Annotated in this window: 95 protein-coding genes and 1 riboswitch (1 of these 96 only partly in view); of the genes, 41 read left to right on the top strand and 54 right to left on the bottom strand. The window is 72.3% G+C overall.

What is annotated here, in order from left to right; all coding sequences use genetic code 11:
- The 4 genes from ACLWS4_RS15615 to ACLWS4_RS15630 form a co-directional block, all read right to left on the bottom strand.
- Positions 1–1,635, bottom strand: the 5' portion of a protein-coding gene (locus ACLWS4_RS15615) for an ABC transporter substrate-binding protein (protein WP_074001488.1). 132 nt of this gene lie to the left of the window's left edge; the window shows 1,635 of its 1,767 coding nt (coding positions 1–1,635); it begins with the start codon at positions 1,633–1,635; the stop codon falls past the left edge of the window.
- 86 nt (positions 1,636–1,721) lie between these two features.
- Positions 1,722–2,708, bottom strand: a complete 987-nt coding sequence (locus ACLWS4_RS15620) for an ABC transporter permease (protein WP_049649099.1) — start codon at positions 2,706–2,708, stop codon at positions 1,722–1,724.
- A 446-nt stretch (positions 2,709–3,154) separates the two neighbouring features.
- Positions 3,155–4,078 carry an enhanced serine sensitivity protein SseB C-terminal domain-containing protein gene (locus tag ACLWS4_RS15625; RefSeq protein ID WP_079271895.1) on the bottom strand — a complete coding sequence of 308 codons (924 nt, stop codon included), beginning with the start codon at positions 4,076–4,078 and terminating at the stop codon, positions 3,155–3,157.
- 116 nt (positions 4,079–4,194) lie between these two features.
- Positions 4,195–4,998: an enhanced serine sensitivity protein SseB C-terminal domain-containing protein gene (locus ACLWS4_RS15630; RefSeq protein WP_117489618.1), complete on the bottom strand. Its 804-nt coding sequence runs from the start codon at positions 4,996–4,998 to the stop codon at positions 4,195–4,197.
- A gap of 209 nt (positions 4,999–5,207) precedes the next feature.
- Positions 5,208–5,309: riboswitch (glycine riboswitch) on the top strand.
- Between the two features lie 230 nt (positions 5,310–5,539).
- On the opposite strand from ACLWS4_RS15630, the gene gcvT reads away from it, so the two are divergent.
- The 4 genes from gcvT to ACLWS4_RS15650 all read left to right on the top strand — a co-directional run bounded on the left by gcvT (position 5,540) and on the right by ACLWS4_RS15650 (position 10,019).
- Positions 5,540–6,661, top strand: a complete 1,122-nt coding sequence (gcvT, locus tag ACLWS4_RS15635; protein WP_049649097.1) for a glycine cleavage system aminomethyltransferase GcvT — start codon at positions 5,540–5,542, stop codon at positions 6,659–6,661.
- Between the two features lie 99 nt (positions 6,662–6,760).
- Entirely contained in the window at positions 6,761–7,141 is a 381-nt protein-coding gene (gene gcvH, locus ACLWS4_RS15640) for a glycine cleavage system protein GcvH (RefSeq protein ID WP_049649096.1), read from the top strand.
- Positions 7,142–7,221: 80 nt separating this feature from the next.
- Positions 7,222–8,490 carry a serine hydroxymethyltransferase gene (gene glyA, locus ACLWS4_RS15645; protein WP_049649095.1) on the top strand — a complete coding sequence of 423 codons (1,269 nt, stop codon included), beginning with the start codon at positions 7,222–7,224 and terminating at the stop codon, positions 8,488–8,490.
- Between the two features lie 161 nt (positions 8,491–8,651).
- Positions 8,652–10,019, top strand: coding sequence for an L-serine ammonia-lyase (locus ACLWS4_RS15650; protein WP_074001486.1), 1,368 nt, complete (start codon positions 8,652–8,654; stop codon positions 10,017–10,019).
- Between the two features lie 69 nt (positions 10,020–10,088).
- Here the strand turns inward: ACLWS4_RS15650 and ACLWS4_RS15655 are convergent, their stop codons facing one another.
- On the bottom strand, positions 10,089–11,654 hold the full coding sequence (locus ACLWS4_RS15655; RefSeq protein WP_416874398.1) for an MDR family MFS transporter: 1,566 nt from the start codon (positions 11,652–11,654) through the stop codon (positions 10,089–10,091).
- Positions 11,655–11,676: 22 nt separating this feature from the next.
- Positions 11,677–12,330 carry an NADPH-dependent FMN reductase gene (locus ACLWS4_RS15660; RefSeq protein ID WP_416874399.1) on the bottom strand — a complete coding sequence of 218 codons (654 nt, stop codon included), beginning with the start codon at positions 12,328–12,330 and terminating at the stop codon, positions 11,677–11,679.
- A gap of 150 nt (positions 12,331–12,480) precedes the next feature.
- Here ACLWS4_RS15660 and ACLWS4_RS15665 point away from each other — a divergent pair, with 150 nt between their 5' ends.
- Entirely contained in the window at positions 12,481–13,236 is a 756-nt protein-coding gene (locus ACLWS4_RS15665) for a TetR/AcrR family transcriptional regulator (protein ID WP_387822119.1), read from the top strand.
- A 56-nt stretch (positions 13,237–13,292) separates the two neighbouring features.
- On the opposite strand, the gene ACLWS4_RS15670 is transcribed toward ACLWS4_RS15665, so the two are convergent.
- The gene (locus tag ACLWS4_RS15670) at positions 13,293–13,775 is read right to left on the bottom strand and encodes a nuclear transport factor 2 family protein (protein WP_416874400.1); all 483 of its coding nucleotides are present in this window, start codon (positions 13,773–13,775) and stop codon (positions 13,293–13,295) included.
- Positions 13,776–14,072: 297 nt separating this feature from the next.
- Positions 14,073–14,846: a class I SAM-dependent methyltransferase gene (locus tag ACLWS4_RS15675; protein WP_416874401.1), complete on the bottom strand. Its 774-nt coding sequence runs from the start codon at positions 14,844–14,846 to the stop codon at positions 14,073–14,075.
- A gap of 90 nt (positions 14,847–14,936) precedes the next feature.
- Here ACLWS4_RS15675 and ACLWS4_RS15680 point away from each other — a divergent pair, with 90 nt between their 5' ends.
- The gene (locus ACLWS4_RS15680) at positions 14,937–15,551 is read left to right on the top strand and encodes a hypothetical protein (protein ID WP_380782874.1); all 615 of its coding nucleotides are present in this window, start codon (positions 14,937–14,939) and stop codon (positions 15,549–15,551) included.
- Positions 15,552–18,000: 2,449 nt separating this feature from the next.
- On the opposite strand, the gene ACLWS4_RS15685 is transcribed toward ACLWS4_RS15680, so the two are convergent.
- Entirely contained in the window at positions 18,001–18,945 is a 945-nt protein-coding gene (locus ACLWS4_RS15685) for a DMT family transporter (RefSeq protein ID WP_416874402.1), read from the bottom strand.
- Positions 18,946–19,430: 485 nt separating this feature from the next.
- On the opposite strand from ACLWS4_RS15685, the gene ACLWS4_RS15690 reads away from it, so the two are divergent.
- Positions 19,431–20,963, top strand: coding sequence for a hypothetical protein (locus ACLWS4_RS15690; RefSeq protein WP_416874403.1), 1,533 nt, complete (start codon positions 19,431–19,433; stop codon positions 20,961–20,963).
- A 29-nt stretch (positions 20,964–20,992) separates the two neighbouring features.
- Here ACLWS4_RS15690 and ACLWS4_RS15695 read toward each other — a convergent pair whose 3' ends face one another.
- Both ACLWS4_RS15695 and ACLWS4_RS15700 read right to left on the bottom strand, forming a co-directional pair.
- Positions 20,993–22,162: a methyltransferase domain-containing protein gene (locus ACLWS4_RS15695; protein WP_416874404.1), complete on the bottom strand. Its 1,170-nt coding sequence runs from the start codon at positions 22,160–22,162 to the stop codon at positions 20,993–20,995.
- 262 nt (positions 22,163–22,424) lie between these two features.
- Complete coding sequence (locus ACLWS4_RS15700) at positions 22,425–23,648, bottom strand: AAA family ATPase (RefSeq protein WP_416874445.1); 1,224 nt, start codon at positions 23,646–23,648, stop codon at positions 22,425–22,427.
- 197 nt (positions 23,649–23,845) lie between these two features.
- Here ACLWS4_RS15700 and ACLWS4_RS15705 point away from each other — a divergent pair, with 197 nt between their 5' ends.
- Both ACLWS4_RS15705 and ACLWS4_RS15710 read left to right on the top strand, forming a co-directional pair.
- On the top strand, positions 23,846–24,550 hold the full coding sequence (locus ACLWS4_RS15705) for a hypothetical protein (RefSeq protein WP_416874405.1): 705 nt from the start codon (positions 23,846–23,848) through the stop codon (positions 24,548–24,550).
- 46 nt (positions 24,551–24,596) lie between these two features.
- Positions 24,597–24,818 (top strand): hypothetical protein, encoded by a 222-nt coding sequence (locus ACLWS4_RS15710; protein ID WP_049649072.1) that lies wholly within the window; start codon positions 24,597–24,599, stop codon positions 24,816–24,818.
- A gap of 82 nt (positions 24,819–24,900) precedes the next feature.
- On the opposite strand, the gene ACLWS4_RS15715 is transcribed toward ACLWS4_RS15710, so the two are convergent.
- Both ACLWS4_RS15715 and ACLWS4_RS15720 read right to left on the bottom strand, forming a co-directional pair.
- Positions 24,901–25,428, bottom strand: coding sequence for a GNAT family N-acetyltransferase (locus ACLWS4_RS15715; protein ID WP_049649071.1), 528 nt, complete (start codon positions 25,426–25,428; stop codon positions 24,901–24,903).
- Positions 25,429–25,528: 100 nt separating this feature from the next.
- Entirely contained in the window at positions 25,529–25,963 is a 435-nt protein-coding gene (locus ACLWS4_RS15720) for an ATP-binding protein (protein ID WP_416874406.1), read from the bottom strand.
- A gap of 164 nt (positions 25,964–26,127) precedes the next feature.
- On the opposite strand from ACLWS4_RS15720, the gene ACLWS4_RS15725 reads away from it, so the two are divergent.
- The 6 genes from ACLWS4_RS15725 (at position 26,128) to ACLWS4_RS15750 (ending at position 29,565) form a co-directional block, all read left to right on the top strand.
- Positions 26,128–26,940: a helix-turn-helix domain-containing protein gene (locus ACLWS4_RS15725; protein WP_259316735.1), complete on the top strand. Its 813-nt coding sequence runs from the start codon at positions 26,128–26,130 to the stop codon at positions 26,938–26,940.
- Entirely contained in the window at positions 26,937–27,137 is a 201-nt protein-coding gene (locus ACLWS4_RS15730; protein ID WP_416874407.1) for a DUF397 domain-containing protein, read from the top strand. The genes ACLWS4_RS15725 and ACLWS4_RS15730 overlap by 4 nt, the downstream gene beginning before the upstream one ends.
- Positions 27,138–27,349: 212 nt before the next feature.
- Positions 27,350–28,216, top strand: a complete 867-nt coding sequence (locus tag ACLWS4_RS15735; protein ID WP_416874408.1) for a hypothetical protein — start codon at positions 27,350–27,352, stop codon at positions 28,214–28,216.
- Between the two features lie 72 nt (positions 28,217–28,288).
- Positions 28,289–28,648, top strand: coding sequence for a type II toxin-antitoxin system RelE/ParE family toxin (locus ACLWS4_RS15740; protein ID WP_388044607.1), 360 nt, complete (start codon positions 28,289–28,291; stop codon positions 28,646–28,648).
- 63 nt (positions 28,649–28,711) lie between these two features.
- Positions 28,712–29,122 (top strand): helix-turn-helix domain-containing protein, encoded by a 411-nt coding sequence (locus ACLWS4_RS15745; protein ID WP_063780013.1) that lies wholly within the window; start codon positions 28,712–28,714, stop codon positions 29,120–29,122.
- Positions 29,122–29,565 (top strand): hypothetical protein, encoded by a 444-nt coding sequence (locus tag ACLWS4_RS15750; RefSeq protein WP_049649065.1) that lies wholly within the window; start codon positions 29,122–29,124, stop codon positions 29,563–29,565. The genes ACLWS4_RS15745 and ACLWS4_RS15750 overlap by 1 nt, the downstream gene beginning before the upstream one ends.
- 340 nt (positions 29,566–29,905) lie before the next feature.
- Here ACLWS4_RS15750 and ACLWS4_RS15755 read toward each other — a convergent pair whose 3' ends face one another.
- From ACLWS4_RS15755 to ACLWS4_RS15770, 4 genes are all read right to left on the bottom strand, one after another.
- On the bottom strand, positions 29,906–30,406 hold the full coding sequence (locus tag ACLWS4_RS15755) for an ATP-binding protein (RefSeq protein ID WP_074001473.1): 501 nt from the start codon (positions 30,404–30,406) through the stop codon (positions 29,906–29,908).
- A gap of 197 nt (positions 30,407–30,603) precedes the next feature.
- Positions 30,604–31,848 (bottom strand): L,D-transpeptidase, encoded by a 1,245-nt coding sequence (locus tag ACLWS4_RS15760; protein WP_107418682.1) that lies wholly within the window; start codon positions 31,846–31,848, stop codon positions 30,604–30,606.
- 185 nt (positions 31,849–32,033) lie between these two features.
- The gene (locus ACLWS4_RS15765) at positions 32,034–33,287 is read right to left on the bottom strand and encodes a L,D-transpeptidase (protein ID WP_234348164.1); all 1,254 of its coding nucleotides are present in this window, start codon (positions 33,285–33,287) and stop codon (positions 32,034–32,036) included.
- A 196-nt stretch (positions 33,288–33,483) separates the two neighbouring features.
- Positions 33,484–34,770, bottom strand: a complete 1,287-nt coding sequence (locus tag ACLWS4_RS15770) for a L,D-transpeptidase (RefSeq protein ID WP_416874409.1) — start codon at positions 34,768–34,770, stop codon at positions 33,484–33,486.
- A gap of 175 nt (positions 34,771–34,945) precedes the next feature.
- On the opposite strand from ACLWS4_RS15770, the gene glgX reads away from it, so the two are divergent.
- Entirely contained in the window at positions 34,946–37,111 is a 2,166-nt protein-coding gene (glgX, locus tag ACLWS4_RS15775; protein WP_416874410.1) for a glycogen debranching protein GlgX, read from the top strand.
- A gap of 7 nt (positions 37,112–37,118) precedes the next feature.
- Here the strand turns inward: glgX and ACLWS4_RS15780 are convergent, their stop codons facing one another.
- Positions 37,119–38,546: a family 2B encapsulin nanocompartment shell protein gene (locus tag ACLWS4_RS15780; protein ID WP_375876971.1), complete on the bottom strand. Its 1,428-nt coding sequence runs from the start codon at positions 38,544–38,546 to the stop codon at positions 37,119–37,121.
- Between the two features lie 234 nt (positions 38,547–38,780).
- Here ACLWS4_RS15780 and ACLWS4_RS15785 point away from each other — a divergent pair, with 234 nt between their 5' ends.
- Positions 38,781–40,655: an ABC transporter ATP-binding protein gene (locus ACLWS4_RS15785; protein ID WP_074001469.1), complete on the top strand. Its 1,875-nt coding sequence runs from the start codon at positions 38,781–38,783 to the stop codon at positions 40,653–40,655.
- Positions 40,652–42,499 carry an ABC transporter ATP-binding protein gene (locus ACLWS4_RS15790; protein ID WP_074001468.1) on the top strand — a complete coding sequence of 616 codons (1,848 nt, stop codon included), beginning with the start codon at positions 40,652–40,654 and terminating at the stop codon, positions 42,497–42,499. The genes ACLWS4_RS15785 and ACLWS4_RS15790 overlap by 4 nt, the downstream gene beginning before the upstream one ends.
- A 139-nt stretch (positions 42,500–42,638) precedes the next feature.
- On the opposite strand, the gene glgP is transcribed toward ACLWS4_RS15790, so the two are convergent.
- The gene (glgP, locus tag ACLWS4_RS15795) at positions 42,639–45,305 is read right to left on the bottom strand and encodes an alpha-glucan family phosphorylase (RefSeq protein ID WP_049651957.1); all 2,667 of its coding nucleotides are present in this window, start codon (positions 45,303–45,305) and stop codon (positions 42,639–42,641) included.
- A 1,042-nt stretch (positions 45,306–46,347) separates the two neighbouring features.
- Between glgP and ACLWS4_RS15800 the strand changes: the two genes are divergently transcribed.
- The 7 genes from ACLWS4_RS15800 (at position 46,348) to pyk (ending at position 59,462) form a co-directional block, all read left to right on the top strand.
- Positions 46,348–48,303: an alpha-1,4-glucan--maltose-1-phosphate maltosyltransferase gene (locus ACLWS4_RS15800; RefSeq protein ID WP_416874446.1), complete on the top strand. Its 1,956-nt coding sequence runs from the start codon at positions 46,348–46,350 to the stop codon at positions 48,301–48,303.
- Positions 48,300–50,024 carry a maltose alpha-D-glucosyltransferase gene (gene treS / locus ACLWS4_RS15805; RefSeq protein ID WP_074001467.1) on the top strand — a complete coding sequence of 575 codons (1,725 nt, stop codon included), beginning with the start codon at positions 48,300–48,302 and terminating at the stop codon, positions 50,022–50,024. The genes ACLWS4_RS15800 and treS overlap by 4 nt, the downstream gene beginning before the upstream one ends.
- Before the next feature lie 252 nt (positions 50,025–50,276).
- A complete protein-coding gene (locus ACLWS4_RS15810) occupies positions 50,277–51,767 on the top strand; it encodes a maltokinase N-terminal cap-like domain-containing protein (RefSeq protein ID WP_380740405.1) in 1,491 nt (496 codons plus the stop codon).
- 155 nt (positions 51,768–51,922) lie between these two features.
- On the top strand, positions 51,923–54,352 hold the full coding sequence (glgB, locus tag ACLWS4_RS15815; RefSeq protein ID WP_380779956.1) for a 1,4-alpha-glucan branching protein GlgB: 2,430 nt from the start codon (positions 51,923–51,925) through the stop codon (positions 54,350–54,352).
- Between the two features lie 184 nt (positions 54,353–54,536).
- Positions 54,537–56,720, top strand: coding sequence for a phosphate acetyltransferase (gene pta, locus ACLWS4_RS15820; RefSeq protein WP_416874411.1), 2,184 nt, complete (start codon positions 54,537–54,539; stop codon positions 56,718–56,720).
- Positions 56,717–57,940 carry an acetate kinase gene (locus ACLWS4_RS15825; protein WP_074001464.1) on the top strand — a complete coding sequence of 408 codons (1,224 nt, stop codon included), beginning with the start codon at positions 56,717–56,719 and terminating at the stop codon, positions 57,938–57,940. The genes pta and ACLWS4_RS15825 overlap by 4 nt, the downstream gene beginning before the upstream one ends.
- A gap of 94 nt (positions 57,941–58,034) precedes the next feature.
- On the top strand, positions 58,035–59,462 hold the full coding sequence (pyk, locus tag ACLWS4_RS15830; RefSeq protein ID WP_049656903.1) for a pyruvate kinase: 1,428 nt from the start codon (positions 58,035–58,037) through the stop codon (positions 59,460–59,462).
- A 74-nt stretch (positions 59,463–59,536) separates the two neighbouring features.
- Here pyk and ACLWS4_RS15835 read toward each other — a convergent pair whose 3' ends face one another.
- The 4 genes from ACLWS4_RS15835 to ACLWS4_RS15850 all read right to left on the bottom strand — a co-directional run bounded on the left by ACLWS4_RS15835 (position 59,537) and on the right by ACLWS4_RS15850 (position 64,122).
- Positions 59,537–60,928 (bottom strand): hypothetical protein, encoded by a 1,392-nt coding sequence (locus ACLWS4_RS15835; protein ID WP_416874412.1) that lies wholly within the window; start codon positions 60,926–60,928, stop codon positions 59,537–59,539.
- Positions 60,925–61,593, bottom strand: a complete 669-nt coding sequence (locus ACLWS4_RS15840) for a DUF6114 domain-containing protein (RefSeq protein ID WP_416874413.1) — start codon at positions 61,591–61,593, stop codon at positions 60,925–60,927. Before ACLWS4_RS15840 ends, ACLWS4_RS15835 begins: the two co-directional genes overlap by 4 nt.
- A gap of 132 nt (positions 61,594–61,725) precedes the next feature.
- On the bottom strand, positions 61,726–62,388 hold the full coding sequence (locus ACLWS4_RS15845) for a DUF6230 family protein (protein ID WP_049651461.1): 663 nt from the start codon (positions 62,386–62,388) through the stop codon (positions 61,726–61,728).
- Positions 62,389–63,120: 732 nt separating this feature from the next.
- Positions 63,121–64,122, bottom strand: coding sequence for a tetratricopeptide repeat protein (locus tag ACLWS4_RS15850; RefSeq protein WP_049651460.1), 1,002 nt, complete (start codon positions 64,120–64,122; stop codon positions 63,121–63,123).
- A 365-nt stretch (positions 64,123–64,487) separates the two neighbouring features.
- Between ACLWS4_RS15850 and ACLWS4_RS15855 the strand changes: the two genes are divergently transcribed.
- Positions 64,488–65,153 carry a TetR/AcrR family transcriptional regulator gene (locus ACLWS4_RS15855; protein WP_079271888.1) on the top strand — a complete coding sequence of 222 codons (666 nt, stop codon included), beginning with the start codon at positions 64,488–64,490 and terminating at the stop codon, positions 65,151–65,153.
- 73 nt (positions 65,154–65,226) lie between these two features.
- On the opposite strand, the gene ACLWS4_RS15860 is transcribed toward ACLWS4_RS15855, so the two are convergent.
- The 3 genes from ACLWS4_RS15860 to ACLWS4_RS15870 all read right to left on the bottom strand — a co-directional run bounded on the left by ACLWS4_RS15860 (position 65,227) and on the right by ACLWS4_RS15870 (position 68,139).
- Positions 65,227–66,912: an acyl-CoA mutase large subunit family protein gene (locus ACLWS4_RS15860; protein ID WP_049651459.1), complete on the bottom strand. Its 1,686-nt coding sequence runs from the start codon at positions 66,910–66,912 to the stop codon at positions 65,227–65,229.
- 272 nt (positions 66,913–67,184) lie between these two features.
- Entirely contained in the window at positions 67,185–67,526 is a 342-nt protein-coding gene (locus ACLWS4_RS15865; RefSeq protein WP_049651458.1) for a DUF3817 domain-containing protein, read from the bottom strand.
- A gap of 76 nt (positions 67,527–67,602) precedes the next feature.
- A complete protein-coding gene (locus tag ACLWS4_RS15870; RefSeq protein ID WP_049651457.1) occupies positions 67,603–68,139 on the bottom strand; it encodes a MarR family winged helix-turn-helix transcriptional regulator in 537 nt (178 codons plus the stop codon).
- Between the two features lie 497 nt (positions 68,140–68,636).
- On the opposite strand from ACLWS4_RS15870, the gene ACLWS4_RS15875 reads away from it, so the two are divergent.
- Complete coding sequence (locus tag ACLWS4_RS15875) at positions 68,637–70,268, top strand: M4 family metallopeptidase (protein ID WP_049651456.1); 1,632 nt, start codon at positions 68,637–68,639, stop codon at positions 70,266–70,268.
- A 442-nt stretch (positions 70,269–70,710) separates the two neighbouring features.
- A complete protein-coding gene (locus ACLWS4_RS15880; RefSeq protein WP_074001460.1) occupies positions 70,711–72,333 on the top strand; it encodes a M4 family metallopeptidase in 1,623 nt (540 codons plus the stop codon).
- Between the two features lie 155 nt (positions 72,334–72,488).
- Here ACLWS4_RS15880 and ACLWS4_RS15885 read toward each other — a convergent pair whose 3' ends face one another.
- The gene (locus tag ACLWS4_RS15885; RefSeq protein ID WP_049651454.1) at positions 72,489–72,863 is read right to left on the bottom strand and encodes a DUF3817 domain-containing protein; all 375 of its coding nucleotides are present in this window, start codon (positions 72,861–72,863) and stop codon (positions 72,489–72,491) included.
- A gap of 240 nt (positions 72,864–73,103) precedes the next feature.
- On the opposite strand from ACLWS4_RS15885, the gene ACLWS4_RS15890 reads away from it, so the two are divergent.
- The 5 genes from ACLWS4_RS15890 (at position 73,104) to ACLWS4_RS15910 (ending at position 76,935) form a co-directional block, all read left to right on the top strand.
- Complete coding sequence (locus tag ACLWS4_RS15890) at positions 73,104–73,901, top strand: DUF2127 domain-containing protein (protein WP_049651453.1); 798 nt, start codon at positions 73,104–73,106, stop codon at positions 73,899–73,901.
- A 104-nt stretch (positions 73,902–74,005) separates the two neighbouring features.
- The gene (locus ACLWS4_RS15895) at positions 74,006–74,644 is read left to right on the top strand and encodes an AIM24 family protein (protein WP_074001459.1); all 639 of its coding nucleotides are present in this window, start codon (positions 74,006–74,008) and stop codon (positions 74,642–74,644) included.
- Positions 74,644–75,294: an AIM24 family protein gene (locus ACLWS4_RS15900; RefSeq protein WP_049651451.1), complete on the top strand. Its 651-nt coding sequence runs from the start codon at positions 74,644–74,646 to the stop codon at positions 75,292–75,294. Before ACLWS4_RS15895 ends, ACLWS4_RS15900 begins: the two co-directional genes overlap by 1 nt.
- Positions 75,295–75,569: 275 nt before the next feature.
- The gene (locus ACLWS4_RS15905) at positions 75,570–76,379 is read left to right on the top strand and encodes an AIM24 family protein (protein WP_074001575.1); all 810 of its coding nucleotides are present in this window, start codon (positions 75,570–75,572) and stop codon (positions 76,377–76,379) included.
- A 40-nt stretch (positions 76,380–76,419) separates the two neighbouring features.
- On the top strand, positions 76,420–76,935 hold the full coding sequence (locus ACLWS4_RS15910; RefSeq protein ID WP_049651450.1) for a MarR family winged helix-turn-helix transcriptional regulator: 516 nt from the start codon (positions 76,420–76,422) through the stop codon (positions 76,933–76,935).
- Between the two features lie 82 nt (positions 76,936–77,017).
- Here ACLWS4_RS15910 and meaB read toward each other — a convergent pair whose 3' ends face one another.
- Together meaB and ACLWS4_RS15920 are read right to left on the bottom strand one after the other, a co-directional pair.
- Entirely contained in the window at positions 77,018–77,974 is a 957-nt protein-coding gene (gene meaB, locus ACLWS4_RS15915) for a methylmalonyl Co-A mutase-associated GTPase MeaB (protein WP_380745328.1), read from the bottom strand.
- Between the two features lie 242 nt (positions 77,975–78,216).
- Positions 78,217–79,410, bottom strand: coding sequence for an acetyl-CoA C-acetyltransferase (locus tag ACLWS4_RS15920; protein WP_074001457.1), 1,194 nt, complete (start codon positions 79,408–79,410; stop codon positions 78,217–78,219).
- A gap of 280 nt (positions 79,411–79,690) precedes the next feature.
- On the opposite strand from ACLWS4_RS15920, the gene mce reads away from it, so the two are divergent.
- From mce to ACLWS4_RS15935, 3 genes are all read left to right on the top strand, one after another.
- The gene (gene mce, locus ACLWS4_RS15925) at positions 79,691–80,131 is read left to right on the top strand and encodes a methylmalonyl-CoA epimerase (protein ID WP_049651447.1); all 441 of its coding nucleotides are present in this window, start codon (positions 79,691–79,693) and stop codon (positions 80,129–80,131) included.
- A 566-nt stretch (positions 80,132–80,697) separates the two neighbouring features.
- Complete coding sequence (locus ACLWS4_RS15930) at positions 80,698–85,731, top strand: hypothetical protein (RefSeq protein ID WP_416874414.1); 5,034 nt, start codon at positions 80,698–80,700, stop codon at positions 85,729–85,731.
- Positions 85,732–85,848: 117 nt separating this feature from the next.
- Complete coding sequence (locus tag ACLWS4_RS15935) at positions 85,849–86,778, top strand: cellulose-binding protein (RefSeq protein ID WP_049655735.1); 930 nt, start codon at positions 85,849–85,851, stop codon at positions 86,776–86,778.
- Positions 86,779–86,880: 102 nt separating this feature from the next.
- Here ACLWS4_RS15935 and ACLWS4_RS15940 read toward each other — a convergent pair whose 3' ends face one another.
- Both ACLWS4_RS15940 and ACLWS4_RS15945 read right to left on the bottom strand, forming a co-directional pair.
- Entirely contained in the window at positions 86,881–87,201 is a 321-nt protein-coding gene (locus ACLWS4_RS15940) for a hypothetical protein (RefSeq protein ID WP_049655736.1), read from the bottom strand.
- Positions 87,198–87,995 carry an alpha/beta fold hydrolase gene (locus tag ACLWS4_RS15945; RefSeq protein ID WP_107418680.1) on the bottom strand — a complete coding sequence of 266 codons (798 nt, stop codon included), beginning with the start codon at positions 87,993–87,995 and terminating at the stop codon, positions 87,198–87,200. The genes ACLWS4_RS15940 and ACLWS4_RS15945 overlap by 4 nt, the downstream gene beginning before the upstream one ends.
- 93 nt (positions 87,996–88,088) lie before the next feature.
- On the opposite strand from ACLWS4_RS15945, the gene ACLWS4_RS15950 reads away from it, so the two are divergent.
- Both ACLWS4_RS15950 and ACLWS4_RS15955 read left to right on the top strand, forming a co-directional pair.
- Complete coding sequence (locus tag ACLWS4_RS15950; RefSeq protein WP_049655738.1) at positions 88,089–89,093, top strand: ABC transporter ATP-binding protein; 1,005 nt, start codon at positions 88,089–88,091, stop codon at positions 89,091–89,093.
- 1 nt (position 89,094) lies between these two features.
- Entirely contained in the window at positions 89,095–89,862 is a 768-nt protein-coding gene (locus tag ACLWS4_RS15955) for an ABC transporter permease subunit (protein ID WP_049655741.1), read from the top strand.
- Positions 89,863–89,882: 20 nt separating this feature from the next.
- Here ACLWS4_RS15955 and ACLWS4_RS15960 read toward each other — a convergent pair whose 3' ends face one another.
- On the bottom strand, positions 89,883–90,206 hold the full coding sequence (locus ACLWS4_RS15960) for a hypothetical protein (protein WP_049655743.1): 324 nt from the start codon (positions 90,204–90,206) through the stop codon (positions 89,883–89,885).
- Between the two features lie 390 nt (positions 90,207–90,596).
- On the opposite strand from ACLWS4_RS15960, the gene ACLWS4_RS15965 reads away from it, so the two are divergent.
- Positions 90,597–91,745: an LLM class flavin-dependent oxidoreductase gene (locus ACLWS4_RS15965; protein ID WP_416874447.1), complete on the top strand. Its 1,149-nt coding sequence runs from the start codon at positions 90,597–90,599 to the stop codon at positions 91,743–91,745.
- An 89-nt stretch (positions 91,746–91,834) separates the two neighbouring features.
- On the opposite strand, the gene ACLWS4_RS15970 is transcribed toward ACLWS4_RS15965, so the two are convergent.
- Positions 91,835–92,227 carry an SCO5389 family protein gene (locus ACLWS4_RS15970; protein ID WP_030282024.1) on the bottom strand — a complete coding sequence of 131 codons (393 nt, stop codon included), beginning with the start codon at positions 92,225–92,227 and terminating at the stop codon, positions 91,835–91,837.
- 480 nt (positions 92,228–92,707) lie between these two features.
- Here ACLWS4_RS15970 and nucS point away from each other — a divergent pair, with 480 nt between their 5' ends.
- The gene (gene nucS / locus ACLWS4_RS15975; protein WP_049655746.1) at positions 92,708–93,367 is read left to right on the top strand and encodes an endonuclease NucS; all 660 of its coding nucleotides are present in this window, start codon (positions 92,708–92,710) and stop codon (positions 93,365–93,367) included.
- A gap of 4 nt (positions 93,368–93,371) precedes the next feature.
- On the opposite strand, the gene ACLWS4_RS15980 is transcribed toward nucS, so the two are convergent.
- The 5 genes from ACLWS4_RS15980 to ACLWS4_RS16000 all read right to left on the bottom strand — a co-directional run bounded on the left by ACLWS4_RS15980 (position 93,372) and on the right by ACLWS4_RS16000 (position 99,679).
- Entirely contained in the window at positions 93,372–95,648 is a 2,277-nt protein-coding gene (locus ACLWS4_RS15980) for an ATP-binding protein (protein ID WP_416874415.1), read from the bottom strand.
- Between the two features lie 421 nt (positions 95,649–96,069).
- A complete protein-coding gene (locus ACLWS4_RS15985) occupies positions 96,070–96,399 on the bottom strand; it encodes an STAS domain-containing protein (protein ID WP_049651796.1) in 330 nt (109 codons plus the stop codon).
- A gap of 353 nt (positions 96,400–96,752) precedes the next feature.
- Positions 96,753–97,622, bottom strand: a complete 870-nt coding sequence (locus tag ACLWS4_RS15990) for a 3-hydroxyacyl-CoA dehydrogenase family protein (RefSeq protein ID WP_416874416.1) — start codon at positions 97,620–97,622, stop codon at positions 96,753–96,755.
- A 201-nt stretch (positions 97,623–97,823) separates the two neighbouring features.
- The gene (locus ACLWS4_RS15995) at positions 97,824–98,474 is read right to left on the bottom strand and encodes a response regulator (protein ID WP_049651798.1); all 651 of its coding nucleotides are present in this window, start codon (positions 98,472–98,474) and stop codon (positions 97,824–97,826) included.
- On the bottom strand, positions 98,471–99,679 hold the full coding sequence (locus ACLWS4_RS16000; protein WP_416874417.1) for a sensor histidine kinase: 1,209 nt from the start codon (positions 99,677–99,679) through the stop codon (positions 98,471–98,473). Before ACLWS4_RS16000 ends, ACLWS4_RS15995 begins: the two co-directional genes overlap by 4 nt.
- Before the next feature lie 157 nt (positions 99,680–99,836).
- Between ACLWS4_RS16000 and ACLWS4_RS16005 the strand changes: the two genes are divergently transcribed.
- Complete coding sequence (locus tag ACLWS4_RS16005; RefSeq protein WP_063780161.1) at positions 99,837–100,457, top strand: hypothetical protein; 621 nt, start codon at positions 99,837–99,839, stop codon at positions 100,455–100,457.
- A gap of 65 nt (positions 100,458–100,522) precedes the next feature.
- Here ACLWS4_RS16005 and ACLWS4_RS16010 read toward each other — a convergent pair whose 3' ends face one another.
- From ACLWS4_RS16010 to prmC, 16 genes are all read right to left on the bottom strand, one after another.
- Entirely contained in the window at positions 100,523–101,095 is a 573-nt protein-coding gene (locus ACLWS4_RS16010; RefSeq protein ID WP_049651800.1) for a cob(I)yrinic acid a,c-diamide adenosyltransferase, read from the bottom strand.
- A 53-nt stretch (positions 101,096–101,148) separates the two neighbouring features.
- Positions 101,149–101,649 (bottom strand): DUF2550 domain-containing protein, encoded by a 501-nt coding sequence (locus ACLWS4_RS16015; RefSeq protein ID WP_049651801.1) that lies wholly within the window; start codon positions 101,647–101,649, stop codon positions 101,149–101,151.
- Positions 101,650–101,797: 148 nt separating this feature from the next.
- Positions 101,798–102,181, bottom strand: a complete 384-nt coding sequence (locus ACLWS4_RS16020) for a F0F1 ATP synthase subunit epsilon (RefSeq protein WP_030235805.1) — start codon at positions 102,179–102,181, stop codon at positions 101,798–101,800.
- Positions 102,182–102,367: 186 nt separating this feature from the next.
- Positions 102,368–103,813, bottom strand: a complete 1,446-nt coding sequence (gene atpD / locus ACLWS4_RS16025; RefSeq protein WP_049651802.1) for a F0F1 ATP synthase subunit beta — start codon at positions 103,811–103,813, stop codon at positions 102,368–102,370.
- 2 nt (positions 103,814–103,815) lie between these two features.
- Positions 103,816–104,730, bottom strand: a complete 915-nt coding sequence (locus ACLWS4_RS16030; RefSeq protein WP_049651803.1) for a F0F1 ATP synthase subunit gamma — start codon at positions 104,728–104,730, stop codon at positions 103,816–103,818.
- 32 nt (positions 104,731–104,762) lie between these two features.
- Complete coding sequence (atpA, locus tag ACLWS4_RS16035; RefSeq protein WP_049651804.1) at positions 104,763–106,337, bottom strand: F0F1 ATP synthase subunit alpha; 1,575 nt, start codon at positions 106,335–106,337, stop codon at positions 104,763–104,765.
- 156 nt (positions 106,338–106,493) lie between these two features.
- The gene (locus ACLWS4_RS16040; RefSeq protein ID WP_049651805.1) at positions 106,494–107,309 is read right to left on the bottom strand and encodes a F0F1 ATP synthase subunit delta; all 816 of its coding nucleotides are present in this window, start codon (positions 107,307–107,309) and stop codon (positions 106,494–106,496) included.
- The gene (locus ACLWS4_RS16045; protein ID WP_107086439.1) at positions 107,306–107,866 is read right to left on the bottom strand and encodes a F0F1 ATP synthase subunit B; all 561 of its coding nucleotides are present in this window, start codon (positions 107,864–107,866) and stop codon (positions 107,306–107,308) included. Before ACLWS4_RS16045 ends, ACLWS4_RS16040 begins: the two co-directional genes overlap by 4 nt.
- A 35-nt stretch (positions 107,867–107,901) precedes the next feature.
- Complete coding sequence (atpE, locus tag ACLWS4_RS16050; RefSeq protein WP_031074289.1) at positions 107,902–108,138, bottom strand: ATP synthase F0 subunit C; 237 nt, start codon at positions 108,136–108,138, stop codon at positions 107,902–107,904.
- A gap of 96 nt (positions 108,139–108,234) precedes the next feature.
- Positions 108,235–109,047: a F0F1 ATP synthase subunit A gene (atpB, locus tag ACLWS4_RS16055; protein WP_049651806.1), complete on the bottom strand. Its 813-nt coding sequence runs from the start codon at positions 109,045–109,047 to the stop codon at positions 108,235–108,237.
- Positions 109,048–109,332: 285 nt separating this feature from the next.
- Entirely contained in the window at positions 109,333–109,776 is a 444-nt protein-coding gene (locus ACLWS4_RS16060) for a hypothetical protein (RefSeq protein WP_049651807.1), read from the bottom strand.
- Between the two features lie 296 nt (positions 109,777–110,072).
- On the bottom strand, positions 110,073–111,362 hold the full coding sequence (locus ACLWS4_RS16065) for an MraY family glycosyltransferase (RefSeq protein ID WP_049651812.1): 1,290 nt from the start codon (positions 111,360–111,362) through the stop codon (positions 110,073–110,075).
- A 172-nt stretch (positions 111,363–111,534) separates the two neighbouring features.
- Positions 111,535–112,815, bottom strand: a complete 1,281-nt coding sequence (gene glyA, locus ACLWS4_RS16070; RefSeq protein WP_416874418.1) for a serine hydroxymethyltransferase — start codon at positions 112,813–112,815, stop codon at positions 111,535–111,537.
- A 118-nt stretch (positions 112,816–112,933) separates the two neighbouring features.
- Positions 112,934–113,593 carry a protein-tyrosine-phosphatase gene (locus tag ACLWS4_RS16075; protein WP_369808349.1) on the bottom strand — a complete coding sequence of 220 codons (660 nt, stop codon included), beginning with the start codon at positions 113,591–113,593 and terminating at the stop codon, positions 112,934–112,936.
- Positions 113,594–113,607: 14 nt separating this feature from the next.
- Positions 113,608–114,255, bottom strand: a complete 648-nt coding sequence (locus tag ACLWS4_RS16080) for an L-threonylcarbamoyladenylate synthase (RefSeq protein WP_416874419.1) — start codon at positions 114,253–114,255, stop codon at positions 113,608–113,610.
- Between the two features lie 200 nt (positions 114,256–114,455).
- Positions 114,456–115,322, bottom strand: coding sequence for a peptide chain release factor N(5)-glutamine methyltransferase (gene prmC, locus ACLWS4_RS16085; protein ID WP_049658073.1), 867 nt, complete (start codon positions 115,320–115,322; stop codon positions 114,456–114,458).
- Between the last annotated feature and the right edge of the window lie 21 nt (positions 115,323–115,343).

Raw genomic sequence — 115,343 nt, forward strand, 5'->3', positions numbered from 1 at the left:
GACCTTCTTGTCGACGTCGCCGTAGATCTTCTCGCGGGCCGTCTTGTCGGGGTTGATCGCGGCGTCGTCGAGCAGCTTGTTGACCGCGGGGTTGTCCAGCTGGGCCAGGTTGTTGTTGCCGGACGGCTTGATGGTGCGGCCGTCGACGATCTGCTGGAGGAAGCCGTAGCCGGTCGGCCAGTCGGCGCCCCACTGCATCATCATCAGGCCGATGTTGTGCTCGGCCGCGAACTGCGGGGAGCCGGCGCTGTCCTGGAGGTACTTGCCCTGCGGGTACTGCTGGATCTCGGCGTTGATGCCGACCTTCTTCAGCGCGGCCTGGATCGAGGTGGCCGCGGCGACCTCGGTGGCGCGCTCGGTGCGGGCGGAGAGGACGGTGTTGATGCCGCCCTCCTTGCCGCAGGCCTTCAGGGCCTCCTTGGCCTTGGCCTCGTCGCCCTTGTTGTCCTTGGTCTCGTACGTGTTGAAGTCCTGGTGGCCGGGGATGTCCGGCGGGAGCACCGTGTTGGCGATCTGGCCGCGGATCGGGCCGCCGAGAGCGGTCTGCACCGAGACCTTGTCGACCGCGTACTGCACGGCCTTGCGGCACTCGATGTTGTCGAACGGCGCGAGCTTGGAGTTGATCGCCATGTAGACCAGGCGGCCGCCGTAGGCGTTGTCGGTGCTGGCCTTCAGCTTCTGGTTCTGGAGGATCTGCGCCTGGGTCTGCGGGTCGACGCCGCCGCCCACCAGGTCGACCTGGGCGTTGCCGGCCAGCAGGTCCTTGTCGATGGTGGACTGGTCGATGTTCATCCGGAGCACGATCTTGTCCGCGAGCTGCTTGCGGATCGGGTCGGTGCTCGCGTCCCAGTTGGTGTTCGGGACCAGGACGGCCTGCTTGCCGTCCTCGTAGGACTCGAACTTGTAGGAGCCCGAGGAGACGATCTTCTTCACGTACTCCGAGCCGGTGTCCTTGGCCTGCGGGACCGGCGCGGTCTGCGGGGCGCTGACCAGGTAGTCGAAGTCGGCGAAGGGCTGCTTCAGGTGGAAGACGATCGTGGTGTCGTCGGGCGTCTCGATCGAGTCGAGGCCGCCCTCCTTGTCCTTGTACGGGCCGGCGTACGGCGTGGCGTTGTCCACCAGGTGCTCGCGGAAGTAGACCGGGCCGTTGGAGTTCACGTCCAGCGCGTAGTTCGAGCGCTCGACGGCGTACTTGACGTCCTTCGAGGAGATCGGGGTGCCGTCGTCGTACTTCAGGCCCTTGCGCAGCTTGTACGTCCAGGTCAGGCCGTCCGCGCTGACCTGGCCCATCGACTCGGCGAGGTCGGGGACGAGCTTGTTGCCCTCGTCGCCCGGCGCCGGGTTGAAGGTGGTCAGCGAGCGGGCGTACAGGCGCGAGAAGTTGTAGATGTACGCGTAGTACGTGTTGCCCGGGTCGAGCGAGTCCGGGGTGCCCTTCATCTCGTAGGTGACCGTCCCGCCCTTCTTGTCCGAGGCGTTGACGATGCCCTTGGTGGCGGCGTTGGCGCCGGAGCCGCCTCCGGTGCCGGAGGACGAGGCGGAACCGGTGTCCTTCGACGAGCTGGTGCAACCGGTCACGACCAGGACGGCGGCGGCTGCGGCCGCGGTCAGGGCGACGGTACGGGACCTACGCATGGGTGAGATCAACCCCTTGGGGATGGGAGGCGGTGAAGGAGAGCCTTGACGGCGCATCACATGATGCGTGGTCATGTGCGGCGGAATCAGTTGCTCTTGGGATCGAGGGCGTCGCGAAGACCGTCGCCGAGCAGGTTGAAGGCGAGCACGGTGACGAAGATCGCCAGACCGGGGACCACCATGTACTGGGGGTCCACCTGGTAGTACCGGATCGCGTCCTGGAGCATCCCGCCCCAGGAGGCCTGCGGCGGCTGGATGCCGACGCCGAGGAAGCTCAGCCCCGCCTCGAAGAGGATGTTGGTCGGGATCAGCAGGGTCGAGTAGACCAGGATCGGACCGACCAGGTTGGGCAGCAGCTCCTTGAACAGGATGAACGGGCCGCGGGCGCCGAGGCTGCGGGCCGCGTGGACGAACTCCCGCTCGCGCAGCGAGAGCGTCTGGCCGCGCACGATCCGGCCCATGTAGGGCCAGTTGAAGAAGCCGATCACGAAGATCAGCACCAGCATGTGCAGCGGCAGGCCGTGCAGGCCGAAGGCTCCGCCCTGGAGCGAGGTCGAGATCGCGATGGCGAAGAGCAGCAGCGGGAAGGCCAGGAAGACGTCCATCACCCGGCTGATCACGGTGTCCACCCAGCCGCCGTAGTAGCCGGCCATGATGCCGAGCACGGTGCCGATGGTGTTGGACAGCAGGGTCGCGCCGAAGGCGACCAGCAGGGAGACCCAGGAGCCCTCGATGACGCGGGTGAGCAGGTCACGGCCCTGCAGCGGGTCGATGCCGAGCGGGTGTTCGAGGCTCATGCCGCCCCAGTCGCCGAACGGCAGACCGCCGAGGTCGGCGTCCAGCAGGTCCTGGTGGAGGGCGTCCGGGTCGAGCCCGAACATCGACTCGATCGGCTTGGCCAGCACGGCGAGCATGATCAGCAGGATCACCACGACGCCGCCGGCGACGGCGGCCTTGTCCCGCTTGAAGCGGGTCCAGGCGATCTGGCCGAGGGAGCGGCCCTCGATCTTCTTGGCCGGTCCGGCGGCGGCTGCTGCCTCCGGCTCGTTCCCGGCGGTGGTCACGGATGTCATGGTCAGTTGGTCCCCTCGCCGACGGTGGCCGGCCCACGGGTGCCGGTCGCCGTCTTCGGCGGTGCGGCTGCGGACGTGCGGAGGTGCTTAGGAGGAGCGGGTGTTGACGGCAGTGCGTCGTGCACAGGCACTGCCACCACGCGGGATGGGCGTCGCGTGGACGGGCTTGTCGGCGTGCGCGCTCACCTTTGTGGGGTTCCAGCACGCGCGGTGCGTTGCGCAGAACTCTCTGCCATCCGAACTGGCTTGCGCCAGCCCCGACAACCGACAGATGCCCAACTGTGATCTGCGTGCATGCACCTCCCCGATCTTCGGCATATACCTCTTCACATGGCTGTAACTGCCATGTCAAGATGACCGGGCCGCACATCCGGAAATTCGTCCGGAAAGCATCGAAGCCGACTTGACGGACAATCAAGTCGGCTTCGGAGAATGGGTTTTGGGATTCAGCGCCCGGGGTAGCCGGGCCACGGCCGCTGCGGCTGCTGCTGCCAGCCCTGCGCCGGCGGCTGGGTGCCGTACGCGTAGCCCGGCATCGACTGCCCGGGGTACGGCGGCGGGGGCACCGGCGGGTACGGGCCGGTCGGCGGGCGGCCCGCCTCCCGGTCGAAGAACGGCCGCGCGTTGGCGCGCATCCACAGCGCCACCGGGTCGTACTCGTCCGACATCGCCACCGTGGACACCGCGAGCCCCTCCGGGGCCACCGCGATCGCGCGCTGCATCAGCGCCCGCACCGCCTCCACCGCCGGCGGCGAACTCTCGTAGAGGTCAAGGCCGATGGCCAGGTACGGCTCCCCCACCGCGGGCTGCACCCAGGCCCGGCGCAGTGCCCGGACCGCGCGCACCTCGGCGGCCTGCCGCTCCAGCAGCGCGAAGAACGGCTGGGCGTTCAACTGCGGCTCGCTGAGCTTCAACGGCCCGGCCGGCAGCCGGTCCAGGCCTGCGGCGACCCGGCGCAGGTCCGCCCAGGGCACGCCGACGCCGCCGCCGGGGGCGTGCGGGTTGAGCCACAGGCCCCAGCGGGTGCGGTACAGCGAGGCCGCGATCTCCCGGCCGGAGACGACCTCGTGGGCCCGCGCCCAGCCGGAGGCGGTCAGCTGCTCGGGCGAGGTGACGGCCGGCGCGTAGCCGTGGCCGCTGATCTCCATGTTCCCGTACTGCGCGTCCGGGCTGCCCGGCGTGCCGTGCCACAGCAGCATCCAGACCCGGCCGTCCGCCAGCGCGTGCAGCAGCCGCTCGTACGCGTCGTAGCGCTCCGGCGCGACGTCGCGCAGGGCGCGCTCCAACGCGCCGGGATCAGCTCCCGGGCGCCCGGCCGGTGCCTGGCCCCAGGGCCCCGGCACACCGCCCGCTCCCGTTCCCGCACTCATGCGCCCACCTCGCCGCGCCTCTTTCCCTCAACCCGCCGACCCGTCGGCCGTCTGCACGCACCCTATGGCGCGGCACCGGCCACCGCCACGGCGACGTGCCTCTGATCCGGACCCGCTCACGCCCGCGTGTGGAAAGGCAGTACCCGGGTGAGCAGCCACTCGACCACCGGGTCGTCGGCGAGGTCGAGCAGTACGAGGTGGACGCCCCCGGGCAGCGGCGCGGTTCCCAGCGCTCGCCCGAGTGCCTCGTTCACCGCGGCCGGGTCGGCCGGGGCCGCCGGGTCCAACTGGACGCCCACGAACATCACGGTCGGTTCGCCCTCGATGCTGGCCAGCGCCCTGCGGGCGGTCAACACACCGGGCAGCGCCGACAGTTCGCTCCGGCAGGCGGCCAGGAAGTGCTCCGGGTCCTCGCCCGGCACCGGCTCGCGCAGCGCCACCCGGCCGCCGGTCGGCTCCGCGGCGCCCTCGGCCTGCTCCCAGCGGTCCTCGCGCGGGCCGCGGCGCAGCTCGGCGACCCCCTGCGGCGGCACCGGGAGGCCCACCGGCGCGTCCGGGTTCACCGCGATGCCCAGGCCCAGCGGCAGCCCGCGGGCGAACTCCCACACCGGCGCGATCGCGAAGGCCATCCCCGGCGCCTGCTGGAGGAACACCTCCTGCGAGGAGAACACCGGCACGTACGGGTCGCCGCCCAGCTCGATGGTCGGCAGGTCGAGCGCCTGGCCCTGCGGGTCGGCCCCGGCCGGCAGCGGCACCCACACCTGGCTGCGCGCCAGCACCTCGAACACCCGTGGGGTCGCGCCCGGGTCGCCCAGGGCCGCGGTCAGCACCTGCTCCAGTTCGTTGGCCGGCCAGGAGCCGCCCGCCGGCGCCTCCTCCGGTCCGCCCCACCCCTGCTGCTGCTCCACCGGGTACCCCATGCGCCGCCGATTCCGCCCTCTGCCGTCGGCCGCCCACTGCCGCACCGACGCGCAGCAGTCTAGAGGCGTGCGGGGGGTGCGGTCAGGACTCGTGTTCGGGTCCCGCGCGGTGTGACCGGGTCCCCCCTCCCCTCGTCGTCCGGGACGTGCCATGATGTGCCCGTCCGACGGCATGCGCCGCGGGCCCCCACAACTCCATACCGGCCGCTCGAACCCGCGCGGGAGAGCCCGGAGTGCCGCTCAGGCACAGCCGGCGCCGAAGGAGCAAGTCCTCCCCGGAATCTCTCAGGCACCCCTACCGCACGGGTTAGGCACATCTGGAAAGCGGCGCCCGGCCCTGTCGTGCGCCCACCCACGGTGCAAGCCGTCATGCTGTCCCCCAAGCTGGAAACGGCTGCGGGCGGCGGGGCGGTGAAGCTCTCAGGTTCGACGACAGATGGGGAGACCCACGCCGCCGCATGCCCGCGCGCAGGGTCGGCCCCCCAGCGGGTCCGGTCCGGTGCGTGCACCCCTGAGTGCCCCGACCGAGGAGTTCCTGGCCATGTCGTCCCTCCGCCTGACCGCGCTCGACGCGCTGCACCGCGCCCTCGGCGCGACCATGACCGACTTCGCCGGCTGGGACATGCCGCTGCGCTACGGCAGCGAGCGCGAGGAGCACCTCGCCGTCCGCACCAAGGCCGGCCTGTTCGACCTCTCGCACATGGGCGAGATCACCGTCACCGGCCCGCAGGCCGGCGAGATGCTGGACCACGCCCTGGTCGGCTTCGTCTCCGCGCTCGGCGAGCTGCGCGCCCGCTACACCATGATCTGCGCCGAGGACGGCGGCATCCTGGACGACCTGATCGTCTACCGCCTGCGCGAGGACGCCTTCCTGGTCGTCGCCAACGCCTCCAACGCCCAGCTGGTCCTCGACGAGCTGATCGCCCGTGCCAAGGGCTTCGACGCCGTCGTCACCGACGACCGCGACACCTACGCGCTGATCGCCGTCCAGGGCCCGGAGGCCACCGGCATCCTGGCCGACACCACCGACGCCGACCTGCCCGGCCTGAAGTACTACGCGATCCTCCCGGCCTTCGTGGCCGACCGCGAGGTGCTGCTCGCCCGCACCGGCTACACCGGCGAGGACGGCTTCGAGATCTTCTGCCACCCGGCCGACGCCGAGCCGGTCTGGCAGGCGCTGACCGCCGCCGGCGCGGACCGCGGCCTGGTCCCCTGCGGCCTGTCCTGCCGCGACACGCTGCGCCTGGAGGCCGGCATGCCGCTGTACGGGCACGAGCTGTCCACCGACCTGACCCCGTTCGACGCCGGCCTGGGCCGGGTCGTCCGCTTCGACAAGACCACCAACGAGGGCGCCTTCGTCGGCCGCAAGGCCCTGGAGGCGGCCGCCGCCGCGGCCGAGACCAACCCGCCGAAGGTGCTGGTCGGCCTGGTCTCCGACGGCAAGCGGGTGCCGCGCGCCGAGTACACCGTGGTCTCCACCGAGGGCGAGCCGATCGGCCGGATCACCTCCGGCGCGCCGTCCCCGACCCTGGGGCAGCCGATCGCGATGGCCTACGTCGACGCCGCCCACGCCGCCCCCGGCACCACCGTCGCGGTGGACGTGCGCGGCAAGCACGAGCCCGTCAGGGTCGTGGCGCTGCCGTTCTACAAGCGCGCCCGCTGACCCCTCGCACGCCCCCCGTTTTCCCATACGCGCACGTCGCAGCCGTCCGCGCGGCGGCCCGCTTCGTCGTACCCGCTTCCCATCCTGGAGAATGACGCCATGAGCAACCCCCAGCACCTTCAGTACACCAAGGAGCACGAGTGGCTGACGGCCGCCGTGGACGGTGTCTCCACGATCGGTATCACCAAGCACGCCGCGGACGCGCTCGGTGACATCGTCTACGTGCAGCTGCCCGAGGTCGGCGAGACCGTGACCGCCGGCGAGACCTGTGGCGAGCTGGAGTCCACCAAGTCGGTCAGCGACCTGTTCTCCCCGGTGACCGGCGAGGTCACCGAGGTCAACCCGGACGTCCTGGACAACAACGCCCTCGTCAACAGCGACCCCTTCGAGGGCGGCTGGCTGTTCAAGGTGCGCGTCGAGGCCACCGACGAGCTGCTCAGCGCCGACGAGTACGACGCGCTCACCAACCCCCAGGGCTGAGCCCCCGACGGGACGGGCCGCCGCACCGCGGTCCGTCCCGCCCTGGCCCCTTTCCCTCCTCCTCCCGGGAAGACCACACCATGACTGTTCTCAACCAGTCCCTGCACGCCCTCGACCCGGAGATCGCCGCCGCGGTCGACGCCGAGCTGCACCGCCAGCAGACCACCCTGGAGATGATCGCCTCCGAGAACTTCGCCCCGGTGGCGGTCATGGAGGCCCAGGGCTCGGTGCTCACCAACAAGTACGCGGAGGGCTACCCCGGCCGCCGCTACTACGGTGGCTGCGAGCACGTCGACGTGGTCGAGCAGATCGCGATCGACCGCATCAAGGCCCTGTTCGGGGCCGAGCACGCCAACGTCCAGCCGCACTCCGGCGCGCAGGCCAACGCCGCCGCGATGTTCGCGCTGATCCAGCCGGGCGACACCATCCTGGGCCTGAGCCTGGCCCACGGCGGTCACCTGACCCACGGCATGAAGATCAACTTCTCCGGCAAGCTCTACAACGTGGCCGCGTACCACGTGGACGAGAAGACCGGCCAGGTCGACATGGCCGAGGTCGAGCGCCTCGCCAAGGAGCACCAGCCGAAGCTGATCATCGCCGGCTGGTCCGCCTACCCGCGCCAGCTCGACTTCGCCGCGTTCCGCCGGATCGCCGACGAGGTCGGCGCGCTGCTCATGGTGGACATGGCGCACTTCGCCGGCCTGGTGGCCGCCGGGCTGCACCCGAACCCGGTGCCCTACGCGGACGTGGTCACCACCACGACCCACAAGACCCTGGGCGGCCCGCGCGGCGGCGTCATCCTGTCCAAGGCCGAGTTCGCCAAGAAGATCAACTCCGCGGTCTTCCCCGGCCAGCAGGGCGGCCCGCTGGAGCACGTGATCGCCGGCAAGGCGGTCGCCTTCAAGGTCGCGGCCTCCGAGGAGTTCAAGGAGCGCCAGCAGCGCACCCTGGACGGCGCCCGCATCCTCGCCGAGCGCCTGCTCCAGGCCGACGTGGCCGAGGCCGGCGCCAGCGTGCTCTCCGGCGGCACCGACGTCCACCTGGTCCTGGTCGACCTGCGCAACAGCCAGCTCGACGGCCAGCAGGCCGAGGACCGGCTGCACGAGGTCGGCATCACCGTCAACCGCAACGCCATCCCGAACGACCCGCGCCCGCCGATGGTCACCTCGGGCCTGCGCATCGGCACCCCGGCCCTGGCCACCCGCGGCTTCCAGGCCGAGGACTTCCGCGAGGTCGCCGACATCATCGCCGAGGCGCTCAAGCCCGCCTTCGACGAGACCGTCGCCGACGCGCTGAAGGCCCGGGTCTCCGCCCTGGCCGCGAAGTACCCGCTCTACCCGAACCTCTGATCACTCCGGTGATCGTTCGGGCGGGGTGACCGGCCTCACCCCTCCGGCGTACCAGGCACCCCGGGGCACCGCGCACACTGGAAGTGCGCGCGGTGCCCCGTCCCGTGTCGGCCCCTCCCTGCCCGCAAGTCCTTCCACGAGACCAGACAAGGACGTCCCCCGTGGCCATCAGCGTCTTCGACCTCTTCTCCATCGGCATCGGCCCGTCGAGCTCCCACACCGTGGGCCCGATGCGCGCCGCCCGGATGTTCGCCCGCCGACTGCGCACCGAGGACCTGCTGGACCGGGTGACGGGCGTACGGGCCGAGCTGTACGGCTCGCTCGGCGCCACCGGCCACGGCCACGGCACCCCGAAGGCCGTCCTGCTCGGCCTGGAGAACGCCTCGCCCCGCACCGTCGACGTCGACCAGGCCGACAAGGACGTCGAGCGGATCCTCGCCGAGAAGCGGATCAACCTGCTCGGCGAGCACCCGATCGACTTCGACCCCGACACCCAGCTGATCCTGCACCGCCGCCGCTCGCTGCCGTACCACGCCAACGGGATGACCCTGTGGGCGTACGCGGCGGACGGCTCGACCCTGCTGGAGAAGACCTACTACTCGGTCGGCGGCGGCTTCGTGGTGGACGAGGACGCGATCGGCGCGGACCGGGTCAAGCCCGACGACACCGTGCTGAAGTACCCCTTCCGCACCGGTGACGAGCTGCTGCGGCTCAGCCGGGAGACCGGCCTGTCGATCTCCGGCCTGATGCTGGAGAACGAGAAGGCCTGGCGCAGCGAGGAGGAGATCCGGACCGGTCTGCTGGAGATCTGGTCCGTGATGCAGGAGTGCGTGCGGGCCGGCATGTCCCGCGAGGGCATCCTGCCGGGCGGGCTGAAGGTCCGCCGCCGGGCCGCCTCGGGTGCCCGCGCGCTGCGCGCCGAGGGCATCGGGCCGGCCAACGCGATGGAGTGGGTGACCCTCTACGCGATGGCCGTGAACGAGGAGAACGCCTCCGGCCGCCGGGTCGTCACCGCGCCGACCAACGGCGCCGCCGGGATCATCCCGGCCGTCCTGCACTACTACCTGAACTTCATCCCGGGCGCCGACGACGACGGCATCGTCCGCTTCCTGCTCGCCGCCGGCGCCATCGGCATGCTCTTCAAGGAGAACGCCTCCATCTCCGGCGCCGAGGTCGGCTGCCAGGGCGAGGTCGGCTCCGCCTGCTCGATGGCCGCGGGCGGCCTCGCCGAGGTCCTCGGCGGCACCCCCGAGCAGGTCGAGAACGCCGCCGAGATCGGCATCGAGCACAACCTCGGCCTCACCTGCGACCCGGTCGGCGGCCTGGTCCAGATCCCCTGCATCGAGCGCAACGGCATGGCCTCCGTCAAGGCCGTCACCGCGGCCCGGATGGCGCTGCGCGGCGACGGACGGCACCACGTCTCGCTGGACAAGGCGATCAAGACGATGAAGGAGACCGGGGCCGACATGAAGATCAAGTACAAGGAGACCTCGCGCGGCGGGCTCGCCGTGAACGTCATCGAGTGCTGAGCTGACCGGCTTTTCCGCAGGCCCCCGGGCGGTCCCCCGTTCCGCCCGGGGGCCTGCGCGTTCTCCGGATCACCCGGCCGTGGCCGCCTTCGCGGGGGTGTCGGCCGGCTTGATCTCCCTGGCCGCTCCCTGCCGCGGGCGGACCAGGCAGGCGAGGGCCGTCGCCGCGGCCGCCAGCAGCACCCCGCCCACGACCGTGCCGTGCAGGCCGCCGGTGACCGCCGCCCCGACGGCGTCGCGAACCTCGGCCGGGAGGCCGTCGAGGGAGGCCGGGGTCAGCCCTCCGCCGGTGAGCCGGCCGGCCTCGGCGGCCCCGAGGCGCTCCGTGAGGGAGTCGGTGAGCCGCGCCGTGTAGACCGCGCCGAGCGCCGCCATGCCGAGCGAGCCGCCGATGCTCCGCAGCAGCGTGACCACGCCCATCGCCGCGCCCATGTCCTGCGGCCGGACCGCCCCCATCGAGGTCAGCAGGGTGCTCTGCATCACCAGGCCGAGGCCGATCCCGGCGACGGCCGTGAGGGCCGAGGCCACGGCGATCGGGGTGTCGGTGCGCAGGAGCAGCAGCAGCGCGCCGCCGGCCAGGGTGACCGCGCCGCCCAGCAGCGGGTAGCGCCGCTCGCCGCCGGGCCGGCCCATCAGCCGCGCCGTCACCAGCTGGGTGCCCATCATGCCGAGCATCAGCGGCAGCAGGAGCAGCCCGCCGGCGGTGGGCGAGGCGCCCCGGGCCAGCTGCAGGTAGAGCGGCAGGTAGCCGACCAGGGCGATCATCACCGCGCCGGTGAGGAAGCCGAGCATCTGCGCCACCGTGAAGTTGCGGTCGCGGAACAGCGCGGGCGGGATCAGCGGCCCGGGGGCGCGCAGTTCGGTCCGGGCGAACCAGCCCAGCGCGACCAGCGCGACCAGCGCCGTGCCGAGGAGCACCGGGGAGGTCCAGGAGTAGGCGGTGCCGCCCCAACTGCCCACCAGGGTGAGCGCGAGGATGCCGGTGGTCAGCAGGGCGACCCCGGCCCAGTCGAACGGGGCGCGCACCCGCTCCGTCCGCAGCCGTACCCCGACGCCGACCGCGAGCAGCGCGACCAGCCCGACCGGCAGATTGACGTAGAAGGCCCAGCGCCAGCTCAGCCGTTCGGTGAGGAAGCCGCCGAGCAGCGGTCCGCCGACGAAGGCGATCGGCATCAGCACGCCGACCACCGACTGCACCCGCGCCCGGTCGGAGGCGGGGACGAGCACCCCGATCACCGAGAGCGCGCCGACCATCAGCCCGCCCGCGCCGATCCCCTGGAGGCCCCGGAAGGCGATCAACTGCCCCATGTCCTGGGCGAGTCCGGCCAGCACCGAGCCGGCCAGGAACACCACCACCGCCCACTGGTAGGCGCCCTTGCGCCCGTACAGGTCGCCGAGCCGGCCCCAGAGCGGGGTGGCGGCGGCGGAGGTCAGCAGGTAGGCGGTGACCGCCCAGGAGAGGTGCTCCAGCCCGCCGAGGTCGCCGACGATGGTCGGCAGCGCGGTGCCGATGATCTGGCCGTCGAGGGCCGAGAGGAAGATGCCGAGCATCAGTCCGACGACGCCGAGCAGCGGCGGCTTGGGCCGCTCGTCGGCCTGCTCCTTGTTCTGGCCCCCGCTCTGTTCCGTGGCCATGCCGTCCGCCCCCTTCCCCGGCTCAGGCCGAGAACGGGCGGGCCCGGCGGGCGTCCCGCAGCGCCTGCGCCCACCAGGTGAGCTGGTCGAGCATGGTCTTGGCGGCATTGTCGGCGGCCGGGTCGATCGCCTTGCCCTCGGCGTCGAAGCACTGCGAGGCGCCGTGGAAACTGACCGTGTTGCGGATCGTGGCGGCGTTCAGCTCGGCCATCACCACCCGCAGCTGCTCGACCGCCCGCAGGCCGCCGGACAGGCCGCCGTACGAGACGAAGCCGACCGGCTTGCCGTGCCACTGCCGGTTGTGCCAGTCGATGGCGTTCTTCAGCGGGGCCGGGAAGCTGTGGTTGTACTCGGGCGTGACGATCACGAAGGCGTCGGCCGCCTCCAGCCGGGGCGACACGGCGGCCAGCAGCGCGGCGTCGTCCGGCGAGAGTTCGCCGCCGAAGGACGGGAAGGTGACGGGCAGCGGGGTCTCCACCAGGTCGATCCGGTCGGCGGTCAGGTCGCCGCGCGCCTCGAGGTGGCCGAGCAGCCAGTCGGCGACCACCGGGCCGAAGCGGCCGTCGCGGGTGCTGCCGACGAGGACGGCGACCTTCAGGTTCTGCTCGTTGGACGCCTGCTCGCTGGACGTCCGCTCGTTGGACGTCCGCTCGCTGGACCTCTGCTCCGTGGACATGGGAGTCCCCCTTCGGGATGGCTGGTGTGTACGACGTATCCGTCTCGAATACAACGTACACATCGACGTGTACGGCGTCCACTGCCGATACGCCGTACACAGGAGGGTGCTACGGTGGGACCGACCCCCAGTCGGAAGGAGCCCGCCCCCATGCCCGCTCAGCAGGCCCCCACCGGGGACACCCCCGCCGGCGACGACAGGCCCCCGGCGTCACTCTGGGAGCGCCTGGACCGCCCGGCCCCCGCCCCGCGCACCACCCTGACCCCGCAGCGAATCGCCGAGGCCGCCGTCGCCGTCGCCGACGCCGAGGGCCTGGACGCCGTCACCATGCGCCGACTGGCCGCCGAACTCGGCGTCGCCCCGATGGCCGCCTACCGGTACGTCTCCGGCAAGGACGAACTCATCGAGCTGATGGTCGACTTCGTCTACGGCCGACTCCCCCTGGACGCCGCCCCCGCCGAGGACTGGCGGGAGACCATGCGCGCCCTCGCCCTCCACCTGCGGGCCATGCACCTCGCCCACCCGTGGACCGTCCGGGCGGCCACCCCGTTCTCCCTCAGCCCGAACCAACTCGCCGTCCCCGAGCACGCGTTCGCCGCCCTGGCCGAACACGGCCTGGACGCCGACACCACCATGGCGGTGTTCCGCACCGTCACCGGCTACGTCCACGGCTCGGTCACCACCGAGGTCACCCTTGACACCCTGCGCCGCGAGCGCGGCTGGTCCGACGGCGACCAGACCCGGGCCGGCCTCGCCCCCCGGATGACCTGGCTGATGGGCACCGGCCGCTACCCCAACTACCAGCGCTACCTCCACGCGGCCACCCGCAAGGACGACCCCGACTGGCAGTTCGAAACCGGCCTCGACTGCGTCCTCGACGGCATCGCCGCCCACTTCGCCCTCTGACCGAGCCGCTCATGGAGTGGGAAGTCGGCCGGTCCGACTTCCCACTCCGCCCCCTCTTACTTGCCGGCCGCCCCGGCCCCCAGGCGCGCGGCGACGGCACCCAGCCGGCCCATCGCGTGGGCCACGCCCAGGCCGTCCATGTAGTCCCGCACGTGCACCAGCAGGCCGTCCCGGGCGCGCATCACCAGCAGGCCAGGCACGGTGAACGGCTCCCCGGTGGTGGCGAGCGTCCCGACCACCTGCTGCTCGACGGTCAGCACCTCCGGGTCGGCACCCGGGTGGACGGCCACCTCCCGGATCTCCCGCGGCCGCGCCGCACTCGCACCCCAGGCGGCGCGGTAGCCGGCCCGGATCTCCTCCCGCCCCCGGTACCGCTCCGGCATCCCGGGGAACAGGAACGGGAACTCGTGCACCCCGCCCTCGGCGTACAGCTCTGCCAGCGCGTCCGCGTCCAGGTCGAGCATCGCCCGCCGGTAGCGGACGAGCAGGTCGAGCGGGCTGGGTGTGCTGGGCGGGCTGGGCGTGGCGGAATCCGGCATGACGGCGGCCCCTTCGGCAGCGGACGGGGACGCCAGGATCCCTCTACGGCAATCGACTTGGCCCCCGCGCATCGATCGATGGCCCCAACCCTAGCCGCCGGAAGTCGGCTCCCCCTCGACGACCTGACGGCCGCCGCGCCCCAGCAGGCTTCGCCCGGCACCGAGGGGCCGTCCTCGTACCCCCGGGATCGGCACCTGCGAGTCCTGCGCTCCGTTCACGGCCCTCGGCCAACCAGCCGCGCTGCACAGGAAGTCGGCCGGGCCGACTTCCTGTGCGGCGGCAGCCGCCGACAACGCCTACCCGGCCGGCCGCTCGCCGGCGAGGACCAGGCGGTAGCCGTAGTCCATGCTGTCCCGGTCGAGCAGGTCGGCGTACCGCCGGTGCCACGCCCCCGAGGCGAGGTCGGCCCGCAGCCGCTCGACGGCCGGCTCGACCACCTCCGGCGGCAGCTGCGCGAAGGTCGAACTGGCCTGCCGGACCACCGGGTCCAGGTAGTGCTCGGGCCGCCGCCAGTGGGCGATCTGGAAGCCGTCGGTGAAGTCCCAGGGAACGGGGAAGGGCAGCACGGTGTGCGCGTCCAGGGCCTCCACCACCTGCTCCAGCGGCGTGAAGCGGGAGTCCTCCAACTCCCTGATCTCCGGCAGGTAGTCCTCCAGCAGCCACAGCTGCGGCCGGTGCGCCGGGTCCCAGGTGAACACCGCCTGCCGCCGCGCGACCCGCCGCAGCTCGGCCAGCCCGCGCCGCGGGTCCGACCAGTGGTGGACGGTCAGGACAGCCATCGCCGCGTCGAACGCCCCGTACTCGAAGGGCAGTTGCTCGGCCGAGGCCTTGACCTTCCGCTCCCCCGGATGCTGGTCGAGCATGACCTGCGACGGGTCGACGGCCGTGACCTCGGCGTCCTCCGGCTCGTACGATCCAGCCCCCGCACCGACGTTGACCACCGTGCGCGCTCCCCGCAGCGCCGACCCGATCAACGCGTGCAGCCGCGGATCGGGCCGACGGACCTGCCGGTACCCGACGCCGATCCGGTCGTACCTCGCCGTCCGGCTCTCCTGCCCCGCGTGTCCCATCCGACCAGCCCATCAAACGGGACCACCGGCGGCAACCGCTTCGCGTGAACCCGCACCGACGGGGGAGGCCGTGGCGGTAGCGTCGGCCGCATGACCGAACTCAGCGACTGGACCTACGTGGTGACCGACATCGAGGTGGACGGCCCGTGGCCGGGACCGAACTCGATGCGGTCCTTCGCGTCCGTGGCCACGACCATGGACGGCCGGACCTTCGGCGAGTTCGAAGCCGTCCTCGAACCGCTTCCCGGATCGGCCCCGAACCCGCGCACGAAGGAATGGTTCGACTCCGAGCCGGGCGCCTGGGAGGCCGCGACGACGAACCCGGAGCCCGTCACCGACGTCATGACCAGGTACGTCGAGTGGGTCCGGTCCCTGCCCGGCCGGCGGGCGTTCGCCGCGGCACCCCTGTCGTTCGACGGAACCTGGATCGACTACTACCTGCGCCGGTTCACCTCCTTCGGACTGCACCAAGGCCCCTACGAGCAGGATCTCCTCTTCCACGGCCCGGCCCTGTGCCTGCGCTCGTACACGGCGGCACTGACCGGCCGACCGCCCGCGGACCTCCCGGCACCGGCACTGCCCCCGCACTGGCTCGGCGGCGTGCGGCACACCCACAAGGCCCTCGACGACGCGCGCGGCTTCGCCGAGCTGCTGCACTTCCTCACCCGGAACTCCGGGACGCCCGCCATCACCTTCGACACCTGAGGGCCACCCCGCGACCACCGGTTCCCCGGTCACGCCTCCGGAAACGGCGGGGCATCCCTCCCTCCCCCCACCACGAGTGCCCCGAGGCCCTCGCGCGAGAAGTCGGCCAGCCCGACTTCTCACGCAGCCCGACGCCCCACCGGCGAGCCGGGAGCACCAGGAAGGCCCACCCTCCAACCAGGACGGCAAGCCCACGACCGACCAGCCCACCTGAACGGCCCTCGTCGCGGCCGCCTCCGGCAACTCGGCATCGCAGACGACATCAGCCAGTTCACCAACAGCCCTGCGGGCCGCGCCCTCCTCCCCACAGGCGATCCGGGACGGCAACAGGAGAACGCGCCCGGCCAAAGCCCCCGCCACATCGCGCAACTCACCCCAACGAACCCCGAGAACCACCCCTCCGCAACCTCCCCCACCGCGAGCGACCCGGGGCCATCACGCGAGAAGTCGGCCAGTCCGACTTCTCGCGCAGACCAACACTCCTACCGCCGCCCCGGAAGCACCAGGAAGGCCCACCCTCCAGCCAGGACGGCGAGCCCGCAACCGACCGGCCCTCCGCGCGGGCGCCTCCGGCAACTCGGCCTCGCGGACCACGTGCGGCGCCCCGACCAGTCCAAGCGGGAACGGCACCATAGGAGCCGCCGCCTCGCCGACGGCATCGGCCAGTTCACCAACAGCCCTGCGGGCCCCGCCTTCCTCCCCGCAGGCAATCCTGGACAGCAACCGGGGTACGCGCCTGGCCGGAGCCCCCGCCACATCACGCAACTCACCCCAGCGAACTCCGAGAACCGTCCTCAGCAGGCTTCCCCCACCGCGAGAAGTCGGCCGGTCCGACTTCTCGCGCAGACCAACGCCCCACCGGCGCCTCGGAAGTGCCAGGAAGGCCAACCCTCCAACCAGGACGGCAAGCCCACAACCGACCAGCCCACCTGAACGGCCCTCCTCACGGCCGCCTCCAAGCCGGGCTACGGCCGACAGCTCGCCGCCCGGATCCCCCTTCGCATCCCACAGCCCACCCCGGCGGCCCCCGGAAACCGCCCCAGCAGCCTTCCCGCACCACGAGTGCCCCGGGACCCGCGCGTGAGAAGTCGGCCGGTCCGACTTCTCACGCGGGCCGACGCACCAACCGGAAACCCGGGAGCATCAGGAAAGCCGACCCTCCGGCGAGGACGGCGAGCCCGCAACCGACCAGCCCACCTCGCGACCGCCTCCGACAACTCGCCGTTGCCGACCACATGCGGCACCCCGACCAGTCCGAGCAGGAACGGCACCGTGGGAGCCGTCGCCTCGTCGACGACAAACCCCAACACGTAGACAGCACCAGCCAGTTCACCATCAGCCCTGCGGGCCGCACCCTCGTCCCCATGAGCCGTCCGGGACAGCAGCGGGGAAACGCGGCCAGCCGAAGCCCCGGTCGCTTCGCGACTAACCCCAACGGACCCCGAAATCCACCCTCAGCAGACTTCCTGCACCACGAGTAACCCGAGGCCCTCGCACGAGAAGTCGGCCGGTCCGACTTCTCGCGCAGACCAACACTCCTACCGCCACCCCGGAAGCACCAAGAAGGCCAACCCCCGGCCAGATCAGCGAGCCCGCGACGGCAATCTCGCCCTCGCAGACCAGGTGGGGCGCCCCAACCAGTTCGAGCAGGAACGGGACCCTAGAAGCCATCGCCTCGCCGACAACGAACCCCAGCGCGCAGACGGCATAGGCCAGTTCACCGACAGCCCTGCGGGCCGCGCCCTCGTCCCGGTAGGCGATCCGGGACAGCAACAGGGGAACGCGGTCGGCCGGAGCCCCCTTCGCATCACGCGGTTCTCCCCAGCTGACCCCGGAAACCGCCCTCAGCAGAGTTCCCGCACCGCGAGCGAACCGGGGTCCTCGCGTGAGAAGTCGGCCGGCCCGACTTCTCACGCAGACCAACGCTCCTTCCGCCGAGCCGGGAGCGCCAGGAAGGCCAGGACGGCGAGCCCACGACCGACCAGCCCGCGTGGACGGCCCCCCGTGCGGCCGCCTGCAAGCCGGGCTGCGGCCGACAGCTCACGCCGTGCTGGCCTGAGCCCCCGTCGCATCGCGCGGTTGTCCCCTTGGCAGAGTTCCTGCACGGCAAGTGACCCGGGGCCCTCGCGCGAGAAGTCGGCCGGTCCGACTTCTCGCGCGGGCCGAGTCCCCTACCGCCGAGCCGGGAGCATCAGGAAGGCCAGCCCTCCGGCCAGGACGGCGAGCCCGCGACGGCGACTCGGCCTTGCGGACCGTGTGTGGCGCCCCGAGCAGGTCGAGCAGGAGCGGCACGGACGGCGAACCTCAGCGGGCGGACGGCATCGGTCAGTTCACCGACAGACCTGCGCCCCCACAGGCGATCCGGGACAGCAGCCGGGGAAAGTGCCCGGCCACATCGCGCGGTTGTCCCCTTGGCAGGGTTCCTGCAGTGCGAGCACCCCCGGGGCCGCTAGCGGCGGGCTGGGAGGGCCAGGAAGGCCAGGCCTCCGGCGAGGATGGCGAGGCCGTACCAGGAGGCGGTGGGCAGGCGTTCGTCGAGGGCGGCTACGCCGAGTACTGCGGCGACGGCGGGTTCGGCGAGGGTCAGGGTGGTGGCGGTCTGGGCGGTGGTGTGGCGTAGGCCGTGGCCGAAGAGCCAGTAGGCGAGGAAGGTGGTGATCACCGCGAGGTGCAGCACCACGCCTGCCCCGCGCGGCGTGAGCAGCCAGCCCGTGGGGCCGCACAGCAGCACCGGGAGGACGATCAGCGCTCCGCCGCCGAACATCGCGCCCATCACCCCGCCGGAGGGGTGTCCGCCGGCGATCAGCCGCCCGCCGATCAGCGAGTAGACGGCGTACGAGAGTCCCGAGAGCGCGGCCAGGAGCACGCCCGGCAGGTCCACCGTCGCGCTGCCGCCCGCGAGTTCGGGGCCGAGCACCAAGAGGGCGCAGCCGAGTACGGCCAGCGCGGTGGCCCCGGCCCAGCGTCCGCCGGGCCGTCCCTGTCGGGTGAGCCAGCCGAGCAGTCCGGTGAACACCGGCGCGCTGCCGAGCGCGATGACGGTGGCGACGGCCACGCCGGTACGGCTCACCGCCGGGTAGAAGGTCACCGGGTATCCGGCGACCGCGATGGCGCCGGCCGCGAGCAGCCACCGCTCGTGCGGCCCGCACTTCCGGGGGAGTACGCGGGCGGTGCGGTCGGTGAGGAAGAGGAGCAGCCCGCCGAGGACCAGCCCGGCGGCTCCGATTCCCGCGGCCGGGGCGCCGCCGGGTGCCAGCGAACTGGCCGTCCCGGTGGTGCCCCAGAGCACGGCGGCGGTCAGGATCGGCACCACGCCGCCACGCGGGCGGGTGCGGCGGGCGCGGCGGGGAGCCGTGGGGAGGGTGCGGGCAGGTGAGGACAAACGATTCGGCACAGTCGTGAACTTCCGTCGTCGAAGACCGTCAGGGGAACGGGTTTCCGAGAACGGGCGCACGCCGCCGACCCACGGCGGCCGCTGTCGGGCCGAGCCGGGGTCGTGGGGGGTCAAGCCACCGAAGCGCGCGCCCGATCAGGCGCTGAGCGGTGGCAGCACGACGTGCCAGTACAGGTTCACCCGTCGATGGTACCGACCGGCGGGCGTGAGAAGTCGGCCGGTCCGACTTCTCATGCGGCGAGGGCCGTTGACGCGTCCTCACCCCGCAGGAACGGTCCCCTCGCGGCAGTCGCGGGGTTCGGGGCGCAGAACGCCTGACCGCCCGCCCCACGCGCCCCCGGGAGGCTGTCACGCCCCTCCTGGGGGCGCGTCTCCTCGGCCGTGCAACCATCGGCGGCCCGCCCTCGACTTCCGGACCGTAGCGGACCGTTCATTCCTCCCTACGCTGAGTGTCGACCCCATCGGCCCACCGGAAGGACCCGCTCGTGCGCCGCTCCAGCCTCGTGCTGTCCCTGGCCCTGACCACCGTGGTCGCCTCCGCCCTGATGGCCGCCGACGTCGTGAAGGACGAGCCCTACCTGTCGGTGACCCTGCCGGTGCTCCGCGATCCGAAGGCCCAGCAGTTGCTCCACCACATGACGGACCCGGTGCAGGAGTGGGTGGAGTCCCGGGATCCGGCGGCGGCCGGCTACGCCGGGACGGTGATCGACGCGGCGAACCAGCACGCCGACATCTACTGGAAGGGCGAGACCCCGGCCCAGGTCCGTTCCCTGCTGGACGCGAACGCCGCGGACGTCGGCCCCGGCTACACCGTCGACGTCCATCCGAGCCCGTACTCCCGCGCGGAGATGCGCGCCGCGATCGACCGGTTCACGGCCGCGGTGGCGCGGGACGCGTGGACGTCGATCGGCCCGCAGGAGGACGGCACCGCCATCGCGATCACGTACGCGCCGGCGCCGGCGAAGCAGCTGACCGGCGGCGACGCGACCGTGCAGGCGTACTCCTCGCGGGCCGCCGAGATCGCCGGGATGCCGGTGTCGGCCGGCGTCGAGGAGACACCGGTGGCGCTGTCCGGCAACCGGCACTCCGACAGCGCGCCGTACTACGCGGGCGCCGAGGTGAACACCGGAAAGGCGTCGTTCTGCTCGACGGCGTTCAGCGGCTGGAAGGGCGGGACGAAGGTGGTGCTGACCGCCGCGCACTGCGGCGGCGGCCGGTACTACAACGGCACCGGCAGCTACATCGGCGACCTGGCCGCGGTCGGCAACGGCCTGGACGTCGGCATGATCGCGGTCAACGGGAACGGCGGCGGCCGGTTCTACGACGGTTCCTGGTCGGACAACGGCGGCTCGTCCCGGCACACGTACGGCGCCGGGCGGAACAACGTCGGGGACCTGATCTGCCTGAGCGGCGCCCAGTCGGGGTGGAGGTGCGACGTGCAGGTCAAGCGGGTCGACGTGGAGACGACGAACGACGAGGGTACGAAGATCAAGCCGGTGGACATCGCGGAGTCGAAGGGCGGCGACCGCCGGGCGGTCGCCGCGAAGGGCGACAGCGGCGGCCCCGCACTGGCGAACCCGTCCGGCCCGAACGGCGACATGGAGGCCCGCGGCGTCATCGTCGCCGCCCGCTCGGAGGTCGCCTGCCCGCCCGGATCGACGGCGCACCAGACGACCTGCTACGCGCAGGTGCTGTACGTGCCGATGACGCGGGTGGTCAACCAGATGGGCTTCTCGATCTCCTGTGGGCGTCATCGACGCGCCCCGAAGCGCGAGAAGTCGGCGGGTCCGACTTCTCGCGCAGGCCCCTCAGGTGGAGAGAGGGTCAGCGGCGGTGACGGCGGCCCTGGCCGCGTCGTCGGCGAACACGGCGAGCACGGCGAACTCGGCGCGAGCGGACGCCACATCCGCCGCGAAGCCCTCGTCCTGCCCGAACCGCCGGAGAACGTCGTTCAGCGCGGCTCCGTTGCCCGAGGGGGCGGCCCGACCAGCGCGACGCGGCGGCCGCCCCGGGCGTGAGCGCCGGGGCTCCTTGGCAGGTCGCACGGTCACCGCGCGGCCGGGTGCAGGCCGACGATGGGCCATCTCGGACCGGTGTCCGGGGCACCCTGCCAGGCCCACTGGGAGTCAGGGGTGACGGTGATGCCGTAGTCGTACAGGTCGGGGCGGCCCAACGCCTCCCACTGGGACCAGGCGGCCAGCACCTCGTCGCCGAGGCGGCGCGGCCCGCCCTGGAGGAGCTGCGGCAGCTCACCGTCGCTCCGTGCGACGAGGGTGGCCCATGACCGGTGGCCGTCGTGGATCCAGGCGTTGGTGCCGTCGGCATCCCGGGCGGTGAGCAGCACGGCGTCCGGGACGGCGACGCGCAGCGCGAACCGGAGGTGCCAGTCCTCCAGGCCGACCGGGTCGCGGTTCAACGCCCTGCTGGTCTCGGGTTCGGTGTCACCGCGCACCTGCGCATAGGCGGCGGGCCCACCGTCCGGCTGGGCCGGAGCGTGCCGGTCGCCCATGAACTGGGCCAGGCCCTGGACCCAGCCGGTGGCGGACTGTCCGTCGTCGGCGACGGTGAGGGCGATGTGTCCGAGCCGGCCCCAGGGGTAGACGATCCGTCCGCCCGGTCGTACCGCCTTCACCCAGGACCAGGGGACGGTCTCGACGGCGTAGGTGGCGTGCAGCCGGTCGACCTGGCCACCCCCCGGCACCCCGCCGTCGGTGCCGTCGCCTGCCGTCACCTCGGCGTCGAGCCCGGCGGCCGCGAGCCGGGTGCGGGCGAACGCGACCAGGCGCTCGTCGACTTCGGTGCCGACCACCAGGCCGGGCCCGGCCCGCCAGGCGGCCAGTGCCGCCGTCCAGCCCTGGCCGGTGCCGAGGTCCCACACCCGGTGCCCCGGTTCCACGCGGAGGCTGTCCAGCATGTCCGCCGCCACGGAGGGCGCGGACAGCGACGAGGACGGCCGGCCGCCGTCGAGCTGGGTGACGGCCGCCGAGTAGACCCCGGAGTACAGCTCGTCCGCCCAACCGGCCGGATCCACCGCGCGGTCGACCGGCACGTAGGCCCGGCCGTCCCACCGCCACAACCGGTCCGGCGCGAACCGGTCACGCGGCAGCACGGCGAAGGCGTCGCGTAGCCATGGCGAGTCGACCGGCCACGCCCCGCCCCGCTCCATCGCCGAGTCCAGGCGCGTCCGGCACCCGGCCAAGTCCTCGTCAGCGGCCACTACTTGCGGTGCTTTCCGTCGGACGGCGGCTGGGGCGGGACCTCGCCATCGGCGTTGCCGGGCGGGGGCGTTCCCTGCCCGGGGTCCGGCGGCGGCTTCTCGTGCTCACCCATCGTGGCTTCCCCTTCGATCGGGTGCAACGGTCGGCAATCACTCTGACGCGGCACCGCACCAGGAGGTAGAGGCGTGCGGGAGCTGCCAGGGGCGCGTGCGCGCAGGAAGTCGACCCGGCCGACTTCCTGCGCATCAGGCCCGTGACGTGTCAAAACTGGGACGCTTGCGTCCGCTCGGCTTCGCCGCCCTTGCCATCATCGTCCCCCCGCGCCGCAATGGCGCTGGCAAAATCGTCGTCGATGTACGGCACGCCGCCGTAACTCCCGCCGAGGTACCGCCGCTCGCGGTTCTCCTCCTGGCGCGGCTTGAAGTCGGCGAGGGCGAACAGCTCCGTCTCGCCGTGCTCGTTCTTCTCCACGAACCAGACCTGGTCCCGCCGCAGGACGTCCTCGCCGTCGGTTCGGCCGAGCAGGCTGGCATCGTGCGAGGTGAAGATCAGCTGAGCACCGTTCGGGTTGGTCGCGGAATCCTGGAACAGCCCGATCAGGCGCGCTGTCAGGATCGGGTGGAGGCTCGAATCGATCTCGTCCACCACGAAGGTGCCACCCCGACGGAGCGCCCCCATGAAGAGAGGTGCCTGCCGCAGGAGGGCCTGGGTGCCCTCGGACTCCTCGGAAACGTCCATCCTGACGATCCCGTCGCGCCCGCGATGGCCTATCCAGGGGCGCATGACCTCACGCGGTCCGTGCCCCTCGAGTTCCTCCAGCCGCCACGGCGGAATGCGCGTACCGTAGCGCTTCCGCAGCTCTTCCTCGTCGAGCAGCACACGCTCCGTGCCGCATTCCGCGATCCCGAGGTCTGCGGCACGCAGGAGCGCGATGAACTCAGGGTGCCGGTCCGGGTTTTCGAGGATCCGCGCTGCACCAATGCGGCCAGGGCCCTGCATTCGTCGGCTGAACTGGAGGCTTCGGGCGAACCAGTCGTACACCGGGCGGAAGTCGTCCTGCCGGGAGCGGGCCGCGAGGGACATGAAGAGGACGTCGGGCTCGGTGATGTTCTCGACCAGCTCCAGCTCTCGCCGGTGCCGCGAGTCACCGATCTCCAGCCCGTCGACCGAACGCTCGAAGATCTTGCGCTTCCTGCCGTGGGGGAAGCTGTGCAGCCATTCGTCGACCACCCGGTCGTCGTCCACGCTGAACCCGTAGGTGTAGCGGATCCCGTCGATCAGCAGGTCCACCACGTACCAGGACGGTTCCCCGCGCGCCGCCTCTTCGAGCCGGAAGGGTTGACGGGCCACGCCCCCGTCCGGCTCCGCGTCGCGATGCGAGCTGACGACCATCCTGGTCATGTACACCAGGGCATCGATGATCGAGCGGTGGCATCTGTGATCCCCCCTTCGCGGGCTGTGGGGCCTTTCTGTGCAAGTGAACAGACCTCACTCGCCGAGGCCCCCGACTGGCGCGAGAAGTCGGTCGGGCCGACTTCTCGCGCGGCCGGCGGATGGCCGCGCCACCCGCGACGGCCCCGGGTGTTCCGTCCCGTGAGGTCGGGGATGCGGGTGCCACCGGTGGCGTCGGCGCCGCGAAAACCCCGGCGGGGCTTGCGGGCGCTGCCGTAGGATCCGGGCCCGTGCAGAGTGACGATACGACCGGGTCCGAGAGTGCCCAGGGGGCCGAGGAGCCCAGCGGCCTCCGGGCGATCTGGGCGAACACCCTGGAGCCGGTGGCTCCGCTGCCCTGGTACCGGCGGGTGCCCCGCAGTGCCGTGATCGCGGGGGCCGTGGTCGTCGTCCTGTTCACCGCGGTGACGGTCGCGGCGGTGACCGGGTTCGGCGCGCCGACGCGGCACCGGATCGTGCTCGCGGACCGGATCGGCGACCAGGTGCGGCTCCCGGACGACGACAGCGTCCTGACCCTGCGCGCCGACTACGAGCGGCAGATGACGGCCCTGCGGCCGTACCGGGAGCTGACGGTGGCCGGCTACGGCGCCGCCGGGTCGACCGAAACCACGCTGACCGTGATCGGGCTGACCGGCAGCTTCCCGGACGTCCGGCGGGAGCTGGACAAGTACTTCGGCACGGAGACGCAGACGGCGGGCGCCCCGTCGGACGACCCGGTGGTGGTCGGGCGCCAGGACTACCCGGCCGGCCCCCTCGGCGGCGCGCTGGACTGCGCGGTGATCGAATCCCCGGCCACGTCCCTGGCCACCTGTGCCTGGGCGGACGGCAACACCGTCGGCATCGTCGTCGACGAAACGGGCGCCGGCAAGCCCGGGGAACTGGCCCGGCGCACGCTGGACATCCGGGCGGCCGTCGAGGTCGAGGAGAAGGACTGATCGACGGTCCGGCCGGAATCGTCGGACACGACCTGGAGCCGCTGAGATGAAACCCAACCTTGTGGACCCGTCGACGGTCACCACGGAGATGGCCGTGCAGGTTCGCACCTGGCGGGTCGACGAGGAGTTCAGTTGGCGCGCCGTGGCCCGGGCCGCCACCGACCTGTGGGGCTCCGGGTACGGCAGCAACCAGCTGTACGGCCGGGACCTCTGTGCGGCCGCCGCCCAGGTGCTGGGCGAGGACCCGGACCGGGAGCCGTGGAACTGACCTCCACCAAAGCGGTTGAGCGCGAGAAGTCGGCCCGCCCGACTTCTCGCGCGGCCGGCGACAGGACCAGCGGCGGGGCCGGTCAGTCCCGGTGCGGCTCCGGGGACCACCGGCCGAGCCACTGGTCGGCGCCGAAGGCCTCGAAGCGCTCGACCTCGGTGAAGCCCAGCTTCGCGGCGAGGCGCATCGAGGGGAGGTTGGCGGTCTGGGTGGCGAGCACCACCGGCTCGCCGGGCAGCACGCCGGTGAACCAGTCGAGGACCGCCGCGCACGCCTCGGCGGCGTAGCCACGCCCCCAGGCCTGCGGCAGGAACAGGTAGCCGAGTTCGGCCTGCTCACCGACCCGGCCGAGGCGCCCCGCCTCCTTGCGGAGCAGGACCTGGCCGATCGTCTCCCCGTCGAGATCGACGGCGAAGACCCCGGGGCTCCGGCTGGGCGCCCCGGGCATCTCGCGCTCGACCTCGTCCCGCGGCTTGGGGCCACCGAGGTAGGTGTTCACCTCCGCCGAGGCCAGCAGCTCGACGAACGCCGCACGGTCCCGGGCCTCGGGCTCGCGGAGTACGAGCCGCTCGGTCCTGATCGGGGCGGGCGGCCAGGGCAGCGGGCGCATACAGGTCTCCTGATCCTCTCGGGCGCCGGTTGCCGACGCCGTCGAAGATCAGGACGCGCTCCGGCGGAGCGCCAGTTGCGCGTCTCCGCAGGTCGCGGGCTCAGCCGTGCGGGTTGGCCGGGGTGGGGAGGGCGAGTTCGCACCAGACCGTCTTGCCGATGTAGCCGTCACCGCGCAGGTGGGCGCCCCACGACGTGGCCAGGGCGGCGACGAGTTCGAGGCCCCGGCCGGACTCGTCGTCCGGGGTGGCCTCGCACGGGGTCGGGAGGGTGGAGTTCGCGTCCGAGACCTCGATCCGGAGCAGGGAGTCGGTGGGGAGGAGGATCCGGACACCGATCATCCGGTCACGCGGGGAACGGGCGTGGCGGCAGGCGTTGGTGACGAGTTCGCTGAGGAGGATCAGCCCGGTCTCGGCGGAGTCGATGGGCACCTCCCACTCGAAGACCTGCCGGATGAACCGGATACGGGCACGGCCGGCGCTGCGGGGGAGTCGGGGGAACATCCACTCGACGACATCGACGGGCTGAGTGAGCATCAGGGTCCTTGAGGGGTGTGTACGGACGGCGTCACTCGGGAGAGCTGAGTTCGGCCTTTTCACCCTTCAAGCGTCGGCAGCCGGGCATAGCCTCAGCAGTTACACCGCAGGTACAACGAGAGCTTGAACCGCCCTGTGACCAGGGCAGGGAGGAGCGCGGGATCGTGAGCGCGCCGAAAGAGAACCCCATGGCGTGGAAGTACTGCGGTGATCAGCTCAAGCGGTGGCGCGCGACGGCGGGCGTGACCCGGGAGCAGCTGAGCAGGGCGGCCTCCTACGACGTCGAGAGCGTGCGGTCGATGGAGGCGGGGCGGCGGAAGCCGACGCTCAAGTTGCTCCAGGCGGCAGATGATCTGTGTGATGCGAAGGGGATGCTGCTGGGAGCGGCTGCGTTCCTGGCACCCGAGAAGTTTCCGTCCTATTCACAGGGCTACACGGATGCCGAAGCCGACGCAATCGCGATCCACACCTACGAAGCCCTGCTTATCCCGGGACTGCTCCAGACAGAGGAGTACGCCCGAGAGCTGATCAGTCACGCCTGTCCGCCCCTGGACGACGAGACCGTCGAAGCGCGCGTCGCGGGCCGAATGCAACGCCAGGAGAAGCTGGCGAACTCGCCGACGGTGCTGTTCGGTTTCGTGATCTACGAGGCTGCGTTGCGGGCAAAGGTCGGCAGCGCAGGGCTAATGAAGAGGCAACTCGCGCACATCATCGACATGAGCAGCCTGCGGAACGTCGCGATCCAAGTGCTTCCTGCAGATCGTGCGGCATACCCCGCCCTCGGCGGCCCCATCATCCTGCTGGAGACGGCCAACAATGAGCAGCTGGCCTACGTGGAAGGGCACCGAACCGGGGTGCTGCACACCGATGCGGACAAGGTGAACGTCCTCAGGCAGCGGCATGGAATGATCCGCACGCAAGCCCTCAGTATCGAGGAGTCCGTAGAGTTCATCAGGAAAGTCTCGGAGGAGCTATGAGTGCCGAAGTCGGCTGGTTCAAATCCAGCTACAGCGACGACAACGGCGGAGCCTGTGTCGAGGTAGCCTCCTCCCCCTCCGCCATCCACGTCCGCGACTCCAAGGACAAGGCCGGCCCGACCCTCACCTTCTCCCCCGAGGCCTGGTCCGCCTTCATCGCCTTCGCCTCCGAAGCTCAAGCAGCACGAGCCGAGTGACCCCTTAATGGAACGGTGAGGTAACTACCTCCCAACCACCGCCGCACGCAGCACATATGACTTATCGTCACGACTACACCACAGTCGGTTCCCCCGTGTAGCGTGCGCACCAACGAAACAACCCCCGCCGGTGCTACCAACACCGAACGGGGGTCTGACCGGCACGATCGAAAGCGAAGTTCGATCCTGTGGCTACCCACGACGATACCGCCATGGCCACCCCTGGGTACGGCAAGCAGTCCGCCCCGGAGCAACTCCCCCGCTCCGCGCGCGACTTCGCCCACCTTCCGGCCCGCGAGGCCTACCTCGCCTCGCTCATCGACCATCTCCCCGACGGCGCCGCCATGGACGCGAAGACCCTCGCCGTCCTCCAGCCCCACTACGGGCAGATGGCCTGCCGCTCGGCCCTCACCAAGCTCTCCACCGCAGGTCACCTGCGTCGCGTCCGTGAGCGCCTCGACTCCCGCCAGTGCCGCTGGGTGTTCCGCACCTACTTCTCCCGGACGCCCCGCTCCGACGGCTGGTGGGCGCACTTCCTCTCCACTGGGGAGGCGTCAACGCCCGCCGCACCCGATCCCCCCAGGGAGCGAACGCTCAACCGCACCTCCCCCACCTCGGCCGCCTACGCCGCCCTCGCCGGCCTCGGCCTGGTCGACCCCCGCCTCGCCCTCTCCGCCGCCGACTGCGCCGCGCTCGAACCGCTGGCCGCCGAGTGGCTGGACCGGGGGACCACGCTCCCCCTCTTCACCGCCGCGCTCACCGCGAACCTGCCGCCGGACATCCACAGCCCGGCGGGCTTCACCCGGCGCCGCCTGATCGACAAGCTGCCACCCGAGCGCCCGCAGTCCCCGCGTCCCCCGCAGCCGGTCCCCATTCCCGAATGCACCGACTGCCGCACCCCCTGCCGCCCGCACGCCCTCCTCGGCGGCCTCTGCCGCGCCTGCCGCAGCGCCCCTGGCGCCCCACCGGCCGCACCACCCCGCCCGGGCGCCCTCTCCCCGGCCGCCGTCCACCGCCACGCCGCCCGGATCCGCGACACCCTTCGCGATCACAACAGCCAAGCGGTGCACATCCGTTGACATGTCGACCGAAGCGGACAGGGCCCTAGACTTCCTATAAACAGATTGGGCGAGACGCATGGCGGGTGAGCGTTGGACGAACGACAGTGGGCCTTCTACGAGGGCGCGGACGGATCGACGCCGGTGCGCAAGGACTTGGAGAAGGCCCGTCTCGCGTCCCACGAGGAGACCAAACTCGCCGTCCTGATGCGGCGGGTCCAGGAGAGGCAGACCCTGCCCGGCGACGTCAAGAGCCTCGGGAGCGACCTCCTTGAGGTTCGGCTCACCGGCAACCGCCGCATCTTCCGGCTCCTCTACGCCGAGGAGGCCGACGGTCTCGTGCTCCTCGCGCTGTCCTTCTTCCAGAAGAAGACCCAGAAGACCCCGCCGAGCGAGCTCAGCACAGCTGAGAAGCGCCTCAAGGATTGGCGGAACCGTAACCCAAAAGACTGAGCACCCGGTTCTCGGTATCGGCTTTGGGCGATACTGTTGAATCAACGGGAGGGTAGGGAGACCATGGCACCCACACTGCATGATCTACTCGGCATCGACCCGGACGACCCCCACACCGCAGCGGGCCTGGAAGACGCCGAGGCCTACGCCGCACTGGTGGAGACGCTCGTCGTGGCCCGCCAGAAGCGCGGCCTCACCCAGCGCGAGGTCGCACAGCGCATGGGGACATCCCAGTCGACCGTCTCCGAGTTCGAACGCGTCGGAGGCGACGCCCGCTACTCCACCCTGCAGCGCTACGCGCGGGCCGTCGATGCCCGGCTCCACAGCATGGTCGACCACACCTGCTCGGCCGTCGCACCGGCCTGGCAGCCGGCCCCCGTGGAGGTCGAGGTCCACGTGGCCGTCCGTGAACGGGGGCCCGGGCCACGACCCGCGGCCTGGGAGCCGGACAGCCAGAGGCCGGTGACGGCGTGATGGCGGGTCGGTCCACCGACAGGCCGACTCGGCGATTCGCGTCCGTCGGCGAGATCACCGAGGCCGCCGAACTCCTGGACGTCACGTTCCTGGAGGTCTCAGGCCGTCGGCTCTTCGACCAGCAGGAGGATCGCGAGGAGGCGGAGAGCCGGACGACACTCCTCACATGGCTCCGCGAGCGGGACGGCGGAACCGTCCTGGAAGTGAGGTGCCGCCTTGAGCTGGCCGGCACCCAGGCGGACTTCGCCGTCGATGCGACGGCCGCGTTCTCCGTCGGCGAGCCGTTCGAACTGGCGGAAGACCTCCAGCGGCAGTTCATCGAGCAGATCGGGGTCACCGTGCTCTACCCGTACCTGCGGGAGTCGCTGCACAGCACCGCGACGAGGCTCGGTGTGGACACCCCGATGCTCTCGCTGCGCAACCCCTGGCAGCCGACGAAGTAGGCAAGCAGGCCCGTGATCATGAATATTCACAGGCGGCAGCGTTAACCTATGCAAAATCCAAAGGTGAACTACGTAACATGCCTTGCATTCGAAGTCATCTGGTTTGCCCGCATGCTGAGATCCATGCGATAGTCGAAGCAGCCCAACGGCGGGCGACACCGCACGCCGCCCTGGGTTGATGACTTCGGCGGGCCCGACCTGGCACTGCCGACGCCCATCGCGCGGCACGCACCCCCTTGGCCGGCGCGATGACTTGCAAGGGCCCCCGCCCGCCGGACCACGGCGAATCCGGGGGCCCTGCGCGTTTCCCCACAAAAAAAGCGCCGACCGGCCGGACGCCTCAGCCCCGCTCGCGCACCTTCAGCTCGAACCAGACGCCCTTGCCTCGCGGCAGCAGGTCCGCGCCCCAGCGATCGGCGAGGTCGTCGACGACCCTCAGCCCCCGCCCGCGCTCGTTCACCGGCTGGGCCTCGGCGAGGATCATGCAGGGCAGCGCCCGGGAGGAGTCCCGGACCTCGATCCGGAGCCAGCCGGGCTTGCGGCTGACGTGCAGTCCGATGGTGCGTCCGGCCGCGTGCCGCACCGCGTTGGACACCAGCTCACTGGTGAGCAGTTCCCCGGCCTCCAGGTGCTGGTGGAGCTCCCAGGACTCCAGGACCGAGAGCACCAGCCGACGGGCCACCGGGCCCGACTCCGGCCGGGAGGGCAGCCGTACCTCGTTGGGCGCGGACTGGTCGCACAGTCTGCTGGAATACATCTCCTCCAGCTCCGCGGAGGTGAGCCGCTCCAACGCCGAGAGCCCGCCGCCCTGGACGTCGATCCAGGACACTTCGGCGACCACGCCGGCCCCGGAAACCAATGACTGATCTGCTTCGCCCCAACCCGCCATGCGGACCATCATTGCGGAACGCAAGCAGCCGCGTACGGACAATGAGCAAACGATCTCTCCGCGTCGGCATATGCCGGATGCAAGAAGGGGTCCCCCCGGGCCGACTTCCGTCAATCCCGGGTTGACCCCTCCCCCACCTCAGCGGCGGTTTACCAGGCGCTCCACGGGACGTTCCAGCCGCTCAGCCCGTTCGACGGGTCGAGCGTCTCCTTCCGGATCGAGTTCTTCACGATCATCACGTCACCGATCAGCGAGCCGTCGTAGAACTTGCCCGCCGACGTGCCGGAGCCGCCGCCCTCGACGTCCTTGAGGCCCACGCAGCCGTGGCTGACGTTGTCCTCGCCGAAGGTCCTGCTGCTGCTCCAGTAGTTGCCGTGCACGTACGTGCCGGAGTCGGTGAGCCGCATCGAGTGCGGGACCTGGAGGTCGTACGGCGCGCCGGTCATGCCGGGCATGCTGCTGGACTGCATCCGCACCACACCCTCCTTGGACATGACCACCATCGTGCCGTTCCAGGTGGGGTGTTCGGGTGCGCCGGCGCTGATGTCGATCTCGCTCGACTGACCACCCTGTACGACCGTCATCTTGTGCGCAGCGGCGTCAACCGTCGAAATCTGGGACCGCCCGATCGTGAAGGGCTCGTCCCGGTCCGCGCCGTACACCCCGGGGGCGATCTCGACGCTCTTCAGCCGGTACTTGACGGTCACCTTGGTGTCCGGCGCCCAGTACTGCTCGGGGCGGAAGTCCAGCCGGCGGTCGCCGAACCAGTGGCCCTTGACCACGGTGCCGTTGCTGGTCTCGAAGCTGATGCCGCGGGCGACCTCGTCCCGGTTCTTCACGTCCTTGCTGAAGTTCACCGAGACGATCATGCCGACGCCGTACGTGGCGTTGTCGTCCACGTTGTCCGAGGCCTTGGCGAGCGCCGTCGGGGTCAGCGTGGTGAAGTCGCTGTCCGCCGTGGCGACCGCGCCGTCGGCGTCCGCGGCCATCGCGCTGACCCGGTAGGCGGTGCCCACCTCCAGGCCCGCCGCGGGCGTCCAGGAGGCGCCGTCGGCGGAGATCGTCCCGGGGACCTCCTTGCCGCTCTTGTCGCTCACCTTGACGGTGGTCAGCTTGCCCCCGGTCGCGCCGACCTTGAGCGCGTTCGGCGCCACGTCCACCGAGCCGGCCTTGGGCTCGATGCTCACCGCGGCCGTGGAGACCTTCGGCGTCTTGCTGCTGGGCGCCGCCTCCGTGGGCTTGGCGCTCGCCGCGCCGGCCGCCAGATCGGCCTTGGCCGCGCTCCCCCCGCCCCCGTTCCCCCCGTTTGCCCCGCTGCCCCCACCACAGGCGGCCGTCAGCGCCATCGCCCCGCCGACCAGACCGACGGCCACCACTCTGCGTATCGACCTCATCGTCGATTCCCTCCCTCAGAAGATCCGAGAAACTCCCCGTGGACCCGACGGACCCGACCGGTATACGCAACCGGCCACCGGAAAGGTTGCGCCATGCGCGGGGCTGCTCGCCCCGGAAACCGCGGCGGCCCGACCCCAACGAGTGAGGACCGGGCCGCACGACGGACGACGGACGCCGAAGGGGCCTACCAGGCGGCCCAGTCGACGTTCCAGCCGCCGAGCCCGTTGGAGGGCGCGACGGTCTTCTCCTTGGTGTTCACGACCTTGATCGGGTCACCGATCATCGAGTCGTTGAAGAACTTGCCGGCGACGGAGGAGTCGCTGCCGCCCTTCACGTCCTGCATCGACACGCAGCCGTGGCTGGCGTTGGTCTTGCCGAACGGGCTGGCCCAGTAGTTGCCGTGCACGAAGGTGCCGGAGGTGGTCAGCCGCATCGCGTGCGGCACGTCCTGGATGTCGTACTCGCCGCCGAGACCGACGGTCTGCGAGTTCATCCGGGTGACCTTCTCCTTGGACATGACCACCATCGTCCCGCCCCAGGACGGCGTGGCGTCCGCGCCGAGGGTGACCGGCAGGGTGGTGCTCTTACCGTCCCGCTCGACGGTCATCTGGTGCGCCTTGGCGTCCGCGGTGGAGACCATCGACCGGCCGATGGTGAACGGCTCGTCCTTGTCCACGTCGCCGTAGATGCCGGGGGCGACCTCGACGTTCTTCAGCCGGTACTTGACGGTCACCTTGGTGCCCGGCGCCCAGTACGCCTCCGGACGGAAGTCCACCCGGCGGTCGCCGAACCAGTGGCCCTTCACCACGGTGCCGTTGCTGCTCTCGATGGAGATGCCCTTGACGACGGCGTCCTTGTTCTTGACGTCCTTGTTGAAGTTCACCGAGACGATCATGCCGACGCCGTAGGTGGCGCCGTCGCTGATGTTGTCGTTGGTGGAGATCTTCTTCTCGGGCGTCAGCGTGGTGAACGAGGTGGTGGACGCGGCCACCAGGCCCTCGCCGTCCTTCGCCTGGGCGTTCACCTTGTACGCCATGCCGACCGCGAGCGCGCCCGCGGGCTTCCAGCCGGAGCCGTCCGGGGTGATCGCGCCCTCGACCGGCTTGCCGTCCTTGTCGGTCACCTCGACCGTCGTCAGCTTGCCGTTCGAGACGGACACCTGCAGCCCGTTCGGCGGGACGTCCAGGGCACCGTCCTTCGGCTCCACGGCCAGCACCGCGGCCGAGGGCTTCGGCGTGGCCGACCCGCCCCCGTCCGCCGCGGCCGAGGCCGCGCTGCCGCCGCCCGAACCCCCCGTACCACCCGAACCACTGCCCTTGTCGTCGCCACAGGCCGCGGTGAGCAGCAGTACCCCGCCCATGACCAGCGCCATCGCACTCTTCCGCCCGTAGCGGTTGGTGGTGCGTATCGCGGTGCCGGCCGTCTTCCCCGTCTTCACGGTTTCTCCCCTCCCGGTATTCACTCTCTTGACGCGTTGAGTGCCCCCGTGAGTTGCACCGGACGTGGATCTTTCCGGGCCGGGCTGCGGGCGCGCCGGAGCAGGATAGCTAAGCCGTCCGAGTGAATCCTGAGAGGAGTCGGTTGACGCGGGCGTGAAACCGTGGTGAAGACAGGACGTAACGGGCGAACGGGACTTACGGCAGCGCCGAAGCGGACGAAGTGGCTGTCGGAGCGGCGGACGAAGCGGCCGCCCCCCGCCCCAGCGCGCTCCCCGCCACCCACTGCTCCCACGGCACGTTCCAGCCGTTCAGCCCGTTCTGCGGCGGCACGAAGTCCCCGGACGAGGCCTTCACCTCCAGCACGTCCCCCTCCAGGGTGTGCTCGAACAGCCAGCCCGCCGGGGAGTCCTTGCTCGCCCCGCCCTTGGCGTCGGACAGCCCGATGCAGCCGTGACTAGTGTTCGCCGAGCCGAACACCCCCGGGTCCGCCCAGTAGTTGCCGTGCACGAAGGTGCCGGAGGCGGTCAGCCGCATCGCGTGCGGGACGTCCTTGATGTCGTACTCGTCGCCCATGCCGACGGTCTGCGAGTTCATCCTGGTCACCTTGTACTTCTCCGACACCACCATCACCCCCCGGTAGGTGGAGTGGTCCCGGCTGCCGCCGGAGACCTTGAGCACCCGGACCACCTTGCCGCCCTGCCCCGCCCGGACGGTCAGGGTGTGGGCGTCCAGGTCGACGGTGGAGACCTGCGCCCGCCCGACGGTGAAGTGCAGCTCCCGGCTCTGGGTGCCGTACTCCCCCGGCGCGCCCTGCACGTCCTTCAGCCGCAGCGCCACCGTGACCCTCGTCCCGGCCGCCCAGTACGCCTGCGGGCGGAAGTCCAGCCGCTGCCCGTCGAACCAGTGCGCGGCCACCGGCACCGGCGGATCGGCGGTGACCTGCACCGCCTTCTCCACCGCCGCCCGGTCGGTGATCGGACGGCTGAACCGCAGCGAGACCGGCATCCCGACCCCCACCGTGGAACCGTCCTCCGGGGTAAAGAACGCCACGAAGGTGTGCGTCGGGGTGACGGTCGTGAACGCCGAGTGCTGCGCCGCCCGCTGCCCCTGGTCGTCCTCCGCCACGGAGTCCACCGTGAAGGCCGTCCCAAGCGGCAGCGGCCCGTCCGGCGCCCACTCGCCGCCGTCGGCCGCGATCGTGCCCGGCACCTCCGTGCCCTTCCCGTCCGCCAGCCGCACCGAGACCAGCCGCCCCTGCGCCACCGTCACCCGGACGGCCCCCTCCGGCCGCACGTCCTGCGCCCCGTCCACCGGCTGCACCGAGAGCACCGCCCGCGAGGGCGCCGCCGGGGCCGTACGCCCACCCGGCCCCACCGCGTCCCCGTCCGGCACGCCCGGAGGCCCGCCGCACCCCGCCAGGACCGCCACGCAGCAGGCCACCGCCGCCACGCCCCGCGCCCACACCCGTCCACGGCGCCGCATCCCGGGGCCCTCCCACTGTTCAAGTCCGATGCCCGGAACAACGAGAACCCTCCCAACGAAGACACGCCGCCCCCGAAACCCCCGCTCCCGAAACCCCGGACCGCTTCCGGCCAACACATTCCGGGAAAGAGAAGGTGAATGGACCCAGAACACCCCGCCCAGGGAGGCCCCCGCCATGGCGTCAGAACAGCAGCTGAACCCCGGCAGCTGCCAACCCCTCGGCGCCCGCTACCACCTCGACCGCACGGGCCGGCGAGGCACCAACTTCGCCCTCTGGGCCCCCGCCGCCGAAGCCGTCGAACTGTGCCTGTTCGACGAGGACGGCCAGGAGACCCGCCACCACCTCACCGAGCAGGACGTCCAGGTCTGGCACGGCTTCCTCCCCGGCGTACGCCCCGGCACCCGCTACGGCTACCGCGTGCACGGCCGCTGGGACCCGTGGACCGGCGCCCGCTGGAACCCCGCCAAGCTGCTGCTCGACCCGTACGCCCGCGCCGTCGACGGCTGTTACACCTCCCACGACGCCGCCTGCGCGGCCGTCCGCAACTGGCCCGAGGCGGACGTCGCCGACACCGTCCGGGACAACCGCGACTCCGCGCCGTACGTGCCCAGGTCCGTGGTCGTCCACGACGAGGACGACTGGTCCGACGACCGCCGCCCGAAGACCCCGTGGGCCGAGACCGTCCTCTACGAGCTGCACGTGCGCGGCTTCACCATGCGCCACCCCGACGTCCCCCCGCCGCTGCGCGGCACCTACGCCGGCCTCGCCCACCCCGCCGCCCTCGCCCACCTCACCCGCCTCGGGGTGACGGCCGTCGAGCTGCTGCCGGTGCACCAGTACGCCAGCGAGGACCACCTCCAGGCCCGCGGCCTGGTCAACTACTGGGGCTACAACACGATCGGCTACTTCGCCCCGCACGCCGGCTACTCCGCCTCCGGCTCCCGCGGCGGCCAGGTCGGCGAGTTCAAACGGATGGTCCGCGCCCTGCACGCCGCCGGGATCGAGGTGATCCTGGACGTGGTGTTCAACCACACCGCCGAGGGCGCCGAACTCGGCCCCTCGCTCAGCCTCCGCGGCATCGACAACGCCGCCTACTACCGCCTCCCGCCGAACCGCCCGCGCGGCTACGCCGACTACACCGGCTGCGGCAACACCCTGGACACCCGCCGCCCCCAGGTGATCCGGCTGGTCACCGACTCGCTGCGGTACTGGGTCACCGAGATGGGCGTGGACGGCTTCCGCTTCGACCTGGCCGCCGCCCTGGCCCGCGGCGGCACGAACGGCGGCGACGCCGTCGACACCGACCACCCCTTCCTCGCCGCCGTCGCCCAGGACCCGGTGCTGAACCGGGTGAAGCTGATCGCCGAGCCCTGGGACGTCGGCCCCGGCGGCTACCAGGTCGGCGGCTTCCCCCCGCTGTGGGCCGAGTGGAACGACAAGTACCGCGACACCGTCCGGGACTTCTGGCGCGGCGCCCGCCCGGACGTCCGCGAACTCGGCTACCGCCTCTCCGGCTCCTCCGACCTCTACCAGCGGGCCGGCCGCCGCCCGTACGCCTCGGTCAACTACGTGACGGCGCACGACGGTTTCACCCTGCGCGACCTGGTCTCCTACGACCGCAAGCACAACGAGGCCAACGGCGAGGACAACCGGGACGGCACCGACGACAACCGCTCCTGGAACCACGGCGCCGAGGGCGAGACCACCGACGAGCAGGTCAACCGGCTGCGCCTGCGCCAACTGCGCAACCTGACGGCCACCCTGCTGCTCTCCGCCGGCGTCCCGATGCTCACCGCCGGGGACGAACTGGGCCGCACCCAGGGCGGCAACAACAACGCCTACTGCCAGGACAACGAGGTCGGTTGGCTGGACTGGTCGCTGCTGGAACAGCCCGGCTGGCAGGAGCTGTGCGCGCTCACCGCCCGGCTGGTCCGGCTGCGCCGGGACCACCCGGTGCTCCACCGGCGGGCGTTCTTCTCCGGCCGGGCCACCACCCCCGGCGGCCGGCCCGACCTCACCTGGTTCACCCCGCGGGGCACCGAGATGACCGAGGCCGACTGGTTCGCGCCGACCGCCTGCCTCGGCATGCTGCTCTCCGGCTCCGCGCTGCCCGAATGCGACGAGGCCGGGCGGCCGATCGGCGACGACGGCTTCCTGCTGCTGCTCAACGCGGGCCACGAAGCGGTGGTGTTCACCCTGCCCGCGGCGGCGCCGGCCCCCGGCTGGGAGCCCCTGGTCGACACCGCCGCCGCACACCCCGACGAACCGGCCCCGGCCGGCGCCGTCGTGCTGGGCGGGCGCTCGCTGCGGCTGCTGCGCGCGCCCGCCCCCGCCACGTAGCCGGGGCTCAGCTCCCGGCGTGCCCGAGCTCGACGTTCTCCAGCACGCCGATCGCGTCCGGCACCAGCACCGCCGCCGAGTAGTAGGTGCTCACCAGGTAGGAGGCGATCGCCTTCTCGTCGATGCCCATGAAGCGGACGTTCAGACCCGGCTCCACCTCGTCCGGGATGCCGATCTGGGTCAGGCCGACCACGCCCTGGTTGTCCTCGCCGACGCGCATCGCGATGAACGCGCTGGTCTGCTGGTCGGACACCGGGATCTTGTTGCACGGGAAGATCGGCACCCCGCGCCAGGTCGGCCGCTGCTTGCCGAGGACGTCCACGGTGGACGGGTAGACGCCGACCCGGTTGCACTCCCGCTCGAAGGCCGCGATCGCGCGCGGGTGGGCGAACAGGTAGTCGGTGTCGCGGCGCATGCTCAGCAGCTCGTCCAGGTCGTCCGGGGTGGGCGCCCCGGCGCGGGTCTGGATCCGCTGGTCGAAGTCGGTGTTGCCGAGCAGGCCGAACTCCGGGTTGTTGATGATCTCGTGCTCCTGCCGCTCCCGCAGGGCCTCGATGGTCAGCCGCAGCTGCTCCTCGGTCTGGTTCATCGGCTGGTTGTAGAGGTCCGCGACCCGGCTGTGCACCTTGAGCACGGTCTGCGCGACGCTCAGCTCGTACTCGCGCGGCCTCAGCTCGTAGTCCACGAAGGCGCCGGGCAGCTCGTACTCGCCCTGCCGGCCGGCCGCGAGGTCGATCTCCGCCTCGCCGTGCTCGTTCTGCGCCTGCGCCGCGTCCGCGGCGAAGCCCAGCAGCTGCTCGCGCAGCGACTCGGAACGGCCGATCAGCTCCTGGAGCACCGGCCAGGACAGCGCCATCGCGACCCCGGAGGTGCTCGCCTTCACGGTGTACGGCCAGCTGCCGCCGCCCTCGGTGATCGCCTCGTCGCCGACGTGGTCGCCGTCGGCGAGCGTGCCGAGCACCGTCACCTCGCCGTACTTGCCGGTGCCGATCCGGTCCACCTTGCCGTGCGCGATCAGGAACACCTCCTCGATCGGCGCCCCCTCCTGCACCAGCACCTCGCCCTGCGCGAAGTCCCGCTGCACGAACCGGCGGGCCAGCTCGGCCAGCACCTCCTCGTCCTCGAAGCCGCGCAGCGCCGGGACCTCCGCCAGCGAGGGGGCGATCACCGTCACCGCGGCGCCGGTCTTGGCGAAGCTCACCCGGCCGCGCCCGGGCGCGTAGCTCAGCCGCCGGTTGACCCGGTAGGTACCCGCGCTGACCTGCACCCACGGCAGCATCTTCAGCAGCCAGCGGGAGGTGATCTCCTGCATCTGCGGCTTCGACTTGGTCGTCGTCGCCAGGTTCCTCGCCGCGGTCGTGCTGAGGCTGAGCTGGGCCCGTACCTGCACGATTGCCGAGCCGGGGCCGGGGGTGGGCTCGGTTTCGACCGTCATCTGTGCACTCCTGTCACTCACGCACCACTGGACATCCGTACAGGACGTGTCATCGGCTCATCGGCAGGCGCCCGCAAGAGGCGCACGGCGCACTCCTACCTGCACGAATGGCGGCGCACGCCCCCTAATTCGCGCCCGCACCGCCCGTCCGAGTGGCCGGTTCTCGCCGGGCGCTACCGACAGGGGCGAAAAACCGGATGAGAAATGACGGCCCGTCTGCCTACCCTCACCGCGATGGCCGAGAACAGACAAGACCCCGAGAACCCGACCCCGGGAAGCCCCCAGAGCGACGGAACCGGCCCCGCCGGGCCCGGGCCGCGGCACTCCACGGTCCGCTCCCTGCTGCGCCTGTGGCCGTACGCGCGCGCCGTCCGCGGCCGGCTGGCCGTCTCGGTGACGGCCGCCACCCTCGGCATGCTCAGCACCCTCGCCGTCCCGGTGGTCCTCGGCCTGATCGTGGACGGCCCGCTCGCCGAGCACGACCTGGCCGGCCTCTGGCCGCTGGTCGGCCTGCTGCTGGTCCTCGGCACGGTCGAGTCCGCGCTGTTCTACACCCGCCGGGTGGTGCTGGCCCGCCCGCTGGCCGGGCTGGAGACGGCGATGCGCGGGGACCTCTTCGCCAAGCTCCAGCGGCTGCCGGTCTCCTTCCACGACCGCTGGGGCTCCGGCCAGCTGCTCTCCCGGGCCACCGCCGACATGTACACCATGCGGCTGTTCCTGGCCTTCCCGCTGGTCTTCCTGATCGTCAACTCGGTGATGTTCCTGGCCGGCACCGTGGTGATGTTCACCCAGGACTGGCGGCTCGCGCTGATCGCCCTGGTGCCCGTCGTCCCGCTGTTCGTGCTCACCCGGCGGTTCGAGTCCGGCTTCTCCGGCGCCGCCCGGCTCGCCCAGGACCAGAACGGGGACATCGCCACCCTGGTCGAGGAGTCCGTCCTCGGCATCCGCATCCTCAAGGCCTTCGGCCGGCACCGGTCGATGACCGAGCGCTTCCGCGCCCAGGCCCAGGAACTGCGCCGCACCGAACTGCGCAAGGCGCACCTGCTCGCCAACCTCTGGGCCGTCATCGTCGGCCTGCCGGAGATCGCGCTCGCCGGCGCCCTCGCCGTCGGCGCCTACCTGGTGGCCCACGACGACCTGAGCGCCGGCACCCTGGTCGCCTTCCTCTCCACCGCGCTCGCGCTGCGCTGGCCGGTCGAGTCGCTCGGCTGGCTGCTCGCCTACGCCAACGAGGCCGCCACCGCCACCGACCGCTTCTTCGAGGTGCTGGACGAGCCGGACACCCCCGAGGCGGACACCCCCGCCCCGGGCACCGCCGCGGCGCCCACCGCCCCGGACGGCATCCGCTTCACCGGCGTCCGCTTCCGCTACCCCGACGCCCCCGACGACAGCCCCGACCTGCTGGCCGGCGTCGACCTGCACATCCGCAGCGGCGAGACGATGGCCCTGGTCGGCGCCACCGGCAGCGGCAAGACCACCCTCACCGCCCTGCTCCCCCGGCTGTACGAGGCCACCGCCGGCACCATCACGCTGGACGGCCGGGACATCCGCGAACTGCCCCGGCCGCGGCTGCGCGAACTCGTCTCGGTCGCCTTCGAGGAGCCCACCCTGTTCTCCGCCACCGTCCGGGAGAACGTCCTGATGGGCGCCCCGGGCGCCGGCGAGGAACAGCTGCGCACCGCCCTCGACACCGCCCAGGCCGGCTTCGTCGAGAAGCTCCCGAACGGCCCGGACACCGAGGTCGGCGAGCAGGGCCTGAGCCTGTCCGGCGGCCAGCGCCAGCGCCTCGCGCTGGCCCGCGCGGTGGTCGGCGACCCGGCCTTCCTCGTCCTGGACGACCCGCTCTCCGCCCTGGACGTGCACACCGAGGCCCTGGTCGAGCGGGCCCTGCGCGAGGTCCTCGGCACCACCACCGCCCTGGTCGTCGCCCACCGCCCCAGCACCGTGCTGCTCGCCGACCGGGTCGCGGTGCTGGCGGACGGCCGGATCACGGCCGTCGGCACCCACCAGGAACTGCTGCGCGACTGCGCGCACTACCGGGAACTGATGTCGGGCGAGGCCGCCCTGATACCCGACGGCCCCCTCGCACCGGAAGGAGCGCGCGCATGACCACCACCGCCGAACCCGTACGGGCCGAACCCGTCGCGCCGGCCGAGGAGGAGCTCCCCCCGCCGCCCGCCGACGAGGAGGACATCCCCGTCCCGCCGGGCGCACCCCGGGCGCTGCTGCGCTCGCTGCTGCGCACCCACCGGGCCCGGATCACCGTCGCGATGGTGGTGATCCTGGTCCAGCAGGCCGCGCTCCAGTCCGGCCCGCTGCTGGTCGCGGTGGCGATGGACCGCGGCATCCCGGCCCTGCGCGAGCACGACTCCGGCCCGCTGGTCGCCGTGGTCGCGGCCTACCTGTTCTGCGCGCTGCTCAGCCCGGTGCTGCAGTGGGTCTTCATCAAGATCAGCGCCCGGGTCAACCAGGACATCGTGCTGGAGCTGCGCGGCCGGATCTTCCGGCACGCCCAGCGGCTCAGCCTGGACTTCCACGAGCGCTACACCTCGGGCCGGATCATCTCCCGCGCCACCAGCGACATCGACGCGCTGCGCGAGCTGCTCTCCGAGGGCCTCCAGGAGCTGCTGACGGTCCTGCTGTCGGTCTGCTACATCTCGGTGCTGCTGGTGGTGCTGGACTGGCGGCTCGGCCTGGTCTCGCTGGCGTCCTTCCTGCCGCTGGCCCTGATCGCCCACTCCTTCCGCCGCCGCTCGCGCCGGGTCTACCGGCGCTCGCGTACCTCGGCCGCCTCGCTGATCGTCCGCTTCACCGAGACCATGAACGGCATCCGCCCGGTGCAGGCCTTCCGCCGGGAGAAGGCCAACGACGCCGCCTTCGCCGTGGTCAACCGGCAGTCCGCCACCGCCACCGCGGACGGCCTGCTGGAGATCGCCCGCTACGTCGGCCTCTCCCGCCTCACCGCCAACCTGTGGTTCGCCGGCGTGGTGCTGCTCGGCGCCTACCTGGTCGTCGACGACGCGCTGGAACTGGGCGTGCTCACCGCCTTCGCGCTCTACCTGCGCCGGCTCTTCGACCCGGTCGACCAGCTGGCGATGTTCCTGAACAGCTACCAGTCGGCCGCCGCCGCCCTGGAGAAGATCGCCGGCCTGCTCGCCCACGAGCCGACCGTCGCCGAGCCGGCCGAACCCGCCGAGCTGCCGGAGGCCTCCGGCCAGGGCCGCGCGGTCGCCTTCGAGGGCACCCGCTTCGCCTACCGGACGGGCAAGGAGGTGCTGCCGGCCTTCGACCTGCTGATCCCCGCCGGGCAGACGGTCGCGGTGGTCGGCGCGACGGGCGCGGGCAAGTCCACGGTCGCCAAGCTGCTGGCCCGCTTCTACGACCCGACCGACGGCCGGATCCGGCTGGACGGCGTGGACCTGCGCGACCTGGCCACCCCCGAACTGCGGCGCGGCGTCGTGATGGTGACCCAGGAGTCCTTCCTGTTCTCCGGCACCGTCGCCGAGAACATCGCGGTCGGCCGCCCCGGCGCCACCCGGGAGGAGGTCGAGCAGGCCGCCCGGGACATCGGCGCGTACGAGTTCATCGCCGCCCTGCCGGACGGCTTCGACACCGACGTGCGCAAGCGCGGCGGCCGGATCTCGGCCGGCCAGCGCCAGCTGGTGGCCTTCGCCCGGGCGCTGCTGGCCGACCCGGCGGTGCTGATCCTGGACGAGGCGACCAGCTCGCTGGACGTCCCCGGGGAGCAGGCCGTGCAGCGGGCCATGCGCACCGTGCTGGCCGGCCGGACGGCCGTGATCATCGCCCACCGGCTCTCCACCGTGGAGATCGCCGACCGTGTCCTGGTGATGGACCAGGGCCGGATCGTGGAGGATGGCTCCCCACAGGAGCTGATCGACGGCTCCGGCCGTTTCGCCGCCCTCCACCGGGCCTGGCGGGACAGCCTGGTCTAGGGCCCCGGCCCCGGACCCCACGAATGTGCCCGTCCGGGTGCGCCGTCACGCACCCGGCCGGGCATTCCCCATTTCCCGCACGGAGGTACGCGGGCGGCCGCCCACCCGGTTCACCACCGGTGGACGGCCGCCCGCGGCCTCAGCGCAGCAGCCCCGCGTCCATCCCGGCCGACTCGGCCGGCAGCGCGACCAGCCCCAGCTCGGCCGGCGAGGCCAGCCGCGGGTGCGCGGGCAGCACCCGGACGGTGTAGCCGAACGGGCCGGTCCGGCAGAGCTCCAGCGAGCCCTCGTAGCGGATCCGGCCGTCCAGATCGGGCCCGCCGACCGGCTTGAGGGCGAGCAGGCAGGCGTCCGAGATCCGGTCCCGCTCGTCCACCCGGCCGGAGACCGCCTGCACCTCGACGTCGCCCGGCCGCAGCGTCCCGAGCGCGACCTGCACCCGCAGCTCCAGCGAACTGCCCAGCTCCTGCGCCTCGGTCGGGCAGTCCGCCTCGACGTGCTCGACCCGGACGGCCGGCCAGGCCTCCCGGACCGTCGCCTTCCAGAGCGCCAGCTCGCGCGCGCCGTGGCCGTGCTGCCCGGCCAGCTCCCGCTGGGCCTGCGCCGCCGGGGCGTACAGCCGCTCGACGTACTCCCGGACCATCCGCCCGGCCAGCACCTTGGGCCCGAGGGTGACCAGGGTGTGCCGGACCATGGCGATCCACTGCTGCGGCAGCCCGTCCGCGTCCCGGTCGTAGAACCGGGCGGCGACCTGGTTCTCGATCAGGTCGTAGAGCGCGGCCGCCTCGATGTCGTCGCGCCGCTCGGCCTCGCCGCTGTCCGGGTCGAGCGCCCCGCCGCTCTCGTCGGCCGTGGGGATCGCCCAGCCGTTGCGGCCGTCGAACCACTCGTCCCACCAGCCGTCCAGGACGGACAGGTTGAGGCAGCCGTTGAGCGCCGCCTTCATCCCGGAGGTGCCGCAGGCCTCCAGCGGGCGCAGCGGGTTGTTCAGCCAGACGTCGCAGCCCGGGTAGAGGCGCTGGGCCATCGCCATGTCGTAGTCCGGCAGGAAGACGATCCGGTGCCGCACCGCCGGGTCGTCGGCGAAGGCGACCATCTGCTGGATCAGCCGCTTGCCGCCGTCGTCCGCCGGGTGGGCCTTGCCGGCGACCACGATCTGCACCGGCCGGGTGGGGTGCAGCAGCAGCGCGCGCAGCCGCTCCTGGTCGCGCAGCATCAGGGTGAGCCGCTTGTACGAGGGCACCCGGCGGGCGAAGCCGATGGTGAGCACGTCGGGGTCGAGCACCGAGGAGACCCAGCCGAGCTCGGCCTCGCCGGCCCCGCGCCGGCGCCAGGAGGCGTGCAGCCGGCGGCGGGCCTCCTCCACCAGCTGGGCCCGCAGGGCGCGCCGCAGTTGCCAGACCTCGGTGTTGCCGATCCGCTCCAGGCCCGTCCAGCGCTTGCTCTCGCCGGTGGTCATCGCCTCCTCGGCGCGCTCGGCGCCGATCTCGGCGGCGCCGAGCCGGACCACCGCCGGGTCGATCCAGGTGGCGGCGTGCACGCCGTTGGTGACCGAGGTGATCGGCACCTCGGCCGGGTCGAAGCCGGGCCACAGGCCGTTGAACATCGAGCGGCTGACCTCGCCGTGCAGGGTGGAGACCCCGTTGGCGCGCTGGGCCAGCCGCAGGCCCATGGCGGCCATGTTGAAGAGCTTCGGGTCCCCGTCCTGCCAGCTCTCGGCGCCGAGCGCGAGCACCTGCTCGACCGGCACGCCGGGCAGCGCGGCGTCGCCGCCGAAGTGGCGGGCGACCAGCTCGCGGTCGAAGCGGTCGATGCCGGCCGGGACGGGCGTGTGGGTGGTGAAGAGGGTGCCGGCCCGGACGGCCTCCAGGGCGGCGGCGAAGTCGAGGCCGGTCCGGTCGTCGGCGACCAGTTCGCGGATGCGCTCCACGCCGAGGAAGCCGGCGTGGCCCTCGTTGGTGTGGAAGACGTCGGGGGCGGGGTGCCCGGTGAGCCGGCAGTAGGCGCGCACCGCCCGGACGCCGCCGATGCCCAGCAGCATCTCCTGGAGCAGCCGGTGCTCGCTGCCGCCGCCGTACAGCCGGTCGGTGACGTCCCGCTCGGCGGGCGAGTTGGCCTCGATGTCGGAGTCGAGCAGCAGCAGCGGGACCCGCCCGACCTGGGCCTTCCAGATGTGGGCGGCCAGGGTGCGGCCGCCGGGCAGGGCCAGGTCGACCCGGCCGGGGGTGCCGTCGGCCTCCCGCAGCAGGCTGACCGCGAGTTCGTCCGGGTCGAGCAGCGGATAGCGCTCCTGCTGCCAGCCGTCCCGGCTCAGGGACTGGCGGAAGTAGCCGTGCCGGTAGAACAGGCCGACGCCGACGACCGGCACGCCGAGGTCGCTGGCGGCCTTGAGGTGGTCGCCGGCCAGGATGCCGAGCCCGCCGGAGTACTGGGGCAGCGCGGCGGCGATGCCGTACTCGGGCGAGAAGTAGGCGATCGCGGCGGGCAGCGGGGCGGCGTCGGACTGCTGCCGGGTCTGGTACCAGCGGGGGCCGGTCAGGTACTCGCGCAGGTCGTCGGCGAGGTCGCCGAGTCTGCGCAGGAAGCGCCGGTCGGCGGCGAGCGCGGCCAGCCGGGCGGCCGGGACCTCCCCGAGCAGCCGCACCGGGTCCTCGCCGGTCGCGGCCCAGACCTCCGGGTCCACGGACCGGAAGAGGTCCCTGGTCTCGGGGTGCCAGGACCAGCGCAGGTTGAGGGCCAGCTCGTGCAGCGGCTGGAGTTGTTCGGGCAGGACGGTGCGGACGGTGAATCTGCGGATTGCCTTCACGGCGTGAAGCGTAGCCGTGGCGGTCGGCCGGACAGTGCGTCAAGTGGACTATTGGGCATCCGTTCGGGCTATTGATGAGATCGCATTCGGCGCATTGGACTGCACGGGGGGCGCGCGAGGCGCACATTTCGGGGGCCCGCGCTACCAATACGTGAACTCTTCGGTACGGCTTCATTTCCGATGGCGCATCCACCCGGGAGAAGGCCCGAAACTACTGTCGTACCGCTGCAAAAACCTTGTCGCCGGTGCGAGGATGACCGAAGGTCGTTGATGCAGTGGGGAGTACGACGACGGGTGGCGTCCCCCGCGAAGCAGCACGTCCGAATCCTTTTCGTGTTGTCCGTTCCCGTCCTTCTTAGCCCATTCGGCGCTCACCGCGCACGGACGCGTGTCCTCCCTGCCGGCCCGCTCGTTCACGGGTGGACCGGGTCGGCCGGGGCGCGCCCGGCGGAGGCGTGCGCCGGGACGCACACGGGCTCCGGGGCGTCCCACCGCCGGCTCGGCGGGCGCCGGGCAGGTTGCCGGGAACAGCGGCGCGGGCAGGCTTCCGGTCGCACGTCCTCCCCACCCAGCAGTCCTCCGGTACTCCCCCGGCCCATACCCAGGCCCGCGGGGAGCTGCCGCCGATCTCGGGCAGGAGCTTGGCATGCACGGCGACACGCGGGACCAGTCCACACCGGTGGCCGAAGGCCTCGACGCAGCGGTCGCGGAATCCGCCGGACGGATGGATTCTGACACTCGGACAGATCCGGCGATGCCGGCGCCGAGGGCCTCCGGGGCGGTCCGTGCCGGATCCTCCGAATCCGAAGCCCCCTCGACGGCCCGGCACCCCGCGGCCGAGGAGGACCGGGCGGCGGCACCCCGCAGGCGCACCACCACCACGCGCCGCACCACCGCCACCACCCCGAAGACCGCAGCTCCGAAGGCCGCCACCGCGGAGGCCGCCGGGTCCGCCTCCGCGAAGGCCCCGGCCGCCGGGGCAGCCGCCCGGAAGGCCCCCGCTCGCAAGCCCTCCGCCCGCAAGACGACAGAGAGCGACACCGTGATCGGCCGCATCCCCGTCCTGGACGTCAGTCCCCTCGTCGACGCCGGCCGCCGCCCGGCCAAGGCCGTCGTCGGCGAGACCTTCCTGGTCACCGCGACCGTCTTCCGCGAGGGCCACGACGCCGTCAACGCCAACGTGGTGCTGCGCGACCCGCGCGGCCGCAGCGGCCCGTGGACGCCGATGCGCGAACTGGCCGAGGGCACCGACCGCTGGGGCGCGCACGTCACCCCGACCGCGCCCGGCCGCTGGTCGTACCTGGTGGAGGCGTGGAGCGACCCGGTCGCCACCTGGCGCCGGACCGCCTCGGTGAAGCTGCCCGCCGGGATCGACACCGCGCTGGTCCTGGAGGAGGGCGCCCGGCTGCTGGAGCAGGCCGCGGCCGGGGTGCCCAAGAAGGAGGGCCGCGCCGACGTGCTGGCCGCCGCCGACGCGCTGCGCGACCAGACCCTGCCGCCGCTGTCCCGGCTGGCCGCCGCGCTCGCCCCCGAGGTGCTCGACGCGCTGGGCCGCCACCCGCTGCGCGAGCTGCTCAGCGCCTCCCGCCCGATGCCGCTCCAGGTCGACCGCGAGCGCGCGCTGTTCGGCTCCTGGTACGAGTTCTTCCCCCGGTCGGAGGGCGCCGTGGTGGACCCGGCCGGCGTCGAGCCGCCGCGCCCGGGCAACCTGCGCAGCGCCGCCGAACGCCTGCCGGCCGTCGCCGCGATGGGCTTCGACGTGGTCTACCTGCCGCCGGTCCACCCGATCGGCCGAGCCTTCCGCAAGGGCCCGGACAACACCCTGACGGCCGGCCCGCACGACGTCGGCTCGCCCTGGGCGATCGGCTCCCCCGAGGGCGGCCACGACGCCGTCCACCCGGACCTCGGCACCATCGAGGACTTCGACCACTTCGTCGCCGAGGCCAAGGCGCTGCACCTGGAGGTGGCGCTGGACTTCGCGCTCCAGTGCTCCCCCGACCACCCCTGGGTGAACAAGCATCCGGAATGGTTCAGCCACCGCACGGACGGCACCATCGCGTACGCCGAGAATCCGCCGAAGAAGTACCAGGACATCTATCCGGTCAACTTCGACCAGGACATGGACGGAATCGTCAAGGAAACCATCCGGATCCTCCGGTTCTGGATGTCGCACGGCGTCCGGATCTTCCGGGTCGACAACCCGCACACCAAACCGGTGGTGTTCTGGGAGAAGGTGCTCGCCGACGTCGCCCGGACCGACCCCGACGTGGTGTTCCTGGCGGAGGCCTTCACCCGCCCCGCGATGATGCACACCCTGGCGAAGATCGGTTTCCACCAGTCGTACACGTACTTCACCTGGCGCACCACCAAACCGGAACTCACCGACTACCTCACCGAACTCAGCGGTGACGCCGCCGCCTACATGCGGCCCAACTTCTTCGCCAACACGCCGGACATCCTGCACGAGTACCTCCAGCACGGCGGCCGGGCCGCCTTCGCGGTCCGCGCGGTGCTCGCCGCCACCCTCTCCCCCAGCTACGGCGTCTACGCCGGCTTCGAGCTGTACGAGAACGAGCCGGCCCACCCGGGCTCCGAGGAGTACCTCCACTCGGAGAAGTACGAACTGCGCCCGCGCGACTGGAGCCGCACCGACACCCTGGCCCCGCTGCTGACCGTGCTGAACCGGCTGCGCCGCCGCCACCCCGCCCTCCAGCAGCTGCGCGACCTGCGCTTCCACCCCACCGACAACGACCAGGTGCTCGCCTACTCCAAGACCGCGACCACCCCCGAGGGGCTCACCGACCAGGTCGTCACCGTGGTGAACCTCGACCCGCACCACGTCCAGGAGGCCACCGTCACGCTCGACGGCGACGGCCCGTACGCGGTGCACGACGAGCTCACCGGCGCCGTCTACACCTGGGGCCGGCACAACTACGTCCGGCTCGATCCCTCAGCCGAGCCGGCTCACCTCCTCACGGTTCGGAGGAACCCAGCGTGACAGTGAACGAGCCCGTCCCCGACACCTTCCCCGAGACCTCGAAGAAGAAGCTCGACCCGCAGTGGTTCAAGCGTGCGGTCTTCTACGAGGTGCTGGTGCGGTCCTTCCAGGACAGCAACGGCGACGGTGTCGGGGACCTCAAGGGGCTCACGGCCAAGCTCGACTACCTCCAGTGGCTCGGGATCGACTGCCTCTGGCTCCCCCCGTTCTTCGCCTCGCCGCTGCGCGACGGCGGGTACGACGTCTCCGACTACACCTCGGTGCTGCCGGAGTTCGGCGACCTCGCCGACTTCATGGAGTTCGTCGACGCCGCGCACGCCCGCGGCATGCGCATCGTGATCGACTTCGTCATGAACCACACCAGCGACCAGCACCCGTGGTTCCAGGCCTCCCGCTCCGACCCGGACGGGCCCTACGGCGACTTCTACATGTGGGCCGACGACGACAAGCAGTACCCGGACGCCCGGATCATCTTCGTCGACACCGAGACCTCCAACTGGACCTACGACCCGGTCCGCAAGCAGTACTTCTGGCACCGCTTCTTCTCGCACCAGCCGGACCTCAACTACGACAACCCCCGGGTCCAGGACGAGATGATCGCCGGGCTGCGGTTCTGGCTCGACCTCGGCATCGACGGCTTCCGGCTGGACGCGGTGCCGTACCTGTTCGCCCGCGAGGGCACCAACTGCGAGAACCTCCCGGAGACCCACGAGTTCCTCCAGCGGGTCCGCAAGGAGATCGACGCCAACTACCCGGACACCGTGCTGCTCGCCGAGGCCAACCAGTGGCCGGAGGACGTCGTCGACTACTTCGGCGACTTCGCCTCCGGCGGCGACGAGTGCCACATGGCGTTCCACTTCCCGGTGATGCCCCGGATCTTCATGGCGGTGCGCCGGGAGTCCCGCTACCCGGTGTCCGAGATCCTCGCCAAGACCCCGCAGATCCCCGGCGGCTGCCAGTGGGGCATCTTCCTGCGCAACCACGACGAGCTGACCCTGGAGATGGTCACCGACGAGGAGCGCGACTACATGTACGCGGAGTACGCCAAGGACCCGCGGATGCGCGCCAACGTGGGCATCCGCCGCCGGCTCGCCCCGCTGCTGGAGAACGACCGCAACCAGATCGAGCTGTTCACCGCGCTGCTGCTCTCCCTGCCCGGCTCGCCGGTCCTCTACTACGGGGACGAGATCGGCATGGGCGACAACATCTGGCTCGGCGACCGGGACGGCGTGCGCACCCCGATGCAGTGGACCCCGGACCGCAACGCGGGTTTCTCCTCCGCCGACCCGGGCAGGCTCAGTCTGCCGCCCATCATGGACCCGGTGTACGGCTATCAGGTGACCAACGTCGAGGCGCAGCAGAGCAGTTCGAGCTCCCTGCTGCACTGGACGCGTCGCATGATCGAGATCCGCAAGCTCAATCCGGCGTTCGGCCTCGGCAGCTACGCCGAACTGCCCTCCAGCAACCCCGCCGTGCTGGCCTTCGTGCGCGAGTACGAGGGGGACCTGGTCATGTGCGTGAACAACTTCTCGCGGTTCGCGCAGCCGACCGAGCTGGACCTGCGGCAGTACGGCGGGCGGTACCCGGTCGAGCTGATCGGCGGGGTGCGCTTCCCGTCGATCGGCGAGTGGCCCTACCTGCTCACCCTGGCCGGGCACGGCTTCTACTGGTTCCAGCTCCGGCAGCCCCCGCGCCTGAGCGGGACCAGGCGATCGAAGTAACGATCCGCCGCACGTGGCACAGCAGCCGTGAACAGCACCACCAGACCCTCCGGGGGCGCGAGTTGAACCCCCGCGCCCCCGGAGTTCTCTGCACCACCGCGTACGGAGAACAGCCCAACGGCCACCCACACGAAGGCGTGACACCCGAGCCGTGCTCGCGTGCCGCGACCGCCGCGCCGCCGCAATCCGGAAGACTGACGGACCCGGCCACGACCCGTCGGGCAGTCCGCGTGCTTCCGGGGAAAGGGAGCCATGTCCGAAACCTCCCGTTCTCAAGCCCACCTCCAGGACGACGCCCCCACCGGTCCCGCCACCCCCGCGGGCACCCGGGGCGCCGGGGCCCGGAGAACCGCCCTGGGCGTCAGCGAACTCGTCCAGGCGGCCCTGCCACTGATCGCCTCATGGCTGCCCACCCAGCGCTGGTACGCCGGCAAGGGAAGGCCCATCACCGGCCTCACCCCGGTCGTCGGCACCCCGCTGCAGGTCGGCGACCCGGCCCTGCTGCACCTCCTGCTGCGGGTCGAGCACGCCACCACGGCCGGCGCCCCGCACGGCGACATCTACCAGCTGCTGCTCGGCATCCGCTCCGGCGGGCTCGGGGACATCGGGCCCGGCGCCGTGCTCGGCCGACTCAGCCAGGGCCCGTACGACGGCGCGACCCTCTACGACGCGGTGCACGACCCCGAACTCACCGGACGGCTGCTCGAACACCTGGCCACCGGGGACCGCTTCGGCGCGCTCTCCTTCCGCCGCACCCCCGGCTCCGGACTGCCCGCCAACCTCCCCGGCCGCGCCTCCACCGCCGAGCAGTCCAACAGCTCGGTCATCTACGGCACCTCGTACATCCTCAAGCTGTTCCGCCGCATCCACCCCGGCACCAACCCCGACCTCGAACTGTCGCTCGCGCTCTCCCGGGCCGGCTCCACCCGCATCCCCCGGGTCGCCGCCTGGTTCGAGAGCCGGATGGAACGCGCCGAACCCGCCACCCTCGGACTGCTGCAGCGCTACCTGCCGGACGCCGAGGACGGCTGGGAACTCGCCCTCGACCAGGTCGGCCGGCTCAAGGGGGACCGCTCCCCCGGCAACTTCGCCATCGAGGCGCACCGGCTCGGCCGGGCCACCGCCGAGGTGCACCGGGTCCTCGCCCGCTCGATGCCCGTCGCCCGGCTCGACCGCGCCCAGACCGGACGGCTGGCCGGCGCCATGGCCGACCGGCTGGACAGCGCCGTCGCCGCCGTCCCCGGCCTGCTGCGCTTCCGGGCCGCCCTGCGCACCGCCTTCCAGCAGCTCGCCGACGCCCACCCGGACGGCCTGCCGGTCCAGCGCATCCACGGCGACCTCCACCTCGGACAGGCCATGCGCACCCCGCACGGCTGGGTGCTGCTGGACTTCGAGGGCGAGCCCGCCAAGTCCGTCAACGAGCGCCGCGAACCGCAGCCCGCCCTGCGCGACGTCGCCGCGATGCTGCGCTCCTTCGACTACGCGGCCGCCCACCTGCTGGCCGGCGGCCCCGTCGACCCGGAACTGGCCCACCTGGCCGCCGCCTGGGCCCAGCGCAACCGCACCGCCTACGGCGCCGGCTACACCGCCGGCGGCGGCGCCGACCCGGCCGCCTCACCGGAGCTGATGCGGGCGCTGGAGATCGACAAGGCGGTCTACGAGGTGGTGTACGAGGCCCGGCACCGGCCGAGCTGGCTGCCGATCCCGCTGGCCGCGATCAACCGGCTCGCCCTGTCCGTCTGACCGGCCCTTCCCGTACCCACGCCTTTTCCGCGCCGCCCGATTCCCGCACCGCCCGTCTCCGCACCACGCGTCTCCCGTCCCACCCGTTTCCTGTCCCGACCGTTTCCTGTCCCGCCCGCAGGAGTTCGCCCACCCCGCCGCAGGAGGACCCCGCCGTGACGCCGATCGACCCGACCGGCCGCCCCACCCGCCCCGTACCGGCCACCTTCCTGGCCGGACCGCTCCCCGCCGAAGGCCACACCGGCCACGAGCACGGGGCGCACCGGGCGGCCGAGGAGGAGGGGGGCGCCGGCACCGGCTCGGAGCCCCCGGCCACCCTCCCGTCCCCGGCCGACCCACTCGCGGCCCCGCAGCCCCGGGGGGCCGAGCGCCCGGCCCCCACCGGGGCGCTGCGGCTGCCCGAGGCGCCGCTGCCGCCGGCCGAGGTCGACCGGCTGGTGGGCGGGCAGCACCACGACCCGCACGCGCTGCTCGGCGCGCACCCGGTGCACGGCGGCACGGCGATCCGGGTGCTGCGCCCGTTCGCCGAGCGGGTGGTCGTCGAGACCGCCCACGGCCCGGCCGAACTCACCCACCAGCAGAGCGGGTTGTTCACCGGCCTGGTGGCCGGCGGCGAACCGCCGGAGTACACCCTGCTGGTGACGTACCCCGACGGCGAGCCGCTGCGCCAGCACGACGGCTACCGCACCCCGCCCACCCTCGGCGAACTCGACCTGCACCTGATCTCCGAGGGCCGGCACGAGCAGCTGTGGCGGGCGCTCGGCTCGCACGTGCGCACCGTCGACGGGGTGGCCGGCACCGCCTTCGCGGTCTGGGCGCCGAACGCCGTCGGGGTCCGGCTGATCGGCGGCTTCAACCACTGGAACGGCACCGGGCACCCGATGCGCTCGCTCGGCTCGTCCGGGATCTGGGAGCTGTTCGTCCCCGGCCTGGCCGAGGGCGCCACCTACAAGTACGAGGTGCACACCCGGCAGGGCTGGGTGCTGGACAAGGCCGACCCGCTGGCCCGGGCCGCCCAGTGCCCGCCCGGCACCGCCTCGGTGGTCACCTCCTCCGACTACGCCTGGCAGGACGGCGAGTGGATGGCCCGCCGGGCCCGCGCCGCGCACCACCGGGCCCCGATGTCGGTGTACGAGCTGCACCTGCCCTCCTGGCGGCCGGACCTCACCACCTACCGCGCCATCGCCGAGGAACTGCCGCGCTACCTCCAGGAGTTGAACTTCACCCACGTGGAGCTCATGCCGGTGATGGAGCACCCCTTCGGCGGCTCCTGGGGCTACCAGGTGTCCGGCTACTACGCCCCCACCGCCCGGCTCGGCGGCCCCGACGACTTCCGGTACCTGGTGGACACCCTGCACCGGCACGGCATCGGCGTGATCGTCGACTGGGTGCCCGCGCACTTCCCCAAGGACGACTTCGCGCTCGCCCGCTTCGACGGCGAGCCGCTGTACGAGCCCGCCGACCCGCTGCGCGCCGAGCACCCCGACTGGGGGACGCTGGAGTTCGACTACGGCCGCAAGGAGGTGCGCAACTTCCTCGTCGCCAACGCGGTGTACTGGTGCGAGGAGTTCCACGTCGACGGCCTGCGGGTGGACGCCGTCGCCTCGATGCTCTACCTCGACTACTCCCGCGAGGGCGGCGACTGGACCCCCAACCGGTTCGGCGGCCGGGAGAACCTCGACGCCGCCTCCTTCCTCCAGGAGATGAACGCCACCGTCTACCGGCGCTGCCCGGGCGCGGTGACCATCGCCGAGGAGTCCACCGCCTGGGACGGGGTCACCCGCCCCACCGACGCCGGCGGCCTCGGCTTCGGGCTGAAGTGGAACATGGGCTGGATGCACGACTCGCTGGTCTACATGTCCAAGGAGCCGGTGCACCGCAAGTACCACCACAACGAGATCACCTTCTCGATGGTGTACGCCTACTCCGAGAACTACGTCCTGCCGATCTCGCACGACGAGGTGGTGCACGGCAAGCGGGCGCTGGTCTCCAAGATGCCCGGCGACTGGTGGCAGCAGCGCGCCAACCACCGCGCCTACCTCGGCTTCATGTGGTCCCACCCGGGCAAGCAGCTGCTGTTCATGGGGCAGGAGTTCGCCCAGGGCGCGGAGTGGGACCACGAGCAGGGCCCGCAGTGGTGGGTGCTCGACGAGCGGTGGCCGGCCCACGAGGAGCACCTCGGGGTGCGCCGGCTGGTCCGCGACCTCAACCGGCGCTACCTCGACACCCCGGCGCTGTGGGAGCTGGACACCGTCCCGGAGGGCTTCCGCTGGCTCGACGGCGGCGCCGCCGAGGACAACCTGCTCTCCTTCGTCCGGTACGCGGCCGACGGCTCGCCGCTGGTCGCGGTCTGCAACTTCTCGCCGGTCGTCCGGCACGGCCACCGGGTCGGCCTGCCCCGGCTGGCGGGCCGCGACCAGCTGTGGGAGGAGGCGCTGAACACCGACGCCGAGGAGTACGGCGGCAGCGGCGTCGGCAACTCCCACCCGGTCAAGGCCGAGCCGGTGGAGTGGGACGGCCAGCCCCGGTCCGCCGAACTGGTCCTCCCCCCGCTCTCCACCGTCTGGCTCCGCCCCGCGCGCTGAGCGCTGAGCGCCGGGCGCCTCCGGTGCCCCGGACGCCCCGGGTGCCCGCCCCGTCGGCGGGCGCCCGGGGCGGGACCTCCGCCCCTTGCCCGAACCCCGTCGCTCTGCTCGCGGACACCCGTTCGGGGTGCGAAGGTATGGTCGATATGACCACTTTCCGAGACGACGGGACGGAGACAACCACGTGGCGCGCAGCGTGTACGTGACCGGCATCGACCGGGGGGACGGCCGCCAGGCGGTCGAACTCGGGGTCATGGAACTGCTCACCCGCCAGGTGGACCGGGTCGGGGTGTTCCGCCCGCTGGTGCACGCCGCCCCCGGGCAGCCGGGCTCCGACCACGTGGTCGAGCTGCTGCGCGGCCGCTACCGGCTCGACCTGCCCAGCAGCGAGCTGTACGGCCTCGGCTACGAGGAGGCCGCCGCCCTCCAGGCCGCCCACGGGCAGGACGAACTGGTCTCCGCCCTGGTCGACCGCTTCCACGCGCTGGAGCGGCGCTGCCAGGCCGTCCTGGTGCTCGGCACCGACTTCGCCGACACCAGCATCCCGGACGAACTCGCCTTCAACGCCCGCCTGGCCAACGAGTTCGGCGCCGCCGTGCTGCCGGTGGTCGGCGGGCACGGCGAGGACCCCGAGACGGTGGTCGCCGAGCTGCTGGGCGCCCACCGCGCCTACACCGACCTCGGCTGCCAGACCCTGGCGATGATCGCCAACCGGGTCGCCCCCGGCGCCAAGCAGCGCATCCAGCGCACCCTCACCGAGAAGCTGCCCGTCCCCGCCTACGTCATCCCGGAGGAGCCGGCCCTGGCCGCGCCCACCGTCGCCCAGCTGGTCGAGGCGACCGGCGCCGAGGTGCTGCTCGGGGACGCCGCCGGCCTCGCCCGGGACGTACGCGGCTACGTCTTCGGCGGCGCCATGCTGCCCACCTTCCTGGACGCGCTGACCGAGGGCGCCCTGGTGGTCACCCCCGGGGACCGCGCCGACCTGGTGATCGGCTCGCTGGCCGCGCACGCCGCCGGCGCCCCGCCGATCGCCGGCGTGCTGCTGACGCTCGGCCAGCACCCCGGCCCCAACGTGATGGCACTGGCCGCCCGGCTCGCCCCCGGCACCCCGGTCGCGGTCGTCCCCGAGGGCAGCTGGCCCACCGCCGCCCACCTGACCCACCTGGAGGGCAAGCTCACCTCGGCCAGCCCCCGGAAGGCCGAGATCGCCCTCGGCCTGTTCGAACTGCACGTCGACACCGCCGAGTTGACCAACCTGATCGAGGTCGGCCGGTCCGAGCGGGTCACCCCGATGATGTTCGAGCACGAGCTGCTGGAGCGCGCCCGGGGCGCCCGCCGGCACGTCGTCCTGCCGGAGGGCACCGAGGAGCGGGTGCTGCGCGCCGCCGAGATCCTGCTGCGCCGCAACATCTGCGACCTCACCCTGCTCGGCGAGGCGGACGCCGTCCGCCGCAAGGCGTCGAGCCTGAGCATCGACCTCCCCGCAGAAGACCCGGCCGCCGACCGCGCCCAGGTGCGGATCGTCGACCCGGCCACCAGCCCGCTGCGCCGCCAGTTCGCCGAGCTGTACGCGAAGCTGCGCGCCCACAAGGGGATGACCGTCGAACTGGCCCTGGACGTGGTCACCGATGTCTCGTACTTCGGCACCCTGATGGTCCAGGAGGGCATCGCGGACGGCATGGTCTCCGGCGCGGCGCACTCCACCGCCGCCACCATCCGGCCCGCCTTCGAGGTGATCAAGACCTCGCCGGGCGCCTCGATCGTCTCCTCGGTCTTCTTCATGTGCCTGGCCGACCGGGTGCTGGTGTACGGCGACTGCGCGGTCAACCCCGACCCGGACGCCCAGCAGCTGGCCGACATCGCCATCCAGTCGGCCGCCACCGCCGCCCAGTTCGGGGTGGAGCCGCGGGTCGCGATGCTCTCGTACTCGACCGGCACCTCCGGCTCCGGCGCGGACGTCGACAAGGTCCGCAAGGCCACCGAGCTGGTCCGCGAGCTGCGGCCGGACATCCTGGTCGAGGGCCCGATCCAGTACGACGCGGCGGTGGACGCCCGGGTCGCGGCCACCAAGCTGCCGGGCTCCCCGGTGGCCGGGCGGGCCACCGTGCTGATCTTCCCGGACCTCAACACCGGCAACAACACCTACAAGGCGGTCCAGCGCTCGGCCGGGGCCGTCGCGGTCGGCCCGGTGCTCCAGGGGCTGCGCAAGCCCGTCAACGACCTCTCCCGCGGGGCGCTGGTGCAGGACATCGTCAACACCGTCGCGATCACCGCCATCCAGTCCCAGGACGACGCCTCCCAGGACCACGCCTCCCAGGACCGCACCTCCCAGGACCTCGCGTCGGACAGCAAGGAGCTCCCCGCATGAGCAAGGGCACCCGCGTCCTCGTCCTGAACGCCGGCTCCTCGTCGGTGAAGTACCAGCTGATCGACATGCTGGACGGGGCCAGGCTGGCCGCCGGACTGGTCGAGCGGATCGGCGAGGCCGGCGGGCGGCTGGTGCACACCCCGCGCACCGGCGGGCCGCGCGAGACCGTCCAGGCCTTCCCGGACCACGCCGCCGCGCTCAAGGCCGTCGCCGAGGAGCTGTCCGCCGACGGCGTCGGGCTGGACTCCCCCGAGCTGGCCGCGATCGGCCACCGGGTGGTGCACGGCGGCCTGCGGTTCACCGAGCCGACCGTGATCACCGACGACGTGCTCAAGGAGATCCGCCGGCTGATCCCGGTCGCCCCGCTGCACAACCCGGCCAACATCACCGGCATCGAGGTCGCCCGGGCCCTGCGCCCCGACCTCCCCCAGGTGGCCGTCTTCGACACCGCCTTCCACGCCTCGATGCCCGAGTACTCGGCCCGGTACGCGATCGACAAGGACGTCGCCGACCGGCACCGGGTGCGCCGCTACGGCTTCCACGGCACCTCGCACCAGTACGTCTCGCGGGCCACCGCCCGGCTGCTCGGCAAGGACCCGGCCGAGGTCAACGTGATCGTGCTGCACCTGGGCAACGGCGCCTCCGCCTCGGCCGTCGCCGGCGGCCGCTGCGTGGACACCTCGATGGGCCTGACCCCGCTGGAGGGCCTGGTCATGGGCACCCGGTCGGGCGACATCGACGCCGGCGTGGTGTTCCACCTGCACCGGGTCGGCGGGCTGTCCGTGGACGAGATCGACGACCTGCTCAACCGCCGCAGCGGCCTGCGCGGGCTGTGCGGCGAGAACGACATGCGCGAGATCATGCGCCGGGCCGACGAGGGGGACGCGGACGCGAAGCTCGCGTTCGACTCGTACGTCCACCGGCTGCGCAAGTACATCGGCGGCTACTACGCGGTGCTCGGCCGGGTGGACGCGATCGCGTTCACCGCCGGGGTCGGGGAGAACGCGGCGCCGGTGCGCGCGGCGGCCACCGCGGGACTGGAGGAACTGGGCATCGCCGTCGACCCGGAACTGAACTCGGTGCGGTCCGGCGAGGCCCGGATCGTCTCGCCCGAGTACGCCCGGGTGGCGGTCGCCGTGGTGCCCACCGACGAGGAGCTGGAGATCGCCCGACAGACCTTCGCGCTGGTGCACCGGGAACGCCGGGAGTCCGAGGACTGACACGGATCCGTCTCACTCCTCGGAAGCTTTCGTCGGCGATTCCTCCCGGTGCGTGCCGAATGCACCTATAACACGAACGGATAGACTGATCCATATGCGCCGAGCGAAAATTGTCTGCACCCTGGGTCCGGCGACGGACTCCTACGAACAGCTGAAGGCCATCGTCGAGGCGGGCATGAACGTCGCCCGACTGAACATGAGCCACGGCAACCACGCGGACCACGAGGAGCGGTACCGCAAGGTCCGCCAGGTCTCGGAGGACACCGGCAAGGCCATCGGCGTCCTGGCCGACCTCCAGGGTCCGAAGATCCGTCTGGCGACCTTCGCCAACGGCCCGGTGACCGTCGACAACGGCGACGAGTTCACCATCACCACCGAGGACGTCCCCGGTGACCAGCACATCTGCGGCACCACCTACAAGGGCCTGCCCGGCGACGTGAAGGCCGGCGACCCGATCCTGATCAACGACGGCGTCATCGCCCTGGAGGTCGTCAGCGTCGACGGCCCGCGGGTGAAGACCGTGGTGATCGAGGGCGGCGTGCTCTCGAACAACAAGGGCATCAACCTGCCCGGCGCGGCCGTGAACGTGCCCGCCCTGTCCGAGAAGGACAAGGACGACCTGCGCTTCGCGCTGCGCCTGGGCGTCGACATGATCGCCCTGTCCTTCGTCCGCAACGCGGACGACATCAAGGACGTCCACGAGGTCATGGACGAGGTCGGCATCCGCGTGCCGGTCATCGCCAAGATCGAGAAGCCGCAGGCCGTCGAGGCCATGGAGGAGATCGTCCTCGCCTTCGACGCCATCATGGTCGCCCGCGGCGACCTGGCCGTCGAGTACCCGCTGGAGCGGGTGCCGCTGGTCCAGAAGCAGCTGATCACCCTGGCCCGCCGCAACGCCAAGCCGGTCATCGTCGCCACCCAGATGATGGAGTCGATGATCCACGCCTCGCGCCCGACCCGCGCCGAGGTCTCCGACGTCGCCAACGCCATCCTGGACGGCGCCGACGCGGTCATGCTGTCCGCCGAGTCGAGCGTCGGCAAGTACCCCGTCGAGACCGTCCGCACCATGGCCCGGATCTGCGAGACGGCCGAGGGCGAGCTGCTCGCCCAGGGCCTCCAGCCGCTCAACCCGGGCCGCAAGCCGCGCACCCAGGGCGGCTCCGTCGCCCGCGCCGCGTGCGAGCTGGGCGACTTCCTGGACGGCAAGGCGCTGGTCGCCTTCACCAAGTCCGGCGACACCGCCCGCCGGCTGTCCCGCTACCGCTCGCCGATCCCGGTGATCGCCTTCACCCCGGACAGCGCCACCCGCAACCAGCTCTCGCTGAGCTGGGGCGTCGAGGCGTACGTCACGGAGCAGGTGGCCACCACCGACGCGATGGTCGCGCAGGTCGACCGGGAGCTGCTGAAGCTCGGCCGGCTCGGCGAGGGCGACACCGTCATCGTCACCGCCGGTGTCCCGGTCGGCGTCCCCGGCACCACCAACATGGTGCAGGTGCACCACCTGGGCACCCGGGGCGAGTGAGCACCCGTCAGGCCTGAACGCCCGTGGGGCGGTCCTCCTTCCGGAGGGCCGCCCCACGGTCCTTGTGGCGTCCGCTACTTGTCGCTGTAGGGGGCGTCGTCGTTGAACAGGCGCATCCCGGGGATGCGCAGGGTGCCGCCGAACTGGCCGGCCTGCTTGGCGGTGACGCCGGTCAGCTCCAGGTCCAGCGGGATCGGGATGGAGCCGATCAGGTCGTACAGCCAGCGCGGCAGGGTGTCCGGGGTGAGGGTGATCTCGCCCAGGTCGATCGGGATCGGCAGGCCGAGCACCTTGGAGAGGTGGCCGGACAGCCGCTCCACGTACATGGTGACCGGGCCCTTGCGCATCGTCGAGGTGGAACCCGGGGCGCCCTGGACGTGGAAGGTGACGCCGTTGCCCTCCAGGGTCGACATGTCGAGGTTGTCGATGTCCACGCTGTCGACCACGAACTTCAGGACGCGCTTGCTGCCGGTCACGGTCTTCACGTCGTAGACGCCGTGGAAGGCCGCGCCGTGCAGGGCGAGCCGGCTGGTCTTCAGGGTCCAGTTCTGCTCCGGGACGACGTGCCCGGGGGCGGGCGCGCCGGCGGTCAGGCCCCGGGCGTCCACATCGCAGTCGGGGTTCTCGGTCGGCGTGCCGGACGGGCTGCCGGAGGCGCCCGCGGAGGGCGTCGCCGAGGCGTCCGCGGACGGGGTCGCGGAGGGCTTCGGCTTGCCGCTCGCCCTGCCGCTCGGCGTGGCGGTGGGCGAGGGCTCGTCGGCGGCGGGCTGGGTCGCGGGCGGCGCGGCCTGCGGGGCGGCGGCCGGGGCCTGCACCGGGGCGTCCGGGTGCGGGGCCTCGGTGTGCGGGGCGGGGGCGGCCGGAGCGGCCGGGCCGGCGGGCGCCGCGGGGGTGGTGGTCGGGGCGCCGCCCGGGGTCGGGCTCGGCGAGCCGTTCGGGGTGAGCAGCCGGTTGACGCCGTCGACGAGGCCGTCGATCAGCCCCGCCCGGGCCGCCGGGCCGGTGGTGGTGGGCGTCGCGGCGGCCGACGGCTTGACCGGCGAGGTCGGCTGCTGGGCCGGGCCGGTGGTCGGTGCGGGGGTCGGCACCGAGCCCGGGTCCGTCGAGGGGCCGGCGGTGGGCGCGGTGCCCGGCGCGGTGCTCGGCGCGGTGCTCGGCGCGGTGCTCGGCGCCGTGGACGGGCCCGGCGGCGGCTCGGGCAGCTCGCTCTTGGGCACCGGCGTCTCGACCGGCGCGACGTCCGGCACGGCGGCCGGCGCGGTGCCGCAGGGCTTGCCCGCCGCCGACTCGGCGACCGCCGGGTTGGGCGTGTAGGCGGCGGCCATCAGCAGCGCGGTCGGCACCGCGGCCAGCGCCAGTGCCCGGCCCCTCAGCCGGACCCGTACGGGCGTGCGCGGGGCCGCGTGCCGGCCGGAGCGCTGCGCGGGAACGGTCGTACCGTCGGCTTGCTCGGCCGGCCCGGTCACCGCGCCTCCTCCTGGTCCACGGCGCCGGCCCGCTTCCGGTCCGCGGCGGCGGCCTGCTTCGGGACGGCGGCCGCGGGTTCGGCGGCCTGCGGCCCGCCCTGGGCGGGCAGTTCGGCGGTGGGCGCCTCGACGGCGCCGTCGGTGGCCGGCTCGGTGGCGACGCTCCGCGCCACGGCGTTCCCGGCCGCCGCGTCCCCGGCGCCGCCCTTGGCCCGGCCCCAGCGTCCGCGCCCGGCCGCCTTCGCGGCCTTGGGCTCCGGCAGCGGCGCCCAGGAGACCATCAGCCCACCGCCGATCAGGCCCGGCAGCAGGGCCAGTCCGAAGCCCCCCAGGTTGGAGACCGGGAGGGAGACCAGCGTCAGCAGCGTGGTGGCGATGCCGGCGAAGACCCGTACGGCCGGCTGGAACCAGGCGGTCAGCCCGAGCACGATCAGCAGCACGCCGATGATCAGTGACCCGGCACCCGCCGTGGTGGCCATGGCCACCGTCATGCCGCCCAACGAGAGCTTGGCGTACGGGAAGTACATGATCGGGACGCCGGCGATCATGGCCAGCAGACCGCCGTAGTACGGCCGCGTCCGACGGAACGTACGGAACACCCGGCGCAGCCACTGGGCGGGGTTCTCGTGCTCGGCGGGCCGGTAGGAGGCAAGGGCGCTGGACACGGTGCAGCTCCTCGATGGTGTGAACGAGGGATGGAGGAGACACGGGATCCGGGGACGGCGCACGCACCGTCCCCGGTCCCGCGGGTGCCGTCGGGGCGGGCGGGCCGGGCCCGGCCCGCCGCCGTCAACGGCCTAGTAGCACTCGCCGGAACCGTCGGTGTGCAGCGCGAGCTTCAGGCCCGGGAGCTTGAAGGTGCCGGCCGAGGTGGCCCAGGCGGTCTGCTGCACGTTGTACAGGTCGGCCTTCTCGGCGGCCTGGGCGAAGCCGGTCTGCCCGGACGGCAGGCCGCCGAGCTTGGACTTCCAGCCCTGGGTGGCCTCGCCCTTGAGGGTCGACGCCTCCTGGCCGATGTTGATGTTGGAGAACTCGGCGTCGGCGTTCAGCTGGTCGAGGTCGATCAGCAGGTTCTTGGCGTAGACCTGCTTCTTGACGTCTTCGCTGTTGCCGGCCTCCAGACGCAGGATGATCTTGGGCAGCTTCCACGGCAGGCCGGGGATGACGTTGGGGTCGGTCACCACCGACTGGCAGAGGCCCTTGATGGTGGCCTCGTCGAAGGCCGAGACGGCGACCGGGTGCGGCGTGCCGTTCGACTCCGCGTCGATCGAGCCGAACTGGGCGAAGTTCCTGCCGTGCAGCTCCGGCGTGGTGACCTTGAAGCTCTGGCCGGAGACGCTGAACGAAGCCGCCAGCGCGTTGTTGGCGATCGAGACGCCCACCGCGGCGGTGGCCGCGATGCTCGGCACCATCACCAGGGCGAAGCGCTTCCAGCGGGTCTTGCCGTAGGTCTGGGACATGCGAGTCCTCCTTCTAGGACGTACATCTCCGGCTCCCCGGCGGCGCGTCCCGCACCGGTGGGGACCTGGGATGGGAGAGAGCTACGTCCTCGGTAGCGGAGAGCGCCTTGGGCGTCGTCGGACGCGGGAGCGGCCCGCGTGCAGCGGACCTCCCGTCCAAGCACCGGCCGTCCTTGCGGGGCGGCGGGCAGGACCGACGACATCGGCGATCACCCCCGAGCGACAACCAGCGACCGCGCAGGGCCGCGCGGCCGGTCGAAGGACAGGAACCGCCGTGGGACCGCGGATACCCCCCTGCCCTCCCTCCCGCCGGCCGGGGCCGACGGACCGCCCGGTGGGGATCCCGCGCTCCGCGTGGCCGACCGGGGTCGGGGTGTGGAGCCCGGGACCGGGCGTGGCCGATCGTGCTTGAATCCCGGGCGAAGCACAAGAGGTTCCTTACTGACGGGTAATGCAACATCAGGTGGCGTTGATCATGGAATCGACCCGGGCCGCACCCTGCGTGACGTCTTGAAGGAAACGTGACGGCGAAATCTGCCGGAAACGCAAGCGAAACACCCGTGGGTGGTCACACAAGGTGACCACCCACGGGTGAAATCAAGATTTGGTAAACCTCTGTTCAGTTGACCGGATTGTCGCCAAATCACCAGCGACACCGCAGGTCATCCGCCGTGCCAGGCAGCGGACCTGATCCGGACCCAGAACCGGCCCGGGAGCCGGCCCGGAGCGGGCTCAGAACAGCACGCGCGCCAGCGCCGTACGGGCCGCGACGACCCGCGGGTCCTCCGGGCCGATCACCTCGAACAGCTCCAGCAGGCGCAGCCGGGCGGTGTCCCGGTCCTCGCCGGCCGTCCGCCCGACGGTGGCCACCAGGCGCCCGAAGGCGTCCTCGACGTGACCGCCGACCAGGTCCAGGTCGGCCGCCTTGAGCTGGATCCCGACGTCCTTCGGGTCGGCGGCGGCCGCCGACCGGACGGCCTGGAGGTCCAGACCCTCGATCCGCTTCAGCAGCTCGGCCTGGGCCAGGCCCAGCTTGGCCTCGGTGTTGCCCGGCTGCTCGGCCAGCACGTTCCGGTAGGCCTGGATGGCACCGCCCAGGTCACCGGCGTCCAGCGCGTCGTGCGCGGCGGACAGCGCCGGGTCCTCGGGGCGCTGCGGGGCGGCGGCCGGGGCCTCGCCCGGGGCGGCCGCACCACCGGCCAGGCCGGCCACGCCGAAGCGCTGCTCGGCGACCAGGATCAGCTGGTCCAGGATCTGACGGATGTTGGCCGCGCTCTCCGCGCCCTGGAACAGCGGCACCAGCTGGCCGGCCACCACGGCCATCACGGCCGGGATGCCCTGGATGCCGAACTGCTGGGAGAGCAGCGGGTTGGCGTCGACGTCGATCTTGGCGAGCACGAAGCGGCCGGCGTACTCCTCGGCCAGGCCCTCCAGGACCGGGCTCAGCTGCTTGCAGGGCCCGCACCACTCGGCCCAGAAGTCGATGACGACCGGCACCTCGGTGGAGCGCTGGACGACCTCGGTCTCGAAGGTGTCCTCGGTGACGTCGATGACGAGCTGGTGGGCGGTCTGGGCGGGGGCGGCTCCGTCCGCATCGGCGGCGGACGCCTGACGAGCCCGCTCGGCCCGGGCCTGCTCGGCCTTCTGGGCGGCTTCGCCGGCCGCCTTCACTGCGGCGAGGTCGACCGCACCGCGCAGGGCGGAGCTGTTGAGACGCGAATTCCGTGGCTGCATGGCACCATCCTCCCCCGTCCGCGCTGCTCGCGGGCACCAACCTCCGGAAAGTCGCCCCGCGCGGACCGCGCGGTGCGGGTTCCCGGGCGCCGTGCCCCTCCCCCGGTAGCCTGGACCGTTCGGCGCGGATCCCCACCCGCGCCCGCGCCGCTCCCGTCCCACGGGACGCGGCGCCTGGTTGTCACTGCTTTCGCTACGAGTCGTAGCGTAACTGGAGCCGGTGGCCCGGCCGCAAGCCCCTCCGGTGGTTCGGGGACGTGACCTGCCCCACTTTCCCGGGGTGCCCCGCTGCCCGAACGGACGAACAGTCGCTACCGTTACCAGCCCCACCCAAGTTACTTACCAGTAGAGCGCAAGGAGGCCCGGTGCCGGCCGCCCAGCCCCCAGCGAGCCCGCAGGGCACGCACCAGGACTGCCCGGCGCCCGCGGGCACCGCCCGGGCCAAGGGCCGCCCGCGCAGCGCCGCCGCCGACCGCGCCATCCTCGACGCCACCCGCGAGACCCTGGCCGAACTCGGCTGGGGCGGACTGACCATGGGCCACGTGGCGAGCCGGGCCGGGGTCGCCAAGACCACCCTCTACCGCCGCTGGCCGTCCAAGAACGAGCTCGTGGTGGACGCCGTCGCCACCCTCTTCGACGAGCTGGTGATGCCCGACCTCGGCAGCCTGCGGGCCGACATCGAGGCCGTGGTGGCCCAGTTCGCCGACCTGCTGGCCCGCCCGGAGACCCAGGCCGCGCTGCTCGCGCTGTTCGCCGAGGGCACCCGCGACCGGCAGCTGCGGCGGCGGATCCGCGAGGCCATCGTGGACCCGCAGAAGCGGCTGGTCCGCCAGGGCCGGGCGGCCGCCCAGGCCCGCGGCGAGCTGGAGGCAGACACCGACGACACCTCGGCCCGCGAGGAGGTCGACATCATCTTCGACACCATCGCGGGCACCGTCGAACACCGCGTCCTGGTCAGCGGCGAGCCGATCACCCCGGAGTGGACCCGCCGCTTCACCGACCTGCTGCTCGGACCGATGCTCGCGGGCTGAGAGCACCCCGGCCGGAGACACGGCAAAGCCGCCGTACGGGATCCCGTACGGCGGCTCCGCGTCGGCCGCGGCCTCAGAACATCGCGTTCTCCTGGTACGTGCCCCACTCCTCGCGCAGCGCGTTGCAGATCTCGCCCAGCGTCGCCTCGGCGCGCACCGCGTCCAGCATCGGCGGGATCATCGACTCGCCCGAGCGCGCCGCCGCCAGCATGGCGTCCAGCCCGGCCCGGACGGCCGCGTCGTCCCGGGCCGCCTTGCGCTCCCGCAGCACCCGGACCTGCTCGCGTTCGACCTCGTGGCTGACCCGCAGGATCTCCAGCTCCGGGGTGACGCTGCGCGGGTGGCAGTTGACGCCGACCACGCGCTTGTCGCCCTTCTCCACCGACTGCTGGTACTGGAAGGCCGCCTCGGCGATCTCCCCGGTGAACCAGCCCTCCTCGATGCCGCGCAGGATGCCGGAGGTGATCGGGCCGATCTCGTGGTCCTCGCGGCCCTTGTCCAGGATCCGCTGGAAGATCGCCTCGGCCTGCTGCTCGATCCGGTCGGTCAGCGCCTCGACGTACCAGGAACCGCCCAGCGGGTCGGCGACGTTGGCGACGCCGGTCTCCTCCATCAGCACCTGCTGGGTGCGCAGGGCGATCTCGGCGGCCTGCTCGGAGGGCAGCGCCAGGGTCTCGTCCAGGGCGTTGGTGTGCAGCGAGTTGGTGCCGCCGAGCACCGCGGCCAGCGCCTCGACGGCGGTGCGGACCACGTTGTTGTACGGCTGCTGCGCGGTCAGCGAGACGCCGGCGGTCTGGGTGTGGAACCGCAGCCACTGCGCCTTGTCGGTCTTGGCGCCGAAGCGCTCGCGCATCCAGCGGGCCCAGATCCGGCGCGCGGCGCGGAACTTGGCGATCTCCTCGAAGAAGTCCAGGTGCGCGTCGAAGAAGAAGGACAGGCCGGGCGCGAAGACGTCCACGTCCAGGCCGCGGGAGAGGCCCAGCTCGACGTAGCCGAAGCCGTCCGCGAGGGTGTACGCCAGCTCCTGCGCGGCCGTGGCCCCGGCCTCGCGGATGTGGTACCCGGAGACCGACAGCGGCTTGTACGCGGGGATGCCCTCGGCGCAGTAGGCCATCAGGTCGCCGATCAGGCGCAGGTGCGGCTCGGGGGCGAAGAGCCACTCCTTCTGCGCGATGTACTCCTTGAAGATGTCCGTCTGGAGGGTGCCGTTGAGCACCGCCGGGTCCACGCCCTGGCGCTCGGCGGCCACCAGGTACATGCAGAAGACCGGCACGGCCGGGCCGCTGATCGTCATCGAGGTGGTGACCCCGCCGAGCGGGATGCCGTCGAACAGCACCTCCATGTCGGCGGCCGAGTCGATGGCCACACCGCAGTGGCCGACCTCGCCGAGCGACTTCGGGTCGTCCGAGTCGTAGCCCATCAGGGTCGGCATGTCGAAGGCGACCGAGAGGCCGCCGCCGCCCGCGTCCAGGATCATCCGGTAGCGCTCGTTGGTCTGCTGGGCGTTGCCGAAGCCGGCGAACTGGCGGATGGTCCAGGTGCGGCCCCGGTAGCCGGTCGGGTGCAGACCGCGGGTGTACGGGTACTCGCCCGGCCAGCCGATCCGCTCGAAGCCCTCGTAGGCCTGCCCGGCGGGCGGGCCGTACACCGGCTCGACCTCGTCGCCGGAGAGGGTGGTGAAGTCCGCGTCGCGCTTGCGGGCCTTGTCGTACCGCTGCTGCCAGCGCTGCCGGCCCCGCTCGATCTCCTCGGCGTCCATGATCCCGAACTCCGCTCCGTACGGCCGCCGCGGCGACGGGGCGGCACAGCTAGTAGGACGTCCTAACAATTTACTCGGACGTCCTAGTACTTGTCGATGGACAACCCGCCCGCACGGCCCGCGATCCCCCGAAAGGGACCCGGGATCCGGCCCGGGGGCTCCGGGAACCGCCCGAACGGGGCCCGGGAACGCCGGAGCGCCCCTCCCCCGGTCGGGGAAGGGGCGCTCTCGCGAAACCTGGGAGTCGGAGCCCGGGAGTCGGAGCCCGCTGCTCAGACGCCGGCCGGCTGGCGGGCGCCGCCGCCCGCCGGGAGCTGCTCGGCGGCCTCGCGGGCCACCTTGCGCTCGAAGACGAAGGAGAGGAACGGGATGCAGCCCGCCGCCAGGGTGAGCACCAGTCGGCCCATCGGCCACTTCAGCTTCTGCCCGAGCATGAAGGTCACCACGAAGTACCCGATGTAGAGGTAGCCGTGCAGCATCGCGACGTACGTGGTCACGTCCTTGGCCGCGTCGAAGCCGTACTTCGCGACCATGAAGCCGCAGAACACCAGCAGCGCCGTACCGGTCGCAATGGCCAGGGCCCGGTACCAGCCCAGCAGGGGGGTCGCCTTCATGATCTTCCTCGCCTCGCTCGGCACGGTCCGCCGGTACGCCCGGATCCGCGCACCGCTCACACGAGGGTAGCCGCCTTCACGCCCGGCCCTTCGCAGCCCCCTCGGACGGCTCGGCGAAGTCGCCGGCCGCGATCCGCAGCGGCCTGAGCAGTTCGAACACCTGGTGGCACTGCTCGGCGTCGTACTCCTCCAGCCCGAACTCCATCGCCATCAGCTCCCGGGTCGCCTCCTCGACCACCTCGCGACCGCGCCCGGTGATCGCGGCCAGCACGCCGCGGCCGTCCAGCGGGTTGGGGCGGCGGGCGACCAGGCCGGCCCGCTCCAGGCGGTCGACGGTGTTGGTGACGCTGGTCGGGTGGACCATGAGCCGCTCGCCGATCTTGGAGAGCGAGAGCTCGCCGGTCCGGCTGAAGGTCAGCAGCACCAGGGCCTCGTAGCGGGCGAAGGTCAGCCCGTACGGCTTGAGCACCGCGTCCACCCGGGAGAGCAGGATCTGGTGGGCGCGCATGACCGAGGTGATCGCCGCCATCGAGGGGACCCCGCCCCAACGGCGGGTCCACAGCTCGTCGGCGCGGGCGATCGGGTCGAAGTCGAGAGCGAGGGGCTTGGCCACCTCCTTACCGTACCGGCGGACGGGACGTGTGCTACCAGGCGTCCTGATGGTGGACAAGCGCAACACGTGGCGGGAACCCGCCAATCGGACGGCCAGGTCCATACCAGGACATTGCGCCGGTGTGAACGCGCGGCAACGGGCCACCGGCGCACCGGGGTTGGCCCCGGAGCGGCCCGGCGCCGCGCCACCAGGCTTCGGTTCGGACGGTAACCCGCTGCAAACCAGGACGATTTGCCCCCTTTGTCCATCCGTTCACATTCCTCCGCCGTGGCGGGACTTGGCCAATTCATGAGCAAGACCTGTCATTTGATTTGCTCGATTGTCATGCTTTCGATCAACCCCGTTCGGCAGCCACCACCCCCACCCACCGGTGGCGAAGCCGCTCAGTCCGCACGGGGCCCGCACGTCAGCGCCCGTTCCGCCCCTCAGGTGCCGTCCCCGGCCCCCGGAACGCCGCGCGACCGCGCCCGCTCGCGGTTTTCCGGAAGGACTCGTTCGTGAAGCGAAAGCTCGCCGCAGTCGCCGTACTCTCCGCCACCGCCCTGCTCACCGGTGTCGTCCAGGTGAGCACCGCAGCCGTCGCGGACCCCGCCCCGCAGTCCCAGGGCGCGAAGCAGCGCGCCGACCTGATCGCCCTGGCCAACGGCCAGGCCGGCAAGGTCGCGCACGCCCTGGCCCTGGGCGGCCAGGAGCAACTGGTGGCCAAGGACGCCGTGGTGGACGCCGACGGCACCCGCCACCTGCGCTACGAGCGCACCTTCGCCGGCCTCCCCGTCCTGGGCGGCGACCTGGTGGTGCACCAGAAGGCCGACGGCTCGACCACCTCGGTGGACAAGGCCACCGGCGCCACCATCGCCCTGCCGAGCCTCACCCCGCAGATCCCCGCCGACAAGGCCGCCGACCAGGCGACCGGCGCCGTGCAGTCCACCGTGGGCATCGCCGCCGACAAGGACGAGTCCCCGCTGACCGCCGTGCACCAGACCGGCAAGGCCGAGCTGGTCGTGTGGGCCACCGACGGCAGCCCGCGCCTGGCGTACCGCACCACGGTCGAGGGCGAGCGCGCCGACGGCACCCCGAGCCGCCAGCTGCTGGTTACCGACGCGGCGAGCGGCGAGGTGCTCTCCAGCCACGAGCAGGTGCGGACCGCCGCCGGCACCGGCAAGGGCGTCTTCGTCGGCTCCGTCCCGCTGACCACCACCCAGAGCGGTTCGAGCTACCAGCTCAAGGACGCGACCCGCGGCGGCCAGGCCACGTACACCCTGAAGGGCAAGACCTCCGGCTCGGGCACCCTGGTCGCCAACACGACCAACAGCTTCGGCAACGGCCTGTCCTCCAACAGCGAGTCCGCCGCCGTGGACGCCCAGTACGGCGCGGCGGTCACCTGGGACTTCTACAAGAACACCTTCGGCCGCAACGGCATCAAGAACAACGGCGTCGGCGCCACCAGCCGGGTCCACTACGGTTCCAACTACGTGAACGCGTTCTGGGACGACTCCTGCTTCTGCATGACGTACGGCGACGGCAGCGGCAACACCCACCCGCTCACCGAACTCGACGTGGCCGGCCACGAGATGAGCCACGGCGTCACCTCCGCCACCGCCAACCTCAACTACTCGGGCGAGTCCGGCGGCCTGAACGAGGCCACCTCGGACATCTTCGGCACGATGGTCGAGTTCTACGCCAACCTGCCCTCCGACAAGCCGGACTACCTGATCGGCGAGTTGATCAACATCAACGGGGACGGCACCCCGCTGCGCTACATGGACAAGCCGTCCAAGGACGGCGCCTCGGCCGACTACTGGTCCTCCACCGTCGGCAACAAGGACGTCCACTACTCCTCCGGCGTCGCCAACCACTTCTTCTACCTGCTCGCCGAGGGCAGCGGCGCCAAGACCATCAACGGCGTCAGCTACAACAGCCCGACCTCCAACGGCTCCACGCTCGCGGGCATCGGCCGGGACAAGGCCGCACAGATCTGGTACCGCGCGCTGACCACCTACTTCACCTCCACCACCAACTACGCGGGCGCCCGCACCGGCACCCTGAAGGCCGCCGCCGACCTGTACGGCGCCTCCAGCGCCGAGTACAGCGCCGTCGCCGCGACCTGGGCCGCCGTCAACGTCAACTGACGTACCGCACAGGCGCGTCGGACGCCCGGGGCCTCCGGCAGGAGGTCCCGGGCGTCCGCTGTTCCGGGCGGCCCCGGACCGTCGAGACCGTCCGGGGCCGCCCGAGCCGCCCGGGGCTGTCAAGGCCGTCCGGCTGGCGGAGTCCCGCCAGGGGGACGAACCGCCGAAACCGGGCAACGGGCGGCAACCGAACCATCCGTACCGGCACTGGCGGTTCTTGGCCAATCCCGGTAGGCGCCCTGTCCATCCCTGCCAACGATTGTCATGCTTCTGACCAAGTCCCGTCCGACCATCCGCCGCCCCACCCGTTTCCGGCGGATCGTCAGGTACCGCACGGGACCGGCACGTCCGCGCCCTACCGCCCCCAAGGTGCCAACCCCGGCGCCCCGGTACGCGGCGCACCCGCACGCACCCGCGGGTCTCGTGGAAGGAACCCCCGCACGTGAAGCGAAAGCTGACTGTCGGAGCCGTACTCTCCGCCACCGCACTGCTGGCCGGCGTCATCCAGATCGCCGCCGTCCCCGCCCAGGCCGCCGCCCCCTCCCCGGCCCAGCAGCAGTCCGCGCTGCTCGCGCTGGCCTCCGGGCAGAGCGCCCCGGTCGCCCAGGCCCTCGCCCTCGGCGGCCAGGAGAAGCTGGTGCCCAAGGACGTGGTGGTGGACAAGGACGGCACCCGCCACCTGCGGTACGACCGGACCTACGCGGGCCTGCCGGTGCTCGGCGGCGACCTGGTCGTCCACCAGAAGGCCGACGGCTCGGTGAAGTCCGTCGACCGGGCCTTCGCCGGACAGCTGTCCGTGCCCAGCCTGACCCCGGGCCTCGCCGCGCCCCAGGCGGCCGAGAAGGCCACCGCCGCCGTGCGGGCCACGGTCGGCGCCGCCGACCAGGAGGAGGCCGCGCTCAGCCGGGTCGACGGCGCCGGCGCGCCCGAGCTGGTCGTCTGGGCCGCCGACGGCACCCCGCGACTGGCCCACCGCACCACGGTCGAGGGCCAGCGCGCGGACGGCACCCCGAGCCGCCAGGTGGTCGTCACCGACGCCGCCACCGGCCAGGTGCTCTCCACCGACGAGCAGGTGAAGACCGCCACCGGCACCGGCAAGGGCGTCAACGTCGGCAGCGTCTCGCTCACCACCACCCAGAGCGGCAGCTCCTACCAGCTGAAGGACGCCTCCCGGGGCAACCAGTCCACCACCGACCTCAAGGGCGGCACCTCGGGCAGCGGCACGCTCGTCGCCAACACCACCAACAGCTTCGGCAACGGCCTGGCCTCCAACCGCGAATCCGCGGCCGTGGACGCCCAGTTCGGCGCGGCGGCCACCTGGGACTACTACAAGAACACCTTCGGCCGCAACGGCATCAAGAACAACGGCGTCGGCGCGGCGAGCCGGGTCCACTACAGCACCAACTACGTCAACGCGTTCTGGGACGACTCCTGCTTCTGCATGACGTACGGCGACGGCTCCGGCAACACCCACCCGCTGACCGCGATCGACGTCTCCGGCCACGAGATGAGCCACGGCGTCACCTCCGCCACCGCGAACCTCAACTACTCCGGTGAGTCCGGCGGCCTCAACGAGGCCACCTCGGACATCTTCGGCACCATGGTCGAGTGGTCCGCCAACCTCTCGGTCGACCCGGGCGACTACCTGATCGGCGAGAAGCTCAACATCAACGGCAACGGCACGCCGCTGCGCTACATGGACAAGCCCTCCAAGGACGGCGCCTCGGCCGACTACTGGTCCTCCACGGTCGGCAACAAGGACGTCCACTACTCCTCGGGCGTCGCCAACCACTTCTTCTACCTGCTCGCCGAGGGCAGCGGGGCGAAGGTCATCAACGGGGTCAGCTACAACAGCCCGACCTCCAACGGCTCGACGGTGACCGGCATCGGCCGGACCAAGGCGGCGGCGATCTGGTACCGCGCGCTGACCGTCTACATGACCTCCACCACCAACTACAAGGCCGCCCGCACCGCGACCCTGAAGGCCGCCACCGACCTGTACGGCGCCTCCAGCACCGAGTACAACGCGGTCGCGGCGGCCTGGAGCGGCGTCAACGTCAGCTGACCCGCACCACCTCCGGTAGCAACCGGTAGGAAATCGAGCCACCCCCGGTAAGAAACGGCGACAGGCTGCCGCGGCCCTTTGGGAGAGGAGGCCGTGGCAGCCTGTCGACCGTCCACGAGGAGGCCGGAGCCCGAGCGGGGGCCCGGGCGGCCGGCTCAGGCGGTGGCGGGCTTCAGCTCGCCCCGCTCCTCCTTGGCCAGCATCCGCTCGGCGAAGAAGCCGCCGGTGGGCAGCACCGCGAGCACGAACATCAGGACGCCGCGCTTGGCGTCCCACTTCTGCGCCTGCCAGGCCTGGATCCAGAAGACCACGTACAGGATGAACAGGACGCCGTGCACCATGCCCATCACCGGGACGGCGTCGAACGAGGTCGTCCGCTTCAGCACCGAGCAGATCAGCAGCAGGATGAAGGAGACCCCTTCGGGGCCGGAGACCAGGCGCAGGCGGTGGACGGCGCTGCTGTTCACGATGGATACCTCGATATGGGGGGTCGGCGGCGCGGGCTCGCTTGTGAAGCGACTCACAAGCATTCCGGCCCATTATCGCCGAGCCCACGGACGGGACCCCGGCCGGGGGTGGCCACCGTGCCCCATCTCACAGCGGCCGGCCCGGCGCCTCCCCGGAGCCCGTCCGGCGCCCGCCCGCCCTGTCACAGCTCTGTGCCGGAACGCCACCGAGCGCGACCGCCCGTCACCGGGAACCCCTATCCTGCTGCCCGCGCGCCCACCGATCCGGGCGCCGAGGCATCGCACACGGGGGGTACTCACCACATGTTCAAGCGCGACTGGGACCGCAGGACCTGCGCCAAGCGCGGCCACACCACCTACGCGCCGACGGAGCCGGAGCTGGCCTCCCGGCTGCACGCGTCGACCGCCCTCGGCGACGCCTGGCGCTGCCTGCGCTGCGGCGACTTCGCGCTGGGCGCCCCGCACGGCTCCGGCCCGGCCGACGAAGCGCCGCTGGTGCCGCGCGGCAAGGCGCTGCGGGACCTGTTCATCCTGCGCTTCCTGGCCGTCGAGCGGGTGCTGCGCGGACTGCTGATCATCGTGGTCGCGTGGGCCGTGTGGAAGTTCTCCAACAGCCAGGACGCGGTGCACCGGGTCTTCGACGAGAACCTCACGGTGTTCAGGCCGGTCACCGACCACTTCCACTGGGACCTCGAACACGCCCCGATCGTCGAGACCATCCGCAAGACCTTCGACTTCAAGAAGAGCACCCTGCTGATCGTCGCGGGCGCGCTGATCGCCTACGCGGTGATCGAGATCGTCGAGGCGGTCGGCCTCTGGCTGAACAAGCGCTGGGCCGAGTACCTGACGGTGGTCGCCACCGCGGCCTTCCTGCCGCTGGAGGGCTACGAGCTGAGCCACCACGTCAGCGCGCTGAAGATCTGCACCCTGGTGCTGAACATCGCGGCGGTGCTCTGGATCATGCTCTCCAAGCGCCTGTTCGGGCTGCGCGGCGGCGTGGTGGCCTTCGAGGCGGAGCGCCACTCGGCCTCGCTGCTGGAGGTCGAGCAGGCGGCCGGCACCGTTCCGAGCCCCGGACAGGGGGCGCACGCCCGGGCCTGACCGGGGCGCGTGCGCCGGGCGTGACCGGCGCGTTTGTCCCAGACCGGTACCAGTCGGCCCACGCACCCTCCCCGCGCCACGGCCGCAGCGGCTAGATTGCGGCCGTGGCACAGTTCAGACTCCAGGGATCGCGCGTGCTCGCCGTCGACTTGGGCGGCGACGCCGTCAAGGCGCGACACGGCTCGATGGTCGCCTACACCGGGCAGATGGCCTTCAAGAAGTTGACCGGCGGCGGGGACGGCCTGCGCGGCATGGTCACCCGCCGGCTGACCGGCGAGAAGATGACGGTCATGGAAGTGAAGGGGCAGGGCACCTGCTACTTCGCCGACAAGGCCACCGAGATCAGCCTGGTGCGGCTGAACGGCGAGACGCTGTACGTCGAGTCGGACAACCTCCTCTGCACCGAGTCCGCCCTGCACACCGGCACCAGCTTCACCGGGCTGAACGGCATGTCCTCGGGCAACGGCCTGTTCACCACCAAGGTGGAGGGCCACGGCTGGGCGGCCGTCACCTCCAACGGCCCGGCCGTCATCCTGCGGGTCGACAAGAGCATGCCGCTGCGGGTGGACCCGGGCGCGTACGTGGCGCACACCGGCACCCTGCAGCGCAGCCTGAAGTCGGGCGCGGGCTGGACCACGATCATCGGCGAGGGCGGCGGCGAGGCCGTCCAGATCGAGTTCACCGGCGAGGGCCTGGTGTACGTCCAGCCCTCCGAGAAGGCCACCATCGGGGGCGACGTCTGATGGGCTTCACGAAGATCAACGGGAAGATGGTCGAAGCCCAGGTGGTGCCCGGGCAGCGGCTGTTCAGCCAGCGCGGCGCGATGCTCGCGTACAGCGGCGACGTCCGCTTCACGCCGAACATCACCGGCGGGCAGGGCGGCGTGATGTCGATGATCGGCCGCCGGGTGGCCAACGAGGACACCCCGCTGATGACCGTCGAGGGCCAGGGCCGGGTGATGTTCGGCCACGGCGGCCACCACGTCCACGTGATCGACCTGTTCGGCGACACCCTGTACGTCGAGGCGGACCGGCTGCTCGCCTTCGAGGGCACGCTGCGGCAGTCCACCATGTTCATGGGCTCGCAGGGCGGGGTGATGGGCATGGTCCGCGGCCAGGTCACCGGGCAGGGCCTGTTCACCACCAAGCTGGAGGGCCAGGGCTCGGTCGCGGTGATGGCCCACGGCGGCGTCTTCGAGCTGCCGATCACCCCCGGCCAGTCGGTGCACGTCGACCCCCAGGCGTACGTGGCGCACCGCGGCGACGTGCGCAACAAGCTCTCCACGGCGCTGGGTTGGCGCGACATGATCGGCCGCGGCTCGGGCGAGGCGTTCCAGCTGGAACTGTCCGGGCAGGGCGCGGTGTACGTCCAGGCGAGCGAGGAGAAGCTCTGATGTCCTACCCGCCGCAGCCCCCGTACGGTTCGCCGCACAACCAGCCGACCCAGCCCGGCTTCGCGGCCCCGCCGCCCCCGCCGGGGTACGGCCCGCAGCCGGGCTACCCGCAGCCCGGCGGGTACCCGCCGCCCCCGCCGCAGGGCTACCCGCCGCCCCCGCCCGGCCACCAGCCCCAGCAGCAGTACCAGCAGCCGCCCCAGCAGCCGCCCCAGCAGCCGTACGGCCAGCAACAGCCGTACGCCCAGGAGCAGTTCGGCGGCCCACTGGCCCCGCTGCCGACCGGCCACGGCGGCACCGGGCCGGTGGTGTGGGACGCCCACAGCCTGCCGGCCGGCGACAACGTCAACCCGTACGCCTTCTCGGTCGACCTGAACGGCTCCTACTTCCTCCAGAAGGGCAAGATGGTCGCCTACTACGGCGACATCACCTTCAAGGGCGTCGGCGCCGGGGCGGTCGACCGGGTGCTCGGCCAGCACTTCAACTCGCCGATGCACGCGGCGGACTGGGTGGTCGCCGAGGGCCGCGGCAAACTGCTGCTGGCCGACCGGGCGTTCGACCTCAACTCGTACGACCTGGACGAGGGCAACCTGACCGTCCGCTCCGGCAACCTGCTGGCCTTCGACCCGACGCTGCGGCTCAAGCAGTCGATCATCCCGGGCTTCCTGACCCTGATCGGCACCGGCCGCTTCGTCGCCGCCTCCAACGGCCCGGTGCACTTCGTCGAGCCGCCGCTCCGGGTGGACCCGCAGGCGCTGGTCGGCTGGGCGGACTGCCCTGCGCCGTGCCACCACTACGACCACGACTACATGCACGGGCTGATCGGCGGCCTGCGCCGGCTGACCGGCATCGGCGGAGCCTCCGGCGAGGAGCACCAGTTCGAGTTCATCGGCGCCGGCCAGGTGCTGCTGCAGTCGAGCGAGAAGCTGATGGCGGAGCGGTCGGTCGGAGCGGTCGACGCCGAGGCGGGCGTCCCGGTGGGCGGCGTGCCGTCCCAGCCGGGCACGGCCGGGCACGGCGGCGGCAACCCCAACATCCCCGGGCTCGGTAACCTGGGCGACCTCGGACGACGTTTCGGTCTGTAAACTTGTACAAGATTGAACTAAATCGGCTATGCTAGAGGGCATGGATACGCACACGATCGAGACCGCGGACACCCCTCCGTCGCAGCCCGAGGAGGAGACTCCCTGGCTGACCGCCAGGGAGCAGCGGATGTGGCGCGCCCATCTGGAGGTCGCCAAGCTGCTGGACTACCAGCTCAGCCGCGAACTCCAGCCGCACAACCTCGCGATCAACGACTACGAGATCCTGGTCGTGCTCTCCGAGGCCCCGGACCGCCGGATGCGGATGACCGACCTCGCGACCGCCACCCTCCAGTCGAAGAGCCGCCTCTCCCACCAGATCACCCGGATGGAGAACGCCGGCCTGGTGCTGCGCCAGGAGTGCCCCGGCGACCGCCGCGGCCTCTACGCCCACCTCACCGAACACGGCTGGGAGACCATGCAGCGAGTCGCCCCCGACCACGTGCGCAGCGTCCGGGCCCACTTCATCGACCGCTTCACCCCGGAGCAGCTCGACGACATGTACCAGGCCCTCGCCCCCGTCGCCGAACACCTCCGCGGCCTGCGCGGCAAGCCGTAGCACCCCACGCACCACTCCGCCCCGCCGCGATCCGATCGCGGCGGGGCGGAAACGGTTCGCGGGCCCGCGCGCCCGGCCCGGGTCAGCCGCGGGTCAGGCCGGCGACCAGCTCGTCGGCGGCGCCGTACGGGTCCAGGGCGCCCTCGGCGACGCGTTCGGCGAGGACGGCCAGGTGCCGGTCCCCGCGCAGGTCGCCGATCCGGGCGCGCAGCTCGGCCAGCGCGATCGCCTCGATCTCCTCGGCGGCCCGGCGGCGGCGCCGCGCGGCGAGCTCGCCGTGCTCCTCCAGCCAGGCGCGGTGCTTCTCCAGCGCCTCGACCACCTCGTCCACGCCCTCACCGCGGGCCGCGACGGTCTTGACGATCGGCGGACGCCAGTCCCCCGCCTCCCGCGCCTCGCCGAGGCCCAGCATGTGGTTGAGCTCCCGCGCGGTGGCGTCGGCGCCGTCCCGGTCGGCCTTGTTGACCACGAAGACGTCGCCGATCTCCAGGATCCCGGCCTTGGCGGCCTGGATGCCGTCGCCCATCCCGGGGGCCAGCAGCACCACGGTGGTGTCGGCCTGGGCGGCGACCTCGACCTCGGACTGGCCCACCCCGACGGTCTCCACCAGGATCACCTCGCAGCCGGCCGCGTCCAGCACCCGCAGCGCCTGCGGCGCCGCCCAGGAGAGCCCGCCGAGGTGGCCGCGGGTGGCCATCGAGCGGATGAACACCTCGGGGTCGGTCGCGTGGTCCTGCATCCGGACCCGGTCGCCCAGCAGCGCGCCGCCGGAGAACGGCGAGGACGGGTCGACGGCCAGCACCCCGACCCGCTTGCCGAGCCGCCGGTAGGCGGAGACCAGCGCCGAGGTGGAGGTCGACTTGCCGACCCCGGGCGAGCCGGTCAGGCCCACCGTGTACGCCCGCCCGGTGTACGGCGCGAGCGCGGCCATCGCCTCCCGCAGCTGCGGCGCGGCGTTCTCGACCAGCGTGATCAGCCGGGCGACCGCCCGCGGCCGGCCCGCCCGGGCCTGCTCGACCAGCGTGGCGACATCGATCATCAGGAGCTCCTTGCGCGGATGCCGAAGGGGCTGCGGACCGCCACCGGCGGTCCGCAGCCCTGGGGCGTGTCTGACAGTTCGCGTCGGATCAGGGCGCGGCGTTGGGGTGCGTGCATCGCAAGGCGGAGGAGGGAGTCCATGCGGAGCATCGGCGACCGACGACAACGCGGCGAGGTGCGTGCACCGGCGTCGCGCACCCGGCGGGAACTGTCAGACACGCCCCGAAGTCGGGTCGGAGCCGGTCAGGCCTTCGGGACGCGCACGATCAGCGCGTCGCCCTGGCCGCCGCCACCGCACAGCGCGGCCGCGCCCACCCCGCCGCCGCGGCGCTGCAGCTCCAGCGCCAGGGTCAGCACCACGCGGGCGCCGGACATCCCGATCGGGTGGCCGAGCGCGATGGCGCCGCCGTTGACGTTGACGATGTCGGAGGTGACGCCCAGATCCTTCATCGACTGGTGGGCGACGGCCGCGAAGGCCTCGTTGATCTCGATCAGGTCGAGGTCGGCGACCTCCAGGCCCTCCTTGGCCAGCGCGTGCCTGATCGCGTTGGACGGCTGCGACTGGAGCGAGTTGTCCGGGCCGGCCACGTTGCCGTGCGCGCCGATCTCGGCGATCCAGGTCAGGCCCAGCTCCTCGGCCTTGGCCTTGCTCATCACGACCACGGCGGCGGCGCCGTCGGAGATCTGCGAGGAGGTGCCGGCGGTGATCGTGCCGTCCTTGGTGAAGGCCGGGCGCAGCTTGGCCAGGCCCTCGACGGTGGTGTCCGCGCGGATGCCCTCGTCCTGGCTGAACAGCACCGGCTCGCCCTTGCGCTGCGGGATGGCGACCGGGACGATCTCGGCGTCGAAGACCCCGTCGGCCTGCGCCTTGGCGGCCCGCTGGTGGGAGGCGGCGGCGATCTCGTCCTGCGCCTCGCGCGGGATGCCCAGGCGGGTGTTGTGCTTCTCGGTGGACTCGCCCATCGGGATGTTCTCGTAGGCGTCGGTGAGGCCGTCGTGGGCCATCGCGTCGAGCATCGCGATCGCGCCGTACTTGAAGCCCTCGCGGGACTTCGGCAGCAGGTGCGGGGCGTTGGTCATCGACTCCTGGCCGCCGGCCACCACGATGTCGAACTCGCCGGCCCGGATCAGCTGGTCGGCGAGCGCGATGGCGTCGAGGCCGGAGAGGCAGACCTTGTTGACGGTCAGCGCCGGGACGTTCATCGGGATGCCGGCCTTGACGGCGGCCTGGCGGGCCGGGATCTGGCCGGCGCCGGCCTGGAGCACCTGGCCCATGATCACGTACTGGACCTGCTCGCCGGTGATCCCGGCCCGCTCCAGGGCCGCCTTGATCGCGACGGCGCCGAGGTCGGCGCCGGAGAAGCCCTTGAGGGAACCCAGCAGGCGACCCATCGGGGTCCGCGCACCGGCAACGATCACAGAGGTGGTGTTGGTCATGGGACGGGCCCCTTCGCACGTCGTGGCCAGGTGAGGATGCGCTCAATGTACTGACCTGCTACCCGCCCGTCACCGGAGCGACGGTGTGATCGAGCGCACTGGCACCATCCAGTCAACACCGTGCCGACCCGCTCCGGGTGAACCGCCCGCGGGCCGTCCGCCGGGCGGCCCGCCGTGTGAGCAGGCTCGCACGCCCGGCACTGGCGCCCGTCGCGGGCCATGCGCTGCACTGGGTGCACCTTTAGCCCCACCACCTTCTCCCCACCTCCCGGAGGCCGTCGTGCTGACCCGCATCGACCACATCGGCATCGCCTGCCGAGACCTCGACAAGACGGTCGAGTTCTACCGCGCCACCTACGGTTTCGAGGTCTTCCACTCCGAGGTCAACGAGGAGCAGGGCGTCCGCGAGGCCATGCTCCGGATCAACGGCACCGACGACGGCGGCGCCTCGTACCTCCAGCTGCTGGAGCCCACCCGGCCCGACTCCACCGTGGCCAAGTGGCTGGAGAAGAACGGCGAGGGCGTGCACCACATCGCCTTCGGCACCGCCGACGTGGACGGCGACTCCGAGGCCATCCGGGACAAGGGCGTCCGGGTCCTCTACGACCAGCCGCGGATCGGCTCGATGGGTTCGCGGATCACCTTCCTGCACCCCAAGGACTGCGGCGGCGTGCTGACCGAGCTGGTCACCTCCGCGCAGCAGGGCCACGACGGGCACTGACCCCCTCCCGGCCCGCCCCCGGGCGCGCGGCGTCCCGGGGGCAGCCGACGGTCCGTCGGTCATGACCCGTCAGTAACCTGGCGGGAAGAGCCGGAAAACACCCCTGCGGCCATTCCCCCGCAGTGCGCTCCCACTACAATGCCCAGGTGCGCGAAGGCTCCGGGGGACGGAGGCGACGGGCACGGCCGAAGACAGGCCTGTCCGCCCTCCGGCGGTCGGCCCGTCGCAAGGGGAGTCCATTACGCGGGCACGGCTGAACAGTCGCAAGACGGATCTGTCACCATTCTCCACAAGGCAAGAGTTCGCCCAGGAGTCCACTCGGACGGGGGAACGCGGCACCCCCGCGCTCCCGCGCCCCGGATTCCGACGACCGCGGCGGGCGGCCCCGGCATGGCGGGGGACCGTCCACCGGCTGCGGATGCAAGGACCAGTCGGACCGGCGCCCGGGATACCGGAGCCCGGAACCGGCCGGGTCGAGGACGCGACCAGGAGATGGATGGGACCGCGGAGTGCGGGGCAACGACCGCTACGAGGCTGACGATCACCTCTCCCAGTTCGAGGCCGAGATGGGTCGGACTCGGAAGGAGCGCGACAAGGCAGTCGAGCATGCCGAAGACCTCGCCTACCAGGTGGAGGTCCTGCGGGCGAAACTGCACGAGTCCCGCCGGATGCTGGCCCAGCCGCGCGCCTTCGACGCCGTCTCCGGCCAGGCCGAGCAGATGCTCCGCACCGCCGAGATGCAGGCCCAGCAGCTGCGCGCCGACGCCGAGCGCCAGCTGCGCGACTCCCAGGCCGCCACCCAGCGGATCATGGCCGAGGCCGCCGAGCGCACCGCCCGGCTGGAAGCCGACCTCGCCGCCCGTCGCCGCCAGCTGGAGGACGAGCTCGCCGAGCTGCGCCGCTCCGCCGAGCAGCACGTCAACGGCTGGGCCGAGCAGACCCGGGCCGGCTCCGAGCAGGAGGCCCAGCGGCTGCTCCAGGACGCCCGCGCCGAGGCCGAGCGGATGGTCGCCGCCGCCCGTGCGGAGGCCGTCGCCCTCTCCGACCACGCCCGCGCCCAGACCGCCGCCGACGTGGACGCCGCCCGCGGCGAGGCCCAGGCCGCCGCCGAGGCCGCCCTGCAGCGGGCCCAGAACGACGCCGAGCGCCTGCTGCGCGCCGCCTCCGAGCAGGCCCAGCAGGCCGGCGCCCAGGCCGCCGCCGACGTGGACGCCGCCCGCGGCGAGGCCCAGCAGCAGCTGGCCGCCGCGCACGCCGCCGCCGAGGGCCAGCTGGTCGCCGCCCAGGCCGAGATCGGCCGGCTCAAGGCGCAGGCCGCCAACGAGCAGGCCCGGGCCGAGCAGCAGCTCGCCGCCGCCAAGGCCGAGATAGAGCGGCTGCGCGCCGAGGCGATCGCCGAGGCGGAGCGCACCCGCCACGAGGCCACCGAACTGCGCGCCCAGGCCGAGCAGGCCGCCGAGCAGCTCCAGGCCGACGCCGAGGCCGCCGCCGAGCGCAGGGTCGCCGACGGCGAGGCCGCCAACGAGCAGCGCTCGCAGACCGCCCGGGCCGAGGTGGCCCGGATGGTCGCCCAGGCCACCAAGGAGGCCTCGGCGATCCGGGCCGAGGCCGAGGGCGTCCGCACCGAGGCCGCCACCAAGCAGGCCGAGGCCGACGCCGCCCGGGCCGCCGCCGCCGAGGAGAGCGAGCGGCTGCGGGCCACCGCCGAGTCGGTGGCCTCCGAACTGAAGGCCGAGGCCGAGGCGGCGATCGCCGAACTCCGCGCCCTGGCCGAGCGGGACGTCGCCGAGCTGCGCGCGCACGCCGAGGCCGACGCCCAGCGACTGCGCGGCGAGGCCGAGGAGGCGGGCCGGGCGGCCGGCGCCAAGGACGCCACCGTCCACCTCGCCAAGGCCGCCAAGACCGCCGAGGAGGTCCTCGGCCGGGCCGACCAGGACGCCGAGACCGTGCGCGGCGAGGCCGCCGCCGAGGCCGAGCGGATCCGCGCCGAGGCCGCCGCCGAGGCGCAGCGCCTGCGCGAGCAGGCCCAGGCCGCCGTCGAGCAGGCCCAGAACGCCGCCCTGGACGACGCCGCCGCGATCCGCGAGCGGATCGAGCAGATGCAGGACGAGGCGGCCCGGCTGCGGGCCGAGGCCGAGGAGCTGCGCGCCCAGGCCGCCGCCGAGGCCGACCGGGTGCGCGGCGAGGCCCGCCGCCAGGCCGTGGTCCAGATCGAGGAGTCGGCGAAGAACGCCGAGGAGCTGCTCACCAAGGCCAAGGCCGACGCGGACGAGCTGCGCGCGGGTGCCGCCGGGGAGATCGAGCGGCTGCGCGAGCAGGCCCAGGAGCAGGCCGCCGAGACCCAGGGCCGGGCCGAGCAGACCCTGACCCGGGCCCGGGCCGAGGCCGGGAAGATCACCGAGGCCGCCGAGCAGCAGGGCCAGGACGCGCTCGCCGCCGCCAAGGCCGCGGCCGCCGAGAACCGGTCCGCCGCCGAGCGCGAGACCGCCGAACTCCGGCGCGACGCAACCGAGTTCGACCAGCGGGTGCGTGCCGAGGCGACCGCCGCGGCAGAGGCTACGACCACCGAGGCACAGGCCGAGGCGAAGGCCGTCCGGGACGCCGCGGTGGCCGACGCCGAGCGGGTGCGCACCGAGGCCGACACCGAGGCCGCCCGGGCCCGGGCCGAGGCCGAGGCGGCCGCGAACGCGCTGCGCGAGGAGAGCCGGCGCGAACGCGAGGAGGCCGCCGACGGCCTGCGGCGCGAGCGCGAGGAGACCTCCGAGCACCTGGACGCGGCCGAGGCCGCCCGCGAGCAGGCCGAACAGGCCGCCGCGGAGACCAGGGCCGAGGCCGAACAGGCCGCCGGGGAGCTGCGGGCGCTCGCCCAGCGCGAGACCAGTCAGCAGCGCGAGGCCGCCGAGGCCTACGCCGACCGGGTCCGCACCGAGGCCGAACAGCACGCCGGCGACCTCACCGAACGCACCGCGGCGGAGACGACCGAGGTCCGCGAGACCGCCGACCAGTACGGCGCCGAGGTCCGCGAAGCGGCCGACCGGCACAGCGTCGAGGTCCGCGAAGCCGCCGACACGTACGCCGACGAGCAGCGCACCGCGGCCGACACGTACGTCACCGAGCAGCACACCGCCGCCGACACGTACGCCACGGAGCAGCACACCGCGGCCGACGCCTACGCCGCGGAGACCAGGGCCGAGGCCGAACAGGCCGCCGGGGAGCTGCGGGCCCTGGCCCAGCAGGAGACCACCCAGCAGCGCGAGGCCGCCGAGGCCCACGCCGACCGGGTCCGCACCGAGGCCGAACAGCACGCCACCGACCTCACCAAGCGCACCGCGGCGGAGACCGCCGAGGTCCGCGAGGCGGCCGACCGGTACGGCGCCGAGGTCCGCGAGACCGCCGACCGGTACGGCGTCGAGGTCCGCGAAGCCGCCGAGAAGCACAGCGTCGAGGTCCGCGAGGCCGCCGACACGTACGCCGGCGAGCAGCAGACCGCCGCCGACGCCTACGCCGCCGAGGTCCGCGAGCAGGCCGACGCCCACACCGCCGAGCAGCGCGCCGCCGCCGACGAGGTGCTGGAGCGCGCCGAGGCCACCGCCAAGCAGCGCCGCGCCGAGGCCGCCAAGGACGCCAAGGCCACCCGCGAGAAGGCCGCCGCCGAACTGGCCCTGGCCAACGAGCAGGCCTCGACCGTCCGGGCCGAGGCCGGCCGCGAGCTGTCCGAGGCCCGCGCCACCGCCGACGGCATCCGCGCCGAGGCCGGCGCCGAGCTGGAGCAGGCCAGGGCCGACCGCGCCGAGCTGATCGCCGCCGCCAAGGCCGAGGGCGCCGAGCTGGTGGCCGCCGCCGAGGACGAGGCCGCCGAGGTCCGCCAGTCGGTGGCCGGCATGCACGAGGCCGCCGCCGAGCAGATCGCCGCGCTCAGGGCCGCCGCCGAGCAGGAGGTCACCGAACTCCGCGAGGCCGCCGAGCAGGACGCCACCGAGCTGCGCACCCTCGCCGAGTACGAGACCACCGAGCAGCGGGAGCTGGCCGAGCGGGAGAGCACCGAGCAGCGCGAGTCCGCCGACGCGTACGCCGCCGAGCTGCGCGGCCTGGTCGAGCGGGAGAGCGCCGAGCAGCGCGAGCTCGTCGACCGCGAGACCGCCGACCTGCGGGCCCGCACCGAGGCCGAGACCACCGCCCTGCGCGAGCAGACCGAGCTGGAGCTGGCCGCCGAGCGGGAGGCCGTCGAGGACGAGCTCGGCCGGCAGCGCGCCGAGGCCCGGGCCTACGACGGGCAGCTGCGCGCGGAGGCCGAGGCCGAGCTGCGCGCCGCCCAGGAGGCCGCCGAGCAGCTGCGCGCCGACGCGGAGGCGCAGGCCGCCCGTACGGTGGCCGAGGCCGAGGCCCAGGGCGCCCGGAGCATCGCCGACGCCGAGGAGCTGTCCGCGGCCCTGCGCGCCGAGGCCGACGAGTACGCCCTCGCCACCCGCACCCTGGCCGACGACTACGACTCCGCCACCCACTCCCGCGCCAACGCCTACGACGCGGAGACCCGGGAGGCCGCCGAGCAGTTCGACAAGGCCACCCGCGAGCACGCCAAGTCCGTCCTGGAGAAGGCCTTCGCGGACGCCGAGGCGCTCGGCGAGGACGCCCAGACCACCGCGCTGGCGACCACCGCCGCCGCCGAGGAGCAGGCGGACGCCATGGTCGCGGCCGCCCGCAAGGAGGCCGACCGGCTGGTCGCCGCCGGCGAGGCGGCCGGTCAGGCCGAGGTCGAGAAGGGCCGCTCCGACGCGGACACCCTGCTCGCCGAGGCCCGCCGGGACGCGACCGCGATCCGCGAGCGCGCCGAGGAGCTGCGCGAGCGCACCGACGCCGAGGTCGAGGCCCTGCACGAGCGCGCCCGCAAGGAGAACGCGGCGGCCATGAAGTCGGCCGGCGAGCGGGTGGACGCGCTGGTGACGGCCGCCCAGGAGCAGCTGACCGAGGCCGAGGAGCAGGCGGTGGCCACCGTCGCCGAGGCCGAGGACCGCGCGGCGGCCCTGGTCGCGGCGGCCGAGGACCGCGCGGCCGAGCTGACCTCGGAGGCCTCCGCGGAGGCCAGCAAGGTCCGGCTGTCCGCCGTCCGCAAGGCCGAGGGCCTGCTCAAGGAGGCGGAGACCAAGCTCGCCAACTCCACCGACCGCGCCGAGGCGCTCATCGGGAAGGCCGAGGCCAAGCTCCGGTCGTCCGAGGCGGAGGCCGAGGAGCGGCTGGACCGGGCCTCCACCGAGGCGGAGAAGCGGCTGCGGGACGCCGACGAGTCCGCGGACGAGCAGGTCGAGCTGGCGAAGGCGGAGGCCGAGCGGCTGCTCGCCGAGGCGAAGGCCGAGGCGAAGCGGGTCACCGACGAGGGCCGGCGCGAGCTGGACGAACTGGTGCGCCGCCGCAAGGACATCAACACCGAGATCTCCAGGGTCCAGGACGTGCTGTCCGCCCTGGAGGCGTTCGAGGCGCCGTCACCGGTCGCCCAGGCCAACGGGGGAAGCAGCACCAAGAAGGACGGGGGCGCCAAGGCCGGTGCCGGAGTTGGCTCCCCCCGGTCGGGTGGCAATCGCTCCAAGAGCTCACCACCCGATTGAGCGGACATTGGCGGTCATTGTCCGTGAGAGAACGGCATAACGCCGTCGACACTCCGGTACCGTGTCAGGATTCCCTCAACCACCTCAGCGGTTTGACGACAGGAAGCCCAGAACCCCATGAGCGACAGTCACTCCCCTCACGGCTTCGACCTGGTGCGCCGTGGGTACGAGCGCGCCCAGGTCGACGAGCGGATCACCAAGCTGGTGGCCGACCGTGACAGTGCCCTGACCCGGATCAGCGCGCTGGAGAAGCGCATCGAGGAGCTTCACCTCGAGACCCAGTCCGCCCAGGCGGCGGTCACCGAGGCGGAGCCCTCCTACGCCGGTCTCGGCGCCCGGGTCGAGAAGATCCTGCGACTCGCCGAGGAGGAGGCCAAGGACCTGCGCGACGAGGCGCACCGCGCCGCCGAGCAGCACCGCGAGCTCGCCGAGGCCGCCGCCCAGCAGGTCCGCACCGAGGCCGAGAACTACGCCAAGGACCGCAAGGCCAAGGCGGAGGACGAGGGGCTGCGGATCGTCGACAAGTCCAAGAGCGACGCCGCCCAGCTGCGCGCCGAGGCCAACAAGGACGCCCAGAACAAGCGCGAGGAGGCGGACGCCCTCTTCGAGGACACCCGCACCAAGGCCGCCCAGGCCGCGCTGGAGTTCGAGACCAACCTGGCCAAGCGCCGCGAGCAGTCCGAGCGCGACCTGGCCGCCCGTCAGGCCAAGGCCGAGAAGCGCCTGGCCGAGATCGAGCACCGGGCCGAGCAGCTGCGCCTGGAGGCCGAGAAGCTGCGCACCGACGCCGAGCGCCGCGCCCGCCAGACCGTCGAGACGGCCCAGCGCCAGTCCGAGGACATCGTGGCCGACGCCAACGCCAAGGCCGACCGCATCCGCAGCGAATCCGAGCGCGAGCTGGCGGCGCTCACCAACCGCCGCGACAGCATCAACGCCCAGCTGACCAACGTCCGCGAGATGCTGGCGACGCTGACCGGCGCGGCCGTGGCCGCCGCCTCGCTGCCGACCGACGACACCCTGGGCGTGCCCGCCCAGCAGTCGCGCTGACGCACACCGGCCGAGCCGCACCGCAGGCCCTCACCCGCCCGGGTGAGGGCCTGTCGGCTTGTCGCGCCGTCATCGCCTCCGGCGCGGCTTGACGAAGGGTCCCTAGCGGGGGTAGGCGCCGTCCGGCCGCTGGTACCCGCTGCTGAGCTGGTTGCCCTCGTCGTCCGAGACGGTGCCGAACCAGGAGGTGCACCAGACCGACACCGAGTCCGGCCAGTACTGCACCTCGAAGGGGTGCCCGGGCCCGTAGTCGCCGTACGAGGTGACGATGAAGGTCTCCCCCGGGCGCATCCAGTAGTCCTCGCCGAGCGGTTCCAGGGTCAGCTCGACCAGCCCCTCTCCCCGGTTGGTCACCGGCATCCGGCCGCTCACCTCCAGCGCCGAGAAGTCCCAGGCCGCCGCGTCCTGACTCTCCTGGCTCATCCGGCGGCCACCCGGGCGAGCAGGGCGCGCACGACGGCGTCGAAGGCCTCCGGCGCCTCCAGGGCGCTCAGGTGGCCCACCCGGGGCAGGACGGTCAGCTCGGCGTCCGGCCGGGCCCGCAGCATCGCCTCGGCCTCCTCCGGCGCCACCAGGGCGTCCTCGGCGCCCGCCACGACCGCGACCGGCACCGGCAGGCCGGCCAGCACGTCCAGGGAGTCCGGGCGGGCCGCCATGGCCCGCTGGGCCCAGGCGACGGAGGCCGGCGACGCGGCGGCGACCATCGCCTCCACCCGCTCCACCAGGTGCTGCGAGTCCGGCCCGAGCTGCCCGGCCGCGACCCGCTCGTCCAGCAGCAGCCGCACGCTGTCCCGCGCGGTGACGGCGGCGGCCATCCGCTCCCGGTTGGCCCGGACCGCGTCGGTGTCGGCGGTGGCCCGGGTGTTGGCGAGCAGCAGGCCGGCCAGCCGGTCGGGGTGGCGGCGGGCCAGGGCCAGGGCCACGTAGCCGCCCATGGAGAGCCCGGCGACCACCGCGCGTTCGATTCCGGCGGCGTCCAGCAGCAGCGCGAGGTCGTCCGCGACCAGGTCCAGCGAGGGCTCGTCGTCGCCCAGCCCGGTGCCGCCGAACCCCCGCTGGTCGGGGGCGAGCACCCGCGCTTCGTCCCCGGTCAGGCCGGGCAGCGCGTCCAGCTGGGACGACCACATCGAGGCGTTCAGAGGAAAGGCGTGCAGCAGCAGGAGTGGTGTTCCGGTACCGCTCTCGCGGACCGACACTGCGGAGGGGAGCTGGGTCATGCCACCAACCTATTCCGGCACGCCCGGCGGGCCCACTCAGCGGGCCGCGATACCCCCTTTGTCCTAGCCTGGCAAAGACCTGAGGGAGCGCGAATGATCGAGTTGCACGACCTGACAAAACGTTACGGCAAGACCCTCGCGGTGGACCGCCTCAGCTTCCAGGTCCCCCAGGGCGTGGTGACCGGCTTCCTCGGCCCCAACGGCGCCGGCAAGTCCACCACCATGCGCATGATCCTCGACCTCGACCGCCCGACCTCCGGCCGGGTCACCATCGACGGCAAGCGCTACGGCCAGCTCAGCGAGCCGCTCAAGTACATCGGCGCACTGCTGGAGGCCAAGGCCGTCCACCCCGGCCGCACCGCCCGCGACCACCTGCTCTGGCTCGCCCAGAGCAACCGCATCCCCGAGCGCCGGGTCGACGAGGTGCTCGCCCTGGTCGGCCTCACCCCGGTGGCCCGCAAGCGGGCCCGCGGCTTCTCGCTCGGCATGGGCCAGCGCCTGGGCATCGCCTCCGCGCTGCTCGGCGACCCGGAGATCGTCATGTTCGACGAGCCGGTCAACGGCCTGGACCCGGAGGGCATCCTCTGGATCCGCAACCTGATGAAGCGCCTCGCCGGCGAGGGCCGGACGGTCTTCGTCTCCTCCCACCTGATGAGCGAGATGGCCGTCACCGCCGACCACCTGGTGGTCATCGGCCGGGGCCGGCTGCTCGCCGACCTGCCGATGCCGGAGTTCATCCGGCGCAACTCCCGCTCCGCCGTACGGCTGCGCGGCCCCGAGCCCGAGCGGCTGCTCGACGTGCTGGCCCGGGCCGGCCTGCGGCACGAACCCGGTCCGGACGGCTCCTACGAGGTGGTCGACGGGGACATCGCCCGGCTCGGCGAGCTGTTCGCCGGCCAAGGCGTGGTGCTGCACGAGCTCAGCCCGCAGCAGGCCTCGCTGGAAGAGGCCTTCATGCAGATGACGGCCGACTCGGTGGAGTACCACGCGGGCGACGGCCCGGGCCTGGACGCGGCCGGCGCGCCCACCGAGTGGGGCGCCGGCTGGAAGGCGGACGGCGCCCCGCAGAACACCACGGCACGGCAGGAGGAGAACTGAGATGGCGTCCTTCCCGGCGGTCCTGCGCTCCGAGTGGACGAAGATCCGCAGCGTCCGCTCGACGGTCTGGACGCTCGCGCTGACCTTCGTCGTCACGGTCGGCATCGGCGCGCTGCTGTCCCTGCTCACCAACAACAACTTCACCGAGTTCCGCCGCGGCGACCAGTCCCCGTTCGACGCCACCGGGACGTCCTTCTCCGGCATCATGCTCGGCGAGCTGGCGATCATCGTCTTCGGGGTGCTGGCGATCGGCAACGAGTACAGCAGCGGCATGGTCCGGGTCACCCTGGCCGCCGTCCCGCAGCGCGGCACCCTGCTCACCGGCAAGGCCGTGGTGCTCGGCGCGCTGGCCCTCGCGGTCTCGCTGGTGACGGCCTTCGCCACCTTCTTCGCCGGCCAGGCGCTGCTCGGCGCGCACTCCACCACGATCGGCGAACCGAACGTGCTGCGGGCGGTGTTCGGGGCGGCGCTGTACCTGACGCTGCTCTGCCTGTTCTCGGCGGGCGTCACCACGATGCTGCACAACCAGACGCTCGCGCTCGGCGTGCTGGTGCCGTTCTTCTTCCTGCTCTCGCCGATCCTCTCGGCGGTGCCGAAGGTCAAGACCCTGGCCCACTACTTCCCCGACTACGCGGGCTCCCGGATGCTGCTGGTGTACGAGCAGCACGGCCAGCCGTACGGGCCGTGGACCGGCTTCCTGATCTGCCTGGCCTGGACGGCGGCCGCGCTGGTCGGCGGCGCGCTGGTGCTCAAGAAGCGCGACGCGTAGCCGTCCCGGCGGCCCGGCCGTCAGTACCGCGGAGCGCCGCGGCCCCGCAGCAGGTTGGAGGCCCGGCGCTCCCGCGCTCCCCAGCAGGCGCGGTGCCAGTGCCGCCGGTCGTCCACGCCCGCGCCGTGCATCGGCCAGGCCACCACGTGGCCCGTCCCCGGCGGGATCTCCTGGTCGCAGCCCGGGCAGCGGTAGAACCGTCCGGCCGTCCCGGCGACCGTCTGGACCACCCAGTCGTCGCCCTGGTAGCTCTCGGTGCGGCGCAGCGAACCGCCGAGCGGGGCGGCCGGTTCTGCGCTCTCGTGGGGGGCGGCGCTCTTGATCCGGTTGCGGCGCGGCGACACGGCGGACTCCCTCTCCTGCTGGCCTCTGGGTCGTTCCAGCCTACGGCCGCCCGGGGCCCCGTACGGCCACTACCACGGCTCCGTCCGGCACTTCGGCGTTTTTGCCGAGATCCACCCGATCATCGGGGAAATTCGGGGTTCGGCGTGCCATTGGCACATGACATCCGATACCCACAGGGGGAGAAGGCGGGGCCCGCAGACCCTGCGCGCACCCGAGGAGGCCCCACGATGAGCAAGACCAGCGCCCGAGCCGAGAGCGGCCGGCCCGTCGGGGTCCGGTCACCCGCCCCCGGCCCGACGCTGACCTCCGTCCCCCCGGTGACGGCCGTCGCGGGCGAGCCGCTGCCGGCCACCCAGTGGGCCGGCGCGCTGCCGCCGGCCACCGGTCCGGTGCGGGTCGGCCTGTTCCTGCTGTCCGCGCAGTTCCCCGGGCAGAGCCACGGCGAGGCGCTGGAGCGCACCGTCCACTCCGCCGTCGAGGCCGAACGCGCGGGCCTGGACAGCGTCTGGCTGGCCGAGCACCACTTCGTGCCGTACGGGGTGTGCCCGGACGCCGCCACGCTGGCCGGGCTGCTGCTCGGCCGCACCCGCCGGATCGGCGTCGGCACGGCGGTCAGCGTGCTCTCCACCCACCACCCGGTGGGGCTCGGCGAGCAGGCCGCGCTGCTGCACCTCACCTCCGGCGGACGGTTCACGCTCGGGGTGGGCCGCGGCGGCCCGTGGATCGACCTGGACGTGTTCGGCGGCGGCGTGGACGCCTTCGAGAACGGCTTCCCGGAGCGGCTGGACCTGCTGCTGCGCTGGCTGCGCGGCTCCCGGGTGGGCGCGGACGGCCCGCAGTTCGCCTTCCCCGAGGTCGCGGTGGTGCCGCGGGCCACCGAGCCGGTGCGGCGGCCCGGCCTGAGCAGCTGGCTCGGCCTGGGCCAGCGGTCCGGCCCGGTGCGCTTCCCGCGCCAGCGCCGGGACGACGGGGGCCTCGGCGAGGAGCTCACCGCCTCCGGGCGGCCGGTGTCAGGACCGCCCGTGGTGGTCGCCTGCACCTCGCCGGGCGGGGTGCGGATGGCCGCCGAGCGCGGCCTGCCGATGCTGCTCGGCATGCACTCCGGGGACGACGACAAGCTGCGGATGCTGGAGCTGTACCGGTCCGCCTGGCTGGCCGCCGGGCGGTCCGAGGAGCAGCTGCGCCGGATCGGCCGCCGGCACGTCGCGGCCGGGGTGGCCCAGGTCGACGACCGCGCCGCGGCGGCCCGGTCCACGCTGCTGAACGCGATGCCCGGCTGGTTCGAGTACGGGCTCGGCGCCCACCGCACCGTGGACGGCCGCGAGCGCAGGATGCGCGACCCGCGCCAGTACACCGAGCTGCTCTGCGACCTGCACGCGGTGGGCACCCCGCGGCAGTGCGCCGACCGGCTGCTGGCCACCGCCGAACGCACCGGCATCCGGCGCTTCGCCCTGCTCGCCGAGGGCAGCGGCGACGAGGAGGCGACCCTGCACAACATCGCCCGGCTCGGCTCCGAGGTGCTGCCGCAACTGGGCTGAGCCCCGTACGGGTCACGGGCCCGGGCCGCCGCCCCTCCCCCCGCACCGGGGAACGGGGCGGCCGGCGCCGCGGCACCGCGGGAAGGCGATCAGCAGTCCCGCAGCTCCTCGGACTGGTTGAGCAGCTGCTCCCGGACCGAGGTGAAGCGGTCGTACCGCGCCGCGTTGGCCTCCGACGGCAGGAACACCGCGACCCGGTGACAGTTCTGGAACGCCAGCCGGACCCCGAAGTGGCGCTGCAGGGCGCCCCGGATGGCGTCGCTGGCGAGGGCGCGCAGCAGCTGGCCACGGGCCTGCTCGCTGGGCGGTGGCACCTGGTTGTCGGCGAAGTCGGTGCCGTCGACCTTCGCCTGGGCGACCAGCGAGCTGATCAGGTCCCAGGCGTACGGCAGCGAGACGCGGACGCAGTCGACGAATTCCCGCTCGTCGACCTCGCCCCGCTCGGCCTTCTCCAGCAGGGCCGGTGAGACGTCGAGCGACATGGATTCTCCTCTCGCGGTCCACCCGCGCGGCGCCCGGGTGGTCGTGCGTAGGTCAAGCTCACAGTGAGGGTGGTGGTTTCGCATGGGGCGTCCGGAACACCGAGGGACAGGGGTTTCCGGCGCCTTCGCGACGGCGGCGGCGCCACGGGACGTGACGTCCCGGACACCGAACGCGCTCACAACAGCGTGGCAGTCAACGGAGCGGCGGGCCCGTCATTCCTGTGGATTGCTTCGGAAACACAGTGCGGTGCACCAGATTGGCCGGATCCCGTCGGATCGTTCATCTGAAGTCTCCATCCCCGTTGACAGCGATCCCGCGAGCGTGTCGTCACACACCGTAGCGACCCGAGGGTGGGGGCGCCAGGCCTCGACGGGCGGTAGCCGGACCGCAGGACCTCAATGTTGGCCGGGTTCGCGCTTTCTTCACCCAGCCGTCGCGGAATCGCATCAACTGGCCCCGGTGGGCTAGCGTGGTCGACCGTGCGTCTCGTAATTGCCCGCTGCTCAGTCGACTATGCCGGTCGGCTCTCCGCCCATCTGCCCTCCGCCACCAGGCTGATCCTGGTCAAGGCCGACGGCAGCGTCAGCATCCACGCCGACGACCGCGCCTACAAGCCGCTCAACTGGATGTCCCCGCCGTGCGTCCTCAAGGAGGCCGACGGGGTCTGGACGGTGGAGAACAAGGCCGGCGAGAAGCTCATCATCACGCTGGAGGAGGTGCTGCACGACTCGTCCCACGAGCTCGGGGTCGACCCGGGCCTGATCAAGGACGGCGTGGAGGCACACCTCCAGGAGCTGCTCGCGGACCGGATGGAGGTGCTCGGTGCCGGCTGGTCGCTGATCCGCCGCGAGTACCCCACGGCGATCGGCCCGGTCGACATCCTCTGCCGCGACGCCGACGGCTCCACGGTGGCCGTCGAGATCAAGCGCCGCGGCGAGATCGACGGCGTCGAACAGCTCACCCGCTACCTCGAACTCCTCAACCGGGACCCGCTGCTGGCCCCGGTCAAGGGCGTCTTCGCCGCGCAGGAGATCAAGCCGCAGGCCCGCGTGCTGGCCACCGACCGCGGCATCGGCTGCGTGGTGCTGGACTACGACGAGCTGCGCGGCATCGACGACGACAAGCTCAAGCTGTTCTGACCGCTCACGGCGGGCTCGCGCTCGCCGTCCCGCTCGGGGCCGTCGGCGACCCTGACGTGGGCGGCGGCGAGCTCGCGGTGGACGCCGGGGCCGACGAGCTGTGGCCCGTCGTCGGCGGCTGCGAGGGCTGCCCCGTCTGCTGGGGCGGCGGCGACTGACCCGGCGGCTGGACCGGCGGCTGCGACTGGCCCGGTGCGGGCGGCTGCGACTGCTGCGGGGCCTGCGACTCGCCCGCCCCCGGCGAGGAGCTCGGCCTCCTGGTCGGCGAGGCGCTCGACGCGTGCGAGGCACTGCCGCTCGTGGACGGCTGCGCGCCGCTCCCCTGCCCCGCCGGGCTGCCCGGCCCGGCACCGGCCGTCCCCGGCCCGGTGCTGCCGGAGGGCTGCGGGAACGGCGCCTCCTGGGTGTCGCCGCCGCCGTCCATCCGGCCGCTGTACGGGTCCTTCCCCTTGACCTCGTCCGGCCCGCTGAAGCTCATCGCCACCGCCGTGCCGAGCACCCCCAGGGTCAGCACCGCTGTGGAGACCACGGCCGCCCGCCGCCGCCGGCTGGACTTCAGGCGGGCCGGCACCCGGGCCGCGATCTTGCGGATCACCGGGGCCCGGCCGGGCCCCGCCACGGCGGGCGCGGCGGCCGGCAGCTGCCGGCCCTCGGCGCGCAGCAGGTCGAGCATCCGGCCGACGGCGGCCACCCCGCGCTGGTCGCCCGCGGCGGCCCGCAGGGTGAGCGCGGTCTCCAGTTCGGCGATGGCCCGGGAGGGCTGCTGGAGGCAGATCGCGTGCACGCCCGCCTCGTGGTGGAACCAGGCCTGGTCGACCGCCGAACCGGTCTGGCGGGCCGCCTCCAGACCGAGCTGGAGCACCCGCTCCCAGGCGCCCCAGCGCAGCGACAGCGCCAGCGCGGGCGCCGCCGCACGGGCGAGCCGGACCACCGCGTCGTGCCGCCCGGCGGTGCGGTCGGCGAGCAGCACCCCGATCATCACCTCGGCCTCGGCGGCGATCTGCTCCAGCGTCACCGAGCTGTGCCCGACCCACCAGGCGAAGTGCTGGGCGGCGCCGTCGACGCAGCCGCGGGCCGGCCAGTGCGGGGCGAGCAGGTCCTGCGCGCCGGCGGTCAGCCGGTGGTGCCCGCCGATGGACACCGCCAGTCCGGCGTCGGCGAGTTCGGCGAGCGCGGCCTCGCCCTGCCCGACGTCGATCAGCGCCGGCAGGTGCGGCGCGGTGGGGCACTCGCCGCCGAGCGCGACGGCGAGCCGCAGCACGGCCTGCGCGGGCTCGCTCAGCCCCTCGGCGAGCCGCACCGCGGGCGAGGCGGTCTCCGCCACCGAGGGCAGCGGGACGGTGCGGCGCAGCGCGTCCTCCCGGATCGCCGGGTCCGGGTCGTGGACGGGCCCCTCGACGGCGCCGAAGACGTCCATCCGGTCGTCCTCGGCGGCGACCAGCGCGTCCACCGCGACGTCCCGCTGGCGCAGCAGGGCGGCGGCCTGGACGAAGCGCAGCGGCAGGCCCTCGGACTCGAACCAGAGGTCCACCGCCCAGGCCTTCTCGTCGACGTCCAGCGGCCGCCCGGCCAGCCGGGCGGTGAGGGCGAGGCAGGCGGAGCGGGAGAGCCCGGCCACCAGGTGGTCCTGGAGCCGGGAGCCGGCCGGCAGCGGCGGGCCGTCCGGAGCGGCGGAAATCAGGAAGGCGCAGCCGGGGGCGGCGGCGAGCAGCTGCTCCAGCTCGGCGCCCGCGGGCTCGGCGGAGTCGATCACCACGATCGCGCCGACCTCGGCGAGGTGGGCGGCCAGCTGCCCGGGGTCGGGGCGGTAGCCGGGGGCGTGGTGGGTGGCCGCGAAGAGGTCCTGGAGCAGGTCGGGAAGGGTCCGGCGGTGGCCGCAGAGCTGCACCACTCCACCGGGGGCGAGGTCGGCGGCGGCCTCGGCGACGGCCGACAGCAGCGCGCTGCGGCCCGAGCCGGCCTGGCCGACCAGGCGTATCGAGCGGCCCTCGGAGAGCAGGCCGAGCAGTTCGACGACGTCGACCTCGCGGTCCAGCATCGGCAGGTCGGCGGGCCCGGCGCCGAGCGCGAGCGGACCGACCGCGCGGCCGACGCCGCCGACCGGACCGCGGGCGGGCTCGCTGCGTCCGGTCCGGCGCGGACGCGGACGCCACTCCTCGGGACAGGTCCTGGCCTCGGAGCCGTCCGGTGCGCCGACGCCCACCAGCAGGCCGCCGGAGACCAGTTCACCGCCACGGGTGCGGACGGCCTCCTGCCGGAACTCACCGGATGGCTGTGACACGTTCTGCTCCGCATCGTGCTCGGCCGTCGGCGCCCCGCGCCGCCCGGCTGACGTCCCGCTCGCGGCCGCGGCCGGGCTGGAGGCAGCCCCGGCGGCCGTCTTCTGACGGGCAGACTCTTGCACATCCGGCCCCGACCGTGCAGAGCGGTCCGTGGCTGACGACCGGTCGGCGGCGCTGACCAGGGGCGTTGCGCGGGCGGGGTCGGACGTACGCGGGCGTGCGGTCCGGCGCGCGGAGCAACCGGGTCTAGGGCGTGTCTTCAAACTCCCGTCGTTCGCCCGGAGGGTGGGCGGGGCGGCGTTGGGGTGCGTGCATCGCAAGGCGGAGGAGGGAGCCACTGCGGAGCATTGGCGACCGACGACAACGCGGCGAGGTGCGTGCACCGGCGTCGGCCCGCAGACGCGAGTTTGAAGACACGCCCTAGAGCGCGACCCCGTGCGCCTCGGCGACGCCCGCGGCGCCGTCGACGGCCAGGATGCGGTGCAGCTTGGTGGCCACCAGCAGCCGCTGGAGCTGGGCCGGGACGGAGCGCAGCACCAGGCGGCGGCCGATCCGGCCGGCCCGCCGGTGGGTGCCCATGATCACGCCGAGCCCGGTGGCGTCCCAGAACTCCAGCCGGGCGAGGTCGAGCACGAGGTCGCCGAGGCCGCCGTCCACGGCCTGGTGCAACCGGACCCGCGCGTCGGCGGCGGTGCGCACGTCGAGGCGGCCTTCGATGGCCAGCGCCGTGTGGTCGCCGGTGATGCGCATGCTCTCCTCCTTCGCCTGGACGGCCTGGTGCGGGGCGGGTCCGCCCCGGCCGTGCCGGGTACGGGAGCGGGGGGTTCGTCCGGGCGGGCCGCAGCCCCTCACCCGGCCCCGGGCGGAATGCCGGGTTCCCTCATCTGACGGTGAACCGGCTCCGCAGGTTGCTGGTTCCGGCCAGATCTGAAGCAACTTCACCCGTCCGAGGGAATATACGCAGGTCGGCCCCACACCTACGCTCGATTACCGCCCAAATCACCCGTCTGCGGCACGCTGCGTGAGGAAACTCACCCGGCCCGGCGGAGCGGGCCGTACGATGCTCCGATCGCACGGCCCGCCGGTCGTTCAGCCCCGCCGGCTCACTTGCCCTCGTACGGGTAGAAGCCGCGGCCGCTCTTGCGTCCCAGGTCACCGGCGGTGACCATGCGGGCCATGATCTCCGGCGCGGCGAACTTCTCGTCCTGGGTCTCGTCGTAGATGTTGCGGGCGGCGTGCAGCAGGATGTCCACGCCGGTCAGGTCGGCGGTCTGGAGCGGGCCCATCGCGTGGCCGAAACCGAGCCGGCAGGCGGTGTCGATGTCCTCGGCGGTGGCCACGCCCGACTCGTACAGGCTGGCGGCCTCGACGACCAGCGCGGTGATCAGGCGGGTGGTCACGAAGCCGGCCACGTCGCGGTTGACCACCACGACCTCCTTGCCGACGCCCTCGGCGTAGGCGCGGGCGGTGGCCAGCGTCTCGTCGCTGGTCTTGTAGCCGCGGACCAGCTCGACCAGCTTCATCATCGGGACCGGCGAGAAGAAGTGGACGCCGACGACCGACTCCGGGCGCTCCGTGGCGGCGGCGATCCGGGTGATCGGGATGGCGGAGGTGTTGGAGGCCAGCACGGCGCCGTCCTTGGCGAGCTTGTCGAGCTCGCGGAAGACGCCCTCCTTGACCTCCAGCTTCTCGAACACGGCCTCGACCACGATGTCGGCCTCGGCGACGGCGCCCAGGTCGGTGGTGGTGGTGATCCGGCCCAGCGCGGCCTCGGCGTCCTCGGCGCTCAGCCTGCCCTTGGCGACGAACTTCCCGTACGAGGCGCGGATGCCCGCCAGGCCCCGCTGGAGCGCCTCCTCGGTGACGTCCCGCAGCACCACCGAGTGGCCGGCCTGCGCGGACACCTGGGCGATGCCGGCGCCCATCAGGCCGGCACCGATCACGGCGATCTGCTTGCTGGACGCATTGCTCATGGCTGGGTCTCCCGATGCCGTCGCCGCCCTGCGGGCGGGCCCTGAAGGCGGCTCAGGACAGGGGTCACCCGCCGTAGGAGCCGCATCGCTCTGGCCGGACTCTAATGCCCAAATCCCCCGTGCAATAGCAATCGGGAGTGTGATCTGCAACCGACCTGGTCGGTCGCCCAAGAAGGCGACCGGAGGGCGACAAGAGGGTGATCAGATGGTCAGCCCGAGGTCCTGGGCCAGGATCGCCGCCTGCACCCGGCTGCGCAGCCGCAGCTTCGCCAGGATGCGGCTGACGTGCGTCTTGGTGGTCGCCTCCGCCATCTCCAGCCGGGCCGCGATCTCCCCGTTGGACATCCCGGAGCCGATGCAGGCCAGCACCTCCCGCTCGCGGCCGGTCAGCGCCCCCACCGCCGCCCGGGCCTCCGGTCCGACCGCCCGCTCGGGGCGGGCGAAGGCCCCGATCAGACGCTTGGTCACCGAGGGCGCCAGCATGCCGTCCCCGCGCGCCACCGTACGGATGCCCTCGACCAGGGTGTCCGCCTCCAGGTCCTTGAGCAGGAAGCCGGACGCCCCGGCCCGCAGCGCGCCGTAGACGTACTCGTCCAGGTCGAAGGTGGTCAGCACGAGCACCTGCCCGGCCCCGGCGGCGACCACCTCGCGGGTCGCCGAGACGCCGTCCAGCCGGGGCATCTGCACGTCCATCAGCACCACGTCCGGCCGCAGCTCCAGCGCCAGCCGGACGGCCTCCTCGCCGTCGGCGGCCTGCCCGACCACCTCGAACCCCGGCTCGGCGCGCAGGATCATCACCAGCGCCGCCCGCACCGCCGCCTGGTCCTCGGCCACCAGTACCCGGATCGTCATGCCCGCCCCTCGTTCCCCTGGGCGCGCGGCAGCACCGCGCGCACCCTCCAGTACCCGTCCCGCGGCCCGGCCTCGAAGCTGCCGCCGAGCAGCCCGGCCCGTTCCGCCATGCCCACCAGCCCCGCCCGGGCGCCGGGCAGCCCGCGGCCCGGCCCGCCCCGGTACGGGCTGTCGACGGCGATCCGCAGCTCCTCGGGCGCGAACTCCAGCCGCAGGCTGACCAGTCCGGGCCCGGCGTGCTTGAGCGCGTTGGTCAGCGACTCCTGGACGATCCGGTACGCGGCCAGCCCGACCGGCACCGGCAGGTCGCCGCGCTCGCCGGACTCGGACAGCTCGAAGTCCAGCCCGACGTCCTGGCCGGCCGCCCGGGCCTTGGCCAGCAGGGCGTCCACCGCGGCCAGGTCGGGCGCCGCGTAGGACTCGTCCACCTCTCCCCCGCCGCTGTCCCGGAGCAGCCCGATCATGCGTCGCATTTCGGCCAATCCCTGGACGCTGTTCTCCCGGATCACCGCCAGCACCTCCACCAGCGGATCGTCCTCGGGCAGGCTCCGGCGCCGGGCCACCGACTGGGCGCCGGTGGCGTGGATCGCGATCGCCGACAGGTGGTTGGCCACCACGTCGTGCAACTCCCGTGCCATCCGGGCCCGTTCAGCGCCGATCGCCTCGCGCCGGTCCATCTCCGAGAGCAGCGCGGTCTGTTCGGCCCGCAGCCGCTCGGTCTCCGCCTCCTCCCGGTGCTTGCGCACCACGTCCCCGGTCCACACCGGGGCCAGGAAGACCAGCGAGCTGACCACCACCACCAGCAGCGCGCCGGACGTCCCGCCGTAGATCGCCGCGAGGGTGGAGAGCGCCAGCACGGTGGCCCCGCCGCTCAGGTGCAGCACCCGGGACATCCGCGGGGTGCCGTAGATCACCGCCGCGTACAGCAGGTCGGTGTACATGATCAGCGTCGCCAGCAGGCTGCCCGCGAACAGGCTGCCCGCGAAGGCCAGCCCGCCCAGCGACACCGCGAGCACCGGCCTGGTCCGGCGCACCAGCTCCAGCCCCGCCAGCACCACCAGCGGCAGCACCACCGCCCACAGCGGCACCCGGTCGGCCCGGTCGTACACCTTGAAGACGATCAGCACCGAACCGCCGAGCAGCCCGCAGAGGGCGATCAGCTGGTCCTGCCGGAGCGGGGAGAGGGCGGGGAACGGGAGGGGCACGTTCCCATCTCACCACCCCCGGCGGCCGGCCCGGCTCCGGTCCGCGGAGGAGCCCGCTACATCGAAAGGTGCAGGCCGCTACGGCACCGCGCGACGACGACAGCGGCACGCCCGCGCACCAGGCTGGAAGCACCGCCGAAACACCCGGGAGCAGAACGTGATCGTCACCCTCATCGTCGCGGCCGAGATCTCCTTCTGGATCCTGCTCGGCCTCGGCCTCGCCACCCGCTACCTGCTCCGGTGGCGCCGCACCAGCACCGCGCTGCTGGTCGGTCTGCCACTGGTCGACCTCACCCTCTACGCCCTCACCGTCCTCGACCTGCGCGGCGGCTCCACCGCGAGCTGGACGCACGCCCTGGCCGCGAGCTACGCGGGCTTCTCGATCGGCTACGGCCCCTCGCTGGTCCGCTGGGCCGACCGGCACTTCCTGCACCGCTTCGCCGGCGGCCCCAAGCCGCTGCCCTCGCCCAAGTACGGGCCCGAGCGGACCAGGTACGAGTGGCAGATCGCCGGCCGGACCGTCGTGTCCGCCGCCGTCACGCTGAGCCTGATCACCCTGCTCGTCCCGCTCTCCGCGGGCTCCGCCCACTTCGGCACCTTCCTCCAGTGGTACCTCAAGCTGGGCATCGCCGCCGTGGTCAACGTGATCGTGGCCGGCTGCTACTCGCTCTGGCCCAAGCAGCCACCGGCCGGCGTGCTGGTCGAGGACGGCCGGGTGGTCACCGGGAAGACCCTCGCCGGGACCACCCCCGGCGGCACGCCCGCCGACCGGCCCTGAACCGTCGAGGGCCCGTCCCCGGACCCCCACGGGGGAGGAGTCCGGGGACGGGCCCTCGTCGCGTTCTAGCGGTTCTCGCCCGGGACCCAGAGCACGTCGCCGCGCTCCTTGTTGGCCACCCGGGCCAGGATGAACAGCAGGTCGGACAGCCGGTTGAGGTACTTCGCGGTCAGCGGGTTGACGCTGTCGCCGTGCTCCGCGATCGCCGACCAGGTGGAGCGCTCGGCCCGCCGGACCACCGTGCAGGCCAGGTGCAGGTGGGCCGCCCCGGCCGTGCCGCCGGGCAGGATGAAGCTGCGCAGCTTCTCCACCCGCGCCAGGTAGTCGTCGCAGTCCGCCTCCAGCCGGTCGATGTAGGACTGCAGCACCCGCAGCGGCGGGTACTTCGGGTCCTCCACCACCGGGGTGGACAGGTCGGCGCCGACGTCGAACAGGTCGTTCTGGACCCGGACGAGCACCGCCGTCATGTCCTCCGGCAGCTCCCCCACGGCGAGGGCCACCCCGATCGCCGCGTTCGCCTCGTTGGCGTCCGCGTACGCGATCAGTCTCGGATCGGTCTTGCTGGTCCGGCTCATGTCGCCGAGCGCGGTGGTGCCGTCATCGCCGGTACGGGTGTAGATGCGCGTCAGATTGACCATGCGGCCAGCGTAGCCGCCGGGTTAGGCGACGTTAACCCCGCCTGGAGAGGCCGCTACGCGACGTTCACCCTCTGCCCGGGCGGGGCCGCCTCCAGCCAGGCCAGGAAGCCGGTCAGCGCGTCCTCGCTCATCGCCAGTTCCAGCGGCGCCCCGTTGTGCAGGCAGCGCAGCACCACCGAGCCGGACAGCAGCGCCAGTTCCTCCTGGCCCTCCGGGTAGCGCCGGCCGAGCACCTCGATCTCCCGGCGCGGAAGCATCTTGCGCGGGCGCGGGGCGTACGAGAAGACCCGGAACCACTCGATCGAGTCACCGCTGTAGCGGCCGATACCAAAAACCCACCCCTTGCCGTCGGTCGGGGGGACCGGGGCTGAGGTGGGTTTGCCGTTCTCGTCGAGGTCGGGCTGCGTCGAGGCGTCGGCGGGCATTTTGAGCCGGTAACTGCAGTCGAAGGTGCCGCCGACCCGCTGGATCAGGCGGCGTCGGACGGCGAAGGCCATCAGCCCGATCACTCCCAGGGCCACGACCGCCGCACACACCACAAGCGCGAGGACCATGCTCACCTACCTCCTCGCTACCCGCGTTCCCCGTAACGGTCGTATCAAGCGACCGCGCTGACCTACCAACTACGACGACAGTCCCGGGGTCACGCTCGCGCGTCCCCGGGACCGTCGGTCGACCCCGCTAAACCGGGGTCCGGCGCACTCAGGCGTGGGCCTTGAGGCCGCGCGCCGCGAACAGACGGACCTCGGCGCGCCGCTCGGCGTGCTCGTCCAGGCCCGACTTGGCCTTCTCCAGTGCGCGCTCGGCACGCGCGACGTCGATCTCGTCCGCCAGCTCGGCGATCTCCGCGAGCAGAGACAGCTTGTTGTCGGCGAAGGAGATGAAGCCGCCGTGCACCGCGGCGATCACGGTGCCGCCGTCCACCGTGCGGATGGTGACGGGACCGGTCTCCAGCACGCTCAGCACCGGGGTGTGGCCCGGCATGATGCCGGTGTCACCGGAGGCCGTACGGGCGACGACGATGGTGGCCGCACCGGACCACACCTTGCGGTCGGCTGCGACCAGCTCGACGTGCAGCTCAGCCAACGTGGGCTCCTAGGCTCATGCAACGCCCGATTACTCGGGAGTTTCGGTAAGAATAACGGCCCCGCGCCTCCGGCATGAAACCGGCGGCACGGATTTGACCGGAATCACAGCCGATGCGACGCGAGGGGTGGGTCCCAGGGCTGGGGCCCACCCCTCACGGTCACGCTCAGCTGCTACCGGCCGCGATTACTTCTTCGCCAGCTCGGCGGCGTTCTTCTCGAGGTCCTCGATGCCACCGCACATGAAGAAGGCCTGCTCCGGGACGGAGTCGTACTTGCCGTCCGCGATCGCGTTGAAGGCCTCGATGGTCTCCGACAGCGGCACGGTCGAACCCTCGACACCGGTGAACTGCTTCGCCACGTAGGTGTTCTGCGAGAGGAAGCGCTCGATGCGACGGGCACGGTGCACCGTGATCTTGTCCTCTTCGGACAGCTCGTCGATACCGAGGATCGCGATGATGTCCTGGAGGTCCTTGTACTTCTGCAGGATCCCCTTGATACGGATGGCCGTGTCGTAGTGGGTCTGCGCGATGTACCGCGGGTCGAGGATGCGGGACGTGGAGTCCAGCGGGTCGACGGCCGGGTAGATGCCCTTCTCCGAGATCGGGCGCGACAGAACGGTCGTCGCGTCCAGGTGGGCGAAGGTGGTGGCCGGCGCCGGGTCGGTCAGGTCGTCCGCGGGGACGTAGATCGCCTGCATCGAGGTGATCGAGTGACCGCGGGTCGAGGTGATGCGCTCCTGGAGGAGGCCCATCTCGTCGGCCAGGTTCGGCTGGTAGCCCACCGCGGAGGGCATGCGGCCGAGCAGGGTCGACACCTCGGAACCGGCCTGGGTGAACCGGAAGATGTTGTCGATGAAGAGGAGCACGTCCTGCTTCTCGACGTCACGGAAGTACTCCGCCATGGTCAGCGCGGACAGCGCGACCCGCAGACGGGTGCCCGGCGGCTCGTCCATCTGGCCGAAGACCAGCGCGGTCTTGTCCAGAACGCCCGAGTCGACCATCTCGTCGATGAGGTCGTTGCCCTCACGGGTGCGCTCGCCGACACCGGCGAACACCGACACACCACCGAAGTTCTCGGCGACGCGGTAGATCATCTCCTGGATCAGAACGGTCTTGCCGACACCGGCACCACCGAACAGACCGATCTTGCCACCCGTGACGTACGGGGTGAGCAGGTCGATGACCTTGATACCGGTCTCGAACATCTCGGTCTTGGACTCGAGGTCCTTGAACTCGGGAGCCTTGCGGTGGATCGGCCAGCGGACCTCGACCTGCTTGTCGAACTCCGCCTTGTCGACGTTCAGCACGTCACCGAGGGCGTTGAACACCTTGCCCTTGGTGATCTGGCCGACCGGGACGGAGATCGCCGCACCGGTGTCGGAGACCTGCGAACCGCGGACCAGGCCGTCGGTCGGCTGCATCGAGATGCCGCGGACCATGCCGTCGCCGAGGTGCTGGGCGACCTCGAGGGTCAGGATCTTCTTGCCCGTGCCGTCGGGGTTGTCCACCTCGACGTGCAGGGCGTTGTACATGTCCGGAATCGCGTCGACGGGGAACTCCACGTCGACGACCGGGCCGATGACCCGCGCGACGCGGCCCGTCGCCGTGGTCGGCTCAACAGTGGTGGTCATACTCATTCGCTCCCGCGGCTAGCGTCGGCGAGGGCGTTGGCGCCGCCGACGATCTCGCTGATTTCCTGGGTGATCTCGGCCTGACGGGCCGAGTTGGCAAGCCGCGTGAGCGACTTGATGAGCTCGCCGGCGTTGTCCGTCGCGCTCTTCATCGCGCGGCGGCGGGCGGCGTGCTCGGAAGCGGCCGACTGCAGCAGCGCGTTGTAGATCCGGCTCTCGACGTACCGCGGCAGGAGCGCGTCCAGGACGCCCTCCGCCGACGGCTCGAAGTCGTACAGCGGGAAGATCTCCGACTTGGCCGGCGACTGGTCGCTGAGCTGGACCTCGTCCAGCTTCAGCGGCAGCAGCCGCGCCTCGACCGCGTTCTGCGTCAGCATCGACACGAACTCGGTGGAGACCAGGTGCAGCTCGTCCACGCCGCCGGTCTCGGCCGTGAAGGCCTCGATCAGGTCGGCCGCCACGGTCTTCGCGTCACCGTAGGTCGGCTTGTCCGAGAACCCCGTCCACGAGTCCGCCACCGTCAGGCCGCGGAACGTGTAGTACGAGACGCCCTTGCGGCCGATGATGTACGTCACCACGTCCTTGCCCTCGGACCGCAGGCGCTCGCTGAGCACCTGGGCGGCCTTGATGGCGTTGGTCGAGTAGCCGCCCGCCAGGCCGCGGTCCGCCGTGATCAGCAGGACCGCGGCGCGCTTGGCGGCCGGGTTCTCGGTGGTGAGCGGGTGCTTGGCGTTGGACCGGGTGGCCACCGCCGTCACCGCCCGGGTGAGCTCATCGGCGTACGGAGTGGAGGCGGCCACCGCGCGCTGCGCCTTGACGATGCGCGACGCGGAGATCATCTCCATCGCCTTGGTGATCTTCTTCGTCGCGGTGACAGAGCGGATCCGGCGCTTGTAGACCCGAAGCTGTGCTCCCATGGGTCGTTACGTCCTTTCCCTCGCTACCGGACTCAGGCCTGCTCGGAGAGCAGCTTGCCGTCAGCGGTCTGGTACCCCTGCTTGAAGGCCTCGACGGCGCTGGTCAGCGCGTCGACGGTGCCGTCGGCCAGCAGGCCGGTCTCCACGATGCCGGCCAGCAGGTCCTTGTGCTGGAGGCGGACGTGGTCCAGGAACTCGCGCTCGAAGCGGCGGATCTCGGCGACCGGGACGTCGTCCAGCTTGCCGGTGGTGCCGGCCCAGATGGAGACGACCTGCTCCTCGACCGGGAACGGCTGGTACTGGCCCTGCTTCAGCAGCTCGACCATGCGCGCACCGCGCTCCAGCTGGGCCTTGGAGGCCGCGTCCAGGTCGGAACCGAAGGCGGCGAAGGCCTCCAGCTCACGGTACTGGGCGAGGTCCAGACGCAGGCGGCCGGCGACCGAGCGCATGGCCTTGATCTGGGCGGAGCCACCGACGCGGGAGACCGAGATACCGACGTTCACGGCCGGGCGGATGCCGGCGTTGAACAGGTCGGACTCCAGGAAGCACTGGCCGTCGGTGATGGAGATGACGTTGGTCGGGATGTACGCCGAGACGTCGTTGGCCTTGGTCTCGATGATCGGCAGACCGGTCATCGAGCCGCCGCCCAAGGCGTCGTTCAGCTTCGCGCAGCGCTCCAGCAGGCGGGAGTGCAGGTAGAAGACGTCACCCGGGTAGGCCTCGCGGCCCGGCGGGCGGCGCAGCAGCAGGGAGACGGAACGGTAGGCCTCGGCCTGCTTCGACAGGTCGTCGAAGATGATCAGGACGTGCTTGCCGTCGTACATCCACTCCTGGCCGATGGCCGAACCGGTGTACGGGGCGAGGTACTTGAAGCCGGCCGGGTCGGAGGCGGGAGCGGCCACGATGGTGGTGTACTCCAGCGCGCCGGCCTCCTCCAGGGCGCCGCGGACGGACGCGATGGTGGAGCCCTTCTGGCCCACGGCGACGTAGATGCAGCGGACCTGCTTCTCCGGGTCGCCCGAGCGCCAGTTGTCACGCTGGTTGATGATCGTGTCGACGGCCACCGCGGTCTTGCCGGTCTGGCGGTCGCCGATGATCAGCTGGCGCTGGCCGCGGCCGATCGGGGTCATCGCGTCGATGGCCTTGATACCGGTCTGCAGCGGCTGCTTGACCGACTTGCGGGCCATGACGCCGGGGGCCTGCAGCTCCAGGGCACGGCGACCGGTGGCGGCGATGTCGCCCAGGCCGTCGATCGGGTTGCCCAGCGGGTCCACGACGCGGCCGAGGTAGCCGTCGCCGACCGGAACCGAGAGGACCTCGCCGGTGCGGCGCACGGTCTGGCCCTCTTCGATGCCGCCGAACTCACCGAGGACGACGACACCGATCTCGCGGGTGTCGAGGTTCAGCGCGAGGCCGAGCGTGCCGTCCTCGAACTTCAGCAGCTCGTTCGCCATGACCGAGGGCAGGCCCTCGACATGCGCGATGCCGTCCGCCGCGTCAGTGACCTTGCCGACCTCTTCCACAGAAGCGGCGTCCGGCTGGTACGACTGGACAAAGTCGGCCAGCGCGTCCCGGATCTCCTCCGGACGGATCGTAAGCTCCGCCATCAGGCTTCCCTGCTCTCCTAGTTTGCGATCCTCGGCCCGCCATTGAGGGCCGCAAGTATTCGACTCTCGGCCGGGTCTTCCGAACCGGCCGTACGATGTGCCGGCTCCTTGGGGAGCCGGTTTCCCGACCGAGGGTCGGATGTGCTGCTTGGGTGCTCAGCCTTCGAGCGACTGGCGAGCGCCCTCGAGGCGGCTCGACACGGTGCCGTTGATGATCTCGTCGCCGATCTGCACCCGGACGCCGCCGACGACCTCGGGGTCGACGTCGATGTTCAGGTGGACCTGGCGGCCGTACATCCGGGCCAGAGCACCGGACAGGCGCTCCTTCTGGGTGTCCGACAGCGGCACCGCGGTGGTGACCAGGGCCACCACGCGGCCGCGGCGCGCGGCGGCGAGCTTCGAGTAGGACTCAAGGCCCTGCTCCAGGCTACGGCCACGCGGCACGTTGACGAGGGCGGTGACCAGCCGGACGGTACCGGCGTTGGCGCGGCCGCCGAGCAGCTTGCCGATCAGCCCGGCCTTCGCGACGGCACCGGCCTTCGGCTCGGTCAGCGCGGCGCGCAGCTCGTGCGAGCCGCTCACCACCCGGCCGAAGCGGAAGAGCTCGTCCTCGACGTCGTCCAGGGCGCCGGCCTTGTCCGCGGCGATGATCTCCGCGTAGGCGGCGAGCTCCTCGGTCGCGTCCACCAGGTCGCGCGAGCCCGACCAGCGGGAGCGGACCAGGCCGGAGACCAGGTCGACGGCCTCGCCGGAGACCTGGCCGGTCAGCAGCGAGGTGACCAGCTGGGCCTTGTCCTGGCCCGACCGCGAGGGGTCGGTCAGGACGCGGCGCAGCGACACCTCGCGGTCCAGCACGGCCGTGACGGCGGTGAGCTCCTCGGCGAGCTTGGCCGCGTCCACCGAGGTGGAGTCGGTCAGGCTCTCCAGGTTCTGCCGGCCGGCGACGAGGGCCTCACGGCTGGCGCCGATCACTTGGCCGCACCCTGAGCAACGGCGGCCTTGGCCTCCAGCTCGTCCAGGAAGCGGTCGATGACACCGCTCTGCCGGGTGTGGTCCTCGAGGGACTCACCCACGATGCGGGACGCCAGCTGGGTGGCCAGCGAGCCCACGTCCTGACGCAGGGCGGCAGTGGCCTGCTTCTTGTCCGCCTCGATCTGGGCGTGACCGGCGGCGACGATGGCCTCGCGCTGGCGCTGGCCCTCCTCGCGCATCTCGGCGAGCTGGGCGGCACCCTGCTCGCGAGCCTGCTCGACGATGCGGGCAGCCTCGTGGCGCGCCTCGGCGAGCTCGGCGCGGTACTGCTCAAGCAGGGCCTGGGCCTCCACCTGGGCGGCCTCGGCGCGCTCCATCCCGCCCTCGATCGCGTCCCGGCGCTCCGACAGCACCTTCTCGATGCTGGGGAGGAGCTTCTTGCCGAGCAGACCGAAGACGATGAAGAAGCAGAGCAGGCCGATGATGATCTCGGGCCACGCGGGGAGGAGAGGGTTCATCTTCTCCTCGGCCGCGAGCTGGACGATCGCCATGCTCATATCTGGACCTTCCTCAGAAAGGGTCTACGGCGGGATTACTTGTTGCCGAAGACGAACGGCATGACGATGCCGATGAGGGCGAGCGCCTCGGTCAGCGCGAAGCCGATGAACATGTTGGAACGGATGAGACCGGCAGCCTCGGGCTGGCGGGCCATGGCCTGGACACCGTTACCGAAGATCAGACCGACGCCGATGCCGGGGCCGATGGCGGCGAGGCCGTAGCCCAGGGAGGCGACGGAACCGTAGACAGTGCCCTCAGCGAGGATGCTCATTGACGTTGTCCTTTGCAGGGTGGTGAACCGGTGGTGATTGGCCACCGGGCGATCCGGGACGGGAAGTGGTTCTCGGCGGGGCCGGGGCCCCGGGGCTCAGTGCGCCTCTTCCAGGGCACCGGCGATGTAGCTGCTGGCCAGCATCACGAAGATGTAGGCCTGCAGGAACTGGACCAGCAGCTCGAAGGCGGTCAGGCCGACGGCCACGATGAACGAGGCCGAGCCGTACAGCGCGCCCAGGGACGGGCTGAGCAGGTACCAGGAGGCGATGGAGAACATCACGATCAGCAGGTGGCCGGCGAACATGTTCGCGAAGGCTCGGACCGCGAGCGTGAAGGGGCGCACGAAGATGTTCGAGAAGAACTCGATCGGCACCAGGATGAACATGACCCAGCCGGGGATGCCCGACGGCCAGCAGAGGTTCTTGAGACCGCCGACGAAGCCGTGCTTCTTGAAGGTCAGCGTCATGTAGGTGATCCACACGACCGCAGCGAGGCCGGCCGGGAACGCGATCGCCGCCGACACCGGGAACTGTGCGAACGGGATGATCGACATGATGTTCATCAACCAGATGAAGAAGAACATCGAGACCAGCATCGGGACGTACTTCTCGCCCTTCTTGCCGATCGTCTCCAGCACGATGGAGCGCTTGACGAAGTCGTAGCCGATCTCACCGACCAGCTGCAGCTTGCCGGGGACGAGGCGCGGCTTGGCGAAGGCGGCCCAGAAGAACACGACGACCAGGAGCGCGACGATGATCGACAGCAGCATCGGCTTGTTGAACTCGATGCTGCCGATCGAGAAGATCGGCTTGAACTGGAACTCGTTCAGACCCGGGGCCGGGAAGCCACAGCCAGCGTCCCCGAAGTGGCAACTGCCTGAGGCGAGGGACGTGAGTTCAGCACTCACCGCGGACTCCTTCGTCGTGACGCATGGTTACGGCAACCTCGGTGTGTCGGCGTGGCCTGCGACCACGGAGCGGCACTGGAACTTGATGGGTTTCTCGCCGACCCCGCGCGCCGGTGCACGGCACCACAGCGGGATCATCGAAGACTGCGCGGATCAGGGGGGCGATCCGTCCGCTCTCCGGACAGACCAGGCCTCTTCCCGTACTCCGTTGTTGCGACGGACGATAGCAGCCCGTCAGTGCGGCATAAACACCGCCCCCCTCGTTGGGGGGACAGTTGGGCCTCGTCACTGTTGACGCCCCTTGTCGGAGGGCTTGTCGCCCTTCTTTTCGGAGGCGTCGGGGTCGACGTAGAAGGTTTTGGCCTTGAGCGCACCGCGCACCTGGAAGCCCGTCCAGATCAGGGCGCAGCCGAGCAGGGTGAACGCGAAGGCCTGCCGGTTGAACAGCTCGGTGTCCTTGAAGACCGCGAGCACGATGCCGACCAGCAGGATCTGCGTGGTGTACACCAGCAGCGCCGCGGCCATCATGATCTGCGGGTTCGACCTGGTCAGCCGGTCGAGCGCGACCTGGCCGAAGCTGAAGAAGGCCATCACGAGGAGCGCGCCGAAGAGGGCGCCGAGCAGCCCCTTCCCACCGGCAACGGCAAAGGAGATCACCATGGCGATGATTCCGGCGACCGCAGTGGGAATCGCGGCGCCTCGGAGGATCCGGGCGTCGGTGGACGGCATGTCGGCAGCTCCGGCGGCATGTCGATGTGGCGGGGGACGGGCACTGCGGTGGCGGGTGACACCGGACCGAGGCATCGCCGCGGGCCGCCATGTGAGCGACGGGCCCGGTGAGGGAGACCGACAGGGACGGAAGTCATCCACCTGTCAGGTCTTTCGGCGTGTTCTCGATACTCGTGAACGGTATCACAAACTATTTGATGAGAGCTTTACCATGAATGTGTGGCACCTGTCACACCAACGGCGCAACGATTCCGCCGTTCGGGTGACGGCCACCTGTCGTGGCATCAACTCCCTTGTCAGTGGCGGCCGGTGGCCTTGGGGTGGGAGCCGACCGCGGTGGAGCCCACGCCGGACTCCCGCCCGGCTTCACCCAGGAGTTCCTTGTCCTTGGCCGACAGTTCAGCCATCGGACCGCTCTGCTGCCGGCGGTAGCGCGGGGGGACGAAGGACTGCACCGCCCGCGGGGCGCGCGGCCGGAACCGCGGGGTGAGCAGCACCACCAGGCCGACCAGGCAGAGCCCGGCGAGCGTCAGGACGACGGTGCGGCCGGTGTTGGTCACCGAGAAGGCGACCGAGCCGAAGGCGATCAGCGCGGCCCAGAAGTACATGATCATCACGGCGCGGCTGTGCGAGTGCCCCACCTGGAGCAGCCGGTGGTGCAGGTGGCGCTTGTCCGCGGCGAACGGGGACTGGCCCGCCCAGGTGCGGCGCACCACCGCGAGCAGCAGGTCGGCCAGCGGCAGCGCGATGACCGTCAGCGGCAGCAGCAGCGGGATGTAGATCGGCACCAGGGCGTGCACGGCGGCGGTCTGCGAACCGGCCTCGTTGCTGATCAGGTCCGGGTCGACCCGGCCGGTGATGGAGATCGCGGCGACGGCCAGCATCAGGCCCAGCATCATCGAGCCGGAGTCGCCCATGAAGATCCGCGCGGGGTGCATGTTGTGCGCCAGGAAGCCCAGGCACATGCCGATCAGCAGCACGCTGAACAGCACGGCGGGGGCCGCGTCGGAGATCGTGTAGCCGTACCAGAGCCGGTAGCTGTACAGGAAGAAGGCCATCGCGGCGATGCAGACCATGCCGCCGGCCAGGCCGTCCAGGCCGTCGATGAAGTTCACCGCGTTGACCATGACGACGACCAGGGTGACCGAGATGACCATGCCCTGGGTCGGGCTCACCGCGACCGGGCCGACACCGGGCACCGGGAGGGTGATCACCGTGACGCCCTGCCAGACCATCACGCCGGCGGCGATCATCTGGCCGCCGAGCTTCACCAGCGCGTCCACGCCCCACTTGTCGTCGAGCACCCCGAGCAGGAACATGATCCCGGCCCCGGACAGCAGCGCGCGGATGTCGGTGCCCTGGGAGAACACCTTGCTCAGGTTGTCCAGCTGCGAGGCGACCAGGATGCCCGCGCACAGTCCGCCGAACATCGCGATGCCGCCGAGCCGCGGCGTGGGTTCGCGGTGCACGTCCCGGGCGCGCACCGGCGGCATGGCGCCGGCCGCGATGGCGAACTTCCGGACCGGGCCCGTCAACAGGTAGGTGACGGCGGCGGTGCAGAACAGCACCAGCAGATACTCACGCACCACTGGCCTCCTGCATCACTGTCGAACGGGGAAGTACCGAAGGTACTCCCCTGCCTTCCCGGGGTTCGAGGTGCGTCGCCACGGCACACACCTTATTGAGTCGGACGCCCGGACCGTGCATCGCGGTTCGCCCTCCCGGGTAGGAGATCCGGATACCCGCGGAAGGCCGCCGTCAGGCCCGGTCGGCGAAGGCCGCCGCCAGCTCCCGGACCCGCGCCGCGGCCGGGACGACCGCGTCCCCGGCGAGCACCCGCGCGATCAGCCCGGCGATCTCCGCCAGCTCCGGCTCCCCCATCCCCTGGCTGGTGACCGTGCCCGTGCCCAGCCGGATGCCGGAGGTCTCGGCGGCCGGCGCCGGGTCGTACGGCAGCGCGCACTTGCCGAGCAGCAGCCCGGCCGCCGCGCAGCGCCGCTCGGCCTCCGCGCCGGTCACGCCGAGCGGGCTCACGTCGGCGGTCACCAGATGGGTGTCGGTACCGCCCGTCAGGGGGCGCATTCCGGCCTCTGCGAGCCCCGTGGCGAGCGCCCGCGCCCCGGACACCGTCCGCTCCGCGTACGCCCGGTACGCGGGCTTCGAGGCCTCCGCGAGGGCCACCGCCTTGCCGGCCACCTCGTTCATCGCCGCGCCGCCCTGGCTGAACGGGAACACCGCCCGGTCGATCCGCTCGGCCAGCTCCGCGGTGCACAGCAGCAGCCCGCCGCGCGGGCCGCGCAGCAGCTTGTGGGTGGCCGCCACCGTGACGTCCGCGTACGGCACCGGGGAGGGCGCCACCCCGGCCGCGATCAGCCCGGTGGTCTGCGCGGCGGAGGCGATCAGGTAGGCGTCCACCTCGTCGGCGATCTCGCGGAACGCCGCCCAGTCCGGGTGCCGGGGGTGCGAGATCGAGCCCGCCACGATGGCCTTGGGGCGGTGCTGCCGGGCCAGGTCGCGGACCTGGTCGAGGTCGATCAGCCCGTCGGACTCGCGCACGCCGTAGCCGGTGAAGTCGAACCAGCGCCCGGAGAAGTTGGCGCGCGAGCCGCAGCTGAGGTGGCCGCCGTGCTCCAGCGACATCGCCAGCACCCCGTCGCCGGGCCGCAGCAGCGCCGCGTACGCCGCCAGCATCGCCGAAGTCGCCGACCGCGGCTGGACGTTGGCGTGCGGGGCGGCGAACAGCTCGCGGGCCCGGTCGATCGCCAGCAGCTCGGCGGCGTCCGCCAGCGCGCAGCCGGTGTGGTGCCGGCGGCCCGGGTAGCCCTCGGCGTACTTGTCGATCAGCGGGCCGGTGAGCGCCGCCAGGACGGCGGGGGTGGTCAGGTTCTCCCCCGCCAGCAGCTGGATCGTCTCGGCGCGCCGCTCGGCCTCCGCGGCCAGCAGGTCGGCCAGCTGCGGATCGGCCCGGTGCAGCGCCTCGGACGCCCAGGGGCGCCCGGTCCTGGCGGTCGGGCCGGACGCGGCATCGGTGACGGTCATGGCGGGGCTCCCGGGCGCTGCGGGGACTGTGTCACCCAGCGTAGGACCGCTCCCGCCACCCGGCCCGCCGGGCCGCGGCCGAACGGCCCCGTGCGGCGCCCTGCCCGGGCCCGGCCCGTCAGCGCGGCGCGGGGACGCCGGTCAGCGCGGTGACCACCGGGTCGACCGCGTGGAATATCTCCTCGCCGCAGTTGCGGAACATGCCGATCGGCGCCCCGTACGGGTCGTCCACCTCGTCCGACTCCGGCGTGGCGGCCAGCAGCCAGCCGCGCAGCGCGGCGGCGGCCCGGACCAGCGCGCGGGCCCGCTCGGTGACGTCGGCGCCGCGCCTCGGGTCCGGCAGGGTGCCCGGGTCTATCGTCCGCACCAGGCGGGTGAACTCCTTCAGCGTGAAGGTGCGCAGCCCCGCCTCGTGGCCCATCGAGATCACCTGGGCGCGGTGGTCCAGCGTCGCGGTGAGCACCAGGTCGGCCTCGACCACGTGCTCGTCCAGCAGCTCGCGGCCGGTGAAGCCGCCGCTGTCGGCGCCGTACTCGTCGAGCACCGTCGCGGCGTGGTCCTCCATCGGCGCGCCCTCGTGGCCCCAGGTACCGGCGCTCTCCACCAGGATCCGGCCGGCCACCCGGGGGCTCAGCCGGGTGTCCAGCTCACGCCGGGTCAGCCGCTCGGCGATCGGCGAGCGGCAGATGTTCCCCGTGCAGACGAACAGGATCCGGAAGTGGTCCAGCGGCCTGGGGCCCACGCTCAGGTACGGCGCTATGCCCGGCCCGGCGTGCAGCGAGGCGGTGGGCGTCAACTGCCGGCCTCCAGGTCGGGGACGACCTCCCTCAGCTGCTCGACGCTGATCGCACCGGCCCGCAGCAGGACCGGGACCTTGCCGGTGACGTCCACGATCGACGAGGTGGCGGAGTCCTCGGCCGCCCCGCCGTCCAGGTAGACCGAGACCGCGTCGCCGAGCTGGGTCTGTGCCTCGTCGCAGGTCAGCGGGGAGACCCCGCCGATCCGGTTGGCACTGGAGACGGCCAGCGGGCCGGTGCTGTTCAGCAGCTCGATGGCGACCGGGTGCAGCGGCATCCGGACCGCGACGGTGCCGCGGGTGTCGCCGAGGTCCCAGCGCAGCGAGGGCTGGTGCCGGGCGACCAGGGTGAGCCCGCCCGGCCAGAAGGCGTCGACCAGCTCCCAGGCCTGCTCGGAGAAGTCGGTGACCAGGCCGTGCAGGGTGGTCGGCGAGCCGACCAGCACCGGCGAGGGCGTGTTGCGGCCGCGGCCGCGGGCGGCCATCAGCTCGCCGACCGCCTCCGGGGAGAAGGCGTCCGCACCGACCCCGTACAGGGTGTCGGTGGGCAGCACGACGAGTTCGCCGCGGCGGATGGCCGAGGCGGCCTCGCGCAGACCGGTGGCGCGGTCCCCGGCATCGGCACAGTCGTAACGGCGGCTCATCGGTGCGGTCCCCTTCCGGAGTGGCTCATGGCGTTACAGCGCAGCCTTGCGCGCCGTCGTACGGTGCTCGGTGGTCACGACCCGACCCTCCGGGCCGTGGTCCTGTGCCCGACGGTTCACGACCCGACCCTCCGGGCGGTCGTCCTGTGCCCGACTGTTCACGACCCGACCCTCCGGGCGGTCGTCCTGTGCCCGACTGTTCACGACCCGACCCTCCGGGCGGTCGTGAAACGGGGCCGGTTGTTCAGGTCGCGGTGGTCGGCGGTGTCCGTCCAGCCGTGTTCCTCGTTGAAGATCCACGGCACCTGGCCGCCCTGCTGGTCGGCGTGCTCGATCACCACCGCGCCGCCCGGGCGCAGCAGTCGGGCCGCGACCCGCTCGATGCCGCGGATGGTGTCCAGGCCGTCCTCGCCGGAGAACAGGGACATCTGCGGGTCGTGGTCGCGGGCCTCCGGCGCGACGTACTCCCACTCGGTGAGCGGGATGTACGGCGGGTTGGAGATGACCAGGTCGAAGCGGCCGTCCCAGGAGCGGTCGTCCTCGAAGGCCTTGGTGGCGTCACCGGCGTGCAGGGTGACCCGGGCGCGGTCCGGGCTGGCCTCGATGTTGCGCCGGGTGTACTCCAGCGCCCCCTCGTCCAGTTCGAAGGCGTGCACGGTGGAGCGCGGCAGTTCCTGGGCCAGGGCGAGCGCGATCGCGCCGGAGCCGGAGCACAGGTCCACCACCAGCGGCTCGGCCACGTCCATGTCGCGCACCGCGTCTATCGCCCACTCGACGACCGTCTCGGTCTCCGGCCGGGGCACGAACACCCCGGGGCCGACCTCCAGTTCGAGGTAGCGGAAGAACGCCCGCCCGGTGATGTGCTGGAGCGGCTCGCGCGCCTCGCGGCGGGAGACCGCCTCCCAGTAGCGGGCGTCGAAGTCGGCGTCCTTCACCGTGTGCAGCTGGCTGCGCTTGACGCGGTGGACGTAGGCGGCGAGCTCCTCCGCGTCGAAGCGCGGCGACGGCACGCCGGCCGCGGCCAACCGCTGGGTGGCCTGGGCCACCTCGGCGAGCAGCAGGTTCATCCGTACGACCTCTTGTTTCTG

The sequence above is a fragment of the Kitasatospora sp. SC0581 genome (assembly GCF_048159585.1).
GTDB lineage: Bacteria > Actinomycetota > Actinomycetes > Streptomycetales > Streptomycetaceae > Kitasatospora.

What these genes read in the sequence shown, in the direction of transcription:
- ACLWS4_RS15620 (WP_049649099.1), bottom strand. Translation starts at nt 2,708, where the DNA reads ATGACATCCGTGACCACCGCCGGGAACGAGCCGGAGGCAGCAGCCGCC.
- ACLWS4_RS15625 (WP_079271895.1), bottom strand. Translation starts at nt 4,078, where the DNA reads ATGAGTGCGGGAACGGGAGCGGGCGGTGTGCCGGGGCCCTGGGGCCAG.
- ACLWS4_RS15630 (WP_117489618.1), bottom strand. Translation starts at nt 4,998, where the DNA reads ATGGGGTACCCGGTGGAGCAGCAGCAGGGGTGGGGCGGACCGGAGGAG.
- gcvT (WP_049649097.1), top strand. Translation starts at nt 5,540, where the DNA reads ATGTCGTCCCTCCGCCTGACCGCGCTCGACGCGCTGCACCGCGCCCTC.
- gcvH (WP_049649096.1), top strand. Translation starts at nt 6,761, where the DNA reads ATGAGCAACCCCCAGCACCTTCAGTACACCAAGGAGCACGAGTGGCTG.
- glyA (WP_049649095.1), top strand. Translation starts at nt 7,222, where the DNA reads ATGACTGTTCTCAACCAGTCCCTGCACGCCCTCGACCCGGAGATCGCC.
- ACLWS4_RS15655 (WP_416874398.1), bottom strand. Translation starts at nt 11,654, where the DNA reads ATGGCCACGGAACAGAGCGGGGGCCAGAACAAGGAGCAGGCCGACGAG.
- ACLWS4_RS15660 (WP_416874399.1), bottom strand. Translation starts at nt 12,330, where the DNA reads ATGTCCACGGAGCAGAGGTCCAGCGAGCGGACGTCCAACGAGCGGACG.
- ACLWS4_RS15665 (WP_387822119.1), top strand. Translation starts at nt 12,481, where the DNA reads ATGCCCGCTCAGCAGGCCCCCACCGGGGACACCCCCGCCGGCGACGAC.
- ACLWS4_RS15670 (WP_416874400.1), bottom strand. Translation starts at nt 13,775, where the DNA reads ATGCCGGATTCCGCCACGCCCAGCCCGCCCAGCACACCCAGCCCGCTC.
- ACLWS4_RS15675 (WP_416874401.1), bottom strand. Translation starts at nt 14,846, where the DNA reads ATGGGACACGCGGGGCAGGAGAGCCGGACGGCGAGGTACGACCGGATC.
- ACLWS4_RS15680 (WP_380782874.1), top strand. Translation starts at nt 14,937, where the DNA reads ATGACCGAACTCAGCGACTGGACCTACGTGGTGACCGACATCGAGGTG.
- ACLWS4_RS15710 (WP_049649072.1), top strand. Translation starts at nt 24,597, where the DNA reads ATGAAACCCAACCTTGTGGACCCGTCGACGGTCACCACGGAGATGGCC.
- ACLWS4_RS15715 (WP_049649071.1), bottom strand. Translation starts at nt 25,428, where the DNA reads ATGCGCCCGCTGCCCTGGCCGCCCGCCCCGATCAGGACCGAGCGGCTC.
- ACLWS4_RS15720 (WP_416874406.1), bottom strand. Translation starts at nt 25,963, where the DNA reads ATGCTCACTCAGCCCGTCGATGTCGTCGAGTGGATGTTCCCCCGACTC.
- ACLWS4_RS15730 (WP_416874407.1), top strand. Translation starts at nt 26,937, where the DNA reads ATGAGTGCCGAAGTCGGCTGGTTCAAATCCAGCTACAGCGACGACAAC.
- ACLWS4_RS15735 (WP_416874408.1), top strand. Translation starts at nt 27,350, where the DNA reads ATGGCCACCCCTGGGTACGGCAAGCAGTCCGCCCCGGAGCAACTCCCC.
- ACLWS4_RS15745 (WP_063780013.1), top strand. Translation starts at nt 28,712, where the DNA reads ATGGCACCCACACTGCATGATCTACTCGGCATCGACCCGGACGACCCC.
- ACLWS4_RS15750 (WP_049649065.1), top strand. Translation starts at nt 29,122, where the DNA reads ATGGCGGGTCGGTCCACCGACAGGCCGACTCGGCGATTCGCGTCCGTC.
- ACLWS4_RS15760 (WP_107418682.1), bottom strand. Translation starts at nt 31,848, where the DNA reads ATGAGGTCGATACGCAGAGTGGTGGCCGTCGGTCTGGTCGGCGGGGCG.
- ACLWS4_RS15770 (WP_416874409.1), bottom strand. Translation starts at nt 34,770, where the DNA reads ATGCGGCGCCGTGGACGGGTGTGGGCGCGGGGCGTGGCGGCGGTGGCC.
- glgX (WP_416874410.1), top strand. Translation starts at nt 34,946, where the DNA reads ATGGCGTCAGAACAGCAGCTGAACCCCGGCAGCTGCCAACCCCTCGGC.
- ACLWS4_RS15780 (WP_375876971.1), bottom strand. Translation starts at nt 38,546, where the DNA reads ATGACGGTCGAAACCGAGCCCACCCCCGGCCCCGGCTCGGCAATCGTG.
- ACLWS4_RS15785 (WP_074001469.1), top strand. Translation starts at nt 38,781, where the DNA reads ATGGCCGAGAACAGACAAGACCCCGAGAACCCGACCCCGGGAAGCCCC.
- ACLWS4_RS15790 (WP_074001468.1), top strand. Translation starts at nt 40,652, where the DNA reads ATGACCACCACCGCCGAACCCGTACGGGCCGAACCCGTCGCGCCGGCC.
- ACLWS4_RS15810 (WP_380740405.1), top strand. Translation starts at nt 50,277, where the DNA reads ATGTCCGAAACCTCCCGTTCTCAAGCCCACCTCCAGGACGACGCCCCC.
- ACLWS4_RS15825 (WP_074001464.1), top strand. Translation starts at nt 56,717, where the DNA reads ATGAGCAAGGGCACCCGCGTCCTCGTCCTGAACGCCGGCTCCTCGTCG.
- pyk (WP_049656903.1), top strand. Translation starts at nt 58,035, where the DNA reads ATGCGCCGAGCGAAAATTGTCTGCACCCTGGGTCCGGCGACGGACTCC.
- ACLWS4_RS15845 (WP_049651461.1), bottom strand. Translation starts at nt 62,388, where the DNA reads ATGTCCCAGACCTACGGCAAGACCCGCTGGAAGCGCTTCGCCCTGGTG.
- ACLWS4_RS15850 (WP_049651460.1), bottom strand. Translation starts at nt 64,122, where the DNA reads ATGCAGCCACGGAATTCGCGTCTCAACAGCTCCGCCCTGCGCGGTGCG.
- ACLWS4_RS15860 (WP_049651459.1), bottom strand. Translation starts at nt 66,912, where the DNA reads ATGGACGCCGAGGAGATCGAGCGGGGCCGGCAGCGCTGGCAGCAGCGG.
- ACLWS4_RS15865 (WP_049651458.1), bottom strand. Translation starts at nt 67,526, where the DNA reads ATGAAGGCGACCCCCCTGCTGGGCTGGTACCGGGCCCTGGCCATTGCG.
- ACLWS4_RS15885 (WP_049651454.1), bottom strand. Translation starts at nt 72,863, where the DNA reads ATGCTTGTGAGTCGCTTCACAAGCGAGCCCGCGCCGCCGACCCCCCAT.
- ACLWS4_RS15890 (WP_049651453.1), top strand. Translation starts at nt 73,104, where the DNA reads ATGTTCAAGCGCGACTGGGACCGCAGGACCTGCGCCAAGCGCGGCCAC.
- ACLWS4_RS15900 (WP_049651451.1), top strand. Translation starts at nt 74,644, where the DNA reads ATGGGCTTCACGAAGATCAACGGGAAGATGGTCGAAGCCCAGGTGGTG.
- ACLWS4_RS15910 (WP_049651450.1), top strand. Translation starts at nt 76,420, where the DNA reads ATGGATACGCACACGATCGAGACCGCGGACACCCCTCCGTCGCAGCCC.
- meaB (WP_380745328.1), bottom strand. Translation starts at nt 77,974, where the DNA reads ATGATCGATGTCGCCACGCTGGTCGAGCAGGCCCGGGCGGGCCGGCCG.
- ACLWS4_RS15920 (WP_074001457.1), bottom strand. Translation starts at nt 79,410, where the DNA reads ATGACCAACACCACCTCTGTGATCGTTGCCGGTGCGCGGACCCCGATG.
- ACLWS4_RS15930 (WP_416874414.1), top strand. Translation starts at nt 80,698, where the DNA reads ATGGGTCGGACTCGGAAGGAGCGCGACAAGGCAGTCGAGCATGCCGAA.
- ACLWS4_RS15935 (WP_049655735.1), top strand. Translation starts at nt 85,849, where the DNA reads ATGAGCGACAGTCACTCCCCTCACGGCTTCGACCTGGTGCGCCGTGGG.
- ACLWS4_RS15940 (WP_049655736.1), bottom strand. Translation starts at nt 87,201, where the DNA reads ATGAGCCAGGAGAGTCAGGACGCGGCGGCCTGGGACTTCTCGGCGCTG.
- ACLWS4_RS15945 (WP_107418680.1), bottom strand. Translation starts at nt 87,995, where the DNA reads ATGACCCAGCTCCCCTCCGCAGTGTCGGTCCGCGAGAGCGGTACCGGA.
- ACLWS4_RS15950 (WP_049655738.1), top strand. Translation starts at nt 88,089, where the DNA reads ATGATCGAGTTGCACGACCTGACAAAACGTTACGGCAAGACCCTCGCG.
- ACLWS4_RS15955 (WP_049655741.1), top strand. Translation starts at nt 89,095, where the DNA reads ATGGCGTCCTTCCCGGCGGTCCTGCGCTCCGAGTGGACGAAGATCCGC.
- ACLWS4_RS15970 (WP_030282024.1), bottom strand. Translation starts at nt 92,227, where the DNA reads ATGTCGCTCGACGTCTCACCGGCCCTGCTGGAGAAGGCCGAGCGGGGC.
- ACLWS4_RS15985 (WP_049651796.1), bottom strand. Translation starts at nt 96,399, where the DNA reads ATGCGCATCACCGGCGACCACACGGCGCTGGCCATCGAAGGCCGCCTC.
- ACLWS4_RS15990 (WP_416874416.1), bottom strand. Translation starts at nt 97,622, where the DNA reads ATGAGCAATGCGTCCAGCAAGCAGATCGCCGTGATCGGTGCCGGCCTG.
- ACLWS4_RS15995 (WP_049651798.1), bottom strand. Translation starts at nt 98,474, where the DNA reads ATGACGATCCGGGTACTGGTGGCCGAGGACCAGGCGGCGGTGCGGGCG.
- ACLWS4_RS16010 (WP_049651800.1), bottom strand. Translation starts at nt 101,095, where the DNA reads ATGGTCAATCTGACGCGCATCTACACCCGTACCGGCGATGACGGCACC.
- ACLWS4_RS16015 (WP_049651801.1), bottom strand. Translation starts at nt 101,649, where the DNA reads ATGGTCCTCGCGCTTGTGGTGTGTGCGGCGGTCGTGGCCCTGGGAGTG.
- atpD (WP_049651802.1), bottom strand. Translation starts at nt 103,813, where the DNA reads ATGACCACCACTGTTGAGCCGACCACGGCGACGGGCCGCGTCGCGCGG.
- ACLWS4_RS16030 (WP_049651803.1), bottom strand. Translation starts at nt 104,730, where the DNA reads ATGGGAGCACAGCTTCGGGTCTACAAGCGCCGGATCCGCTCTGTCACC.
- atpA (WP_049651804.1), bottom strand. Translation starts at nt 106,337, where the DNA reads ATGGCGGAGCTTACGATCCGTCCGGAGGAGATCCGGGACGCGCTGGCC.
- ACLWS4_RS16045 (WP_107086439.1), bottom strand. Translation starts at nt 107,866, where the DNA reads ATGAGCATGGCGATCGTCCAGCTCGCGGCCGAGGAGAAGATGAACCCT.
- atpE (WP_031074289.1), bottom strand. Translation starts at nt 108,138, where the DNA reads ATGAGCATCCTCGCTGAGGGCACTGTCTACGGTTCCGTCGCCTCCCTG.
- ACLWS4_RS16060 (WP_049651807.1), bottom strand. Translation starts at nt 109,776, where the DNA reads ATGCCGTCCACCGACGCCCGGATCCTCCGAGGCGCCGCGATTCCCACT.
- glyA (WP_416874418.1), bottom strand. Translation starts at nt 112,815, where the DNA reads ATGACCGTCACCGATGCCGCGTCCGGCCCGACCGCCAGGACCGGGCGC.
- ACLWS4_RS16080 (WP_416874419.1), bottom strand. Translation starts at nt 114,255, where the DNA reads ATGAGCCGCCGTTACGACTGTGCCGATGCCGGGGACCGCGCCACCGGT.
- prmC (WP_049658073.1), bottom strand. Translation starts at nt 115,322, where the DNA reads ATGAACCTGCTGCTCGCCGAGGTGGCCCAGGCCACCCAGCGGTTGGCC.